General features: G+C 42.4%; 117 protein-coding genes, 1 tRNA gene, 1 pseudogene and 1 riboswitch (2 of these 120 only partly in view). Of the genes and pseudogenes, 19 read left to right on the top strand and 100 right to left on the bottom strand.

The features are described 5' to 3' along the window. The 27 genes from BS1321_RS13360 to rpiB all read right to left on the bottom strand — a co-directional run. Positions 1-17 carry the start of a DUF1146 family protein gene (locus BS1321_RS13360; RefSeq protein ID WP_034315776.1) on the bottom strand. 226 nt of this gene lie to the left of the window's left edge, so the window shows 17 of its 243 coding nt (coding positions 1-17); the start codon lies at positions 15-17; the stop codon falls past the left edge of the window. Between the two features lie 147 nt (positions 18-164). Next, complete coding sequence (gene nuoN, locus BS1321_RS13355; RefSeq protein ID WP_063236471.1) at positions 165-1,691, bottom strand: NADH-quinone oxidoreductase subunit NuoN; 1,527 nt, start codon at positions 1,689-1,691, stop codon at positions 165-167. A 3-nt stretch (positions 1,692-1,694) separates the two neighbouring features. Then, positions 1,695-3,218: a complex I subunit 4 family protein gene (locus BS1321_RS13350; protein WP_063236470.1), complete on the bottom strand. Its 1,524-nt coding sequence runs from the start codon at positions 3,216-3,218 to the stop codon at positions 1,695-1,697. Next, entirely contained in the window at positions 3,215-5,086 is a 1,872-nt protein-coding gene (nuoL, locus tag BS1321_RS13345) for an NADH-quinone oxidoreductase subunit L (RefSeq protein WP_063236469.1), read from the bottom strand. The genes BS1321_RS13350 and nuoL overlap by 4 nt, the downstream gene beginning before the upstream one ends. Positions 5,087-5,120: 34 nt before the next feature. Further along, entirely contained in the window at positions 5,121-5,435 is a 315-nt protein-coding gene (nuoK, locus tag BS1321_RS13340) for an NADH-quinone oxidoreductase subunit NuoK (RefSeq protein WP_063236468.1), read from the bottom strand. Further along, the gene (locus tag BS1321_RS13335; RefSeq protein WP_048685826.1) at positions 5,432-5,950 is read right to left on the bottom strand and encodes an NADH-quinone oxidoreductase subunit J; all 519 of its coding nucleotides are present in this window, start codon (positions 5,948-5,950) and stop codon (positions 5,432-5,434) included. The genes nuoK and BS1321_RS13335 overlap by 4 nt, the downstream gene beginning before the upstream one ends. Continuing rightward, entirely contained in the window at positions 5,947-6,366 is a 420-nt protein-coding gene (nuoI, locus tag BS1321_RS13330) for an NADH-quinone oxidoreductase subunit NuoI (RefSeq protein WP_048685828.1), read from the bottom strand. The genes BS1321_RS13335 and nuoI overlap by 4 nt, the downstream gene beginning before the upstream one ends. Positions 6,367-6,399: 33 nt before the next feature. Then, positions 6,400-7,407: an NADH-quinone oxidoreductase subunit NuoH gene (gene nuoH, locus BS1321_RS13325; RefSeq protein ID WP_063236467.1), complete on the bottom strand. Its 1,008-nt coding sequence runs from the start codon at positions 7,405-7,407 to the stop codon at positions 6,400-6,402. Further along, a complete protein-coding gene (locus BS1321_RS13320) occupies positions 7,408-8,505 on the bottom strand; it encodes an NADH-quinone oxidoreductase subunit D (RefSeq protein WP_063236466.1) in 1,098 nt (365 codons plus the stop codon). A gap of 5 nt (positions 8,506-8,510) precedes the next feature. After that, positions 8,511-9,665, bottom strand: a complete 1,155-nt coding sequence (locus BS1321_RS13315) for an NADH-quinone oxidoreductase subunit C (RefSeq protein WP_094246610.1) — start codon at positions 9,663-9,665, stop codon at positions 8,511-8,513. Further along, positions 9,666-10,142, bottom strand: a complete 477-nt coding sequence (locus BS1321_RS13310) for a NuoB/complex I 20 kDa subunit family protein (RefSeq protein ID WP_170946902.1) — start codon at positions 10,140-10,142, stop codon at positions 9,666-9,668. Between the two features lie 26 nt (positions 10,143-10,168). After that, complete coding sequence (locus BS1321_RS13305; protein ID WP_063234149.1) at positions 10,169-10,543, bottom strand: NADH-quinone oxidoreductase subunit A; 375 nt, start codon at positions 10,541-10,543, stop codon at positions 10,169-10,171. Positions 10,544-10,883: 340 nt separating this feature from the next. After that, positions 10,884-11,285: a F0F1 ATP synthase subunit epsilon gene (locus BS1321_RS13300; protein ID WP_034315803.1), complete on the bottom strand. Its 402-nt coding sequence runs from the start codon at positions 11,283-11,285 to the stop codon at positions 10,884-10,886. 25 nt (positions 11,286-11,310) lie between these two features. Further along, a complete protein-coding gene (gene atpD, locus BS1321_RS13295) occupies positions 11,311-12,708 on the bottom strand; it encodes a F0F1 ATP synthase subunit beta (RefSeq protein WP_061465696.1) in 1,398 nt (465 codons plus the stop codon). Positions 12,709-12,796: 88 nt separating this feature from the next. Further along, complete coding sequence (locus tag BS1321_RS13290) at positions 12,797-13,657, bottom strand: F0F1 ATP synthase subunit gamma (protein WP_063234150.1); 861 nt, start codon at positions 13,655-13,657, stop codon at positions 12,797-12,799. 37 nt (positions 13,658-13,694) lie between these two features. Further along, positions 13,695-15,203 carry a F0F1 ATP synthase subunit alpha gene (gene atpA / locus BS1321_RS13285; protein ID WP_063234151.1) on the bottom strand — a complete coding sequence of 503 codons (1,509 nt, stop codon included), beginning with the start codon at positions 15,201-15,203 and terminating at the stop codon, positions 13,695-13,697. 24 nt (positions 15,204-15,227) lie between these two features. Further along, positions 15,228-15,764, bottom strand: a complete 537-nt coding sequence (locus BS1321_RS13280; RefSeq protein ID WP_063234152.1) for a F0F1 ATP synthase subunit delta — start codon at positions 15,762-15,764, stop codon at positions 15,228-15,230. After that, positions 15,761-16,279 carry a F0F1 ATP synthase subunit B gene (gene atpF / locus BS1321_RS13275; protein WP_063234153.1) on the bottom strand — a complete coding sequence of 173 codons (519 nt, stop codon included), beginning with the start codon at positions 16,277-16,279 and terminating at the stop codon, positions 15,761-15,763. Before atpF ends, BS1321_RS13280 begins: the two co-directional genes overlap by 4 nt. 150 nt (positions 16,280-16,429) lie before the next feature. Next, positions 16,430-16,654, bottom strand: coding sequence for a F0F1 ATP synthase subunit C (atpE, locus tag BS1321_RS13270; RefSeq protein WP_034315818.1), 225 nt, complete (start codon positions 16,652-16,654; stop codon positions 16,430-16,432). Positions 16,655-16,726: 72 nt separating this feature from the next. Further along, positions 16,727-17,443, bottom strand: coding sequence for a F0F1 ATP synthase subunit A (gene atpB, locus BS1321_RS13265; protein ID WP_063234154.1), 717 nt, complete (start codon positions 17,441-17,443; stop codon positions 16,727-16,729). Positions 17,444-17,465: 22 nt separating this feature from the next. Next, positions 17,466-17,834 (bottom strand): ATP synthase subunit I, encoded by a 369-nt coding sequence (locus tag BS1321_RS13260; RefSeq protein WP_063234155.1) that lies wholly within the window; start codon positions 17,832-17,834, stop codon positions 17,466-17,468. A 285-nt stretch (positions 17,835-18,119) separates the two neighbouring features. After that, positions 18,120-20,345: a S8 family serine peptidase gene (locus tag BS1321_RS28560; protein ID WP_269467094.1), complete on the bottom strand. Its 2,226-nt coding sequence runs from the start codon at positions 20,343-20,345 to the stop codon at positions 18,120-18,122. A gap of 86 nt (positions 20,346-20,431) precedes the next feature. Further along, complete coding sequence (gene wecB / locus BS1321_RS13250) at positions 20,432-21,574, bottom strand: non-hydrolyzing UDP-N-acetylglucosamine 2-epimerase (RefSeq protein WP_063234157.1); 1,143 nt, start codon at positions 21,572-21,574, stop codon at positions 20,432-20,434. 23 nt (positions 21,575-21,597) lie between these two features. After that, entirely contained in the window at positions 21,598-22,227 is a 630-nt protein-coding gene (upp, locus tag BS1321_RS13245; RefSeq protein ID WP_034315825.1) for a uracil phosphoribosyltransferase, read from the bottom strand. Positions 22,228-22,463: 236 nt separating this feature from the next. Then, a complete protein-coding gene (locus tag BS1321_RS13240; RefSeq protein ID WP_063234158.1) occupies positions 22,464-23,705 on the bottom strand; it encodes a serine hydroxymethyltransferase in 1,242 nt (413 codons plus the stop codon). A gap of 373 nt (positions 23,706-24,078) precedes the next feature. Continuing rightward, entirely contained in the window at positions 24,079-24,672 is a 594-nt protein-coding gene (locus BS1321_RS13235; RefSeq protein ID WP_063234159.1) for a TIGR01440 family protein, read from the bottom strand. Positions 24,673-24,754: 82 nt separating this feature from the next. Further along, positions 24,755-25,201 carry a ribose 5-phosphate isomerase B gene (gene rpiB / locus BS1321_RS13230; RefSeq protein ID WP_034315832.1) on the bottom strand — a complete coding sequence of 149 codons (447 nt, stop codon included), beginning with the start codon at positions 25,199-25,201 and terminating at the stop codon, positions 24,755-24,757. A gap of 122 nt (positions 25,202-25,323) precedes the next feature. On the opposite strand from rpiB, the gene BS1321_RS27505 reads away from it, so the two are divergent. After that, complete coding sequence (locus BS1321_RS27505; RefSeq protein WP_144478211.1) at positions 25,324-25,536, top strand: hypothetical protein; 213 nt, start codon at positions 25,324-25,326, stop codon at positions 25,534-25,536. Positions 25,537-25,576: 40 nt separating this feature from the next. Here the strand turns inward: BS1321_RS27505 and BS1321_RS13220 are convergent, their stop codons facing one another. The 15 genes from BS1321_RS13220 to BS1321_RS13145 all read right to left on the bottom strand — a co-directional run bounded on the left by BS1321_RS13220 (position 25,577) and on the right by BS1321_RS13145 (position 39,542). Then, a complete protein-coding gene (locus tag BS1321_RS13220) occupies positions 25,577-26,020 on the bottom strand; it encodes a low molecular weight protein arginine phosphatase (RefSeq protein WP_063234161.1) in 444 nt (147 codons plus the stop codon). Positions 26,021-26,164: 144 nt separating this feature from the next. Next, positions 26,165-26,731, bottom strand: a complete 567-nt coding sequence (locus BS1321_RS13215; protein WP_063234162.1) for a manganese efflux pump MntP — start codon at positions 26,729-26,731, stop codon at positions 26,165-26,167. A 74-nt stretch (positions 26,732-26,805) separates the two neighbouring features. Further along, positions 26,806-27,855, bottom strand: coding sequence for an L-threonylcarbamoyladenylate synthase (locus tag BS1321_RS13210; protein ID WP_063234163.1), 1,050 nt, complete (start codon positions 27,853-27,855; stop codon positions 26,806-26,808). 290 nt (positions 27,856-28,145) lie between these two features. Continuing rightward, on the bottom strand, positions 28,146-29,081 hold the full coding sequence (gene spoIIR / locus BS1321_RS13200; RefSeq protein ID WP_069981726.1) for a stage II sporulation protein R: 936 nt from the start codon (positions 29,079-29,081) through the stop codon (positions 28,146-28,148). A 150-nt stretch (positions 29,082-29,231) separates the two neighbouring features. Then, positions 29,232-30,101, bottom strand: coding sequence for a peptide chain release factor N(5)-glutamine methyltransferase (gene prmC, locus BS1321_RS13195; protein ID WP_269467093.1), 870 nt, complete (start codon positions 30,099-30,101; stop codon positions 29,232-29,234). Then, positions 30,094-31,164, bottom strand: coding sequence for a peptide chain release factor 1 (gene prfA / locus BS1321_RS13190; RefSeq protein ID WP_063234165.1), 1,071 nt, complete (start codon positions 31,162-31,164; stop codon positions 30,094-30,096). Before prfA ends, prmC begins: the two co-directional genes overlap by 8 nt. A gap of 160 nt (positions 31,165-31,324) precedes the next feature. Next, complete coding sequence (locus BS1321_RS13185) at positions 31,325-31,780, bottom strand: hypothetical protein (protein ID WP_063234166.1); 456 nt, start codon at positions 31,778-31,780, stop codon at positions 31,325-31,327. Between the two features lie 209 nt (positions 31,781-31,989). Next, positions 31,990-32,595 (bottom strand): thymidine kinase, encoded by a 606-nt coding sequence (locus BS1321_RS13180; protein ID WP_063234167.1) that lies wholly within the window; start codon positions 32,593-32,595, stop codon positions 31,990-31,992. A gap of 138 nt (positions 32,596-32,733) precedes the next feature. Further along, positions 32,734-32,934 (bottom strand): 50S ribosomal protein L31, encoded by a 201-nt coding sequence (gene rpmE, locus BS1321_RS13175; protein ID WP_034315847.1) that lies wholly within the window; start codon positions 32,932-32,934, stop codon positions 32,734-32,736. A 150-nt stretch (positions 32,935-33,084) separates the two neighbouring features. Continuing rightward, positions 33,085-34,374, bottom strand: coding sequence for a transcription termination factor Rho (rho, locus tag BS1321_RS13170; RefSeq protein ID WP_063234168.1), 1,290 nt, complete (start codon positions 34,372-34,374; stop codon positions 33,085-33,087). Positions 34,375-34,692: 318 nt separating this feature from the next. Then, a complete protein-coding gene (gene glpX / locus BS1321_RS13165; protein WP_063234169.1) occupies positions 34,693-35,655 on the bottom strand; it encodes a class II fructose-bisphosphatase in 963 nt (320 codons plus the stop codon). A 99-nt stretch (positions 35,656-35,754) separates the two neighbouring features. After that, positions 35,755-37,038, bottom strand: a complete 1,284-nt coding sequence (locus BS1321_RS13160; RefSeq protein ID WP_063234170.1) for a UDP-N-acetylglucosamine 1-carboxyvinyltransferase — start codon at positions 37,036-37,038, stop codon at positions 35,755-35,757. 208 nt (positions 37,039-37,246) lie between these two features. After that, positions 37,247-37,897, bottom strand: a complete 651-nt coding sequence (gene fsa / locus BS1321_RS13155; protein WP_063234171.1) for a fructose-6-phosphate aldolase — start codon at positions 37,895-37,897, stop codon at positions 37,247-37,249. A 168-nt stretch (positions 37,898-38,065) separates the two neighbouring features. Further along, on the bottom strand, positions 38,066-38,923 hold the full coding sequence (locus BS1321_RS13150) for a class II fructose-bisphosphate aldolase (RefSeq protein ID WP_063234172.1): 858 nt from the start codon (positions 38,921-38,923) through the stop codon (positions 38,066-38,068). Positions 38,924-39,170: 247 nt separating this feature from the next. Further along, on the bottom strand, positions 39,171-39,542 hold the full coding sequence (locus BS1321_RS13145) for a response regulator (RefSeq protein WP_034315860.1): 372 nt from the start codon (positions 39,540-39,542) through the stop codon (positions 39,171-39,173). A gap of 315 nt (positions 39,543-39,857) precedes the next feature. Between BS1321_RS13145 and BS1321_RS13140 the strand changes: the two genes are divergently transcribed. Continuing rightward, positions 39,858-40,388 carry a DUF2529 domain-containing protein gene (locus BS1321_RS13140; protein WP_063234173.1) on the top strand — a complete coding sequence of 177 codons (531 nt, stop codon included), beginning with the start codon at positions 39,858-39,860 and terminating at the stop codon, positions 40,386-40,388. A 265-nt stretch (positions 40,389-40,653) separates the two neighbouring features. On the opposite strand, the gene BS1321_RS13135 is transcribed toward BS1321_RS13140, so the two are convergent. The 10 genes from BS1321_RS13135 to BS1321_RS13095 all read right to left on the bottom strand — a co-directional run bounded on the left by BS1321_RS13135 (position 40,654) and on the right by BS1321_RS13095 (position 54,533). After that, the gene (locus BS1321_RS13135; protein ID WP_063234174.1) at positions 40,654-42,261 is read right to left on the bottom strand and encodes a CTP synthase; all 1,608 of its coding nucleotides are present in this window, start codon (positions 42,259-42,261) and stop codon (positions 40,654-40,656) included. A 412-nt stretch (positions 42,262-42,673) separates the two neighbouring features. Next, a complete protein-coding gene (gene rpoE / locus BS1321_RS13130; protein WP_063234175.1) occupies positions 42,674-43,258 on the bottom strand; it encodes a DNA-directed RNA polymerase subunit delta in 585 nt (194 codons plus the stop codon). A gap of 213 nt (positions 43,259-43,471) precedes the next feature. Next, on the bottom strand, positions 43,472-43,633 hold the full coding sequence (locus BS1321_RS27500; protein ID WP_155726484.1) for a hypothetical protein: 162 nt from the start codon (positions 43,631-43,633) through the stop codon (positions 43,472-43,474). Between the two features lie 138 nt (positions 43,634-43,771). Beyond that, positions 43,772-47,038 (bottom strand): fused isobutyryl-CoA mutase/GTPase IcmF, encoded by a 3,267-nt coding sequence (gene icmF / locus BS1321_RS13125; protein WP_063234176.1) that lies wholly within the window; start codon positions 47,036-47,038, stop codon positions 43,772-43,774. Between the two features lie 11 nt (positions 47,039-47,049). Continuing rightward, a complete protein-coding gene (locus tag BS1321_RS13120) occupies positions 47,050-47,700 on the bottom strand; it encodes a TetR/AcrR family transcriptional regulator (protein ID WP_063234177.1) in 651 nt (216 codons plus the stop codon). Between the two features lie 101 nt (positions 47,701-47,801). After that, on the bottom strand, positions 47,802-48,941 hold the full coding sequence (locus BS1321_RS13115; protein WP_063234178.1) for an acyl-CoA dehydrogenase: 1,140 nt from the start codon (positions 48,939-48,941) through the stop codon (positions 47,802-47,804). A gap of 26 nt (positions 48,942-48,967) precedes the next feature. Continuing rightward, positions 48,968-50,104 carry an acyl-CoA dehydrogenase gene (locus tag BS1321_RS13110; protein ID WP_063234179.1) on the bottom strand — a complete coding sequence of 379 codons (1,137 nt, stop codon included), beginning with the start codon at positions 50,102-50,104 and terminating at the stop codon, positions 48,968-48,970. A 35-nt stretch (positions 50,105-50,139) separates the two neighbouring features. Then, positions 50,140-50,991 (bottom strand): 3-hydroxybutyryl-CoA dehydrogenase, encoded by an 852-nt coding sequence (locus BS1321_RS13105; RefSeq protein ID WP_063234180.1) that lies wholly within the window; start codon positions 50,989-50,991, stop codon positions 50,140-50,142. 30 nt (positions 50,992-51,021) lie between these two features. Then, positions 51,022-52,212, bottom strand: coding sequence for an acetyl-CoA C-acetyltransferase (locus tag BS1321_RS13100; RefSeq protein ID WP_063234181.1), 1,191 nt, complete (start codon positions 52,210-52,212; stop codon positions 51,022-51,024). A 191-nt stretch (positions 52,213-52,403) separates the two neighbouring features. Further along, positions 52,404-54,533, bottom strand: a complete 2,130-nt coding sequence (locus tag BS1321_RS13095) for a (Fe-S)-binding protein (RefSeq protein WP_063234323.1) — start codon at positions 54,531-54,533, stop codon at positions 52,404-52,406. Between the two features lie 270 nt (positions 54,534-54,803). Here BS1321_RS13095 and cls point away from each other — a divergent pair, with 270 nt between their 5' ends. Together cls and uvsE are read left to right on the top strand one after the other, a co-directional pair. Next, positions 54,804-56,006, top strand: coding sequence for a cardiolipin synthase (gene cls, locus BS1321_RS13090; RefSeq protein ID WP_063234182.1), 1,203 nt, complete (start codon positions 54,804-54,806; stop codon positions 56,004-56,006). Positions 56,007-56,034: 28 nt separating this feature from the next. After that, positions 56,035-56,988: a UV DNA damage repair endonuclease UvsE gene (gene uvsE / locus BS1321_RS13085; RefSeq protein WP_063234183.1), complete on the top strand. Its 954-nt coding sequence runs from the start codon at positions 56,035-56,037 to the stop codon at positions 56,986-56,988. A gap of 49 nt (positions 56,989-57,037) precedes the next feature. Here uvsE and argS read toward each other — a convergent pair whose 3' ends face one another. The 4 genes from argS to speE all read right to left on the bottom strand — a co-directional run bounded on the left by argS (position 57,038) and on the right by speE (position 61,147). After that, positions 57,038-58,708 (bottom strand): arginine--tRNA ligase, encoded by a 1,671-nt coding sequence (gene argS / locus BS1321_RS13080; RefSeq protein ID WP_063234184.1) that lies wholly within the window; start codon positions 58,706-58,708, stop codon positions 57,038-57,040. Between the two features lie 3 nt (positions 58,709-58,711). Then, positions 58,712-59,152 (bottom strand): YwiB family protein, encoded by a 441-nt coding sequence (locus tag BS1321_RS13075; protein WP_063234185.1) that lies wholly within the window; start codon positions 59,150-59,152, stop codon positions 58,712-58,714. Positions 59,153-59,426: 274 nt separating this feature from the next. Then, on the bottom strand, positions 59,427-60,305 hold the full coding sequence (gene speB / locus BS1321_RS13070) for an agmatinase (RefSeq protein WP_063234186.1): 879 nt from the start codon (positions 60,303-60,305) through the stop codon (positions 59,427-59,429). A 14-nt stretch (positions 60,306-60,319) separates the two neighbouring features. Further along, on the bottom strand, positions 60,320-61,147 hold the full coding sequence (gene speE, locus BS1321_RS13065) for a spermidine synthase (protein ID WP_053348438.1): 828 nt from the start codon (positions 61,145-61,147) through the stop codon (positions 60,320-60,322). Positions 61,148-61,354: 207 nt separating this feature from the next. On the opposite strand from speE, the gene BS1321_RS13060 reads away from it, so the two are divergent. After that, positions 61,355-63,424, top strand: a complete 2,070-nt coding sequence (locus BS1321_RS13060) for a transglycosylase domain-containing protein (protein ID WP_063234187.1) — start codon at positions 61,355-61,357, stop codon at positions 63,422-63,424. A 150-nt stretch (positions 63,425-63,574) separates the two neighbouring features. Here the strand turns inward: BS1321_RS13060 and BS1321_RS13055 are convergent, their stop codons facing one another. Together BS1321_RS13055 and BS1321_RS13050 are read right to left on the bottom strand one after the other, a co-directional pair. Then, positions 63,575-64,084, bottom strand: coding sequence for a YwhD family protein (locus BS1321_RS13055; protein WP_063234188.1), 510 nt, complete (start codon positions 64,082-64,084; stop codon positions 63,575-63,577). Positions 64,085-64,125: 41 nt separating this feature from the next. Beyond that, complete coding sequence (locus tag BS1321_RS13050; RefSeq protein WP_230159669.1) at positions 64,126-64,800, bottom strand: site-2 protease family protein; 675 nt, start codon at positions 64,798-64,800, stop codon at positions 64,126-64,128. A 139-nt stretch (positions 64,801-64,939) separates the two neighbouring features. On the opposite strand from BS1321_RS13050, the gene BS1321_RS13045 reads away from it, so the two are divergent. After that, the gene (locus BS1321_RS13045) at positions 64,940-65,125 is read left to right on the top strand and encodes a 2-hydroxymuconate tautomerase (RefSeq protein ID WP_034315897.1); all 186 of its coding nucleotides are present in this window, start codon (positions 64,940-64,942) and stop codon (positions 65,123-65,125) included. 29 nt (positions 65,126-65,154) lie between these two features. On the opposite strand, the gene BS1321_RS13040 is transcribed toward BS1321_RS13045, so the two are convergent. From BS1321_RS13040 to BS1321_RS13030, 3 genes are all read right to left on the bottom strand, one after another. After that, entirely contained in the window at positions 65,155-65,664 is a 510-nt protein-coding gene (locus BS1321_RS13040; protein WP_034315899.1) for a YwgA family protein, read from the bottom strand. Between the two features lie 32 nt (positions 65,665-65,696). Then, entirely contained in the window at positions 65,697-67,004 is a 1,308-nt protein-coding gene (locus tag BS1321_RS13035; RefSeq protein WP_063234189.1) for an HD domain-containing protein, read from the bottom strand. Positions 67,005-67,240: 236 nt separating this feature from the next. After that, on the bottom strand, positions 67,241-67,462 hold the full coding sequence (locus BS1321_RS13030) for a YuzB family protein (protein ID WP_048683566.1): 222 nt from the start codon (positions 67,460-67,462) through the stop codon (positions 67,241-67,243). 291 nt (positions 67,463-67,753) lie between these two features. Here BS1321_RS13030 and BS1321_RS13025 point away from each other — a divergent pair, with 291 nt between their 5' ends. Beyond that, the gene (locus tag BS1321_RS13025) at positions 67,754-68,500 is read left to right on the top strand and encodes an RsfA family transcriptional regulator (RefSeq protein ID WP_063234190.1); all 747 of its coding nucleotides are present in this window, start codon (positions 67,754-67,756) and stop codon (positions 68,498-68,500) included. 62 nt (positions 68,501-68,562) lie between these two features. On the opposite strand, the gene BS1321_RS13020 is transcribed toward BS1321_RS13025, so the two are convergent. The 3 genes from BS1321_RS13020 to pta are packed head-to-tail and all read right to left on the bottom strand — an operon-like array spanning position 68,563 to position 70,612. Next, positions 68,563-68,742, bottom strand: a complete 180-nt coding sequence (locus BS1321_RS13020; protein WP_063234191.1) for a hypothetical protein — start codon at positions 68,740-68,742, stop codon at positions 68,563-68,565. Position 68,743: 1 nt separating this feature from the next. Next, complete coding sequence (gene lipL, locus BS1321_RS13015; RefSeq protein WP_063234192.1) at positions 68,744-69,592, bottom strand: octanoyl-[GcvH]:protein N-octanoyltransferase; 849 nt, start codon at positions 69,590-69,592, stop codon at positions 68,744-68,746. A 33-nt stretch (positions 69,593-69,625) separates the two neighbouring features. Beyond that, positions 69,626-70,612 (bottom strand): phosphate acetyltransferase, encoded by a 987-nt coding sequence (pta, locus tag BS1321_RS13010; protein WP_063234193.1) that lies wholly within the window; start codon positions 70,610-70,612, stop codon positions 69,626-69,628. A 257-nt stretch (positions 70,613-70,869) separates the two neighbouring features. Here pta and hemQ point away from each other — a divergent pair, with 257 nt between their 5' ends. Further along, entirely contained in the window at positions 70,870-71,619 is a 750-nt protein-coding gene (gene hemQ / locus BS1321_RS13005; protein WP_063234194.1) for a hydrogen peroxide-dependent heme synthase, read from the top strand. 414 nt (positions 71,620-72,033) lie between these two features. Further along, the gene (gene gerQ / locus BS1321_RS13000) at positions 72,034-72,549 is read left to right on the top strand and encodes a spore coat protein GerQ (RefSeq protein ID WP_063234195.1); all 516 of its coding nucleotides are present in this window, start codon (positions 72,034-72,036) and stop codon (positions 72,547-72,549) included. 75 nt (positions 72,550-72,624) lie between these two features. Here the strand turns inward: gerQ and BS1321_RS12995 are convergent, their stop codons facing one another. From BS1321_RS12995 to BS1321_RS12980, 3 genes are all read right to left on the bottom strand, one after another. Further along, on the bottom strand, positions 72,625-72,993 hold the full coding sequence (locus BS1321_RS12995) for a DUF423 domain-containing protein (protein ID WP_063234196.1): 369 nt from the start codon (positions 72,991-72,993) through the stop codon (positions 72,625-72,627). A 23-nt stretch (positions 72,994-73,016) separates the two neighbouring features. Then, positions 73,017-73,352, bottom strand: a complete 336-nt coding sequence (locus BS1321_RS12990; RefSeq protein WP_063234197.1) for a YwdI family protein — start codon at positions 73,350-73,352, stop codon at positions 73,017-73,019. 187 nt (positions 73,353-73,539) lie between these two features. Continuing rightward, positions 73,540-74,220 (bottom strand): uracil-DNA glycosylase, encoded by a 681-nt coding sequence (locus BS1321_RS12980; RefSeq protein ID WP_063234198.1) that lies wholly within the window; start codon positions 74,218-74,220, stop codon positions 73,540-73,542. Positions 74,221-74,372: 152 nt separating this feature from the next. On the opposite strand from BS1321_RS12980, the gene BS1321_RS12975 reads away from it, so the two are divergent. Both BS1321_RS12975 and BS1321_RS12970 read left to right on the top strand, forming a co-directional pair. Next, entirely contained in the window at positions 74,373-75,806 is a 1,434-nt protein-coding gene (locus BS1321_RS12975) for a phospholipase D family protein (protein ID WP_063234199.1), read from the top strand. Between the two features lie 136 nt (positions 75,807-75,942). Then, positions 75,943-76,290 carry a YflT domain-containing protein gene (locus BS1321_RS12970; protein ID WP_063234200.1) on the top strand — a complete coding sequence of 116 codons (348 nt, stop codon included), beginning with the start codon at positions 75,943-75,945 and terminating at the stop codon, positions 76,288-76,290. A gap of 74 nt (positions 76,291-76,364) precedes the next feature. Here BS1321_RS12970 and BS1321_RS12965 read toward each other — a convergent pair whose 3' ends face one another. The 4 genes from BS1321_RS12965 to mobA are packed head-to-tail and all read right to left on the bottom strand — an operon-like array spanning position 76,365 to position 78,724. Then, the gene (locus tag BS1321_RS12965) at positions 76,365-77,384 is read right to left on the bottom strand and encodes a MoeB/ThiF family adenylyltransferase (protein WP_063234201.1); all 1,020 of its coding nucleotides are present in this window, start codon (positions 77,382-77,384) and stop codon (positions 76,365-76,367) included. Positions 77,385-77,408: 24 nt separating this feature from the next. Then, the gene (gene moaD / locus BS1321_RS12960) at positions 77,409-77,642 is read right to left on the bottom strand and encodes a molybdopterin converting factor subunit 1 (protein WP_063234202.1); all 234 of its coding nucleotides are present in this window, start codon (positions 77,640-77,642) and stop codon (positions 77,409-77,411) included. Continuing rightward, positions 77,635-78,099: a molybdenum cofactor biosynthesis protein MoaE gene (locus BS1321_RS12955; RefSeq protein ID WP_063234203.1), complete on the bottom strand. Its 465-nt coding sequence runs from the start codon at positions 78,097-78,099 to the stop codon at positions 77,635-77,637. The genes moaD and BS1321_RS12955 overlap by 8 nt, the downstream gene beginning before the upstream one ends. Further along, complete coding sequence (mobA, locus tag BS1321_RS12950) at positions 78,089-78,724, bottom strand: molybdenum cofactor guanylyltransferase (RefSeq protein ID WP_063234204.1); 636 nt, start codon at positions 78,722-78,724, stop codon at positions 78,089-78,091. The genes BS1321_RS12955 and mobA overlap by 11 nt, the downstream gene beginning before the upstream one ends. A 367-nt stretch (positions 78,725-79,091) precedes the next feature. Here mobA and pdxK point away from each other — a divergent pair, with 367 nt between their 5' ends. From pdxK to bshB2, 3 genes are all read left to right on the top strand, one after another. Beyond that, positions 79,092-79,919 (top strand): pyridoxine/pyridoxal/pyridoxamine kinase, encoded by an 828-nt coding sequence (gene pdxK / locus BS1321_RS12945; protein ID WP_174524180.1) that lies wholly within the window; start codon positions 79,092-79,094, stop codon positions 79,917-79,919. A 124-nt stretch (positions 79,920-80,043) separates the two neighbouring features. After that, positions 80,044-80,391 (top strand): YojF family protein, encoded by a 348-nt coding sequence (locus tag BS1321_RS12940; protein ID WP_063234205.1) that lies wholly within the window; start codon positions 80,044-80,046, stop codon positions 80,389-80,391. A gap of 88 nt (positions 80,392-80,479) precedes the next feature. Further along, the gene (gene bshB2, locus BS1321_RS12935) at positions 80,480-81,145 is read left to right on the top strand and encodes a bacillithiol biosynthesis deacetylase BshB2 (protein ID WP_063234206.1); all 666 of its coding nucleotides are present in this window, start codon (positions 80,480-80,482) and stop codon (positions 81,143-81,145) included. Between the two features lie 149 nt (positions 81,146-81,294). Here bshB2 and BS1321_RS12930 read toward each other — a convergent pair whose 3' ends face one another. Further along, entirely contained in the window at positions 81,295-82,500 is a 1,206-nt protein-coding gene (locus tag BS1321_RS12930; protein ID WP_063234207.1) for an MFS transporter, read from the bottom strand. An 18-nt stretch (positions 82,501-82,518) separates the two neighbouring features. Continuing rightward, positions 82,519-82,938: a MarR family winged helix-turn-helix transcriptional regulator gene (locus tag BS1321_RS12925; RefSeq protein WP_063234208.1), complete on the bottom strand. Its 420-nt coding sequence runs from the start codon at positions 82,936-82,938 to the stop codon at positions 82,519-82,521. A 185-nt stretch (positions 82,939-83,123) separates the two neighbouring features. Here BS1321_RS12925 and BS1321_RS12920 point away from each other — a divergent pair, with 185 nt between their 5' ends. Next, positions 83,124-83,327 carry a hypothetical protein gene (locus BS1321_RS12920; protein ID WP_063234209.1) on the top strand — a complete coding sequence of 68 codons (204 nt, stop codon included), beginning with the start codon at positions 83,124-83,126 and terminating at the stop codon, positions 83,325-83,327. An 82-nt stretch (positions 83,328-83,409) separates the two neighbouring features. Here BS1321_RS12920 and BS1321_RS12915 read toward each other — a convergent pair whose 3' ends face one another. The 19 genes and pseudogenes from BS1321_RS12915 to BS1321_RS12825 all read right to left on the bottom strand — a co-directional run bounded on the left by BS1321_RS12915 (position 83,410) and on the right by BS1321_RS12825 (position 100,826). Further along, positions 83,410-84,504 (bottom strand): PQQ-dependent sugar dehydrogenase, encoded by a 1,095-nt coding sequence (locus BS1321_RS12915; RefSeq protein WP_063234210.1) that lies wholly within the window; start codon positions 84,502-84,504, stop codon positions 83,410-83,412. Between the two features lie 27 nt (positions 84,505-84,531). Beyond that, on the bottom strand, positions 84,532-85,398 hold the full coding sequence (locus BS1321_RS12910; RefSeq protein ID WP_063234211.1) for a Cof-type HAD-IIB family hydrolase: 867 nt from the start codon (positions 85,396-85,398) through the stop codon (positions 84,532-84,534). 167 nt (positions 85,399-85,565) lie between these two features. After that, on the bottom strand, positions 85,566-86,684 hold the full coding sequence (locus tag BS1321_RS12905; protein WP_063234212.1) for a PRK06851 family protein: 1,119 nt from the start codon (positions 86,682-86,684) through the stop codon (positions 85,566-85,568). Between the two features lie 89 nt (positions 86,685-86,773). Then, positions 86,774-87,250, bottom strand: coding sequence for a Cys-tRNA(Pro) deacylase (gene ybaK, locus BS1321_RS12900; protein WP_063234213.1), 477 nt, complete (start codon positions 87,248-87,250; stop codon positions 86,774-86,776). 97 nt (positions 87,251-87,347) lie between these two features. Next, a complete protein-coding gene (gntK, locus tag BS1321_RS12895; protein ID WP_063234214.1) occupies positions 87,348-88,892 on the bottom strand; it encodes a gluconokinase in 1,545 nt (514 codons plus the stop codon). Between the two features lie 22 nt (positions 88,893-88,914). Then, positions 88,915-89,675: pseudogene (locus BS1321_RS12890) on the bottom strand (GntT/GntP/DsdX family permease). A gap of 312 nt (positions 89,676-89,987) precedes the next feature. After that, positions 89,988-90,686 carry a hypothetical protein gene (locus BS1321_RS12885; RefSeq protein ID WP_063234216.1) on the bottom strand — a complete coding sequence of 233 codons (699 nt, stop codon included), beginning with the start codon at positions 90,684-90,686 and terminating at the stop codon, positions 89,988-89,990. Further along, complete coding sequence (locus BS1321_RS12880) at positions 90,683-91,177, bottom strand: ECF transporter S component (RefSeq protein ID WP_063234217.1); 495 nt, start codon at positions 91,175-91,177, stop codon at positions 90,683-90,685. Before BS1321_RS12880 ends, BS1321_RS12885 begins: the two co-directional genes overlap by 4 nt. Before the next feature lie 2 nt (positions 91,178-91,179). Continuing rightward, positions 91,180-91,764, bottom strand: a complete 585-nt coding sequence (locus BS1321_RS12875) for a cob(I)yrinic acid a,c-diamide adenosyltransferase (protein WP_063234218.1) — start codon at positions 91,762-91,764, stop codon at positions 91,180-91,182. Positions 91,765-91,778: 14 nt separating this feature from the next. Then, positions 91,779-92,153, bottom strand: a complete 375-nt coding sequence (locus BS1321_RS12870) for a bifunctional adenosylcobinamide kinase/adenosylcobinamide-phosphate guanylyltransferase (RefSeq protein ID WP_063234219.1) — start codon at positions 92,151-92,153, stop codon at positions 91,779-91,781. Positions 92,154-92,158: 5 nt separating this feature from the next. After that, the gene (locus BS1321_RS12865; protein WP_063234220.1) at positions 92,159-92,776 is read right to left on the bottom strand and encodes a histidine phosphatase family protein; all 618 of its coding nucleotides are present in this window, start codon (positions 92,774-92,776) and stop codon (positions 92,159-92,161) included. Continuing rightward, the gene (gene cobS, locus BS1321_RS12860; protein ID WP_063234221.1) at positions 92,734-93,525 is read right to left on the bottom strand and encodes an adenosylcobinamide-GDP ribazoletransferase; all 792 of its coding nucleotides are present in this window, start codon (positions 93,523-93,525) and stop codon (positions 92,734-92,736) included. The genes BS1321_RS12865 and cobS overlap by 43 nt, the downstream gene beginning before the upstream one ends. Further along, positions 93,522-94,097, bottom strand: a complete 576-nt coding sequence (locus BS1321_RS12855) for a bifunctional adenosylcobinamide kinase/adenosylcobinamide-phosphate guanylyltransferase (protein WP_063234222.1) — start codon at positions 94,095-94,097, stop codon at positions 93,522-93,524. The genes cobS and BS1321_RS12855 overlap by 4 nt, the downstream gene beginning before the upstream one ends. Continuing rightward, on the bottom strand, positions 94,070-95,143 hold the full coding sequence (gene cobD, locus BS1321_RS12850; protein WP_094246608.1) for a threonine-phosphate decarboxylase CobD: 1,074 nt from the start codon (positions 95,141-95,143) through the stop codon (positions 94,070-94,072). Before cobD ends, BS1321_RS12855 begins: the two co-directional genes overlap by 28 nt. After that, on the bottom strand, positions 95,118-96,083 hold the full coding sequence (cbiB, locus tag BS1321_RS12845; protein ID WP_063234223.1) for an adenosylcobinamide-phosphate synthase CbiB: 966 nt from the start codon (positions 96,081-96,083) through the stop codon (positions 95,118-95,120). The genes cobD and cbiB overlap by 26 nt, the downstream gene beginning before the upstream one ends. Then, positions 96,080-97,552, bottom strand: coding sequence for a heme ABC transporter ATP-binding protein (locus BS1321_RS12840; protein WP_063234224.1), 1,473 nt, complete (start codon positions 97,550-97,552; stop codon positions 96,080-96,082). Before BS1321_RS12840 ends, cbiB begins: the two co-directional genes overlap by 4 nt. 6 nt (positions 97,553-97,558) lie before the next feature. Further along, complete coding sequence (locus tag BS1321_RS12835; protein ID WP_063234225.1) at positions 97,559-98,614, bottom strand: FecCD family ABC transporter permease; 1,056 nt, start codon at positions 98,612-98,614, stop codon at positions 97,559-97,561. After that, the gene (locus tag BS1321_RS12830; protein WP_081112980.1) at positions 98,577-99,542 is read right to left on the bottom strand and encodes an ABC transporter substrate-binding protein; all 966 of its coding nucleotides are present in this window, start codon (positions 99,540-99,542) and stop codon (positions 98,577-98,579) included. Before BS1321_RS12830 ends, BS1321_RS12835 begins: the two co-directional genes overlap by 38 nt. A 174-nt stretch (positions 99,543-99,716) precedes the next feature. Beyond that, a riboswitch (cobalamin riboswitch) is annotated at positions 99,717-99,891 on the bottom strand. Positions 99,892-99,977: 86 nt separating this feature from the next. Further along, positions 99,978-100,826 carry a polysaccharide deacetylase family protein gene (locus BS1321_RS12825; protein WP_081112981.1) on the bottom strand — a complete coding sequence of 283 codons (849 nt, stop codon included), beginning with the start codon at positions 100,824-100,826 and terminating at the stop codon, positions 99,978-99,980. Between the two features lie 229 nt (positions 100,827-101,055). Between BS1321_RS12825 and BS1321_RS12820 the strand changes: the two genes are divergently transcribed. Both BS1321_RS12820 and BS1321_RS27495 read left to right on the top strand, forming a co-directional pair. Further along, positions 101,056-101,129 (top strand) — tRNA-Arg (locus BS1321_RS12820). 800 nt (positions 101,130-101,929) lie between these two features. Then, complete coding sequence (locus BS1321_RS27495) at positions 101,930-102,094, top strand: hypothetical protein (RefSeq protein ID WP_155726485.1); 165 nt, start codon at positions 101,930-101,932, stop codon at positions 102,092-102,094. A 214-nt stretch (positions 102,095-102,308) separates the two neighbouring features. Here BS1321_RS27495 and BS1321_RS12815 read toward each other — a convergent pair whose 3' ends face one another. Next, entirely contained in the window at positions 102,309-104,501 is a 2,193-nt protein-coding gene (locus BS1321_RS12815) for a DNA topoisomerase III (protein ID WP_063234227.1), read from the bottom strand. 233 nt (positions 104,502-104,734) lie between these two features. Here BS1321_RS12815 and BS1321_RS12810 point away from each other — a divergent pair, with 233 nt between their 5' ends. Next, positions 104,735-106,285, top strand: a complete 1,551-nt coding sequence (locus BS1321_RS12810; protein ID WP_063234228.1) for an ABC-F family ATP-binding cassette domain-containing protein — start codon at positions 104,735-104,737, stop codon at positions 106,283-106,285. Between the two features lie 111 nt (positions 106,286-106,396). On the opposite strand, the gene BS1321_RS12805 is transcribed toward BS1321_RS12810, so the two are convergent. The 4 genes from BS1321_RS12805 to BS1321_RS12790 all read right to left on the bottom strand — a co-directional run bounded on the left by BS1321_RS12805 (position 106,397) and on the right by BS1321_RS12790 (position 111,182). After that, the gene (locus tag BS1321_RS12805) at positions 106,397-107,344 is read right to left on the bottom strand and encodes an ATP-grasp domain-containing protein (RefSeq protein WP_063234229.1); all 948 of its coding nucleotides are present in this window, start codon (positions 107,342-107,344) and stop codon (positions 106,397-106,399) included. A gap of 91 nt (positions 107,345-107,435) precedes the next feature. Then, on the bottom strand, positions 107,436-108,623 hold the full coding sequence (locus tag BS1321_RS12800; protein ID WP_232522787.1) for a class I SAM-dependent methyltransferase: 1,188 nt from the start codon (positions 108,621-108,623) through the stop codon (positions 107,436-107,438). Positions 108,624-108,656: 33 nt separating this feature from the next. Beyond that, positions 108,657-109,565, bottom strand: coding sequence for a phosphotransferase (locus tag BS1321_RS12795; protein ID WP_063234230.1), 909 nt, complete (start codon positions 109,563-109,565; stop codon positions 108,657-108,659). 15 nt (positions 109,566-109,580) lie between these two features. Continuing rightward, the gene (locus tag BS1321_RS12790) at positions 109,581-111,182 is read right to left on the bottom strand and encodes a DEAD/DEAH box helicase (RefSeq protein WP_063234231.1); all 1,602 of its coding nucleotides are present in this window, start codon (positions 111,180-111,182) and stop codon (positions 109,581-109,583) included. 300 nt (positions 111,183-111,482) lie between these two features. Between BS1321_RS12790 and BS1321_RS12785 the strand changes: the two genes are divergently transcribed. Next, complete coding sequence (locus BS1321_RS12785) at positions 111,483-112,775, top strand: NCS2 family permease (protein ID WP_063234232.1); 1,293 nt, start codon at positions 111,483-111,485, stop codon at positions 112,773-112,775. An 86-nt stretch (positions 112,776-112,861) separates the two neighbouring features. Here the strand turns inward: BS1321_RS12785 and BS1321_RS12780 are convergent, their stop codons facing one another. The 3 genes in view from BS1321_RS12780 to BS1321_RS12770 are tightly spaced (at most 19 nt apart) and all read right to left on the bottom strand, a layout consistent with a single transcriptional unit that may run on beyond the window. Continuing rightward, a complete protein-coding gene (locus BS1321_RS12780; protein ID WP_063234233.1) occupies positions 112,862-113,398 on the bottom strand; it encodes a serine O-acetyltransferase in 537 nt (178 codons plus the stop codon). Positions 113,399-113,417: 19 nt separating this feature from the next. Then, a complete protein-coding gene (locus BS1321_RS12775) occupies positions 113,418-114,530 on the bottom strand; it encodes a glycosyltransferase (protein WP_063234234.1) in 1,113 nt (370 codons plus the stop codon). Then, a protein-coding gene (locus BS1321_RS12770) for a hypothetical protein (RefSeq protein ID WP_063234235.1) crosses the window boundary here: on the bottom strand, positions 114,527-115,343 show its 3' portion. The gene runs 467 nt beyond the window's last position; only the last 817 of its 1,284 coding nucleotides appear in the window; its start codon lies off the right edge, out of view; it ends in the stop codon at positions 114,527-114,529. The genes BS1321_RS12775 and BS1321_RS12770 overlap by 4 nt, the downstream gene beginning before the upstream one ends.

Below are 115,343 nucleotides of genomic sequence, written 5' to 3'. Positions count from 1 at the left end.
CCCATTGCTGAAAACATGTACATACCTCCTAAAAGACACCCGAATTCTATTCTAACACAGACCCCTTCATATTTGGAATTTAAAAGGAAGAATTACAAAATATCTTTTTAAAACTTAAATAGAGGCTTGATCCAATGGAACAAGCCTCTAATACAGGCATTATATCATTTACTCGAAATAAAGTCTGTAAATTCGCCAAATTGATCATGAATAAAATCAAAGGCAATATTTGGCGCCACCCCGAAAAGTATGGTGCCTATTACGCAAATGATCAACACGGTGTAAAGACCCGGACGAATTTTAATGACCTTCTCTGAATGAATGGGTCGGAAAAAGACCTGCACCAATAATCCGAAATAATACACATAGGACACAATGGTACCTGCAATCATGATTCCCGCAAGGACAAAATGTCCAGGCTCCGTTATGAATGTTCCAAGAAAAATATTGAGTTTGCCAATGAAACCTGTCGTCCCGGGAATGCCGGCAAGCGACAGAATGAATACAGTGAATGCGGTGGCAAGATACGGTGATTTCCTCCCCAGTCCTGCAAGAATGCTAATATCCTCTGACCCACTTTGACTGGAGAGCAGCTGAATGACTGCAAATACACCTATATTCATTAATACATAAGCCATTAGGTAAAACCAGACAGTATCCAGCAGGAAATATCCCCCGCCCAATGTTGCCACCGCTACAAGCAGATAACCCGCATGAGCGATGCTTGAATAGGCGAACAATCGTTTTAAATTTTGCTGCCTTAACGCAACCACATTTCCAATGATGATCGTAAGCCCTGCCAATGAAGCTATATAGATATTATTTTTTTCCAAAAAGTCGAGCGCTCCGAAGGTATCACCGGAAGCGGTTAGGAACAACGAAAGAAAAATGCGCAGGATGATGACGAAACCCGCCATTTTCGAAATTACACTCAAGAAGGCTGCGACCGGTGTCGGTGCCCCCTCATAGACATCCGGCGCCCACATATGAAATGGAGCGGCAGCTATCTTGAAGGATACACCCACAAATACCATGAAGAAAGCGAGGCCCATAATGTATTGCAGCTGGCCGTCCGTCATCGCAGCCATCGTCCGGCTCATTTCGCCTAGATTGACGGAACCGGTCACTCCATATAAATAGCTCATCCCGAATAAAGTGATGGCTGTGGAAATGCCTCCGTTTATCACATACTTCATGGACGCTTCGTTGGACTTCCGATCATGCTTACGTATTCCGACTAATATATAAGATGAAAGTGAAAGAAGTTCCAGTCCAACGAACAGGGTTATCAAATCACCGCTTGAGGACATGACCATCGCTCCCAGCAAAGCGGTCAGGAACAGATAATAAAATTCCCCCCGGTGCTCCCGCATCCCCTCTTGCGGTTCATATCCTTCAGCCAGAAGGATGATTAGGGCCGCTCCGAATAATAGTAGCAGCTTAAAAGCTTTTGCAAATGAATCTAATCGAAACGTATCGGATAAGATACTGACTGTCTCAAAGGATAGCAGGCTAATCAGTGACAAACATGCCAAAATGATTCCGGTTAGCGCTAGCCATGCCAGTCTTCTCCGATTAAAGTGCTTCGGCCAGAATAAATCCAATAACGAAAGAATCATTGCCGTTCCAAGGATGATGAATTCTGGCATCATCGCTCCCCAATCATAAGAAAGCATCGTGTTCAAATCCATCCTTCATCGCCCCCCTAGAGCAAGCATCATGGCTTCAATCGTTCCTTGAAGAGGCCCACCTAACAAATTTGGGTATACCCCAACAGATATTATCAAACCGAGAAGAACTAATGATGGCAAAAACTCCCAGCTCCTAAGGTCCCATTTCTCTTTTTCTATCAAGCTATCATTTTTCCCGAAGGTCATCTGCATGACCGCCCTCAGTACATAGACAGCGGTTAATACCAGCCCGATCACCCCTATTGCCGCAAGCAACGGCTGACTCTTGAATAGGCCAAGAAATACCATGAATTCACTGATGAAGCCGGACATTCCAGGCAAACCAAGTGAAGCCATCCCGCAAGCTAACATGAACCCTGAAAAAATCGGCATCGACTTGGCCAATCCTCCAAGCTTAGGAAGCATGGTGGTTCCCGTCCGCTCGTACAACACACCCACCAAGAAAAACAACAATGCAGCAATTAGCCCGTGTGAGATGACTTGAAAAATGGCTCCCTGAATGCCCGATTCATTCAATGCACCCAGCCCCATCATGACGATACCCATATGTGAAATTGATGAATATGCTAAAACGAGCTTGAAATCCGTTTGTACCAATGCTAGAAATGCACCATATAAAAAACTGAGGACCCCAAAAAGGACAATGGTAAAGGCCAAGCTTTTATATTGTTCAGGAAATATCCCCATTCCAAACCGGATGATTCCGTATGCCCCTATTTTCAATAGTACACCCGCATGTATCATGACTATGGATGGAGGTGCTTCTGCATGGACCCGAACCATCCAGCTGTGAAAGGGAAAGACGGGCAGCTTTATTGCAAATGCAACGAGAAAGGCAAGACATAAACCATATTTCATCGAACCGGATATGGGTGCAAAAAGCGAAACACCGCCCATTGTCATCATCTGTGTCAATGCCGCAATGTTGGTCGTCCCTGTTCTGGCAAACAAAATCAAAATGGCCACCAATAAAACAGCCGAACCAATGCCGTTATAAATCAGAAAACTATAAGCAGCTTTCTCCCTCTCCAGAAAGCCCCATCTACCAATTAAAAAGAAAGCAGGAATCAAAGTCATTTCAAAAAAGATGAAAAAAAGGATCAAATTTTCTGCCGTGAAGACACCGAGCATTCCAATCTCCAAGATCAAAAATAACAAATAATACCCTTTCCATTCTTTTCTTATATAAATGGAGGCGATTGCGGCCAGTGATGAAATGATTGTTGTCAGTAATATGAAGATGAGACTTAATCCATCCAGCCCCAACTCAAAGTCAACCGTGAAGAGCTTGGGATCATACATCTCCAAATTCCCAAACCTGATCCAATTCAACTTAATGTCAAATAAGGACAAGGCCACACCCGAATAATATTGGCTGCATAGAAAGAACGATAGGAAAAGGGGAGGCAGTGTTCCGAAAAAGCCAAATTGTTTAATCGTCCTTTCCTCTTTTTTCGGCATAAGGGCAACCATCACTATGCCCAGCAGCGGTGAAAACACTAAAAGCGAGAGCAAATAGACATTCATCTTAGATACCCCCCAGTTACTGCAAAAATCACCAACAGTACCGCAAGTCCCAGAAAGGCTATCATGCCATATTGCTGTACCTGTCCCGTTTGCAGTTTAGACCCTATTTTCCCCAATCCTTCTATTGAACTTGTTACAGTGGAAACCAGACCACCGACAATGAACCTTTCAATATAAGATAGGAATATACTAAAGCCTTTGATTGCATAGCCTGCAGTAAAATGGTAAATCTCATCAATATAATACTTATTTTCCAAGACCCTATATACCTCGGAGTTTTCTTTGACAAGCCATTCACGAGGTAACTTCTTTTTAGCGTATATCATATAAGCAAGGTATATCCCGGCCAGCGATACAAGCACGGCCAACAACATTATCCAAACGGGCCCCTCACTATGGCTGGCGCCTAGAAGAGTTTCATTTCCCTCAACAAGCCACTCCCCAAGGAAAGTTCCAAACCACGGTGTTTGGATATACCCACCGATTACAGCAAGCAAAGCCAATATGAGCATGGGAATTAACATGGTGGAAGGTGATTCCTTGACCTGTTTTACTTGACTGCGCGAATCGCCTGCAAAGATCATGAAAAACAGCCGGAACATATAAAACGCAGTTAAAAAGGAGGTAACCACCGCTAGACCAAACAATATATAACTACCATTCTCCCAGGCTGCCATTAGAATTTCATCTTTACTGAAAAAACCCGAGAGCAACGGAAACCCCGATATCGCCAAAGTGCCAGTCAAGAACAGCGGCCCAGTCCAATTCAACTTACCCCATAGGCCGCCCATCTTTTCCATATCCTGTGTATGTATAGCGTGAATAACACTGCCTGCTGCCAAAAACAGCAATGCTTTAAAAAAGGCATGGGTCATTAAATGAAACACCCCGGCCACATATCCCGAAGTACCCAAAGCAAGCATCATAAAACCAAGCTGAGAGATTGTCGAATAGGCCAATACACGCTTAACATCCTTTTGCACTATGGCAATGCTTGCGGCAAATATGGCTGTAATTCCGCCTGTTATTGCTACGACCTGCATCGCTGCTTCACTAGCCATGAATAACGGAAACATGGCTGCCACCAGGTAAACCCCTGCAGCAACCATGGTTGCTGCGTGTATCAATGCGGAAACCGGAGTCGGGCCTTCCATTGCATCTGGAAGCCATGTGTGAAGTGGAAATTGTCCAGACTTCCCAACCGCACCGATAAAAATCAAAATAGCGATTAAAGTCAGTTTTCCACTTGATATCATGCCCGATTGAACAGCTTGAAAGATCTCTCCATATTCAAAGCTGCCTGTTTCCCAGAATAGAAGAATGATGCCGATTAAGAGTCCTACATCCCCAACCCTGGTCATGATGAATGCCTTCTTTGCTGCAGCCTTAGCTTCCAGTTTATAAAAGTAAAACCCAATGAGCAGGAAAGAACCCACCCCTACCAGTTCCCAGAAGATATAAAGTTGTAATAAATTAGGTGCCATGACAAGTCCAAGCATGGCAAAGGTGAAGAAGCCCAGATAAGCATAAAAAATGGAGAATCGCACTTCACCCTTCATATACCCCTTCGAATATATCTGGACAAGCAGGCTGACAAGGGAAACGACCACAAGCATCAAGGCATTAAGCTGATTGATTTCGAAGCCAGCTGTAAGTTGCGTCCCTCCGAAGGAAAGCCAATCTATCGATATATTATAAGTAGGTTCTTTAAATCGTTCTATCAGGACAAGCAACGATAAAACAAACGAAGCCAATGTACATATTATTCCTATAAAAGCCCCTCGTTCCCGCAACCGCCCGCCTGATAGAAGCAGAACCAGAAACGTGACGAGTGGAAAGATCGGTATGAGCCATGCGTGCTCCATCATCGTATCAAATCCCCTTCTTCATTTATATAAACCTTCAATGCTTCATAATTTCCATTTCATCGACATTGACCGTCTTCCGATTGCGATAAAGGGACATTAGTATAGCCAGCCCTACAGCCGCCTCGGCCGCAGCGATCGTAATCGTAAATAAGGAAAAAACTTGACCCGTAATGGATGGCGTTACCCCGAATTTACTGAAGGCAACTAAATTGATATTCGCAGCGTTCAGCATCAGCTCGATTGAAATCAAAACAATGACCGCATTTCTTTTCGTCAAGGCACCATACAGCCCTATACAAAATAAAACGAGTGCCAATACAAGGTAAGCCGACAAGGGAACTCCCGTCATGATCGATCTCCCTCCTCATCATCTTTTTTAGCCAATACGATTGCACCGACTAAAGCAACAAGCAGGAGTACCGACATCACTTCAAATGGAATCACATATTTTGAAAAAAGTTCGATTCCTATTTGCTTCGTATTTTCCTCATGCAAAGCCGTTGGCTGTACAGGTATATCCAGATTATAAATCCCCAGATAAACCGCCACAGCAAATCCCGCAATCGCTGCCAGCAAGGAGAAATTCCCCCAGCCCCCTTTAGCGGGTGCATCATTTTCTTGGTGTTTTGTCAGCATAATCCCGAATAGCATCACGATCGTAATTGCACCTGAATAAATAAGGATTTGGACAATGGCGACAAACTCGGCCGAAAGCAACATATAAATTCCTGCAATGCCCAAGAAAGTAAAAACAAGTGCAATTACCATGTGCACCACTTTTGTTAAGGTAATCAGCAGCACCCCGCCTACTATCGCGACGAGTGCCAAACCAATAAAGGCAATTAATTCACCCGACAAACTCATACTTTATTCACCTTCCGGATATTTTCATCATTTTCATCCAGCCACTCCAGATTTTTAAATAGATGATCACGGCTATACTCGGCCAGCTCGAATTGATTCGTCATCACGATTGCTTCTGTAGGGCAGACCTCCGTACATAAATCACATAAAATGCAAATCTCGAAATTGATGTCATACGTATCGATTATTTTCCCTTTTTTTGACGGGTCCGGATGTTTCTTACCAGTTAATTGAATACAATCCGTTGGACAAATCGTCACGCATTGATTGCATACAATACACTTTTCAGGATAGAATTTTTGGATTCCGCGGAATCGGTCAGGGAGCGGAAGCGGCTCATTCGGGTAGTCATAGGTCACTTTTTTCCTCGTCAAGTTCTTTAATGTATAGGTTAAACCTTTTGCTAAACCAAGCATATAAATCCCTCGCTTTCCGACCAGCTTAAGTTTTTAAAAAAGGTTAATCAATTCTTTTATTAGTGCCGTCAAAAATATATTCGCTAATGCAACCGGAAGCAGCACTTTCCATCCGAATTCCATCAATTGATCGGCCCTTATACGAGGAAAGGTTACACGAATCCAGACCAATACATAGAATACGGCACTGAACTTCAGACCGAACCAGATGGCTGCCGGAATAAAATCCAAAAACGGAATAGAATTCCATCCTCCTAAAAATAATACAGTGGTTAGCGTTGCCATTGCAAACATATACACATATTCGGATAACATAAAGAAGGCCCAGCGAAATCCAGAGTATTCAACATGATAGCCTGCAACAAGTTCGGATTCCGCTTCCGGAAGGTCAAAAGGAACCCTGTTCAACTCGGCAACCGATGCAATAAAAAACACGATAAACGCAATCGGCTGAAGAAAAATGAACCAAATCTTTTCCTGGGCTGCAACTATATCATTCAAGTTTAAACTGCCTGTTATGAGGACGATTCCCACTAGCGACATCACCAGAGGGATCTCATAAGATATCATTTGCGCGGCTGCTCTCATTCCGCCAATCAAAGAATATTTATTATTGGATGCCCAGCCCGCAGTGACGATGCCGATGGTCGATATGCCCGAAATCGCAATATAATAAAGCAGTCCGACACCTATATCAGCAAATTGGAAGGCATCGGTGAACGGCAAGGTGGCAAGGACCATGAAAGCAGGTGCAAAAGCAATTACCGGAGCTAAAATATATAACGGCTTATCAGCTTTTTTGGGTATCGTATCTTCCTTGATCAGGAGTTTCAAAACATCAGCAACGGTCTGCAAGAGACCCCATTTCCCCCCAATTTGGTTTGGGCCAACACGCATCTGCATGAATCCCATGATTTTCCGCTCTGAAAGGATTCCATAGGTTACAAACCCTAATACGACGAACAGGAGCAGGACTGCCAAACCAAAAAAAATGCCAAAATTCAGTAGACTTGGAGCGGAGTGGAGAAGATCCTTGATCATTTATCCATCCACCTCCCCTAAAACGATATCGATTGCACCTAATATAGTTATCAAGTTCGCCATATTTTCCCCTTCCAATAATTTCGGAAGAATTTGCAGATTATAAAAAGAAGGTCTGCGAAATTTCAAACGGTATGGCTCCTTTTTCCCTTCACTCGCGATATAACAGCCGATTTCCCCTCTTGGTGATTCTATTCGGACAAATGCTTCACCCTTAGGAACCTTTATTATTTTAGGAACCTTAGCAAGGACCGGCCCTTCTGGAAATTGCTCAACAGCCTGCTCGATGATTTTGAGTGATTCTTCGATTTCTTCCATTCTACAGTGATAGCGTGAAAAGGCATCACCCTCTTCCCTTGTAGGAACATCAAATGTAAACCTGTCGTAAATGGAATATGGTTCATTTTTTCGTAAATCCCATTTCACACCTGTACACCTTAAGTTGGCACCGCTAAGCGAATACTGCAAGGCTTCTTCCTTCGTATAGATGCCCACCCCTTTAACCCGATTAACAAAGATTTCATTCCCTGTCACAAGCTCATGGTAACCGGCAAGCTGCTCCCTCATATAAGGGACAAACTCGGCGACCTTCGCAATCCATTCTTCGGGAGCATCCCATTTCACACCTCCGACACGCATATAATTGAATGTAAGGCGTGCCCCTGACAATTCAGTCAATAAATTAACGATCATTTCACGCTCTCGAAAGGCATATAGGAAAGGGCTCGTCGCACCTATATCCAGCAAGTATGTACCCCACCAGACAAGGTGGCTTGCAACTCTGCCCAATTCCATTGCGATAACCCGCAAATATTCTGCCCTTTCGGGAATCTCCACCCCCATCATTGTCTCAACAGCATGGCAAAGCACATAATTATTTGTCATTGCCGCTAGATAATCGAGCCGATCGGTATATGGGATTATTTGTGTATATTGCAGATTTTCCGCTAGCTTTTCCGTACCGCGATGCAGATACCCAATGACAGGTGTAGCCTCTTTTATAATTTCACCGTCAATCTTGATGACAAGCCGAAAAACACCATGTGTACTCGGATGCTGCGGCCCGACATTGAGAAGCATTTCTTCCGTCCTTAACATTGGGCTTACACCTCCACATCATAAGGCTGATAATCTTTTCTAAGGGGATACCCTTTCCATTCTTCACCAAGTAAAATCCGCTTTAAATCAGGGTGTTCATTAAAGTAAATACCTAATAAATCATACGCCTCACATTCTGGCCAATTTGCTCCTGACCATAATGGGACCAATGATGGAATAACGGGGGAATCCCTATCAAGCTTCACCTTCAAGGCAACTGATTGGTTCATTTTGAATGAATGTAAATGTACATAGATTTCCATATGGGATTCAAAATCCGTACCATGAAGTTCCGATAAATACGAAAAGTTAAGCTGCTCATCATACCGCAGAAATTTTGCTATTGAAAAATATGTATCCGGATTAGCCACTAAAGTGGGTACATCTTTTGATAATATATTAATATAGTGTTCTAATAATGCCCCTTGTCCTACATGGCTTTCAATAGCAGAAACAATTTGATCGAGTTTCGACTGATTTGGTGAAAGTTCGCTAGGAGTGTTAACTTCCTTGCTTTCCTTTACAGCAGTCCTGGTCTTCGCAGCAGCCGCCGCTTTCGCTTTGGCAGCGGCGGCTGCCTTCGCCTTGGCCGCTGCTGCTGCCTTTTGCTTCGCTGCATCCATTTCGCCTTCCGGTTTTTCCGCAGCTTCTTCTTTCGCCTGTTTTCGGGCCAATGCCGCTGCCTTCGCCTTGGCCGCTGCTTCTGCCTTTTGTTTCGCCATATCCGTTTCGCCTTCCGGCTTTTCCGCAGCTTCTTCTTTCGCCTGTTTTCGGGCCAGTGCTGCAGCCTTCGCCTTGGCCGCTGCTTCTGCCTTTTGTTTCGCCATATCCGTTTCGCCTTCCGGCTTTTCCGCAGCTTCTTCTTTCGCCTGTTTTCGGGCCAGTGCTGCAGCCTTCGCCTTGGCCGCTGCTTCTGCCTTTTGTTTCGCCATATCCGTTTCGCCTTCCGGCTTTTCCGCAGCTTCTTCTTTCGCCCGTTTTCGGGCCAGTGCTGCAGCCTTCGCCTTGGCCGCTGCTTCTGCCTTTTGTTTCGCCATATCCGTTTCGCCTTCCGGCTTTTCCGCAGCTTCTTCTTTCGCCTGTTTTCGGGCCAGTGCTGCAGCCTTCGCCTTGGCCGCTGCTTCTGCCTTTTGTTTCGCTAAGTCTTCCTTTTCACTCATCTATATCACCCGCTTTCCGGTTTTCGCCTCGTAACGGATTTTTTCTTTTAATTTATTGATCCCATAAATAAGTGCAGCTGGGTTTGGGGGACAACCCGGTATATATACATCAACAGGTACAATTTGATCTACCCCCTTGACCACTGAGTAAGAGTGAACATAAGGCCCGCCAGCAGTTGCACAGGATCCCATTGCAATAACCCATTTTGGTTCTGGCATTTGTTCGTATAATCTGCTTATTATTGGAGCCATTTTTTTCGTTACCGTTCCTGAAACAATCATGACATCCGATTGTCTGGGTGATGTCCGAAAAAATGAACCAAATCGGTCCAAATCATAATGTGAGGAGCCGACACCCATCATTTCAATTGCACAACATGCCAAACCGAAAGTCATTGGCCAGAGTGAGTTACTTCTAGCCCATCCTTTTATTTGTTCAAGTGTGGATAAAAAAATACTGTGGCGCATTTCTTCCATTTCTTTAGGAGTAAGTTCATCCAACTTCAATTCCACTTTAACACCTTCTTTTTCCAAGCGTAGATTAGCCCTAGCATAAGGATCAGGACAAAAAACAGCATTTCAATCAATGCAAACAGCCCGAGTTCATCATAGGCAACCGCCCATGGGTAAAGAAAAACCGTTTCTACGTCAAATATGACGAACATCAATCCAAATAGATAATACCTGACATTGAATTGAACCCTTGAATCATGAAAAGGCTCGATTCCACTTTCATAAGTCGTATATTTCATATCTGTCGGTTTATAAGGCCTTAGCAGTCTACCAAGAAATAAAGCGATCACAGGTAATAAAATGCCGAGACAAAGGAAAACAAATACAATTAAATAATTATTTTGGTAAATATGCAGCTGTCCCATGTTCATCTCCCTTTATGGATAAATCATGTTAAATGGGTGCAATTTAAATTTGCTTGTCTTCTTTTTGGATACCGTTTTAAATATTATGCAGGGTAACATTCTTTTAGAAGCAACGTGAAAGGAGGGGGTATGAAGCAATAAATGTAAGCGTATACATTATAACATTAGGATAAAAGCATGTCGACGAGTTAAGGTTTAATATGGAAAATACTTTACTCTATAATTCGACCTTTTTTTCCTAATTCCGATATTTAATGCCAATAAAACTCAAAAACCTTTTGGATAAAAAAACACCTGATCTTACCACGAATGGTTTAATCAGGTGTTTCTTCATTTAAAGTTATCGCATTTCTGCAATTTGGATACGGTTGATTGCACGTTTAAGCGCTAAATCAGCCCTTTTGGCATCATTTGATCCATCATTGTTCTGCAATCTTTGTTCAGCACGGGCTTTTGCTGCTTGAGCACGTGCAAGATCGATAGTTTCAGCTCTTTCAGCAGATTGAGCTAAAATGGTTACCACATCAGGGCGGACTTCCAAGAAGCCACCATTTACAGCTACATAGTCTGTGTTGCTTCCATTTTTAAGACGGACAGCACCGATGGTAAGAGGAGCTACAGTTGGAACGTGTCCAGCCATAATTCCCAGCTCACCGCTTTTAGCTTTAGTGCTTACCATTTCAACTTCTGCATCATATACTGGGCCATCGGGAGTAACAACATTGACTTTAATGGTCTTCATTTCATTCCCTCCTAGGTCCCTTTAATTAAGCCATTTCTTTTGCTTTAGCAATAACTTCTTCGATGCGGCCAACTAGACGGAAAGCATCTTCAGGAAGTTCGTCATATTTTCCAGCTAGGATATCTTTGAATCCTTGGACTGTTTCTTTAACTGGTACATAAGATCCTTTTTGACCAGTGAATTGTTCAGCCACGTGGAAGTTTTGTGACAAGAAGTTTTGAATTCTACGAGCACGGGCAACGATTACTTTTTCGTCTTCGCTTAATTCGTCCATACCCAAGATGGCAATAATATCTTGAAGTTCTTTATATTTCTGTAAAGTTGATTGCACTTGACGAGCCACTTTATAGTGCTCAGCTCCAACGATCTCTGGGCTAAGAGCACGAGAAGAAGACGCCAATGGATCAACTGCTGGGTAGATACCCATTTCAGAAAGTTTACGTTCAAGGTTAGTTGTTGCATCCAAGTGAGCGAAAGTTGTAGCTGGAGCCGGATCCGTATAGTCATCGGCAGGTACATAGATCGCTTGAATGGATGTAACTGAACCTTTATTTGTTGATGTGATACGTTCTTGTAATTGACCCATTTCTGTAGCAAGGGTTGGTTGGTAACCTACCGCTGAAGGCATACGACCTAATAGGGCAGAAACCTCAGAACCTGCTTGAGTGAAACGGAAAATGTTATCGATGAAGAAAAGAACGTCTTGTCCTTGTTCGTCACGGAAATATTCAGCCATTGTCAAACCACTTAAAGCTACACGCATACGTGCACCTGGCGGCTCGTTCATTTGTCCGAATACCATTGCTGTTTTCTTAATAACACCAGAATCAGTCATCTCGTAGAAAAGGTCATTTCCTTCACGAGTACGCTCACCTACACCAGCGAATACTGAGATACCGCCGTGCTCTTGTGCGATGTTATTAATAAGTTCTTGGATAAGTACAGTTTTACCTACACCGGCACCACCGAAAAGACCGATTTTACCACCTTTGATGTAAGGTGCAAGTAAATCTACTACTTTAATACCCGTTTCAAGAATTTCAACGGATGTTGATAATTCTTCAAATGTTGGAGCTTGTCTGTGAATTGGATCACGACGCACCTCTGCTGTAAGTGGTTCAAATAGGTCAATATTTTCACCTAATACGTTGAAAACACGGCCTAGAGTTACTTCACCTACAGGAACGGAAATTGGAGCTCCTGTATCAACAGTCTCTGCACCACGAGTTAAACCATCAGTGGAAGACATTGCTACAGTACGAACTGTATTATCACCTAGTTGAAGGGCTACTTCAAGAGTTAGTCCTGTACCAGACGCTGTATTTTCGATTCTTAACGCGTTATAGATCTTAGGAAGTTGTCCGTCTTCGAATTTCACGTCAACAACCGGACCCATAACTTGAGTAACGCGTCCTATATTCATCGTTTTCCCTCCTAACGTTGCTTATAACGACAATCAAGTTTATGGAACGGCCAGCATATCGTCCGGGCCGACCGTCCCTTTAATAATTTTATTCTAAAGCTGCTGCGCCGCCGACAATCTCAGTAATTTCTTGAGTAATTGCGGCCTGACGTGCACGGTTATATTGCAATGAAAGTGAATCAATCAATTCTTTCGCATTATCGGTTGCATTTTTCATTGCAGTCATACGTGCAGAGTGCTCACTTGCTTTACCATCTAACAAAGCACCATAAATTAAACTTTCTGCGTACTGAGGTAGTAATACCTCAAGAATTTCTTCTTCATTCGGTTCAAATTCATAAGAAGTCAATGCTGCATTGGAAGTATTAAAGTCAGCTAAAGGAAGGACTTGCGTTTCCGTTACATCCTGCTGGATTGGGCTGACATAATGGTTATAGTACATATAAAGCTCATCACACAGTTCATTTAGATACAAATTCACTGTTGATTTAGCAAGGGAGCTAATGTCAGCGAAAGATGGCTGATCAGGAACACCAATTACTTCAAGCTCTACGTGCATATTACGGCTGACAAAGAAATCACGGCCAACCCTTCCGATTGCGATAATGACGAACTCATCATTGGATTTATGGCGTTCAAGAATAGTTTTATGAACGTGGCGAAGGATACTACTGTTGTATGCTCCTGCCAATCCGCGGTCCGATGTGATTACCAGGTAACCGGTTTTCTTCACTGGACGTGAGACAAGCATTGGATGAGATGCACCCGTACTTCCGTTCGCAATACTTGATACTACTTCTTGAATTTTTTCCATATATGGAACATATGCTTTAGCATTAGCTTCAGCACGGTTCATTTTAGAAGCAGATACCATCTGCATCGCTTTTGTAATTTGACTCGTCTTTTTCGTTGAAGTAATCCGAGACTTAATATCGCGTAAAGAGGCCATTCATTCTCACCACCCTTTATAAATTAGTTAGACCTTATTATTCAGAAATAACGAAGTTCTTTTTGAACTCGTTAATTGCAGCAACGATAGCAGCGTCTTCAGGAAGACCTTTAGTTGTGCGAATGTGATCTAATAATTCTGGATGAGAACGATCTAGGAACACATAGTATTCTTCTTCAAAACGAAGGATATCCGATACTGGAATATCATCTAAATGACCTTTAGTTAATGCATAGAAAATCATGACTTGTTTTTCAACTTTAATTGGTTTATTTAGATCTTGCTTTAGAACTTCAACTGTACGAGCACCACGGTTAAGTTTTGCTTGAGTAGCAGCATCAAGATCAGAACCGAATTGAGAGAATGCTTCCAATTCACGATAAGAAGCTAAGTCTAGACGTAATGTACCAGCAACTTTTTTCATCGCTTTAATTTGTGCAGATCCACCAACACGGGATACGGAAAGACCAGCGTTAATCGCAGGACGTACACCTGAGAAGAACAAATCGGATTGTAAGAAGATTTGTCCATCCGTGATGGAAATAACGTTTGTTGGAATGTAAGCAGAGATATCGCCTGCTTGTGTTTCAACAAATGGAAGCGCAGTGATTGAACCGGCACCTAAAGTGTCATTCAATTTAGCTGCACGCTCAAGTAAGCGGGAGTGCAAGTAGAATACATCCCCAGGGAATGCTTCACGACCTGGAGGACGGCGAAGAAGCAAGGAAAGTTCACGGTATGCTGATGCTTGTTTAGAAAGATCATCATATACCACTAAAACGTGCTTGCCAGAGAACATAAACTCTTCACCCATAGTCACACCAGCATAAGGAGCTAGGTATAAAAGTGGTGCTGGTTGAGAAGCTGATGCAGATACAACAATTGTGTAATCTAGTGCACCATTTTTACGTAGTGTCTCAACTGTTCCACGAACTGTTGATTCTTTTTGACCAATAGCAACATAAATACAGATCATGTCTTGGTCAGCTTGGTTAAGGATTGTATCGATCGCAACTGATGTTTTACCAGTTTGACGGTCACCAATGATTAACTCACGTTGTCCACGTCCGATTGGTACTAGAGCATCGATTGCTTTAATCCCTGTTTGTAATGGCTCATGAACAGATTTACGGTCCATAACACCTGTTGCAGGGCTTTCGATTGGACGAGTTTTTGTTGTAGCGATCGGACCAAGACCATCCAAAGGTTGTCCTAGCGGATTCACGACACGTCCGATTAATTCTTCTCCAACTGGTACTTCCATGATTCTTCCTGTACGGCGTACTTCACTGCCTTCTTGAATGTCTCTGAATGGTCCAAGAATAACAACACCTACGTTATTTTGCTCAAGGTTTTGTGCCAATCCCATTGAACCATTAGAAAATTCTAAGAGCTCCCCAGCCATTGCATTATCTAAACCATGAACGCGAGCGATACCATCACCAACAGTGATTACTGTACCTACATCGCTTACTTTAATTTCCGACTGATAGTTTTCAATCTGCTTTTTAATCAGCGCACTGATTTCTTCAGCTTTGATGCTCATGAATTTCACCCCTATCTGTGAATATTAACCTAATAGTTGTTTGCTAAGGCGATCTAACTTACCGCTTATCGTTCCGTCATAAATACGGTTACCGATTTGAAGTTTGATGCCGCCAATGATATTGCTATCCGTAACATTAGTGATACGCAAATTTCGTTTGCCGATTTTTGCAGCAAAAGCTGAAGACACAGCTTTTGCTTCAGCTTCAGTTAAAGGATTAACTGTATAAACAGTCGCATCCGCAACTGAATTTTCTTCATTCGCAAGTTCAATGAACTCTTGTGCCATAGCAGTCACTTCATCTGTACGATGACGCTCCACCATTAACATTAAAGTGTTTTGAACGGAAGATGATAGACCTGTAAATGCATTTGCCAACAAATTACGTTTTGCATCGCTAGTCATTTTAGGATGAGCCAAGAAGTTTAATAGCTCTTTATCATTTGTGAAAATTTCATTCACTATGCGAAGCTCTTCTTCAAGTTGGTTAATGAGATTTTGCTCTTTCGCAATTTGGAAAAGAGCTACAGCATAACGTCCTGCTACAGTTATATCGCTCATTTACCTTCTCCTGCCTCTTGAATATATTCATTGATTAGTTTTTCTTGATCAGCTGATGAAAGTTCTTTCTCAATCACCTTAGATGCGATCATAACAGATAAAGAAGCAACTTGCTCACGTAAGGCGGCAACTGCTTTTTCTCTCTCTTGAACGATTTCACGTTTTGCTGATTCTTTAACACGTTCAGCCTCTGCACGCGCTTGATTAATAATATCTTCGCGTTGTGCTTCGCCTTGTTGCTTAGCATTCTCTATAAGTTGTCCCGCTTCAGTGCGAGATTGTTTTACGATTTCACGCTGTTCTTCTAAATATTTCAGTGCTTCTTTTCTGCTAACTTCAGCTGCTTCAATTTCATTCGCAACATGCTCTTCACGTTCTTTCATGATGCCCATTAGCGGACCCCATGCAAACTTCTTAAGCAACGCTAACAAAATAATAAAGATTACAAGCTGGTATATGATATCCCCACCATTAAAGTGGACTGCTTGACCAAGAACATAATTGCTTGTTAACACGCTCGGTTCACTCCCTTCATGAGATTCACTATTGAAGTTCTGTATTTTCGATTGACAGTATCACTGTCATAAATGTTCACTTTAACACAGAGCAATGGCGAAGGGTCTCCTTGGATCATCTTCGCCATTATTGAACTTTTTCAAGTTATCTTATTTACCCATTACAATAAACGCGATAACTACAGCGATGATTGGAAGTGCCTCAACTAACGCAATACCAACGAACATTGTAGTTTGAAGCATACCACGAGCTTCTGGCTGACGAGCCATTCCTTCAATTGTACGCCCTACGATAAGACCATTACCAATACCCGCACCTAGTGCACCTAATCCAACTGCGATAGCAGCAGCTATAAGACCTAAAGAACCTGTCATGATAAATTTCCTCCTTGAAATGTTGTTTTATTTTTTCATCAATATAATGTTCAAAATGAACAATATTTATAATTAATGGTCGTCACTTACTTTATGGGAAAGATAAACCATCGTTAACATAGTAAAGATAAAAGCTTGAATGGAGCCGACAAAGATACTAAATCCTTCCCAAGCTAACATCGGTAATGCAGCAGTGGCTGCACCCAAAACACTACTTGTTCCTAGTCCAGCAAGTAAAGTTAATAGTAACTCACCCGCATAAATATTCCCGTAAAGCCGCAATCCTAGAGTTAACGTATTAGCGAACTCCTCAATAATCTTTAACGGAAACAAGAAACCCATTGGTTGGACATAAGTTTTGGCATAATTTTTCATGCCTCTCATCTTGATACCATAATAATGAGTTAAACCCATTACCATAACTGCCAAGGTTAAAGTTATTGCTGGATCTGATGTAGGTGATTTCCACCAAAGTTCATGCCCTATTACAATCGAGAACGGCAATCCTAACATGTTTGAAACAAATACGTACAATATTAATGTCATTCCCAACATAAGGAACTGACCACCCGTACGCCAATCCATATTGCTGTTGATGATGTTTTTCACAAAATCCATAACCCATTCGATAAAGTTTTGGATTCCTGTTGGCTTCATCGCAAGTTTTCGAGTTGCTGCTACAGCAATAATGAAGACAATGAGACTTGCGATAGTCATCATAAGAACATTAGCCAAGTTGAAATGTATTCCAGTATCCATAAATTCCCACATAGGAGCTTCATGATTCAACAGTATTCACCTCTCTTCTTTACTACCTACGTATGTTTTGCATAAAATAATCTATCATAATGACAAAGTAAACTGTCATTAATCCCACTACCACGCAGACCACTTGAAACTCGTCAGGATATCTCAATGCAATAATTGCAGCTAAACCCGCTACAGACATTCTAGTTAAACTACCAAGGGAGCGCGTTTTCTTACCTTCGGCAACCTCTTGAGCGAACTTTTTGTTCTTTTTGACCATTGACCAGAATATAAATAGGCTGAAGGCTGTTCCAAGCAATAATCCTTGGAAGACTGAATCATGTGAAGTGAAGCCCACCCCGAGTACATAAATACCCATTAAATACAACATGTATTTTAGCTGCCTATTGAACATTTTTTCCAATTCTAGCATTTTGTCATGTAATCTCCCTAGAAATATTGTAGTAACTGTGTTTAGCTAGGGAATTTGCCCGTAACAAGTCCAAATAGAAGGTCAAAAACTAGCTTCTATTTGACACGTTATTAACGTATGAAACCCCTCTCATTTTACATCCTTAGTTAGCATACAATAGGCAAGAATCAATGTCAATGAGTGGTTAGTGAAATTTGTCACAGGTTTGTAATTATTAACGAATTGTTCACAAATTATCTTTTTTATACTATTGACATCCATTTTATTTTACTTATTGTCCTCTGTTCACTCAATAAGTAACGTCTTTTCTATCCGATCTTCCCTTCCGCCCCTTCTCGCAAAGATTATCGCTTTATACACTCCTTTGGGCGGCAAGTTCTTTTTCAATACATCTTTTTTGATTAAACCGGAAGGTGCCGATCTCGACCAATCCAAATATCCAGCGAATTTCAAGCTATCTTCCTCATAAAGGGCAATACCGAATTCTTCAGCCCCACGCGGAAGGTACATTTCGTACCGATATGTGCCTTCCTTGTCCCCTTGACCAAAATCAAATCCCATTATCCTTGGATAATCAGGCTCTTCTTTTACATATAAATAAGGAAGGGATATTCTTTTGGTTCCTTCCATTATAATGAGGTATCCATCAAAGACTCCCTTTTTAAGCACGGCTGGGTTAACCTGCAGTCCCACTTTTATCCGTTTCTTTTCCTTCGGATTCAAAGTAAGGGACTTTGGCAATTCCCAAGTGAGTCCCGTCTCTTTTAATGGGACCATAAAAGAGTACTTCCTCCTTTTAGTCCCGGTATTTTCTATGACTATCGTTTCATGATGCTCTTCAATTCCTTCTTTTTTTGTATACATCCCAAAGGACAATGAGCTTGGATTCAAGAGCGTGTCCGCTTTTAACGCTTCATCAACCTGGATGCGTCCAGCCCCCTGCTCATATGTGTGATACAATTGATTTGCAGATTTCTTCAATGGCTTGGAAGTGCTCATCAATGCAGATTTTACTTGATCAGGAGTCCATTCCGGGTGTTTTTGCAGGATTAAGGCGCACGCTCCCGCAACATGCGGTGCGGACATACTTGTTCCATCCAGGGACATATATCCTTTAGGAATGGTGCTTTCAATTTCCACTCCCGGTGCCAATACATCAGGCTTTATTCCCCATGATACGGTTACCGGTCCCCTGGAGCTAAAATCTGCGAGCCTATCCTGCTCGTTCTTATAAACAAATTGAACGGTTTTGCTCTGCCCTTGCGCCATGATTAGCTTAAGCTGCAATCCATCTCTTCTATTAATAGAAGCAGCTGGAATGCTCATTTCTTTTTCCAAGCTTCCAGTAAAGGTCCCGCTCGTATTATTATAAACAATTACCCCTTTTGCACCGGCCTTTTCTGCATTGAATACTTTCTGCTGGAAGGTAAGAGTGCCACGTTCCATCAAAACAATCTTATCCCGAACATGTTTCAGGTCCTTTTCATTACCCAGCCCCCCATATATGACATCCTCGGAAAACGTCAGGTTCCATTTTTTAGAGCCTTGAAACAAGGTTAAATGAGATTGATACTTTTTCGATCCAAGGCCGTAAATCATATACGGAACCCTTAAGGGAGGAGTCGATGCCCCAACGGAAATCGCTTTTTCCGCTGTTCCGGGTGAGCCGACGGTCCATACAGCCGGACCGGAATTCCCGTTTGATGTCACGGCAACGATGCCGCTTTCCACTGCCTTATTCAACGCAAGGGAGATAGGTAAATCAGGGCCATTGACGTTATTACCAAGAGAGAGGTTCAATACATCCACCTTATCCTTCATGGCTGACTCAATAGCCGTCAAGACTTGATCTGTATCTCCTGCACCACCTGGTCCCAAAGCTCGATATGCGTAAATCTCCGCTTCTGGTGCCACGCCTTTCATTTTTCCATTGGCTGCAATGATGCCTGCCACATGAGTACCATGTAATGTATCCAGGTCTCCTTGATTTTTGGTTTCCATCGGATCTTCATCACCATCAACCAGATCCTTCCCTCCTTTATAAGCACGTTGCAAATCTGGATGTGTATAATCGATGCCAGTATCGATTATTCCTACCTTTACCCCTTTACCGGTGATCCGGTGATTCTCCTTATCAAAGAAACCCCTGACCCTGCCTCCTCCTATGTATGGGACACTTTTATCCAACACGGCTTGATAAACGGATACTTCCGTTACAGCCTGAATTTCATCCTCCTTTTTAAGTTGTTCTATCTCATTCATTTTCCCATGAAGGGAAAATCCATTCAGGGCAACCGAATAAACATTCCGTAATTGAAGGGATGGATATTTTTCAAGCAGTTTTTCGATCTTTTTTCGTTGAAACGCCTTATCCATCGTGACAACAACCGTTACTTCCTTAGATTCAGATAGTTTTGGTAAAGGCGGCAGAATGACGGATGCCAATCCCTTTTCATTTTGATAAACAAATATAAAAAGGAAAACAAACACTATGAACGTTTTCTTTCCCAACATAATCATCCCCTTAGCAGTTATCTTTTCTCAACAATCTTGGAGTATGCAAATAAAAAAAGGAAAAGCGCGTGGCTTTTCCTTTTTTATGAGTCAAATCTAGTTGGTGGCATGTTTACTTGCTTAAAATAGTAACGGATGGCTTCAGCTATACGGACCGAAGCATTTCCGTCCCCATATGGATTTGAAGCTTTTGACATTTTTTCGTGCACCTCTTGATCGGTGAGCAATTCATGTGCCAAATCATATATGGTTTGTTCATCGGTACCAGCCAATCTTAAGGTTCCAGCCGCAATCCCTTCAGGACGTTCGGTCGTATCCCTTAAAACTAGGACAGGTACACCAAGTGACGGTGCCTCTTCCTGGATTCCTCCAGAATCAGTCAAAATCAGATAGGCTCTTGAAGCAAAGTTATGGAAATCCAATACATCAAGCGGTTCGATCAAATGAACTCGCGGATCGTCCCCGAGAATTTCATTTGCCAATTCCTGAACAAGCGGATTTAAATGGACTGGATATACTACCTGAACGTCATCATGTTCAGCAATGATTCTCTTAACGGCCCTGAAGATATTCCTCATGGGTTCCCCTAGATTTTCCCTACGATGGGCGGTAAGTAGAATAAGCCTGTCTTCTCCAAGTCCATTTAAAACCGGATGGGAATAAGTGGACCGTACAGTCGTTTTTAAAGCATCGGTTGCCGTATTTCCCGTCACGAAGATATTATCCTTCTTGTTTTCGTTCAGCAGATTTTCCTCCGCTTTCGAAGTCGGAGCAAAATGCAAATCCGCCATCGTACCGGTAAGCTGTCGATTCATCTCTTCCGGATAGGGTGAATACTTATTCCATGTGCGCAGCCCCGCTTCTACATGCCCGATGACAATTTGATTATAAAAAGCTGCCAGACTTGCGACAAACGTTGTGGTTGTATCACCGTGTACAAGAACAATATCAGGTTTAGCTTCCTTCATTACGAAATCAAGACCATTTAATGCTCTTGTTGTAATGTCAGCAAGCGTTTGCCTTTCCTTCATTATGTCCAAGTCATAGTCCGGCTGTATGGAAAATAGTTCGAGAACTTGATCTAACATTTGGCGATGCTGAGCCGTAACAGCAACGATCGGCTTGAAATATTCTGGGTGTTTTTGAAATTCGAGTACTAAGGGAGCCATTTTGACAGCTTCTGGTCTCGTTCCGAAAATGGTCATGACTTTTATCGGTTTGTTCATTCGTGACACCTCAGTTTCTTTCCTTATTTTGTGCCGAATAAACGATCTCCTGCGTCTCCAAGACCTGGAACGATATAACCATGTTCATTCAGTTTTTCGTCAAGACCCGCAATATAAATATCAACATCAGGATGAGCTTCTTTTAATGCTTCTACACCCTCTGGAGCTGCAATCAAACACATGAATTTAATATTGACTGCACCGCGCTTTTTAATGGAATGGATCGCTTCGATGGCTGAACCGCCAGTGGCTAACATCGGGTCAACGACAATGCATTCCCTTTCTGCCAAATCACTTGGCATTTTCGCATAATATTCAACCGGTTTCAATGTTTCAGGATCACGGTAAAGACCAACATGTCCGACCTTTGCAGCAGGAATCAGCTTAATGATTCCGTCCACCATGCCTATGCCTGCACGTAAAATCGGGACGATCCCCACTTTTTTACCAGAAAGCATTTTCACTTTCGCTGTGCTTACAGGCGTTTGGATTTCCACTTCTTCCAACGGCATATCCCTCGTGATTTCAAAAGCCATCAATGATGCAACTTCATCCACTAGTTCCCGGAATTCTTTTGTTCCTGTATTTATATCACGTATATAGGCTAATTTGTGTTGAATTAACGGGTGATCGAAAACATAAACTTTTCCCATTTAGCATCTCTCCAATTCCATTGCTTAGTTTTGCGCTCTTTTATGATTTCCCTAATCGAATAGAAAAATTTTCGTGTCTTTTAAAATTCACTTCAACCTATTTTACAGAAAAATGTTTCAATCTTCAATAAAGGTTTAGATGTCAGACCTATTTTCACTATTCGGATTCTTCTAAACACACTGACCTTCTTAAGGCACAAAAAACCGCTCCCTTTAAAAAGAGAGCGGCTCCGATATTACAATGAAGGATATAATTCAAATTTGTTCGCTAATGATTCAACACGCTGTTTTGCTTCTTCAAGTTTAGCTGCGTCTTCATTATTTTTCAAAACAAGTCCGATGATTGCAGCTATTTCATCCATGTCTTCCAATCCGAAGCCACGTGAAGTCACTGCCGCAGTCCCAATACGTATACCACTTGTAACGAATGGTTTTTCCGGGTCATAAGGAATCGCATTTTTGTTCACGGTAATACCGATTTCATCCAAAACATGCTCTGCGATTTTTCCAGTTAATCCAGTAGAGCGCACATCAAGTAGAATCAAGTGATTGTCCGTTCCATCAGAAACAAGGGTGAACCCTTCTTTCTTCAAACCTTCGCCCAAACGTTTAGCATTGTCGATGATTTGTTGTGCATACTCTTTAAAATCAGCTTGAAGCGCTTCGCCGAATGCAACAGCCTTAGCGGATATAACATGCATCAATGGACCGCCTTGAATTCCAGGGAAGATGGATTTATCGATCTTCTTACCAAATTCTTCTTTACAGATGATCATCCCTCCGCGTGGTCCGCGAAGTGTTTTATGAGTAGTTGTCGTTACAAAGTCAGCATAAGGAATTGGACTTTGATGTAATCCAGCCGCAACTAAACCTGCAATATGTGCCATATCGACCATTAAATAAGCCCCGACTTCATCTGCAATTTCACGGAATCGCTTGAAGTCAATTTCACGTGGATATGCACTTGCACCCGCTACGATCAATTTCGGTTTGTGCTGACGCGCTTTTTCCAATACATCATTGTAATCGATACGGTGATCTTTTTCGTCTACACCATATTCAACAAAATTGTAGTTAACACCACTGAAGTTAACTGGACTTCCATGTGTTAAGTGACCACCATGCGAAAGGTTCATCCCAAGCACTGTGTCGCCAGTTTGAAGCACTGTAAAGTAAACGGCCATATTGGCTTGAGCTCCAGAGTGAGGCTGTACGTTCACATACTCCCCTCCGAAAATTTCTTTCGCACGCTCACGTGCTAGATCTTCAACGATGTCTACATACTCACATCCGCCATAGTAACGTTTTCCAGGGTATCCTTCTGCATACTTATTAGTCAAGACCGACCCTTGCGCTTCCATGACAGCTTCACTCACGAAGTTTTCAGAAGCAATAAGCTCAATCTTACTTCTTTGACGCCCTAATTCCAGTTGAATTGCGTTAAACACTTGCTCATCTTGCTTTGCTAAACGATTCATTCCGTAATTCCTCCTCAAATTGTGCGTGATTCGCTTTTTAGTATTTATGTGCAACATGCTATCAAATAAGCATGAAAAAGCCTTACCAATAATTTATTAGAAAATTCTACTCCATTTTAACATGTCTAATTTAGAAGTGATAGTCTATTTTTATCGAACATTAAATGTTTTTTTATTTAAAAATGTTCGTATTTAACATCGAAATTATGATAAATAGCTCTTTCACCCTATATTCCATGAGCGAAATCACCATTCTATTAGCACTACAAAGTAAAGATTTTTCTTGTGAACCTTATCTTGAGCTTTACGATTTTGCTCGCATTCGATCAAAAAACAGCATTCCCCATCCGAGAAATGCTGTATCACTTACCCATTAAGTACAACTCTTGTTTTCAGAGATGCCCTGATAAACGGCCCGCTCCCCGCCAATCAGTTTCGGGCGGGTTTTTGCCATGGTCACATGTGCATGTCCTATTTCTTTAATGGCAGAGCGAATTGGAACCGCCACATGCTTCAGATGCATGCCAATGAAGGTGTCCCCAATGTCTATCCCCGCATCCGCTTTGATATGTTCAACGACAACAGCATCTTTCCATTGCCGATAGGCGTAAGTCGCCATCGATCCCCCAGCTGTTCTTACAGGTACAACCGAAACTTCTTCATAATCATATCGAACCGCGGTTTCCCTTTGCAAAACCAAGGCCCTGTTTAGATGCTCACAACATTGATACGCAACCTGAACACCCGTTTTTTCTTGAAAATCCCTAACTACGGAAAAAATCATCCCCGCAACATCGAGCGTCCCTTCAGTACCGATCCTTTTCCCGATCACTTCACTTGTACTGCAGCCGATTACTAGTAGCTGTTTCTCTCTTAAAGCTGTCTGTTCTTGAAACTCATGTAATAGTTCCCGAAACTGGTTTTCCCATATCTCAAGCTCATTTGAAAATGTAGCATCACTTGTCATGAAAACGCATCCTTTCAATAAGAAAACTTGCTATCAGAAGAAAAGAGGGGTCTCTCTAGATCCTTTTCAAAAACCATAAAAATTAGCTGTGCTTACCTTCATACTCCGCGATCTTACCGATCCTGTTCTGATGACGCCCGCCTTCAAATTCCGAAGTCAGCCATGTTTGTGCAATTTCCCTGGCAAGACCCGGGCCAATGACTCGTTCCCCCATCGCTAACATATTGGTATCATTATGCTGGCGGGTCAATTTCGCACTATAGACATCATGAACCAATGCACATCGTATTCCTTTGACCTTATTAGCAGCAATGCTCATTCCGATTCCAGTTCCACAGATTAAAATTCCCCGATCGAATTCACCCCTTGCCACTTTTTCAGCAACCGGCAAGGCATAATCAGGATAATCCACCGACGTACTGCATTCACAGCCAAAGTCCTCAAATGGAATCTGTAACTCATTCAATAAATTCTTTATTTCTTCACGGATATGTATACCACCATGATCCGAAGCAATCGCAACTTTCATCTTAATCCTCCTCTAGCATTTTCATTTGATTTTATTGTGTCACAAAATTATGAAAAGATAAAGGATGTCCATCCTTTTCCCCGCAAAGAAGCAGGAAACCAACTCGGGTTTCCTGCTGTAAAATGGCAAGTGTGAAAGCGGGTACTGGTCCCGTTCAACTTTTCCGCTTGCACTTTAAGTTACATTGCCGATTTTTCGACATTTTCCATGATTATGCTTGTTCGCTTGTCGTAGCCGCCACTTCTTCCGCTCCAGCAGATGTTTTTTCTGCGATAGCAGCCACTTCTTTGACTGCCTTGATCCTACACTTTGCATTTGACGGTCAACAAGCTTAGTAATATCTTTTACTGCAGCGACCACATTATGTACCCCTGTTTATTCTTTAAACCTTTTGACTAATTTTTCTATTAGTTCCTGCAGCTCCCTGAACGTTTCCCGATAAATGCCTTCAGAACCGCCAAACGGATCTATTATGTCTCTATCATATTTATCGTCAATAATGAATTCTTTTAAAGTAAAAGTCTTATCGATCATTTGGGGGTATGCACGGGTAATGACCGATTTATGCCCTTCCGTCATGGTGAAAATATGAGTCGCCCACTCCATTTCCTTCTCGGATAAAGGCGTTGAATGATGATTATGCACTATGTCATTTTCAACCAATACATTTTTAGCATGCATCGAAGCATCCTGGCCTGATGAAGCATAAACGCCTGCGGACTTCACTTCAACACCCGCAATATTCTTATTTTTCAATATCGCTTCTGCCATCGGGCTTCTGCATGTGTTACCTGTACATACAAATAATACTCGGATCATTTTTAACGCCTCCCTTTTAATTCATTATAAGCTATCGCCCGTTTATTATAGTCAAAAAAATCTCTCTCATTATGTCAGAAGAAAAATAAAAACCGCCCCGTTAATCGGAACAGTTGAGGAAGGAATGATATGAATTTAAGTGGCTCAAAAAGAGAACAATAATTTCAATCCAAACGCACACAGGATACTTCCGCCAAGAATCTCACTATACACGCCAAGCAAACCCTGCATTTTTCGACCCAGTAAAAGCCCTGCCCACGTTAATAGAGTGGCAGCAAACCCAAAACAAAGAACGGTTAAAATCGTTTTTGCACCGTAAATTCCCAGTGTTAGCCCTACCGAGAAGCTATCCAGGCTTACCCCTAAAGCAAAAATGAATAGACCTTTCCCGACAGGAGCCAGCATCTTATTTGCCATGGCACCAGCTCCATCCTTTTTTCCAGGGATAAACATCTGTATACCAAGAATTATCAACAATAGACCGCCGGCATATGTAGCAAAGGTCCCGAATTTTTCTGAAATGAAACGGCCTGCCCCCATCCCAAGCAAGGGCATCCAAATATGAAAAATGCCTACTGTCAGCCCTATAAAAAGTATTTGCCTCAACCTTAGCTTAAACATTCCCATTCCAAGGCCGACTGAAAAGGCATCCATTCCCAACGCGAATGCCATTAGCATTAAGGTGATGATTTCTCCAGCAAATGTATTCATTCCAATCCCCCTCGGACGTGCCTACTACATGTTATGCATGTCCGAAAAGAAATAGAAGGATAAATCAGTCCTTATTACATATGTTCCTTGATGATTTGATGACCTGCAGCCTTCTCAAGTCGGTTCATGACCGCAGCTCCTATTCCATGGTCAGGAAACATTTCACTAAAAATGACATCGACCTCCAGCTCATCAAACTGTCTTAAAGCATCATATAAGCCTGTCGCAATAGAATGTAAATCCACTAATGAACCTGGGACAACCACATAATCCGCCTTATAATCCTGTTGATGTTCATACGCCGTTATAATGCCCACCTTTAACCCGTCATTTCTTTTTTCATCCACAAGCTTCTGAAGGAAAGCTTGATTACCCTTGACTAAATATAGAGGGGCCTTCGGAGCATAGTGGGTATATTTCATGCCCGGGGCTTTTGGCGCCGTTTCCTGATTCTTCAATGCGACATCTTGCCTGACTTCCCCTATTACCGCTTCCAGCTGTTCCAGGGTCACCCCGCCAGGCCTTAAAATAACAGGGACTTCCACAGTGCAATCAAGTACTGTGGATTCTACGCCCACACCCGTAGTCCCGCCATCGACTATGCCTGCTATCCGGCCCATCAAGTCATCTTCAACATGTTTTGCTGAAGTGGGGCTTGGTTTCCCAGAAGTATTTGCACTTGGAGCCGCAATGGGTAAATCACTTGCACGAATAAGGCCGAGGGCAACCTGATGATCTGGCATCCTTACTGCGACCGTGTCCAATCCAGCTGTCACAAGATTTGATAGTTGGCCCGGTTTTCGTTTCATGATTAAAGTCAAAGGACCCGGCCAAAATTCTGCCATTAGCTTCCGGGCCTGTTCAGGAATTTCTTCTACAATACCTGACAACTGGTCATCGGAGGCTATATGAACGATTAAAGGATTATCACTCGGACGCCCCTTTGCTTCGAACACTTTTTTGACCGCCTCATCATTTTTGGCATTCGCGCCTAGTCCATAAACGGTCTCTGTAGGAAAAGCAACCACTTGATTAGCCTTTAATAATTCAGCTGATTGTGTAATCTGGGGATAACTTTGTAAATTATCCACATTTTTATCCACTGACCAAATTTTCGTTTTCATCTTGAACACCATCGCCTTTTTACATTTCTTATTTTATATAATCGCTTTATATGAACGATATTTTCAACTTATCGTACTAATTTCACTTAAAAGATACTTTGAAAGTATAAAAGAAGTATACACATAATTCAAGTGTTATCCACAAATTGGGGATAACCATATCGAATCCGTGGATAAGTTTGTGGATATTAAAGATTAATGACAGACTTTTTTGATTTTTTGTTAATAACCCTGTGGATAAGTTTTTGAAATTGTCTGATTTTAAAAAAAAGAGGGCAGCTGCCCCCTTTTTAAAATAGATCATTGAAGATTTCTGCAAACAAGGACTTCACTTCCACCTCAGGCTCCTTTTCCCCTTCATATAATTGTTGACCTTGTTCATTGGATGCCGCAAGTTCAACCTTGTTTTCTTCAACATTCCCTTCAACGACTTCCTCTGTCGCTTGTTCCTTATCTTTTACTTCTGTCACTTCTTCTTTTACCTCTGGCTCTACAACCTCTTCTTTTATCGTTTCTTCCGGTACTTCCTCTTTTACCTTTGGCTCTACAACCTCTTCTTCAACTACTTCCTCTGGCCCTTTTTCCTTTTCAACCAGCACTTCTTCTTCAACTTCTTCCTCTGCAACAGGTTCACTCTCTTCATTCGTTGCAGCATACGCTTTTCCTTCCGAATTCAAGGATCCTTCACCTTCATCCTCGACAATTGGACTTTGACTTACAGCCGTCCCATTTGAAAAATCCAAGAAACACAATGGAGGAAATAACACACACCACCAATTAGCGCCATCCCCTTCACCAAGTGTGATAATCACTGCTTCATAATCCCCTGCCGGATATAAATACTGCCCGTAGAGTTTTGTCGGAAATTCCGCTTGTCCAAAATCCACTTTTACTGACTGCTCCAAACCCTGTTCCTTTATAACCGCCTCAGCCGTCGCCTGGATATCTGGTAGATGCGAGGTGATCACATCCCTCGCTTCATCCAAAGAAGTAAGCTCCTCGACCCACTTTGTGATATCTTCATTTACCTCATCCCTAATCAGCCTTTTAACCGCTTGATCCTCTTCTGCATCACTATTCGCGAGTATCCGCAGACGAATCGCCTCATCCGGGATCACCTTCGTATCTTCTGCACCAACCATCTCCGCTTTAGGCATATATATACTTACGATCGTTCCTATAGTTAAGATTAATAGATAAATAATGGCTAAATGTTTAGTTTTCATCGCCTTCGCCCCCTCACATGAATTAGTCTCACCATTTTCCAGCTATCTTAAACTAGTAAAAACAAAAAAAGTTGATAGCTGGAAAAATAGATTCCAGAGAATAATGAGGGTGGTGTCCCTAAAAAAATCCGTCTCACATAAGGAGACGGATCATTCTAATTCAGCAAAGACCATTCGATCTTTCTCATTAATATCATTTACAACGGATACTTCTGCGGCAGGAAAGGTTCGCTTCAATAAATCAGCAACCGCCTTACCCTGTCCAGTGCCCACTTCAAAACCGATCAGCCCAGGCACCTTCATGATCAGAGGTAACTGCTCCATAAAGCGGCGGTAAAAATCCAGCCCATCGGTACCGGCAAATAATGCACGATGAGGTTCATGACCCGTGACGACTACCGACATGGATTTATGATCATCATCTGGTATATATGGCGGATTCGATAAAAGGATGTCCACCTTCTGGTTTATCTTTATGAAAGGCTGAAGCAAATCACCTTGCATGAACTGCACTTCGGCACCGAGTGATTCGGCATTTTTCCTCGCCACCTCAAGTGAAGGTTCCGCTATGTCCGTGGCCGTCACCAACAAGTTTGATTTTTCAAGCTTCATCGTTATGGCAATTGCGCCGCTGCCTGTCCCAATATCAGCTAAACGGAGCTTCTGTCCCTCCATAAAAATGGCCGGGAGTTTACGTAATGTATAATAAATTAATTCTTCTGTTTCAGGTCTCGGTATTAGCACTTCTTCATTCACAAAGAAGGTCCGTCCATAAAAATCTTCACTGCCGATTATATATTGGACGGGCGTTCCATCAGCATGCATTTCAATAGCCGCCTTAAATTGCCCAAAATCGGCTTCACTAAGCTCATCATGAAGGTTGGCCAGCATTTGTGAGCGAGTTTGTTTTAAAAAGTGCTGTAACAGGATTTCCCCAGCATTGGCATCACGATCATTTTCCTTTAAAAAAGAAGAAGCCCATTTCAGGGCTTCAAACACTTTCACGGCAGAATTACTCATCTGCATTTTCCAGCCTTGAAGATTGGTCTTCCATGATTAATGCATCAACGACTTCATCCAGTTTACCTTCCATGATTTGATCCAGCTTTTGAATCGTTAAACCAATACGGTGGTCGGTAACGCGGTTTTGCGGGAAGTTATAAGTTCGAATCCTTTCGGATCGGTCACCCGTTCCAACAGCAAGCTTCCTATTTTGATCATATTCCGCCTGTACTTCGCGATGGATTTTATCGTACACCCTGGCACGCAAAACCTTCATTGCCTTTTCTTTGTTCTTGATTTGTGATTTTTCATCTTGACAAGATACAACCGTATTAGTCGGAATATGAGTCAAGCGCACCGCTGACATTGTCGTATTGACACTTTGTCCTCCAGGACCGCTTGATGCAAAGGTATCGACACGAACATCCTTATCATGGATTTCAACTTCCACTTCCTCAGCCTCGGGTAAAACGGCAACCGTTGCTGTAGATGTATGAATCCGTCCGCCAGATTCAGTTTCAGGTACGCGCTGAACGCGATGTGCTCCATTTTCGAACTTCAATTTTGAATAAGCGCCATTTCCATTAATCATGAATATGATTTCCTTGTAGCCGCCAAGCCCTGTAGGACTTGCTTCAATGACTTCAGTCCGCCAACCCTGCACCTCGGCAAAACGGCTATACATTCGGTATAGACTACCTGCAAATAAGGCCGCCTCATCTCCGCCTGCCGCTCCGCGAATCTCCATGATTACGTTTTTATCATCGTTAGGGTCTTTCGGAATAAGCAATATTTTCAGTTTATCCTCAAAGCCTTGTATGGTCTCATCAAGTTCATTGATCTCTTCTTTTACCATTTCACGCATATCCGCATCAAGCTTCTCCTCCAGCATCGCCTTCGCTTCCTTGAGTTGCTCACGAACCGCTTTATATTCTTTATAAGTCGATGCGGTCTCTTGAATGCTGGATTGCTCCTTAGAATATTCCCTTAGCTTCTTAGAGTCATTAATGATCTCCGGGTCACTTAATAGTTCATTCAATCTTTCATATCTATCTTCTACTGCTTGCAATCGATCAAACAAATTATTCACCTCATAAATTTCCCAAAACATCTGAAACGAATTGGAAGTAATCCATCTTTTCTAACTATAAATAAGTAGTTCAGTGCCCCAGCTCAGTTCACTTCTAGGTTAATTATAGTATAGGTGAATAATCAACGTCAAAGAGGATTCAAAAATGTCGTTATTTCTTTAATTTTACATCTATATTATATTGAGGCACAGCCCTGTTTATAATGCCTTGTATTCGCTGCATTTCCTCATTTCTTTCTTTTTCCGTCTTGATTTTGCCTTTATCATGGACCGTAACATGTATGGTATTTCCATTAAACCAAACGGAGCCCGCCTCATAATTGGTTTCCGATTCAATGGCCCCTCGGATATCATCAATTTGCTGCCCCATGGATGGTGAATTATTGGATGTATGATGCGGTGTATTGAGGATTTGATCTGATGGCCGTTCCGCTTCATTGTCCCAATCATTATTGGATACACGTTTTAAACCATTGCCAACAAAATCCTTGCCATTCCGGGATTGATCCCCATATTCCGAATCATTATTTATCGCATTGTCATTTTGACCGCATGCCGTTAGTGCAGCAAGCAGTATGGCCGTCATAATAAGCAGTTTTGATTTCATATTTTTTCCCTCCATTTTGACTGGTTAAGAAGAACATTTCCTCGTTAGCCTACCCAAAATGGGGCAATATTTATCTTTTATTTCCCTTCCATGTATTGGTCATACCACTTGAATAACTCCAGCAGTTTTTCCACCCTTATTATAATTCCCAACCATTTCTTCATAAAAAAAGCACCCTACGATCTCATTGGATCATAGGGCACCATCATTCAAATATGTTCTTTAATCCCAACAGCCTGCTTACCCGGAACTTCGTGATGATGGCGGCAGCGGGGCTCGTATGATTCCGATGCACCCACAAGGATTATCGGCTCATCATAGGAGGCCGGCTCCCCATCTATCAAGCGCTGTGTCCTGCTCGCAGGTGATCCGCACACTTCACACACAGCCTGCAGCTTAGTCACCGATTCTGCAAGCGATAATAGAACAGGCATAGGACCGAATGGTTCACCTCTGAAATCTTGATCGAGTCCAGCCATAATCACTCGATAACCGCTGTCCGCAAGATGCTGGGCAACCCCGATAATTTCATGATCAAAAAATTGCACTTCATCTATTGCAATAATATCCAGGGGCTTGTCCAAATACTTAAAAATATCCGTTGAATGGGAAATCGGTTTTGCCATCACAGAAGAGCCATTGTGTGATACGACAGCCTCTTCCGCATAGCGATTATCAATAGCTGGTTTAAATACAGCTATTTGCTCTTTAGCAAATTGAGCACGGCTGACTCGTTTAATCAATTCCTCAGATTTACCCGAAAACATGCTTCCGCAAATAAGCTCGATCCAGCCTGTTTGTTTCATTACATACATGGAAACAGCTACTCCCTTCCACCTGTCGATCCCTTGGTCATAATTGAAGTCGACCCGGCTTTATATAAATTCTTACTTGTTTATGAAAAAGAAAAAACAGGCAAGAGAAATACTTGCCTGTTTTTTAAAAAGTCCGGCTTATTTAATACCGTATTTTTTGTTGAAACGATCAACACGTCCGCCAGCTTCAGCGAATTTTTGACGACCAGTATAGAATGGATGGCACTCTGAACAAGTCTCAACTTTGATCTCTTCTTTAACTGAACCAGTTTCAAAAGTGTTTCCGCAAGAGCAAATTACTTTTGAAAGCTTATAATTTGGATGAATTCCAGTTTTCATTCTTTTCAGCTCCTTATGCCCTGAATCATTCGAAACAGAGTTATATACTTCAAGTTGAGGGGAAAAACACCCTCACATTTATTGTAAAAACACATGAACTCATTATAACAACTTAAAACTAGTTGTGCAACTGTTTGTTTCTTACAGGGTTTAAGAACGTTTTACGCTCGCTGGACCCTTTTTCATTTCTGACATCTCTTCATCCAGCTTACTGAAAAATTCTTCATTACCTTTTGTCTGTTTAAGACGGCGAAGGAATTTCTCCGAGAAATCAGGTGAATCTGACATCGTTTTCCTAATCGCCCATAGTTTATCCAGGCGATCTTTCGGAATTAACAATTCTTCTTTACGAGTGCCTGAGCGACGAATATCGATGGCCGGGAAGATGCGTCTTTCGGCAAGGGCACGATCTAAATGCAGCTCCATATTGCCCGTACCTTTAAATTCTTCATAAATGACATCGTCCATTCTTGAACCCGTATCTACCAATGCTGTAGCAAGGATCGTCAAGCTGCCGCCTTCCTCGATATTCCTCGCAGCGCCGAAAAAGCGTTTTGGACGGTGGAATGCAGCAGGGTCAATACCCCCTGATAGTGTACGCCCGCTTGGCGGAATGACAAGGTTGTAAGCACGGGCAAGTCGAGTGATGCTGTCCATTAAAATGATAACATCCCGTTTATGTTCCACAAGGCGCATGGCTCGTTCTAACACCAACTCAGCCACCTTGATATGGTTTTCCGGCACTTCATCAAAAGTTGAACTTACCACGTCTCCTGCAACGGAACGTTCAATGTCTGTCACTTCTTCCGGGCGTTCATCGATCAACAGCACAATCAATTCCGATTCGGGATGGTTTGTGGTTATCGCATTGGCAATTTCTTTGATGAGCATCGTTTTACCGGCTTTTGGCGGTGCAACGATCAGACCACGCTGTCCAAAACCGACCGGAGCCAGAACATCCATAATCCTGGTTGATATATTCTTCGGTGTCGTTTCCAGTTTAATTTGCCTGTTTGGATACAGCGGTGTTAAACCTGGAAAGTGGACACGCTCTTTAGCTGATTCCGGATTATCGCCATTGACTGCTTCAACATGCAGCAATCCATAATAGCGCTCGTTTTCTTTTGGAGGCCTTACCTTACCGGACACTTTATCTCCATTTCGTAAATCGAATCTGCGGATCTGTGAAGCAGAAATATAAATATCCTCCGAGCTTGGAGAATAATTAATTGGACGCAGGAAACCAAAGCCCTCTGAAGGGATGATCTCTAAAACGCCCTCCATGAATAGGAGACCATCCTGCTCAGCTTGCGCTTTCAGGATAGCGAAAATAAGTTCCTTTTTTGAAAGTTTGCTGTAATAGGAAACTTTATATTCACGCGCGTGCTCATAGAGATCCTTTAGTTTCATGTTTTCTAAATTAGAAATAGTTAAATTCATTATGACACCACACTTTTATTAATTAAACGTTTTCACCCATACTGAAAAAGAAATGGTTTGTTAGATGGAAGAAAAACCGCAATCCATGTACCCGACCAGAGTTTTCTTAGAAAGGATGATACATTTTTACATGTAAAGAAGAAAATTATTTGAAGGCTTCTTGAAGTTTGGAGTGAAAGGGCAGATTTTAAATTATTAATAGTAGACCAAGCTTTATTTTACTTTTTTTATTTTAATTATTCAACTTAAATTTTTTAAAAGAGAAAGCGAGCGATGAAACCGCTCGCTTTTTAAAAGTGATTTTTCTAAAAAACGCTATCAGTCGATCAAACCATTCGGTTTAATTTTAAGACTGTGACGCCCATCGATGAATCGAACGGTTCCAGATTTAGCACGCATGACTACGGATTGTGTTTCGCCGTAATGCCCTTTAAATTGTACACCGCGTAAAAGTTCTCCATCAGTCACACCTGTTGCAGCAAAAATTGCGTCATCTCCGCGAACAAGATCTTCCATTCTGAGGACTTTTCCTAAATCAAGGCCCATTTTCCCACAGCGTTCCACTTCTTCATCACTATGAGGAACCAGCTTACCTTGAATTTCCCCTCCAAGGCATTTCAAAGCAACGGCTGCAATAACTCCCTCTGGAGCTCCGCCAGATCCGAATAAGATATCAACACCAGTAAGATCGAAAGCCGTATTTATGGCTCCTGCTACGTCTCCATCGTTGATCAACTTGATACGTGCCCCTGCCTCACGAAGTTCATGAATGATCTTCGAATGACGATCGCGGTTCAATACAGTAGCAACCACGTCTTGGATATCTTTATTTTTTGCCTTGGCTACCGCTTTCAGGTTGTCCAATACGGAAGCATTGATATCAATCTGACCAACAGCCTCGGGTCCAACGGCTATTTTATCCATATACATATCCGGGGCATGAAGCAAGTTCCCCTTATCGGCTATCGCCAATACAGCCAATGCATTCCAGCCGCCAGATGCAACGATGTTCGTACCTTCTAAAGGATCAACCGCAACATCCACTAGTGGCCCAAGACCTGTACCAAGTTTTTCGCCAATATAAAGCATTGGCGCTTCATCCATTTCCCCTTCACCGATTACAACCGTTCCTTGCATGGGAATAGTATTGAAAACATCCCGCATTGCAGTTGTTGCTGCATCATCTGCTTCGTCTTTCTTTCCTCTTCCCATCCAACGAGCTGAATTCAGTGCCGCCGCCTCTGTTACGCGGACAAGCTCCATCGATAAACTTCTTTCCATTTCCGGTTCCCCCTCATGTACACTAGCATGATTTATTTATATATTAGTATAACACATTATATCATATATAGTAACACAATGAGGTAACAAGAAAAGGGATCAGCTTTTAAGCTGCTCCACTTCTTCTTGGGTCATTTCTTCACGCCAAATCGTCGCTCCCAAACCTGAAAGTTTTTCAACAAGATGGCTATATCCGCGATCTATATGTTCAAGCCCGGTCACTTCTGTAATCCCTTCAGCCATTAAACCGGCAATTACCAGAGCTGCTCCGGCACGTAAATCGCTTGCCTTCACTTTTGCCCCATGAAGTTGGACAGGACCATCGACAATGCCTGCTCTGCCCTCGACTTTGATCTTCGCATTCATGCGTCGCAGTTCATCAATATGCTTAAATCGTGCCCCGTATATCGTATCGGTCACCATACTAGAACCGCTTGCTTTTGTTAAAAGGGAAGTGAAAGGTTGCTGAAGATCCGTTGGGAATCCAGGGTAAACCAACGTCTTGATATCAACGGATTTATAGTTTTCTCCCGGTGAGACAAATATCTGGTCATCACCCGCTTCAATATTAATCCCCATTTCCCTTAATTTGGCAGTCAATGACTCCAAATGCTGGGGAATGACATTATCGATCAGAATTCCTTCACCGACAGCAGCGGCTAAAATCATGAAAGTACCGGCTTCAATCCGATCCGGTATGATCGTATGCTTGCACCCATGCAAACTTTCCACACCATCAATACGAATGATATCCGTTCCAGCACCCTTTATTTTCGCTCCCATATTGGTCAACAATGTGGCAACATCGATGATTTCCGGTTCTTTCGCAGCGTTTTCAATCACAGTGCGGCCTTTGGCCAAAACGGCGGCAAGCATGATGTTGATCGTTGCCCCTACACTAACGACATCCAAATAGATGCGGGCTCCCCGTAGCTCGTCCGCCCTAAGGTAAATGGCTCCTTGTTCATTCGTCACTTGTGCGCCTAGTGCTTCGAAGCCCTTAATATGCTGATCTATCGGACGGGGTCCTAAATGGCAGCCTCCAGGCAAGCCGATCACTGCCTTTTTGAATTTACCAAGCATTGCCCCCATTAAATAATAAGAGGCACGTAACTTCTTGACCCTTCCATTAGGAAGAGGCATTGAAATCATCCTGCTAGGGTTGACTGTCATTTCTCCTTCATCAAAGGATACCTCACCGCCAATTTCCTCCATTAACTCTTTCAGCATCTGTACATCCGAGATATCAGGCAGGCCTTCAATCGTTACGGGAGAGTCCGCTAAAATTGTTGCTGGAATAAGGGCAACCGCACTATTTTTTGCTCCGCTGACACGAATGCTTCCCTTTAGAGGGTAGCCACCGGCAATTTTAAGTTTTTCCATAATAAACTCCCTTCCACGCTAAGCACTTAGAAGCTACTTTAAAAAGTAATATTTTACCACAAGGAAATTGCATAATCCGACAACATTTACTATCTAGTTCTTTAGTTTACACAAAAGTAGAAAATTCATGTAAAAAAAAGATAAAAATTTCTAATTTATGTTAATTTTATTAAAAAGGTGCAATCTATAGCGACTTAGCGGCAAGGCATTATGCTTCAGTGCGTGAATTCCAATCGTTCAAGAAAGCTTCAATCCCTTTATCCGTTAATGGGTGGTGGAATAATTGGATTAAAACTTTATAAGGGATCGTTGCAATATGTGCCCCTTTAAGAGCCGCTTCTGTAATATGCATCGGATGGCGGATGGAAGCTGCAATGATCTCAGCGTTGATATCATGGATCGCAAATATGTCAGCAATATCCGAAATTAAATCCAGACCATTTTGGCCGATGTCATCCAAGCGTCCTAAAAATGGCGATACATAAGTTGCTCCTGCCCTAGCTGCCAATAATGCTTGGTTGGCACTGAAAATAAGCGTGACATTTGTTTTGACACCTTGTTTTGTAAGTGCTGAAACAGCCTTCAAGCCGTCCGGAGTCATTGGCACTTTAATCGTGATATTAGGTGCAATCGCAACAAGTTCCTTGGCTTCAGCCATCATTCCTTCAAAATCAAGCGCAATGACTTCAGCAGAAACGGATTCCTTAACAAGACTTGTGATTTCTTTTAGCCGGTCATGGAAAGAAACTCCCTTTTCTCTTGCAACAAGGGACGGGTTAGTCGTAACACCTGCTAAAACGCCAAGTTCGTGGGCTTGTTTGATTTCTTCCATGTTTGCTGTATCTATAAAGAATTTCATAAAATATCCTCCGTATGTAATCGATTTTTTATTTCTCTATATGTCTCTGAATTCTAATTGTTCGAAAAATAGAGCCCGGATTCAGCCCTGCATCTAAAAGAAACCATTAGGGGGGACCCCCCCAATGGGAATATTACCTTTATCATCTTACATTTAATACGTTTGAAATTATGCTTTGCCGTTTGAACCGAATTCACGTATTTTGCCGATGACAGTTTCTTTAATAGCTTCACGGCCAGGAACCATGTATTTACGAGGATCGTACACTTCAGAATCGTTATTCAGAATTTCACGAACCGCTTTTGTGAACACAATTTGATTTTCCGTATTCACATTGATTTTTGATGTTCCAAGAGAAATCGCTTTTTGGATATCTTTTGTAGGGATGCCTGTACCGCCATGAAGAACAAGAGGTTTGTTCGTTAAATCCCGTACTTCTTCCATTTCTTTATAGCCTAGGTCAGGTTCACCTTTGTATGGTCCGTGAACGGATCCCAAAGCTGGAGCAAAACAGTCGACATTCGTTTCTTTAACTAACTGTTCACATTCTTGAGGGTCTGCATATACGACTCCATCAGCGATTACATCATCTTCTTGTCCGCCAACCGTGCCCACTTCCGCTTCAACCGAAACATTCCGTGCGTGAGCGAATTCGACAACCTTCTTGGTTGTTTCAATATTTTCTTCGATTGGATGATGTGAAGCATCGATCATTACTGAAGTGAATCCGGCTTCGATAGCTTCCTTACATTTATCAAAACTTGAACCATGGTCAAGGTGAATGGCCACAGGAACAGTGATTTTCATGTCTTCCAACAATCCTTGAACCATCATGACAGTCGTTTTAAAACCACCCATATGACGGGCAGCACCTTCGGAAACACCAAGGATAACTGGAGATTTTTCTTGTTCTGCAGCAGCTAGAATAGCTTGAGTCCATTCAAGGTTATTGATATTGAATTGACCTACCGCATATTTTTCCTCAAGGGCTTTATTCAGCATATCTTTCATAGAAACTAAAGGCATTTGATTTCCTCCTACTAGTGGGTGTTATAATTTTTAAAGTTATTTCTTTCTAGATATTCCCTAAAAACAACGTAGCATACGCTTATAAATCAGAATATCTCTCCTCTTTTAGCATATCAATACATCAAAAAAACAGCAACAATTACACTATAGCAAGCCTCAAATTTTATTCCAAAAAAACACGGCCCATCTAAAAAAAGATAGCCGCGGCAACTTCTCCGTCAATAATATTAAATTTTCAAGACCGTTAACTTGATTGAATCGGCAAGTATTCACGAACGGCTTTTCTAATATCATCAATATCAAACGGCTTTGCAAAATGTGTCATTGCCCCTAAATCCTTTGCTTCTTGAATCATATCAAGTTCACCATATGCCGTCATGATTATGACCCGGATGTCCGGATCGACGACTTTCATCCTTTTCAAGATCTCAATGCCATCCATTCCCGGAATCTTCATATCCAGCAATACAAGATCAGGTGAATGATTATTTAGCACTTCCAAGGCTTGAATGCCATTAGCGGCTTGAAATGTTTCATACCCTTCTTTATGTAAAACCTCATTCAATAAAATACGAATCCCGAATTGATCATCAACAATCAATATTTTCCCTGGCATTTTATCACCTCTCCCCTTCCCGATTCATCAATTTAAATATATTGGCCTATTCGGCCATATTACCCGAAAAAGGGTAGTTACATAGATTGCGTTAAATTACTTGTGGTCCAACGCATTTAATCCATTCATGAATTCTATGTTCATATTCGATAATTGTAACAAAATTCCTGCTGTATGGCTAAAAGGAATTTTAATTTTTTTGTTTTTTCGACCGATTTAGTAAATTCAGCACTTTGGATCAAAAACCCTGAAACCTGTCAATGCAAAGGAAAGTCATTTATACTAAGTATATTATTTTTAAAGGAGTCCCTAATCATGTTAAAAATTTTCTCGACACAGATAAGCGGTTTATTTAAAAAAATGATTGAAAATGAAGCCTTTGAAATGGAAGATGCCGGACGCTTGCTGGCTCAGGCTGCGGTTGGGGATGGTTCCGTTTTCATTCATGGTTTTGGTGAAATGCAAGGCGTCACTGCCGAGGCTTTGGACGGGGCAGAACCCTTTCCTAAGGCAAAAAGATATGAATTAGGAGAAACTATTTCCAGGGAAGATCGATTTCTTATATTCAGCCGCCATTCGGATGATTCAGAAGCGGTGTTGCTGGCAAAACAACTCAAGGAAAAAGATATCCCATTTGTTGCGGTTTCTACATCCGTCGCTTCTGAAGAAGATTCTCTTTTGGAGTTGGCTGACGTTCATATTGATTTACGTATCCAACGGGGGTTGATTCCCGATGAAACCGGAAATCGATATGGGTTCCCTACCCTCATTGCCGCTCTTTTCGCTTATTATGGGATTAAATTCACTCTTGAAGAAATCATAAAAGAATATGAAGATGAAGAATGATAAATTCATCTAAACCTTCAAATCCTCAGGTATGATTAGTAAATGTTATAACAAAGTTGATTGGAGAGGAAGGTGCGGAAAAGCGCATCTTGAAGACCCCGCAGGCTCAAGCCGAGGAGGCTCCATGACCTCCCGCGGAAAGCGAGTGCCTGGAATGAAAATCAACGTCCAAATTGTACAAGCCATAAAAAAACTGTAGGCAAACTCGATTTTCATCGAGTTTGCCTACAGTCTGAAACAGCCCCATGGGCTGTTTTTTTGTTTATTAAAGATTTTTGCCGCGCTTTAATGACATTCCGACAAAGTCACGGAATAGCGGTTGTGGACGGTTAGGACGTGACGTGAATTCCGGATGGAATTGAGAAGCCACAAACCAAGGATGATCTTTCAGTTCAACGATTTCAACTAGACGACCATCTGGACTTGTACCAGAGAACACGAATCCTGCCTCTTCCATAGCCTGACGGTAGTGGTTATTGAATTCATAACGGTGACGGTGACGTTCATAAACAACCTCGTCATTATACGCTTCGTATGCTTTAGTTCCTTCGATAAGCTTACATGGATACAGACCAAGACGCAGTGTACCGCCCAAATCTTCTACATCCTTCTGCTCAGGAAGAAGATCGATGATTGGATCTGGAGTATTTTCATTAATTTCTGCTGAATGTGCTTCTGGCAATCCCAAGACGTTGCGTGCATACTCAATGGATGCCAACTGCATGCCTAAGCAAATTCCGAAGAATGGTGTTTTGGTCGTGCGGGCAAATTCGGTCGCTGCAATTTTCCCTTCGATTCCACGATCTCCAAAACCGCCAGGGACAAGGATTCCATCTGCACCTTGAAGAAGTTCAGCAACATTTTCTTTTGTTACATCTTCGGAATTCACCCAGTCGATTTCAACATCTGCATCAAATGCGTAACCTGCATGCTTAAGTGCTTCCACTACAGAAAGATAAGCATCTTGCAATTCAACATATTTTCCGACTAAGGCGATTTTCGTTTTCTTTGATAAAGAAGTAACCTTTTTAACTAGTTCCTTCCAATCTTCCATATCCGCTTCGCCACAGTCCAATTGCAAGTGATCACAAACGATTTGGTCCATATTTTGTGCTTGAAGCGCAAGAGGGATGGAGTAAAGTGTATCCGCATCAAGACATTCGATAACAGAATTTTTATCGATATCGCAGAATAAAGCGATTTTATCCTTCATATCTTGTGAAATCGGACTTTCTGTACGGGCAACGATGATATTTGGCTGAATACCAAGACTGCGTAATTCTTTTACACTATGCTGTGTCGGTTTTGTTTTCATTTCACCAGCAGCTTTGATGTAAGGAACCAGTGTACAGTGGATATACATAACATTATTGATGCCGATATCACTCTTGATTTGGCGAATCGCTTCAAGGAATGGAAGAGACTCAATATCCCCTACAGTACCGCCAATTTCAGTGATGACTATATCGGCATTCGTTTCATTACCTGAACGGAAAACCCGTTCTTTAATTTCATTCGTGATATGGGGAATGACTTGAACCGTTCCACCTAGATAATCGCCACGGCGTTCTTTTCTCAGGACGGTTGAATAAATTCTGCCTGTAGTCACATTGCTGTGTTTACCAAGGTTGATATCAATGAAACGCTCATAGTGCCCCAAATCCAAATCCGTTTCAGCACCATCATCCGTTACAAACACTTCACCATGTTGATATGGACTCATCGTACCAGGATCCAAGTTGATATAAGGGTCAAACTTCTGGATCGTAACATTCAATCCCCTATTTTTTAATAATCTACCTAAAGAAGCGGCCGTTATCCCTTTTCCCAAGGAAGAAACTACTCCACCTGTCACAAAAATATATTTTGTCATCTTATATCCTCCTATAGAATGTTTTCTTCCAATTCTTTTCTTCACATCATTAAATCGGAACCTGAATCAAATCTTCCGCCACATGAGCGGTTAAAAGCTAAAAGCCGTAAACCAGTACAAACCATTAATCACTTAAAGGTCTTTAGTGAGAGTCATGCAGGATACATGAACAAGAATAAATTTCCTTAAATGACAGTAAACATAAATAGGTTCTCTATAGTTTTTACAATTCTACGAGAAATCATTTTTAAAAATAAAAAAATGATGTCATTTATTCATTCCATCATTAAAAACAAAAACGCTCCGCTTACAATAAAAGTAAGGGAGCGATATAATTTAATCATTGTGTCCTTTTTTAAGGAGCCCAAAAATGATTCTACAAATTTCGCCTCAAAAAGTCAAGGGCGATTATTTATTTCTCATCCTCTTTATCCAAGTCATCCAAATCATCTTCGTCTTCATCCTCATCATCTTCCAGGACAAATGCATCATCTTCGATTATTTCTTCTTCCAGATCGTCGTCATCATCCACGTCATCATCCAAAAGCACTTCATCGATGACTGGAGAACCTAGAATATCATCATCGTCATCATCGTCATCCTCGTCCAGATCATCGATATCTTCTTCAAAGTCAAGGTCTTCGTCTTCAAGTTCATCGAAATCGTCGATAACGACAGCAGCCTTTTTGGCTTTCTTTTTCTTTTTAGGTTTTACAACATGTACGACTTCTTCTTCGATTTGGTCAACCGGGTACCATGTTTTCAATCCCCAGCGGTTGTCCCCAAGTGAAGTGAAGCGGCCATCCACATTTAAATCCGTATAGAATTGTGCAATTTTCTTTTCCACTTCCGCTTTAGATAAATGGTGCAGCGAAGCTAATTCACTTATTAAGTCTTTAAATGGAATCGGTTCATTTCTTTCCACTAACAAATCATATGCCATCTCTATTAAGGACATTTCCAATAATTGCTCTTTTGAGTATTGTTTTAAACTCAAATTCCGCACTTCCCTTCTCTATTCAAACACTAAATTCCGTGTTTTTTCACATAAAAAAATAATCTAAAACAGTAGTTCGATAAAATAACGACAATTCCTGCTAGACATATACTCCATTATAAACAATCTAAATGGGTTTATGCTAGTTCTATATGATACTTTCACAGATTTACCTTATTGTCTATCATTCACAGGAAACACTAAAAGATAAAATCATTCCTTTTTCTTTTTGGATTTCTGACGGTAGGCTGCCGTAAAAAAGACAACAGTCAGGATAAAAAAAGAAATGGCTCCCAGTTGATGCTCATACAGCTCAAATAAAAAAATGATGGCAAGAATGTAACCTATGATTAATCCAATCATTTTCAGGTTCATTTTCTCAACTCCAATAGGGCTGATTCTTCATTTTTACCCCTTTTCCAAATAATTATAAGGTAAAATCTTCATTTTGTTAAAAAAGACGGAAATTATTTAAAAAAGAGGCCCCTAAACGTTCGGAGCCCCCTTCTTAGTTTACATATTTCTTCGATATTGACCGCCTACATCATATAGCGCCCTCGTTATCTGACCCAGACTGGCCACTCTCACGCAGTTCATGAGTTCAGCAAAGATATTTTCCCCATTCATGGCTGCCAATTTCAGTTTAGTTAGCGCCTCATCCGTGAACGCCTCATTTCTTTCCTGGAATGCCCGGAGATTTATGATTTGCCCTTCCTTTTCTTCCTTTGTTGCACGGGCAATTTCCATGCTGTTCACTGCTTCTTCGGAAGGAGGGTTTGGGTTCAAATAGGTATTGACACCAATGATCGGCAATTCTCCCGTATGCTTTTTCATTTCGTAATGCATCGATTCATCCTGGATTTTCCCGCGCTGATACTGCGTCTCCATTGCCCCCAGCACACCGCCTCGATCATTGATGCGATCGAACTCTTGCAGTACGGCCTCTTCAACCAGATCCGTCAATTCCTCTACGATGAAGGCACCTTGCATCGGATTTTCATTTTTTGAGAGACCATGCTCCTTTGTAATGATCATTTGTATGGCCATTGCCCGGCGCACGGATTCTTCAGTAGGGGTCGTGATGGCTTCATCATACGCATTAGTATGCAGGGAGTTACAGTTGTCCTGTAGTGCCATTAATGCCTGAAGTGTCGTTCTGATATCATTAAAATCAATTTCTTGCGCATGAAGGGAGCGCCCAGAAGTCTGTATATGGTATTTGAGCTTCTGGCTACGGTCATTCGCACCATATTTATCCCGCATGACTGTCGCCCAAATCCTTCTTGCCACCCTCCCGATAACCGTATATTCCGGGTCGAGCCCATTTGAGAAGAAGAACGACAAATTCGGGGCAAAGTCATCAATATTCATTCCGCGACTTAAATAATATTCGATGTAAGTAAAGCCATTAGCTAATGTAAAAGCCAGCTGTGAAATGGGGTTGGCACCCGCTTCTGCAATGTGATAGCCAGAAATGGATACAGAGTAGTAGTTCCTGACTTTCCGATCAATGAAATATGCTTGAATGTCCCCCATTAACCTTAAAGCAAATTCCGTAGAGAAGATGCATGTATTCTGACCTTGGTCCTCTTTCAGAATATCCGCTTGAACAGTTCCGCGTACCGTTTGAAGGGTAAAAGCCTGCACTTCTTCAGCCTCGGCATCCGTAAGGGGACGGCCTAACTCTTCTTCTTTCCGTTGAATCTGCTGATCGACTGCAGTATTCATATACATGGCCAAAATGATTGGTGCCGGTCCATTGATGGTCATTGATACAGAGGTTGAGGGGTGGCAAAGGTCAAAGCCTGCATACAGCTTTTTCATGTCATCCAACGTACAGATGCTGACTCCGCTTTCCCCTACCTTTCCATAGATATCAGGCCGGTGATCAGGGTCCTCGCCATATAAAGTTACAGAATCGAAAGCCGTACTTAGCCGTTTAGCATTATCATCCTTTGATAAATAATGGAAACGCCTGTTGGTTCGGTCGGGCGATCCTTCACCGGCAAATTGCCGCTTCGGGTCTTCCCCTTCACGCTTGAATGGAAAGACTCCCGCTGTGTAAGGAAAGAATCCCGGAACGTTCTCACGGAATACCCATCCTAAGATCTCTCCATAATCCACATATTTAGGCAGTGATACTCTCGGAATCATTAAACCTGATAAACTTTTAGTTTTCAGCTTTGTGACGATTTCTTTATCCCTGACTTTCGTTACAAACTGCTCCCCTGCATACTTTTCTTTTAAATCCATCCACCCAGAAAGGATTTTTTTAGATTCAGGTGATAAATTCGAAGCGGTTTCCTTTTTCAGTTTTTCTAAAGAAGCCACCATATCGTCGTTGTTATCATTTTCCTTTATTGCATCAATTGCTCCTTCAAGTTGGAAAAGCCTCCGGGCAATACGTACTTGTTCAGCCGCACGCTTATGATACGATCTGACCGTATCACTGATTTCACGTAGATAATACCGACGGTCAGTAGGAATGATGACATTTTGCTTGTAAACATCCGCTTCTTTCGAAAAGGACGTACTCCATCCCGTCCCTGATTTTTCATTAAGCTTTTCAATCAGTGCAGCGAATAATGCATTGGTGCCTGGGTCATTGAATTGGGAAGCGATTGTACCATATACTGGCATTTCAGATGGATCTTGGTCAAAAAGTGTACGGCTTCTTTGGTATTGCTTTTGAACTTGGTTTTTTGCATCCTCGGAGCCTTTGCGCTCGTATTTGTTAATGACTATCAAGTCTGCATAATCAATCATATCGATTTTTTCAAGTTGCGAAGGAGCACCAAATTCACTCGTCATTACATACATGGATACATCGCATATCTCAGCAATTTCTGCATCCCCCTGACCAATTCCGCTCGTTTCGACGATGATTAAATCGAAGCCAGCTGCCTTCACGACTGAAATGGCATCTTTTATTGCCAAAGACAACTCACTTTTTGAATGGCGCGTGGCTAGGCTCCGCATATAAACACGCTCAGAAAAGATCGAGTTCATTCGGATCCTGTCACCAAGCAGGGCACCGCCCGTTTTCTGTTTGGTCGGGTCTACAGATAGAATGGCGACTTTCTCGTCTGGAATTTCGTTAATGAACCTTCGTATCAATTCATCAGTCAATGAACTTTTTCCAGCGCCACCGGTCCCTGTAATTCCCAGAACAGGAACTTTCTTTTCGGAAGTCTTGATCTGCTCAAAAAGACTCTCCACCGCGGCCGCTGTTTCCTGTGAAGCATCCAGTCTATTTTCGGCAAAGGTAATAAATTGGGCAATGGCATTTGTCCCCCCTGCAACCAGTTCATCAAAGCGCTCCTGTAAAGATGGTTTGACAGTCGAGAAATCACACTCCTCCATCAATACATTTATCATGCCCTGAAGCCCATATTCCCGCCCTTCATCAGGGGAGAAGATACGGGCAATCCCATAATCATGGAGTTCCTTGATTTCCCTCGGAATGATGACCCCGCCACCGCCGGCAAAAATCCGAATGTGCTCGGCTCCCTTTTCCTTCAACAGGTCATACATATATTTGAAATATTCCACATGTCCGCCTTGATAGGATGACATCGCTATGCCTTGGACATCTTCCTGGATGGCCGCATTCACGATCTCTTCCACCGAGCGATTATGTCCCAGGTGAATAACTTCCGCGCCGCTGGACTGAAGGATCCTCCGCATGATGTTGATAGATGCATCATGTCCATCAAATAAACTCGAAGCTGTCACGAATCTGATATGGTTTTTCGGTTTATACACCTCAACTGTACCCATTGAGCTCCTCCTTATTGAAACGAATTTATTTCAGTGTTTTTCTGAAGCGAGATATTATGAATCAATAATTGCGTCTGCAGTTCAACATATTCTTGAAGCGTATACTCTTTATGCAATGCCCACCTTCTAAAACTCCACATCTGTCCCTGAACGAAAATATTATGAGAAACAAGGCTTATTTGTTTTGCCGTCAACAGGAGCTCCCCATTCTCAACACATTTCGTTATCACCTTTTCAAACATGCCGACCATCCGAAGTTCTTTATTCAATACATAAGGTAAAGCATCTTTCGTCAGTGCTTTCACCTCTTGATACATGACCAGCACTTCGTCTTGCATATCATCCATCACTTTATAAAAATAGGCGATCGTAAGCTTCAAGCTTTCAAGTGTCCCATCGCTCTGATCTATTTCTTTCTGAAGCTTTTCCTGGACTTCATCGTAGATAAAGTCACAGACGAGGTATAATATATCTTCCTTGGTTCGGATATACTCGTATAGCGTGCCAATACTAAAGCCAGCCGCTTTGGCTATTTCCCGGGTTGTCGTACGGTGAAATCCCTTTTCCTTAAAAAGGGTCACCGCCCCTTTAATCATTTGTGTACGCCTTTTTTCTACCAACCGCTCATCCTTCACCGACGCAAGAACTTCTCTTTTTTCCATTTTCAAACTCCTTTTTGAATCCCATCATTTTATTTCCAAAGAAATTGAAAAGGGTATTCCGGCAAGGGTGGGTGCCTCATCGGAAAACCTCAATTTCAATCCTATTTAGTAATCATCCGTGAGATGACCAGCTTTTGAATTTCCTGCGTACCTTCGTAGATTTGGGTGATTTTCGCATCACGCATATACCGTTCTACAGGATAATCCTTTGTATATCCATAGCCTCCAAAGACCTGCACGGCTTCTGTCGTCACTTTCATGGCTGTATCTCCAGCAAAAAGTTTGGACATTGCCGACTCTTTTCCATATGGAAGGCCCACAGATTCCAACCATGCAGCCTGATAGGTTAATAGTCTAGATGCTTCGACACCGGTTGCCATATCCGCCAATTTAAAACCGATTCCTTGCTGTGCAGAAATTGGCTTGCCAAATTGGACGCGCTCTTTTGCATAATCCACCGCGGCATCCAATGCACCTTGGGCGATCCCAACAGCCTGGGCGGCAATTCCGTTACGTCCGCCATCAAGTGTCATCATCGCTATTTTAAAGCCCTCTCCTTCTTTACCAAGGAGATTTTCTTTAGGCACTCGGCATTCATCAAAAATGATTTCCGTGGTCGGTGATGAACGGATCCCCAGCTTCTTCTCTTTTTTGCCGACACTAAAACCCGGGAAATCTTTTTCAATGATAAAGGCACTCGTTCCTTTTTGTTTCGATTCAGGGTCAGTCAATGCAAAGACAACATAGGTATCAGCAATCCCGCCGTTCGTAATGAAGATTTTTGAACCGCTGATAATATATTCATCACCTACAAGCTTTGCAGTCGTTCTCATACCGCCTGCGTCTGAGCCTGAGCTAGGTTCGGTCAGGCCGTATGCACCGATTTTTTCACCCTGTGCCATCGGGCGAAGGTATTTTTGTTTTTGTTCTTCAGATCCAAATTTATATATCGGCCATCCTGCAAGTGAAGTATGGGCTGATAAAGTCACTCCAGTAGAAGCGCATACGCGGGAAAGTTCCTCAATCGCAATACAATACGCCAAGTAGTCGCTTCCAATTCCGCCGTATTCCTCCGGCCACGGAATCCCAGTCAATCCAAGTTCAGCCATTTTGTCAAAAATTTCACGGTCAAATCGTTCTTCTTCATCCCTCTCGGCAGCTGTAGGAGCCACTTCATTCTGGGCAAAGTTCCGCACCATTTTCCTGATCATTTCATGTTCTTCCGTTAGTTTAAATTGCATGACTATGCCCCCCAAATTTTTCGTAATTATAGATTCTTACTGATGACCATTCTCTGTATTTCGCTGGTACCCTCATAAATTTCAGTTACCTTTGCATCCCTGAAATAGCGTTCGACCGGATATTCCATCGTATATCCATAGCCTCCGAACACTTGGACTGCTTCTATCGCCACATCAACAGCCGTCCTCGAAGCGAATAACTTAGCCATTGCCGCCTCTTTACCGCACTTCAATCCCTGTGAGCGTAAAAACGCCGCGCGATACACGAGTAACCTTGAAGCTTCTATACTCGTTGCCATTTCAGCAAGCTTGAAACCAATCCCCTGTTGTGCTGCAATAGGTTTGCCAAATTGAACTCTGTCTTTTGCATATTGAACAGCATGTTCCATGGCGCCTTCTGCAATTCCCAGAGCTTGAGCAGCAATGCCTATCCTTCCAGCATCCAAGTTGGCCATTGCGATCTTAAAGCCTTCACCTTCTTTGCCTAAGAGATTGGCATCAGGCACTTTCATATCCTCGAACGTCACCTGTACAGTGCTCGATCCATGAAGACCCATTTTACGTTCATCTTTACCGATGATTAAGCCTGGCGTCCCTTTTTCTACGATAAAAGCAGAGATTCCCTTGCTTCCCTTCTGAGGGTCGGTTGAAGCAAAAACAATAAACACATCCGCTTCCCCACCATTGGTGATAAAAACCTTGGACCCATTTATTCGATATTCTCCGCCTTCCTTTACTGCCACTGCCTTCGATTTCAAACTCGCAGCATCGGAACCTGAGCTTTGCTCAGTCAAGCAAAAGGCGCCTAAATATTTACCAGCGGCTAACTTAGGCACATACTTTCGCTTCTGCTCTTCCGTTCCAAAATAAACGATTGGATTTGTTCCAACAGAAGTATGAACGGACAGTATGACACCAAGAGTTGGACTTACTTTGGAAATCTCATTGATGGCGATGATATAAGACATGAAGTCCATACCCGCTCCACCGTATTCTTCTGAAATCGGGATTCCCATCAAACCAAGCTCACCCATTTTTTGCAGAATCGTTTTTGGAAACACGCCTGTTTCCATTGCCTCGATATGAGGGGTAATCTCATTCTCCGCAAAAGCGCTTACCATTTTCCGCATCATTTCCTGTTCTTCTGTAAACCTGAAATCCATCCTTCATTCCTCCCTAGCTGCACATCTTTCTATGATTAGTTATATTCGTAAAAGCCCCGTCCTGACTTCTTGCCTAGCCATCCAGCTTTTACATATTTCCTTAACAGGGGACACGGTCGGTATTTATCGTCTCCCAACCCTTGATGAAGGGTTTCCATTATGTATAAGCATGTGTCGAGCCCAATGAAGTCAGCTAGCGTAAGCGGGCCCATCGGATGGTTCATTCCTAGCTTCATCACATCATCAATCGCCTCTTTAGTGGCAACGCCCTCATAAAGGGTATAAATGGCCTCATTGATCATCGGCATCAAAATCCGATTCGCTACAAAACCCGGGAAATCATTGACTTCCACCGGTACCTTGTTCAAGGTTTCGGCCATATTTTCAACCTTTTTATACACTTCATCCGCTGTAGCGAGTCCGCGGATGATCTCAACGAGCTTCATGACTGGCACTGGGTTCATAAAATGCATGCCAATTACCTTATCCGGTCTTTTTGTAGCAGCTGCTATCTCTGTAATCGGAAGTGAAGAAGTATTGGATGCAAGAATTACATGTTGTGGCGTGATTTCATCCAACTCTGCGAAAATTTTTGTTTTTATCTCCATATTTTCCACAGCCGCTTCAATCACTAAATCTACCGCAGCCGCATTTTTCAAACCCGTCGATGAAGTCAACCGGGAAAGGATTGAATCTTTCTCCTCGGATTCCATTTTCCCTTTTTCAACTTGCCGGGAAAGGTTCTTGGTAATTGTCCCTAACCCCTTTTCTACATATTCATCTTTTAAATCGTGTAAAAGAACCTCATAACCGCTCATTGCGCAAACCTGGGCAATGCCAGAACCCATCTGTCCCGCGCCAATGACCATCACTTTTTGAATGCTCATGAAAATCCCTCCTCATTATCTATGAAACTATCATCCTTGCTTTGGCACTTCGATTAGTATGGCATCTCCCTGCCCGCCGCCACTGCAGATCGCTGCAATGCCTAATCCTCCTCCACGGCGTTTCAATTCATGCATCAGCGTGATGATGATGCGTGCCCCGCTCGCCCCGATTGGATGACCTAATGCAACAGCCCCTCCGTTAACATTCACTTTTCCCGGCTCAATGTTGGCAATTTTCCCACTGGCGAGTGCCACAGCTGCAAATGCTTCGTTCACCTCAAATAGATCAATATCCTCTATAGATTTACCCGTCTTCTTCAGGAGTTCATTTATAACCAAACCTGGTGTCTTAGGGAAGTCCTTCGCCTCTACAGCCACTTCAGCATGAGCTAATATATAAGCAAAAGGCGTTTTCCCTTCTTTTTCCGCACGTTCCTCACTCATCAATACAAGTGCTCCTGCACCATCATTGACGCCTGGTGCATTTCCTGCCGTTATGGTGCCCTCGTTATTAAAAGCTGGGCCTAATTTAGCTAACTTCCCAGCAGATGTATCTTTTCTTGGGGCTTCATCATGTTCAATGGTGATTGGTTCGCCTTTTCTAACCGGGACGTGTACGGCAACGATTTCTTCCGCAAGAATGCCGCCATCGATGGCTTTTATCGCTTTTTGATGACTTTCATAAGCCCAGCTATCCTGTTCCTCCCGGGAGATTTCAAGATCCTCGGCCGTGCTGTTTCCGTAAGTGCCCATATGAACGCCTGTAAAGCTGCAGCTAAGTCCATCCGAAATCATTGTATCCTTCAGCTGTGCATCACCCATCCTTAAGCCCCATCTCGCTTTTGGAAGAATATATGGTGCATTGCTCATCGATTCCATCCCACCGGCAACAATGATTTCTTCTTCACCTAAGCGGATGATCTGATCAGCCAATGTAACACTGCGAAGTCCTGATGCGCACACTTTATTGATCGTTTCTGTTTTCACTTCCCAAGGCATGCCGGCATGACGAGCCGCCTGCCGTGACGGTATTTGTCCTTGGCCCGCTTGAAGTACATTTCCCATGATGACCTCGTCTACCTGGCTGCCTTCAATCCCTGCCCGCTCAAGTGCCTCTTTGATTGCTATTCCGCCAAGCTGTGATGCTGTCAAACTGCTAAGACCTCCGCCAAATTTACCAAAAGGTGTTCTCACACCACTAATAATCACTGTTTTTGCCATCATTATTTCCTCCTTTAAGTAACATTGATTGAACGCTCGCTCAATATGGAGTTAAAAAAATAGTTTTGTAAGCGCTTAATATCATCTTACATAATTTTTACATAAATTAAAATATTTAGTTTTTAAATAATAAAAAATTGCCTGCTTCCATTTGATCCGTTCCATATAGAAGCAGGCAATTCCATTTTAAATTAAGAGGCAATCGACTTGTTTTCACCAATGACCGCTTTTTCGAGTAGTTCAGCTACATCATACGTTTTAACATTTTCCTCAACTTCTTTTGCTTTCGTCCCATCAGATAACATGGTCAGACAATAAGGACATCCTGAACTGATCACTGTTGGACTTACGGCTAGCGCTTGTTCGGTACGGGCCACATTAATGCGGTTTCCTGTTTCCTCTTCCATCCACATCAAACCGCCTCCAGCTCCACAGCACATACCCTTTTCACGGTTACGCTCCATCTCAATAAGTTTCACACCATCAATGGATTGTAAGATTTCACGCGGCGGGCTGTAAACTTCATTGTACCTTCCCAAGTAACAGGAATCGTGGAATGTAATCGTCTCATTCACCGGATACTGAGGCACCAATCTGCCTTCACTGACAAGTTTGGCTAACAGTTCGGTATGATGATACACTTCCGCTTCCAAGCCAAAATCTGGATACTCATTTTTGAAGATATTGTATGCATGCGGATCGATCGTTACGATTTTCTTTATTTCATTCTTCTGGAATTCTTCTATATTTTTCATTGCAAGCTCCTGGAAAACAAACTCATTACCCAATCGACGGGGAGTATCCCCTGAGTTTTTCTCCTTGTTTCCGAGAATTGCAAATTTGACGCCCGCTTCATTCAATAATTTAGCAAAGGAAAGGGCAATCTTCTGGCTACGGTTATCGTACGACCCCATTGAACCTACCCAGAATAAATACTCGAATTCTTCGTCTGCCTTTTGTAATTCCTTCACGGTAGGGACGCTGACATCTTCCCGAAGGCTTCGCCAACCTTCTCTCTCTTTACGGTTCAGTCCCCACGGGTTTCCTTGTCGCTCTATATTCGTCATGGCACGTTGCGCATCAGGATCAAGTCTGCCCTCTGTCAACACTAGATAACGGCGCATATCGATGATTTTGTCGACATGTTCATTCATTACAGGGCATTGATCTTCACAGTTCCGGCAAGTGGTACATGCCCAAAGTTCTTCTTCCGTAATGACTTCACCAATCAGGCTCGGACTGTAAGCTTCGGTTGCTGCAGCAGATTCCTGCGCCCCCTGCGCGGCACCAGCCAAAGCAATCTTATTTCCGTTCGTATTTCCAAAAACAAAGGATGGCACCCATGGCTGCTTCGTTGTAACGGCAGCGCCTGTATTTGTTAAATGGTCACGCATCTTGATTATGATATCCATCGGTGACAGCATTTTACCGGTACCTGTAGCCGGGCACATATTCGTACAGCGCCCGCACTCCACGCAGGCATAGAAGTCCACCATTTGATACTGCGTCAAATCTTCTATATATTTGGCACCGTAATATTGATTGCCTTCTTTGTCGAGAACCTCTTCTTCCAAATCAACCGGTTTCAATTTCCCCGGATTGTCCAGGCGATTCAGGAATACATTTATCGGACCGGCAATCAAGTGAGCATGCTTAGATTGCGGGATATAAACAAGGAAAGATAATATGATCAGTAAATGCAGCCACCAAGCTACATAAAAAACGACTGTTGCCGCTGTTGTCCCCATCCAGCCGAATAGGAAAGCGATGCTTGATGCGACTGGCTCTGACCAAGTTGCATCGTGTCCATGCCAGATCATTCCCATTCCATTCCCCAGTAATACGGTAATCATGATACCGGTAATGAAGATGACAACCAAACCTGCTTTGAAATCCCTTTTCAAGCGAACGAGCTTTTCGACATAACGGCGGTATGCCGCCCATAGGATTGCAACAAGAACGGTAAGCGTCACAATTTCCTGGAAGAAAGTAAAGGCCGGATAAACAGGGCCAAACGGTAAATGCCACCCCGGTCTTAAGCCTTTAACGAAAAAGTCAAGTGCCCCAAATTGCACTAAGATGAAACCATAAAATAACATGGCATGAATGATCCCGCTCTTTTTATCTTTAAAGAGCTTCTTCTGTCCAAATACATAAACCCCTATTTTAACAAGACGATCTTTCACACGGTTATCGAATTCCACTTTTTTGCCCAGTTTTATATAAGCTATACGAGTCTTTATCAAATAGACAAACAAACCGGCGGCGTAAGCGGTTACAAGCAGGAACGCAACTAAGTTGATCCACAGTAAACCATTCATTTCCATGCAGTCTTTCCCCCTCTTTGGTAAATTGAAAAATTGGCATTTTTCTGAAATTTGATTAATTCCATTATATAATGAATGAGCATTCAGTCAACTTTTTTCTTTCTAAAACGATTTAATTTTTCTGGACCTTAATTATATAATTCGACAATTCCGTGAATTACCCTTCTGCATTCTAAAAAAATGAGGCCCCTTTCCCCGCTTTTTAATGGTTACTAACAGGGAATTAGAGCAAAACTAAATATAATCATTTAGGGGGGATTTTTTTTGAAGATAATCACTACGATTGCCTCTATATTTTTATTGATCTTCTCTTGGTGCTGGGTTGATCTTAAGGTAGGGCATAAGCGTTATTTGAAGCACGCAACCAACATTAAATTTCCGCCTCGGAACAGCGACATGACTGTATTCACATCAGGGAAAATCCTGTTTGATGATTATATGAAGGAAGTCAAGCAAGCTCAGGATTCCATCCATATCCTTTTTTATATTGTAAAAAATGATAAATTCAGCAAGGACTTTTTGAAGTTACTTCAGGCAAAAGCGGAAGAGGGCGTGGAAGTGCGGCTTTTAGCCGATTGGGTAGGAAGTAAAAAGATGTCCCGCCAAACCATTCAGGAGCTAACTAAAAGCGGCGTTCATTTTTCTTTCAGCTTTAAACCGAAACTCCCCTTCCTTTTCTATACAATACAAAAAAGAAATCACCGTAAGATCACGGTGATAGACGGAAAAATCGGCTATCTTGGCGGCTTTAATATCGGTAAGGAGTATATAAACCAAGGGGAGAAGCTGAACCCGTGGAGAGATTACCATTTAAAAATGACCGGGGAAGGTGTAAAGGACCTTCAGGAAGTCTTTCTCTCGGATTGGTTCTATGATACAAACGAGGATTACAGGGGAACACCTGCCTATTTCCCGACATTGACTCCCGGGACGCAGGCACATCAGGTTGTCGTCACGAATGGCAGTGATCTTGAACAGTCACTGACACACATGATTAAGCAAGCCAATAAAAAAATCATCATCGGGACTCCATACTTCATTCCCAGTGATACTTTACTTCAAGAATTAAGGGAAGCACTTGCACGCGATGTTTCCGTTACGGTCATTGTACCTGAAATTTCTGACCATGCCCTTGTTAAGGAAGCTTCTTATCCCTACTTCAGGGTACTATTAAAAGAAGGGGCAGAAATCATGCAATTTCAAAGAGGGTTCTACCATTCTAAAGTGATCCTGATTGATGATATAATGTGTGATATCGGTACGGCTAATTTTGATAAACGCAGTTGTTTTTTAAATAGTGAAATCAATTGTATCGTATTTGACCGGACATTTATAGAAGATGTAGAGAAGGAGTTGGCAGTAGACCTTGCCGAATCGAAGCCGCTAAACGAGGACACGCTTTCCAACATGAATGTAGTCCGTTCAGCAAAAGAATCGCTGGCTTCCATCCTTTCTCCTTTTCTTTGACATCCCGTTGTTCAAGGAGAAAAATATAATGAAAATAAGATTTGGATTTGTATCCAATGCCACCTGTTTATGGGAAGCTTCTCCGGCTAAGACACTTACTTTCAAGCGATATAACACACTTGGCACAGAAAAAGGAATGGAAAAACTCCTGGATGTGACAAGGCAGAACATTGAAAATACCTTAAGGGTCCTTCAATATAACACGGCACATCAAATAGAAATATACCGAATGTCCAGTTCCATTGTCCCTTTAGCCACACATCCCGAAATAGAATGGGATTTCGTCACTCCTTTTAAAAAAGAGTGGAAACAGCTTGGCGATTGGGCCACTGCACACAAGATGAGGATCAGCTTTCACCCCAATCAGTTTACGCTGTTTACCAGCCCTAAGCACGAGATTACACAAAATGCTGTAAAAGATATGGAGTTCCATTATAAAATGCTTGATGCAATGGGCATTGCTGACACCTCTTTCATCAATATCCATGTCGGTGGGGCCTATGGTGATAAAGAGTCCGCCCTTGTAAGGGTTCATGACAACCTTAAATCGCTGCCTATGCACGTCAAGGAAAGAATGACTTTGGAGAATGATGATAAAACCTATACAGCATCTGAAACCTTGAGCGTATGTAAGAGGGAAGGCATCCCACTAGTATTCGATTACCACCATCATCTCGCAAACCTTTCAGATGAGCCGCTTAACGAGCTGCTCACCGAGGTATTCACAACTTGGAGTCTGGCAGGGGTGGTACCAAAGATTCATATTTCATCCCCAAAATCGGCAGGTGAATTTCGCTCGCATGCAGATTATATCGATTTGGACTTCATCATGCCCCTTTTTAAAGTGCTTAAGGATCTTGGACAGGACGTGGATTTCATGATCGAGGCCAAGATGAAGGACCGGGCAATGTTGCAGCTGATTGAAGATATAGCTAAGGTTCGTGGTGTAAAAAGGGTGAGCGGCGGTGCCGTCGAGTGCTAATTAACCTAAAAAAAAGCGGCTGTTTCGCTAGAAACAGCCGCTTTTTCCATTACATTTTTTCCGGTGCAGAAACCCCGATTATAGCTAATGCATTCTTTAAAGTAATTTGGACGGATTTGACCAGTCCTAGACGCGCCTTACTTCTTTCCATCTCTTCAACATCCAAAACCTTATCTGCATTGTAGAAACTGTGGAATGTAGAGGCCAGGTCGAATATATAATTCGTCATTCGGTGAGGCATCCGTTTTTCGGCTGCTTCCGCTATTGCCTGCGGGAACTCTCCTAATTTCTTCAAAAGCTCCACTTCTTTTTCAGTAGATAGGGCAGAGAAATCAGTGACTCCTTCATAGCTGATCCCTTGTTCCACACCTTGTCGTAAAATGCTGGAAATACGGGCGTGGGCATACTGTGCATAATAAACCGGGTTTTCATTGGACTGTGATACCGCAAGATCCAAATCGAAGTCCATATGAGTATCCGCACTTCTCATCGCAAAGAAATAACGTGTTGCATCCAGTCCTACTTCATCAACAAGGTCACGCATCGTAACTGCTTTACCGGTACGCTTACTCATCTTCATTTTCTCGCCATCCTTGTACAGGTGAACAAGCTGGATGATTTCCACTTCAAGCTGCTCGCGTTTGTACCCTAATGCTTCGATCGCTGCTTTCATACGCGGTATATAGCCGTGGTGATCTGCACCCCAGATATTGATCAGCGTTTCAAAGCCGCGCTCCAATTTATTACGGTGATAGGCAATATCCGGTGTCAGATATGTGTAAGACCCATCCTGCTTAATAAGCACCCGGTCTTTATCATCGCCTAATTCCGTAGAGCGGAACCATGTAGCCCCATCTTCCTCGTAAACATGGCCCCTTTCCCTCAACACTTTGAGTGCTTCATCAATTTTACCGTCTTGATATAGGGAGGTTTCGGAGTACCATACATCAAATCCGACACGGAAATTACCCAAGTCCGTTTTCAGTTTTTCCATTTCATATTTCAAGCCGTACTCACGGAAAAATTCAAAACGTTCCTTTTCATCGGCATTTACATATTTATCCCCATATTCACTGGCAAGCGTCTTACCGATGCCAATGATATCTTCGCCATGATAACCGCCCTCCGGCATATCCTTTTCGAGGCCAAGTGCCTGGAAATAGCGGGCTTCTATGGAAATGGCCAAATTATTAATTTGGTTTCCTGCATCATTGATATAGTATTCACGTGAAACATCATAACCTGCTTTAGACAGGATATTACATAACGTATCACCTACTGCTGCACCACGGGCATGACCAAGATGGAGATCACCGGTCGGGTTCGCGGAAACGAACTCCACTTGGATTTTTTCGCCTTTACCAAAGTCACTTTCCCCATATGTTTCATCCACTTTCAAAATGACAGGAATCAATTCTGTCAAATAGGAATTATTCATGTAGAAGTTGATGAAACCAGGTCCTGCAATTTCAATTTTTTCGATGGATGCTTTTGAGTTGTCAAAGTTTTCGATGATTGCCTCTGCTATCATCTTTGGCGCTTTCTTTGCAATCTTCGTTAATTGCATGGCCATATTCGTGGAATAATCTCCGTGTGTTTTATCTCTTGGCAGTTCCAATACAACATTTGGAATCTGATCTTCCGTTGCTAAATCAGCTTTAATGACTGCCGCTTTAATCTCTTCTTTCAGTTTTTCCTGTACCTCTTTTACTATATTCATGCGCTATGCTTCCTCCTTGTAGGAAATCGTCATCTCATATTGACCGGGTTCGCTTCCCTGCATATGTAACGTATATTTAAGGACAAGTTTCCCTTGTTTGGTCTGCTCATCCCATTGATGATGTATCTTCTTCGCGGTCGTCCGTAATCCTAACCTGCCATATATACTTTCATAATGTCCATTTGTCGCTTCCTGCAGGCGGAAAAGCTGCCTCATTTTAATGGCACCATTTCTAAGCAGGATCGTTTCATCCGGTTTGTGCTTAATGGTCGTTTGTGTTTGACCGACTTCGTTTTCCTCTTTATATTGCAAATATAAATCTGCACCTTTATACATTTTTGTACCAAATGTGACCAGCTCATACGTTTCTGTTTCTGAGCCATGCTTGATTTTCGTCTGTAAAGTTACTTTAATGGCCTGCTTATCTATATCATGAAGAGTCAAAGCTACACTTCCTTCATCATGTCGTTCTTAACTTTATAAGTATAAATATTCTTCAAGGAAGTTTCAACTTGGAGCGGAAAATAAAGTGTAAATCACAAATAGTGAGGATAAAATGTCGACATCATGTTGTTGCAATTCATTTGATTTTAACGCAATAATGACTCATTGGGGCGGAATTATTCAAAAAGAGTCCCTCAGATGTAAAGTTCTTTTCGGAATGGATAAAAAAAGACCATTCCCACTAAAAAACAGGAACAGTCAAGTCTTCCATCCATTAACCTTTTTGAACCCAACCTAAAATCATTTCGCGAATCAGCTTGCTCGCCGTGTTCGCAGTTTGCTCGGATGGATCATAAATCGGTGCGACTTCAACTAAATCGCAGCCGACTACATTAATTTCAGACCGTGCTATCTCATGAATCGAAGCTAAAAGCTCTTTGGAAGTGATGCCTCCACAATCTACGGTGCCTGTTCCCGGCGCGTGCGCAGGGTCAAGAACATCGATGTCGATCGTCACATATACAGGACGACCAGCTAACTGCGGCAGTATTTCTTTCAGAGGTTCAAGAACTTCAAATTTAGAGATGTGCATGCCATTTTCTTTTGCCCATTGGAATTCTTCCTTCAAACCGGAACGAATGCCGAAAGAGTAAACATTTTTCGGGCCGATAAGCTCTGCGGATTTACGAATGATGGACGCATGGGAAAGCGGCTCCCCCTCATAATCCTCACGTAAATCTGTATGGGCATCCATATGGATGATGGCCATATCCGGATACTTTTTGTACATGGCTTTAATGACAGGCCATGTAACAAGATGTTCCCCTCCCATACCCATTGGGAACTTACCTGCATCCAACACGCTGTCGACAAATTTTTCAATCATATCGATACTGCGCTGCGGATTGCCGAATGGTAATGGAATATCCCCGGCATCAAAGAATTTAACTTCCTCTAATTCACGATCTAAATACGGGCTGTACTCTTCCAAACCAATCGAAACTTCACGAATCCGGGTAGGGCCGAAGCGAGAACCCGGGCGGAAACTTACCGTCCAGTCCATCGGCATTCCGTATAGCACAGCTTCCGATTCCTCAAAAACAGGGTGACTTTTAATGAATACATTGCCTGAATAGGCTTCATCGAATTTCATGGTCCATGCCTCCCTTATTTCACTAAATCTTGAACGAATTTAGGCAGAACGAAAGCTGCTTTATGAAGTTCTTTTGTATAATATTTTGTTTCTATTTCATGGAAACGGTCTTCTGTCACTTCTAATGGATTATATTTCTTCGATCCGATCGTGAACGCCCAAAGGCCGCTTGGATAAGTTGGGATATTCGCTAAATAAAGGCTAGTGATAGGGAATATTTCTTTCACATCACGTTGTACATCACGAATTAAGTCCGCTTTAAACCAAGGATTGTCTGATTGTGCCACAAAAATCCCGTCTTCTTTCAAAGCTTTGGAAATCCCGGCATAAAAACCTTTTGTGAATAAATTGACAGCAGGTCCGACAGGTTCAGTTGAGTCAACCATGATCACGTCATATTCGTTTTCACTTTTGGCGATGTGCATGAAGCCATCCCCAACTTGTACGTCTACACGCGGATCTTCAAGCATGCCTGCAATTTCAGGTAGGAATTTCTTTGAGTATTCGATAACTTTTCCATCGATATCCACCAATGTAGCTTTTTTTACGCTTGGGTGTTTTAGGATTTCACGGATAACTCCTCCGTCCCCTCCTCCTACAACCAAAACGTTTTCTGGATTAGGATGGGTAAATAAAGGAACATGGGCTACCATTTCATGGTAAACGAATTCATCGCGCTGTGAAGTCATTACCATGTCATCCAGCAATAGCATATTGCCCCACTCTTCCGTTTCAATCATATCAAGCTTTTGAAACTCAGTTTGCTCCGTATGTAAAGTACGATTCACTTTCATCGTAATACCAAAGTTCTCTGTTTGTTTTTCAGTAAACCAAATGCTCATTTATTAACGCTCCTTTTCCATTTCATATTGTCAGTCACCTTATAGGTTCCCCAAAATCGGTATAGTCATTAGCTAGAAAAATTATAGACGAATCTAGCAGAATTGCAAGATAAATTTCTTAAATGCAGTTCTTATGTTTAAAATTTTCTTTTTTTTCCATAATAGTAATAGATGATAGATTCTTACATGATAAGAGAGGTGAAAGCAATGGAATTGATTCCAAGCGAACGATTTAAAAGGACAACTAAATATGTACGGGCCTTCATTATCCTTGCCACAATCGGGCTCACAATACTCTTTGTATTGCTTCTCTCTTTACTGATTTATGCAAAAATATTAGGTCCGCCTCCTTTGGTCGTGCCACAGTCCACTCTCTATTATAGTGATAATGGAAATGTGATCGGTGAAACAGATAATGGCCAGAAACGTTATTGGGCCGGAATGGAGTCGATTTCACCACAGCTCATCAAAGCGACTGTCGCCGTTGAGGACCGTCAATTTTACACTCATTATGGATTTGATATAAAGCGGATCGGCGGTGCAATCCTTGCTGATATTAAGGCAATGTCCAAAGTCCAGGGGGCAAGCACCATTACCCAGCAGTATGCCAGGAACCTGTTTCTTGGGCATGACAAAACATGGTCGCGTAAACTTAATGAGGCCTTTTATACGATACGTTTAGAAATGAACTACTCCAAAAAGGAAATTCTAGAAGGCTATTTAAATACGATTTACTACGGACATGGCGCATATGGAGCCCAAGCTGCAAGTCAATATTACTTTGGTAAGGATGCCAAGGATTTGAATCTTTCTGAAGCGAGCATGCTGGCCGGAATACCAAAAGGGCCGTCAAACTATTCTCCATTGGATAACTTTGAAAAAGCGAAATCAAGGCAGAAAGTTGTCCTGCAAGCCATGAAAAGCAAAAACTACATTTCAGGAAAAAATATTGCGGAAGCGTTGCGAACATCCCTAACATTAAAGGGTGAGCACGGAACGGTCACCAATAAGACCGCTCCCTATTTTCAGGATGCCGTCAAGCAAGCTTTAAAATCTCAGCTTCATTTAGATGACCGGACGATCGAGCTGGGCGGGCTTAAGGTCTATACCACACTGGACGAAACCCAGCAGGACGCTGCCGAAGAGGTTCTTTCCAATACCATACCCAAGTCTTCAGGCATTCAAGCCTCGATAGTGGCAATGGATCCGGATACCGGGGAGGTCCGTGCGCTGGTCGGCGGTAAAGATTATTCCGAGTCGCCATTCAATCGAGCTACACAGGCCGTTCGCCAGCCTGGTTCAACCATGAAGCCATTGCTATACTATTCAGCGCTGGAGAATGGTTTTACACCGTCCACCACCTTAAAAAGCGAGACAACTACATTTTCTTTCGATGATGGTCACTCATCTTACACACCGCATAATTACAACCATCAATATGCGGAAGGCGAAATTACTATGGCTCAGGCCATTGCTCTTTCCGATAATATCTTCGCCGTAAAAACGCACTTGTTCCTTGGGGAACAGTCATTGGTCGATACCGCGCATCGTTTCGGCATCACGGCAAAGATGGATGCCGTTCCTTCCCTGGCACTCGGTACGTCAGGTGTAAGGGCGATTGAGATGGTGAACGCATACAGCATTCTGGCTAATGGCGGAAAAAAGGTTGAACCCGTGTTTATCAAAAAGGTTGAAAATCAAAAAGGTGAAGTGATTTTTGATGAAAACGAGAAACCGGAACAGATTCTGGATGAGGACAAGGCATTTGTCATGACCCAGATGCTTACAGGGGTTTTTGACGAAACCTTAAATGGCTATACGAAAGTGACCGGGAGCACCATCAGTTCCCAGCTGACCCGCCCATATGCTGGCAAATCAGGCTCCACCCCGACTGATAGCTGGATGATTGGTTACACACCGGAGCTTGTAGCAGGAGTATGGACTGGATATGATCAAGGCAAAAAGATCGAGATCCCTGCTGAAAAAGGCTATGCAAAGAAAATCTGGGCTTCCTATATGGAAAAGGGCCTACAAGGGAAACCGGCAAAATCGTTTAAGGAAACCGAAAACGTAATCGGGGTAAACGTGAATCCCGTAAGCGGAAAATTGGCCACAAAGGATTGTCCTGTCTCAAGATTGACTTATTATGTTAAAGGAACCGAACCTGTCGAATACTGTGCCGAGCACTTTAAGGGTGAGAATCCGAAACATGCCCCAAAAGAAGAAGAACATAAAAAGGCCCCGTGGTACAAAAAAGTCTTAAAACCTTGGGGATAACGAAAAACCCCCGAAGCCGGCAGCGGCTTCGGGGGTTTTTCTGTCCTAGTTCCACAGTGACTAAACTGCTGTCTTTAAGTTTACTGATTTTATCGCTTTCCTACAAGTGCATTTTTCACTAAACTTAACATTTCATCCATTAAACGAGATTCAAACCGTCAATGACTCCTTCAGCTGATCTGAAGAACGCTCCCACATTCCTGCATCATGGTTTTTCAGGAAGTCAGCAAGCACACGTTTTGATTTATCGTCCATATCCTCGACGATGATTTGTCGTTTCAGCGATTTATCCATCCGGTTAACATGCTCCGGAAGCGATTTGTAACCGCGTCTAATTGACCTGTCGACCATCATTTCACATGCTGTCACACCTGCATAGTGCGGACCATTTTGAGTGGCTTCAATGGTCACCCAAACAAGCCAGTACGGTTTGGCATTCGGGACTTCTTCTTTAGTCTTTAAAAACTTGATCCCTTTTTCCACCACACTTCTTGCATGCATCGCGCCGATATCGACCTCTGCTTCACCTGCATCCACATCGATGATGACCGGAGAAATATTATCGAGCGTTAAAACCCCTGCTCCATATCCTCCATGACCTTCTGTCGGGTCGTTTTTTATAATATTGAAGCCTACCTTTTTCTTTGGTTGTTCTTCCATGTTTGTATCCCCCTTTATCGTTTGTCATTCTTTATTATTGGTTAAAAAAACAAAAGTGAAAAAAATTGACTCAAGGTGCCTCCTACAAATAGAATTCCAGTATCCAAAATCGGCCTTATTGTATATTGACTCAGCGGTGTGATGATCAGAATCAAAAAAATCAGGGAGCCATATTGTTCATACTGGGTCATTTTTGCCCGTAAGTCTGCGGAAACAAGATCCTGGACGATCCTATAACCATCGAGCGGCGGCAGCGGTATCAGATTAAATACAAATAAAAGGACATTTAAATTTATGAGTATATTTAAGAAGGGCTCGACGAAAAACGGTAAATCAGGTCCAGCGCCTGCCGCAAGCAACCCGTAAAAAATTAAATACCCTAAAATTGCAACGATCAAATTACTGAACGGACCGGCAAAAGAGACGAGCACTCCTGCCAACTTTGGATTCTTGAAATGGAAACGATTAACCGGTACAGGTCTCGCCCAACCGAATCCGGCTATTAATATCAACAATGTTCCGATCGGATCCAAATGAGAAATCGGATTCAATGTGACTCTTCCTTCATTCTTTGCAGTCGGGTCACCGAACTTATAGGCCACATAGGCATGCGAAAATTCATGAACCGTAAATGCGATTAACAGTGACACAATGACATATGGAAGCTTTTCCAAAGGATAAGCCAAAAACCGTTCTATTTGATCAAAAAATTGCATCGATAGCTTCTCCCCTATTGTTTATTACCGTTAGTATACATCAAAAGTTCAAGAAGTGAAAAAACTCTGACTTCCGTGTCTTGCAATTCTTTTTCCATTGTGAAACACTACAAGATAAGAGATGAAGGGGGGGAAAGAGATGCCATATGTAACAGTCAAAATGCTTGAAGGCCGTACAGACGAACAAAAAAAGGCTTTAGTCGAAAAGGTGACTGCAGCCGTTACGGAAACAACTGGAGCACCAGCTGAAGCCGTGACGATTTTCATTGAAGAAATGTCAAAAAATCATTTAGCAGTAGCCGGTGTCCGTAAAAGCGATTTATAAGATTTACATAATGGGGAAAAGCTAAGCCATCAATTCGGCTTAGCTTTTGTTTTTAACTGCTCAATATATTCATATGCCTCATCAATTTCTTCAAGCGTATATTTTTGTTTGCTTTTCAGCGTGAAAATTTTCTCGGTGACTTCCTCTTTTTCAAGCGTGTCGAAGTATAATACCGTTGAAACCAGCTCCAAAAACCTGGCATTCTGTTCGTTCATATCCTGTAAGCATGCCTCAAGTGCCGGCATCTCCACTTCCTGTATGGATAGGAAATCCTGGCCGGCATCCGTTATCGAATAACAATATTGATAATAACCTGCTTTTTTTTCCCTTACTTCATTCAAGTAACCCATTTCGCAGAGCTCTTCAATCCGTAAGGTCAACTCCTCCGAATACGGTCCATAAAAGTGAAACTGAAACTTTTCATGAAATGGGAAGGACAGCTTCTTCGCGATATAAACGATTTTTTGTAATTTTTTTCGACCCGAGATTTCACCGGCAGTAGAAATTGCATTGATAATATTTGCATGATCCTTAAACAAGGCTCGTCACTCCTCACCAAAAATGTACCACTTTAATCCGATAGCTCCAAAAGCCTACGAATCTGTTTTTTTATATTTTTCTTCGTAGATTCATCACGCAATAAATCCGCTGGATAATACAACTTATGATCCGTTCTTCTTTTCCCAGAAATTGCATCGACAATTTCGGATTCACGTGATAATTCACGAATTTCGCCATTATTTTTCAGCAAGTGGATCGGCAGTCTCTCCTCTTCCTCACCTGGCCGGTAAAAATCATACGGCAGATCTGATGAAGAATCGACGACAAGATAATAATCCGGATCGATGCCTGCCTTCTTGAATAGCGTCCTTAATTCCATTAATCTGTTCATTTGACTGTTCGATGGATGGAATTCCACATATTTAAATAGTTTACGGTTAACAAAGCGAGTGCATAAATCTTTTAAAATCGCATCGTTTTCCTCTTCCCATGCTTCGAAATAATAGAGCATCACCGCTTCATCCATTTTCAAATAGTCCGTTAAAGTCACTTCTCCCTTGAACAATGAATAAAAATGGTGCGGTTCTTGAGCAAACTCATAACCGGATTCATATAAATGTTTCGCTCTATGTAGAATCTTGGTAAGTATGACCTCCGCACTTCTCGTAACTGGATGGAAATAAACCTGCCAATACATTTGGTAGCGACTCATGATATAATCCTCAACCGCATGCATCCCGCTTTGCTTTATGACGGCATGTTCTTCCCTTGGCCTCATTACACGCAAAAGCCTTTCCATATCGAAATGTCCATAACTCACGCCAGTGAAGTAAGCATCACGCTGTAAATAGTCCATTCTATCAGCATCGATCTGACTTGAAATCAGGCTGACTACTAATTTGCCTTTATAGGTTTTCGCAATGACTTCTGCCACTTTTTTTGGAAAATCACGCCCAACTCTAAGGAGGATCTTATTCACTTCCGTATCGCCGACGATTATCTGCTGCGTGAATTGCTCATGATCCAGGTCAAACACTTTTTCAAAAGAATGAGAGAAAGGACCATGCCCCAAATCATGCAGAAGGGCTGCGCACAAGGATAGTAACCGTTCCTCAGGTTTCCATTCCGGTCTGCCCTCGAATACATCATCCACGATTCTCCTGACAATCTCATATACTCCAAGCGAATGGCTAAGCCGACTATGTTCCGCACCATGAAAGGTTAAATAAGTCGTTCCTAGCTGTTTGATCCTTCGAAGACGCTGGAATTCCTTCGTCCCTATTAAATCCCATATAACCCGGTCACGAACATGTATATATCGGTGCACCGGGTCCTTGAATACTTTTTCTTCTTGTAATTTTTCGCCGGAATATTCCATGAACTACCCTCTTTTTCATAATCTCGATGCACTCATTATAGCGTGTTTTGACAAAAAACCCTAACTTCCCCCTTGCTAGAAAGAGGGGTCATTTTGTAAGAAAACGGAAGTTCCTGTCCGATTTTGTCTCGAAAATAAAGAAATAAAAAATCACCGCAGTGTGTCGAATCTGGGTGATGATTACTTGTTCCATTTATCAAAAGCAAAACATCCACTCTAACTATATCTCATGGATCCTACTTTAGTTTTTTATTGATTTTATCTAGTAACTCGTCTTCTGTCGGTGCAGCAACTGGACGGTTATTGACAAAGGCAAAAGACTTCTTTCTGCCAGGACCGCAATAGGATTGACAGCCCACTTCAATTTTCGCGTCGGGATCAAGCTTTTCAAGACGCGGGATCAATGTTTTAATGTTTACCGCCAAGCAGTCATCGCACACTCTGAATTCATTGGACATCCTCCGGTCACCATCCTTTCCATGACAAACTATTTTTCATCCATTTATATGACTAAAGGGTATTTTACCGTTTCTAATTATGAATATCAAGAGGGCTGAATGATGTGATAAGGAAAGGGCAGCCGCTGGAAAAGGATATAATTAGCCAAAAAACTAGTATCCTTTTAACCTTTTTGTATAAAAAATCCAGATTTTGTCCAAAATGCTAGTAGAACACTCCATAAATCACTGCCACACGATATTTTATATAGTTATTTATTTTAAAAGTTACCAGAAAGGGAGTATGTAGAAATGAAGGTTCGTCAAGACGCCTGGACAGAAGAAGATGATTTACTTTTGGCAGAAACGGTATTGCGCCATGTGCGGGAAGGCAGCACTCAGCTTAATGCTTTTGAAGAGGTAGGAGATAAGTTGAATCGCACCTCTGCAGCATGCGGATTCCGCTGGAATGCGGTTGTCCGCCATAATTATGACAAAGCGCTTTCCCTTGCCAAGAAACAGCGTAAGCAGCGGCAAAGGATCCTTGGAAAAGATCAAGGAGGGAAAAAACGGCTTCTTTATACACCGCCGTCCCCAACGATTTCCGACATAATGGTTCCCCATGTACAAGAAGAGGAACTAGAGTTGAAATCCGAAGTCGATACTACCAATTATGAAGCAGCAGAGGAATTCGTTGTGGCTGAAGCCCTCGCTCCTAAGACACAACACACACCAGTAACTTCGGAAACGGCCATGAGCCTTGATACCGTCATCGCCTATTTGGAATCTATGAACGGCCGCATGCTTCAAGCCGAAGTATTAAAAACCGAAAATGAAAGATTGAAGCTTGAAATTAAAGGGCTGAAAAAGCGAAACGAAGAATTGGAGAATAAAATCAGCCACCTAGAACAAAACAGCGGCTTGATGCAGGAAGATTATGAAACTTTGATGAATATCATGAATCGAGCAAGAAAGCTGGTCTTGTTAGAGGAAGAAGAACGTCCGGCAACTAAGTTCAAGATGGACCGGAATGGCAATTTGGAAAAAATGGCCGAGTAATAAGATAATGTGGGGTTCAGTTATATAGAATAACCACATGCCAAAGGTCGTTTCACCCATGTTTATCCGAAAAAGGGAGCCAACAAGGCTCTTTTTTTCATTGCTTCAAGAAAGAAGGAATAATATCTCTCAGGACGTCGCTGTCTATCATACAGGCCTTTTACAGTTTCAGTGAATGCTAAAGTCGTATTAAATGAAAGAAGAAGCCGTTCCTGAATTACTGGAACGGCTTCTTCTTTCATATCAATCCTTTAATGCATCGAATACTTTATCATTGCGTTCCACCACTCTTGTCAAGTATGCCTCATACATCGGCCATTCCTGAACGGAAAGAGTGTCAGAGAATATCCTTTCGCTATGTTCCTTCAATACATGTAGGAATCTGAGCATAACGTCCTGAACACTCAATTGCACTCCCAACAATTCCGTTAGGGATGCCATTACCGAAGGGACGATATCAGGATAAGCGAATTTGGTTTCTGCATTTCCTTTAGCTGCATCATAAAAACCCTTCACGAGACTGGCACGTTCAGCCCCGCTTCCATTGACACACAAATAGATTTGCACCGCTACGCCATTGCGAATCCTGCGTTGGGATATACCGGCAAACTTTTGCCCATTTATACTTAAATCATAACTACCAGGACAATATGAACCGACGATTTCCCTTGCCTCCATCGTGACTGGGAAATCGGAAAACATCAATTGGACAAGCCCCCACATAGCATCATATCCACGATTGATTTCAATTTTCTGTTCGTTTTCAGGAAAAATGAGCGAAAAATTAAGGACCCCCTCATCCAGCACGACCGCCAGCCCTCCGGAATTCCTCACGATGGCCTGAAAATCGTGTTCTTCTAAATGTTCCAAACCCTTTTTAAGAAAAGGCAACTTCGTATCCTGTATACCCATGACGATGGTTCGATGGTGTACCCACGCCCTGGCTACTGCCGCTGATTTACCTGACCCAACGGAAGCGCAAAATGTATCATCCATCGCAAAGGACTCCAGAGCAGGAAACTGAGGTCCAACGGAAGATTGATCAATAATCCTCCACTCTTGCTGCATTAATAATGAATCTGTCTCACCCATACGAATCTCCCTCTACATTTAATCCTCAAGCTGCTATTGATACTGCGCCACAAACCCCTGTGCCGCTGTAATGACAGCCAGTTTATATACATCCTCTTCACTGCATCCCCTCGAAAGGTCATTCACCGGACGATTCAGCCCCTGAAGGATCGGACCGACCGCTTCGAAGCCACCCAAGCGCTGTACCATCTTATAGCTAATGTTCCCTGCTTCGAGACTTGGGAAAATAAAAACATTCGCATCCCCCTGAATAAGGGAATCCGGCGCTTTTTTTCTTGCTACCGAAGGAACGAAAGCCGCGTCAAACTGAAATTCCCCATCAAGAATGACTTCAGGGTCCATTTCTTTTGCCAAATCGACAGCATCAACCACTTTTAAGGTCTCGGGGGATGTTGCCGATCCCTTCGTCGAAAAGCTCAGCATCGCCACACGCGGTTCGATATCGAACATTAGTGCAGTCTTCGCACTTTCTATAGCAATTTCAGCCAGGTCTTGGGAATCGGGGTTTATATTGATTGCACAATCCGCGAACACATATTTTTCTTCATCCCGGACCATGATGAATACTCCCGATGTTTTTTGGACGCCTGGCTTTGTTTTAATGATCCTTAAGGCGGGACGAACCGTATCGGCAGTCGAATGCGTTGCACCACTCACCATTCCATGTGCCAGTTTCATATGGACGAGCATGGTTCCAAAATAGTTCTCATCCATTAAGATTTCACGAGCTTGTACATCGGTCGCTTTACCCTCACGGACCTTCACGAACGCTTCAACCATATCATCCATCATGATATAATTCTTCGGATCATATATTTCGATTGCATCAAGGGATATTTTTAAATCTTTTGCCTTCTCTTGAATCAACCCGATATCCCCGATCAATACCGGTGTCACCAGTTTAGCTTTGGCAAGCCTGCCTGCCGCTCCCAAAATCCGTTCATCCAACCCTTCTGGAAAAACGATCTTTAAATTATGCCCCATAATTTTCGATTCCAATATTTCAAATAAATCACCCATTGGCTCTTCCTCCTTTTTAGATACGTTTCCCCTATCTTTTCTATATTTAACCATTCGGTGAAAATCCATAGTCGTCTTCTTTTAAGAATACTCTAGCAGCCAGGTAAATTCCAGCCACTTTGGTCCTCTGCCAATCTGCAAATTTGAAATTTGTTTGAACACCGAAAAACAGTGATGGTGTTTGCGGGTTGATATAAATTTCCTTATACTGAAACTATGTTATATTAAAGTTAAAATAAGACTTAGGAGTGATCGTAATGAGTGAAGCAGCACAAACACTGGACGGCTGGTATTGTTTACATGATTTCCGTCTGATCGACTGGGCTTCTTGGAAAACGTTATCAAGTGACGAACGCCAATTGGCCATCTCAGAATTCCAAGGTTTACTGGATAAATGGAATATGACACAAAGTGACAATGAAGGCAGCCATGCCCTATATTCCATCGTTGGTCAGAAAGCGGACTTCATGCTTATGTTTGCCCGCCCAACCATGGAAGAATTGAATGCAATTGAAAACGAATTCAACAAAACGAAGCTTGCCGAATATACAGTTCCCGCTTATTCATACGTTTCCGTCGTGGAATTAAGCAATTACTTAGCTGGAGGAGATGGTGAGGACCCTTACCAGAACCCTCATGTTCGTTCAAGACTTTATCCGATACTTCCAAAAGCGAAACATGTATGCTTCTATCCAATGGACAAGCGTCGTGATGGCGATGATAACTGGTATATGCTTTCCATGGAAGAGCGCAAAGGCTTAATGCGTTCCCACGGCTTGATTGGCCGCAGTTATGCCGGTAAAGTAAAACAAATCATTTCGGGTTCTGTCGGTTTTGACGATTATGAATGGGGCGTTACACTATTCGCAGATGATGTCCTTCAATTTAAAAAATTAATCTATGAAATGCGTTTTGATGAAGTGAGTGCACGTTACGCTGCATTTGGTTCTTTCTTTGTAGGCAATATCCTGCCGGAAGAAAACGTACCTTCATTCCTATACGTATAAGACGATGGGCTTCCGGTTTCCGGAAGCTTTTTTTGCGTCCCCTCCTTTTTATTTTTCCCCGGCTGTGGAATAAATCCAATCCACATCCCATACATTTTCAATAGTGATGAATTTATTTTTTCACAGTCCCATTCAGCTTCAGGAAAATTGATCAAGGCAATTCCTGACTCCAGCGAGGTGAAGGAACGTTACTTCTATTCATTAGCCGGCAAGAGGATATGGTTTATATCATGAACGGCAGCCGTTATGTATCGCTTAACTTTCATTGTGGTTTTTTAAGCCACCCGGGGATTGTCCAGAAAACATATACAATACTACCGGTCGCTATAAATCGCACAGTTTCTCCCAGTCCACACTCTCGGATTGTCCAAATTCCACAGCATCAACTAAACCTTGAATTTAGGAGGGAATGCAATGTCACAAAATAATCCTTATGGTAATTACCCGTACGGCGGAAGCCCCTATTACCCTTATGAGAATAATGAGCCTGAACTAAGGCAGCAGAATCCTAACCAGCAACAAGGGTACCCGCAGCAAGGATACCAACAACCATCATACCAGCCACAACAGCCCACTATGGCAGGCACGCCACAACAAATGCCGATGCAGGTGAGTCCAGCCACTTCCGGACCACAGATACCTGGCATGCTTCCGGTCGAACAGTCGTACATCGAGAACATCTTGCGTTTGAATAAAGGGAAATTGGCCACTGTTTATACAACGTTTGAAAACAACAAGGAATGGAATGCCAAGATCTTCAAAGGAATCATCGAGGCTGCAGGACGCGATCACTTAATCATAAGCGATCCTCAAACGGGAAAACGATACTTAATCCCGATGGTATACTTAGATTATATAACGTTTGATGAAGAAATCGAATATGAATATCCATTTGGAGGCACTGGGCTTACCACCTATTCGCCAAGATGAAGAAAATCCAATAAAGAAGAGCCTCAGAATCTATTTGATTTTGAGGCTCTTCTTATATTGGAATGACTTTTTTCTTTACAAGTATTTATATGCAGCAATGATCATTAAGACCCAAGCAACCAAGAATGAAACCCCGCCAAGCGGTGTGATGGCACCAAGGACTTTGATTTGTGTAACGCTTAGAACGAATAGGCTTCCGGAAAACAGGATAATTCCTATTAGCATAAGCCAGCCGGACCAGTTGATCAGCGGACTTGAAATTTTCCCAGCCAATAAACCGATTACCAATAAACCCACCGCATGGAACATTTGATATTGAACAGCGGTTTGCCAGGTTTCTAAATATTTATCAGGAATTTTCCCTTCCAGTCCGTGTGCACCGAATGCACCAAATGCCACAGCAATAAACCCATTCAATGCACCTAAAATGATGAACAGTTTCAATTATTTCGCTCCCCTTCCCTAATTTAAAAATCGAACAAGGACTCCCCATTGGCCTCATCCATTTTAACCGGTTCTACATTCGGTGTAGCCGACATAACGGGCTGGGTCAATGTGATTGGCTTCGGAATGCTGATGTTCGCTGCTTTTTCATCAACCATCACTTCACAAAGGGACTTAATGGCGATTACATACCCCTGCACCTTATCCTCTGAATTTGCCTGTTTCGCTTTTAAAACAAGCTCTTCGATTTTATCTAACATTTGTCTTGATGAAATATCCAACTTTACCACCTCGTCTATATACAGGTCAAAACTATCATAACTAGCATAGCAAAAATCAGAGAAGAAAACACCTTGCATATTTCCTACCTCTTAATTGGCTTGAAATTTCAAGCATGGCTGCCCTGAAGAATGAAAGACATCACGAGAAGGCTGATTTGATGTTTTGAATTGAAAAGCACGGCGGCCCTTTGGAAAACTGGAATCCCAAGTTATATAGAAATGACGGCACGCCATACAATTCACCCGTTTCATTTTCTTGCCCATATCATCGGTTCGAGATTTTCCAATCAATTGGGGATTCCCCCATTTCCATCAGCAATTGATTTGTTTTGGAAAAAGGTTTGGTGCCAAAGAAACCACGGGAAGCCGACAGCGGACTCGGATGTACGGACTTAATGACTTTATGACGGGTTTCATCAATCAAAGGGATTTTGGTTTGAGCAGGTTTCCCCCACAGGATGAATACAACCGGTTTCGGACGGTCATTCAATAGGCGAATAACTTGATTCGTAAAGATTTCCCATCCTTTTCCGCGGTGTGAGTGTGCTTCTCCCTCACGTACAGTCAAGACGGTATTCAATAGGAGCACTCCCTGTTTTGCCCATTCGGCTAGGTAACCGTTATCAGGAACCTCATAGCCTAGATCGGTGTGTAACTCTTTAAAAATATTTCTTAAAGAAGGTGGGATGCGAACCTCCGGCTTAACTGAAAAACTAAGGCCATGCGCTTGACCCTGGCCATGGTAAGGGTCCTGTCCAAGGATGACAACCTTTACGTCTTCATAAGGAGTATAGTGAAGCGCATTGAAAATATCGTCCTGATCCGGATGAATGACTTGCTGACTGTACTCTTGCTTTATAAATTCCCATAGCTCCTGGTAATATTCTTTTTTGAATTCCTCTTTCAATAGAGGCCACCAATCATTTGTTAATAACTGCTTTGCCATGTGCCACAGCCCCTTTCCACTTTTTGAAACTATATTATATCAAAATTAATCGCCTTGCCTTTTTCCATAGATTACGATTTATGTTTCTATATACCCCAAAAGTGGGAAAGTAGAAAGTTAGCAAGCAATTTTACCATGTTGGAGGATTCCCTATGAAAAAATGGTACAAAAGAAAACGATTTTATCTCCTTGTTAGCATTTTGATTGTCATTGCAATCGTAATCGTCTATAACAGCTACAAACCTCTCCCCGATGGTATTTCCTATGAAGGGAAGGTTCATCATGTCGAGGATATCGATTTCATCTATGACCTTTCCTATCACGATGAACAAGGGAATCTGCAACATGAGCAGCGAATTTTCCAAACCATAAATCAAGCCATACAAGAGGCTGATTCTTATATCGTAATCGATATGTTTTTGTTTAATGCTTTTTATGATGAAAAGATAAACTTCCCGAAGTTAACCGAGACTCTGAAGGATAATCTGGTTGAACAGAAGAAAAAGAAACCGGACCTCCAGGTTATATTCATTACTGATGAAGTGAATACTTCCTATAATGCCTACCAGTTAGAGGCATTGGAAACGATGAAGAAAAATGGAATTGATGTCATTGTTACCAACTTAGACCGCCTCCGGGATCCGAATCCTCTCTATTCAGGTGTGTATCGGACATTTTTCCAATGGTTCGGTGAAAGCGGGAAAGGCTGGATTGTGAATCCAATGGCTAAAAGCGCACCAAAGGTCACCTTACGTTCTTATCTTAGATTGATGAATATCAAAGCCAATCACAGAAAAGTGGTCGCTACTGAAAAAACGGCCATTATCTCATCTGCCAATCCTCATGACGCAAGTGGATTCCATTCCAATATTGCGTTCCAGATGGAAGGGAATATCATCGGCGATTTTGTTAACGCAGAAGAAGCCGCTTCGAAATTCTCGGGAGGACCTAAGTCATTTCCTGAGTTCAAAGGGACATCAGCAGATAAAGGGCCGATATCGGTACAACTGCTAACGGAAGGTAAAATCAATAAACATGCCCTTAAGGCAATTAAGGATGCAAAAAAGGGTGACAAGATCCATCTTGCCATGTTCTACATTGCCGATCGCGAGGTTGTCGAGGCATTAACGGATGCAGCTAAACGGGGTGTGAAGATTCAAATGATATTGGATCCGAATCAAAACGCTTTCGGAAGTGAGAAAATCGGGCTTCCCAATCTTCCAGTTGCCGCCGAATTCGAAAAACTGGGGGATGAAAACATCTCGATCCGCTGGTACAAAACAGATAAAGAACAGTTCCATACAAAGTTGATGATGATCCAAAAGGCTAATGAGACGGTTATCCTTGGAGGATCGGCTAATTATACCTCACGCAATCTAGATGACTATAATCTTGAAGCGAATGTTGAAATCCATGCTCCAAATGATGCGGACGTTTCAAAAGATGTCGATAGCTATTTTCAAAGACTCTGGATAAATCAAAATGGAACCTACACGGTGGATTACAGTGAATATCAAAAGAAACTGCCTGTCTTTAAATACTTGACCTACCGCATTCAGAAGGTGTTCCGCTTCACCACTTACTAAAATTCCCTTCTATATAAATGTTTATCAGTGCCCAAATAAGGTTATATACTACTATAGCCAATCAACAACTGTAATAAGCAAGATTCCATTTACCTATAATCAAGAGAATCTTACTAGAATTCAAGGAGGAGTTTATATGTATCAAGTACATGTAGTAGAAAACGGTTTACAAGCAAAGGAAAAAATCGATGAATTAGTTACATCAGGTTATACGAAAGACGATGTATATTTGTTTGCCCATGATAAAACCCGTTCAAAGCACCTTACCGAGAATACAAATACAGAAGGTGTAGGCATGAAGGAACAAGGTTTCCTTGATAGCGTCGGAAATCTCTTTAAATCACGCGGAGATGAACTTCGTAACCGAATGAGCAACCTTGGCCTTAGTGATATGGAGGCAGAACGTTACGAGGAAGTGCTTGACGAAGGAAAAGTAGTTATCGTTGCTTCCAAACAAGATAATAAAGACGGGGTTACACACTAAAACCCGATAACCATTGCCCTATATGAATATAAAAAACGAGGCTCCTTAACCGGCAGCCTCGTTTTTTATATTCATTATCCAAGGATTCTTTGGTATGTGGCCTTTGCATGGACCATGTCCTTCGTACCGTGAATCAACGCCCGGCCATCCTTGAAAATGACTATACGCTCCCCAGCTTTTTCACAAGAGAGAAGAAATGGATTGAATTTCACCAAATAGCCGCTTCCGTTCAGATCTTTGGCTAATTTATCGAGTTGCAGTTCCAAAGGTTTTGGCGGTCTAACCTGTACAGTATCCCTCCCGCAAAGAACAGCCGTTTTCGTTGCATTTTCCATTGTTAAAAAGGGATATGTCCTCTGCTCTCCGCATGAGAGACAATCTTTCTTTTTCGCTTTTGTTAATTTAACGGTTTGGTATTGATTTCTCCACAGATCAAAAGTAACAAGTGCAGGTCGTACCGATTCCCAATCTTCAACAAGTATTTTCAAAGCTTCGGCAGTTTGGTGTGCCACTACCATCGTTACAGCTGGTGATATGATTCCTCCTGTGTCACAGGTCATTCCTTGAATGGGGATTGCTTTAAGCAAACAGTGTAAACATGGAGTCTGTTCGGGAAGGATCGTCATAGTCATGCCCACACTCCCCACGCATGCCCCATAAATCCACGGTATATGAAGCTTTTGTGATAAATCATTAATAATCATCCGTGTCTCAAAATTATCGGTTGCATCCAATATCAAATCAACATCACCAAGCAGCTGTTCGAGGTTCTGGGCAGTTGCGTCCATGATGATGGCATTCACTTCAACTTCATGATTGATATCAAATAAATGACGCTTTGCCGCTTCTGCTTTTGGCAGTTTCTCATCGACATCCCGTTCCGTATACATTTGTTGGCGCTGTAAATTACTGGTCTCGACATAATCCCTGTCGACAATGGTAAGCTTCCCTACTCCTGCACGAGTAAGGGCCTCGGCATTAGCAGATCCCAAAGCCCCTGCCCCAAGAAGCAAGACATGCTTCTTCATAATTTTCAATTGGCCCCCTTCACCAATAGGGACGAATAAAGTCTGCCTTGAAAATCGCTCTTTCACCGTGAACCCTCCCTTCCGAATGCTTTAGCCTCCACTGACTGGTGGAATGAAAGCAACTGTATCTCCATCAGATAGAATCGTGTCATCATCGGCAAATTCTTCATTGACCGCTGTCATCACGGTTTCAAGACCTTCCAATTGGAAATCCACCTTCATTTTTCCTTTTAGCTGGGCTACACTCATTCCATTTCCTTCTATAGAAAGAGTCTCTTTTCCTAGCTCATCTTTCAATTGGGCAAATAAAAGTACATTAATCATCAATATCCCCCTCTTCCGGTTTCCCCGTTGGATATGGAACGGTTTCCAACTGGTTTCCGACCCATGTCTCCCCATCTTCCCAGTGTTCTTTTTTCCAGATCGGGACGATTTCTTTAATTCTTTCAATCGCATACCTGTTTGCCTCATATGCATCATTTCGATGTGGCGTACTAACGGCAATAACCACTGCGATATCCGTGATTTCAAGTTTACCTACACGATGGGTGATCGCCGTTTCTGCATCAGGCCATCGCTCCTTGATCTCAGATCCGATTTGCTCCAATTTCTTGATAGCCATCGGTTCATACGCTTCGTAAATTAAGAAGAGAGTCTTTTTTCCTTTCGTCATTTCCCTCACTGTACCAATGAAGGTCGTGACGGCACCTGCATTTCGCTTGACTACTTTATCAATCACTTCCTGGATGACAATGGGCTCTTTTGAAATATTATAATTCATGTCTACCATCCTTTATAAATAATTCAGTTTGATCAATATAACCTGCCTCTTGATAATCTTCCCTCGTATTCATATTGAAAAAAAGGTATTGAAAATGTTCAGGATTCTCGTGATATAACTTAAAGTCGGTTTCTTTCATGATTTTCACCGAAATCTTTTCCAAAAATTGACTCATTTTTAATTCATGTTTTAATAAGCACTCCGTCAGTACAGGAAGACACCTTTTATGGTAAACAGCAAAAAGCGGCTGGAGCCTGCCATTTATTTCTGGAATGACAGCATCGAATTCAGGTTCATAACGGGAAATGATATCCTTTATGGCATCTGCACTCGCAAACGGCATATCACAGGCTACAAGGAACTGAAGCTCCGTTTTCGATGAGGTCAACCCTGCATGCAATCCGCCAAGAGGCCCTTGATCCTTATGTAAATCCGGAATTAGCGGAAGTTGCAGAAAATGATATTCTTCAAATGTATTCGTAATGACCATAATGTTTTCTGACACCTTTTTCAATTCGGAAGCCACTCTTGAAATGTTCACAACGCCACCTATGGTCAAGAGGGCCTTATTGACTCCCATCCGGCTTGATTTCCCACCAGCTAAAAGCAACATTGTCCATTCCATAAGAATCACCCTCCCTTTTTGGGTTTAATCCAGCATCAAACGGTAAAGCTATACTAAATGTGTCCACTATATTTAAATATTTTAAATCAACTTTGAAAATAATGACACTTTCACAAACTTTGCTTTGTATATCAAAAGATGGAAATTGGATACAAAGCTAAAAAACAGGCCACCCATCCATACTGTTTCCTGAATTCCAGGTCTGAAAAATGACTTATGCGAGGCCATTCCATTACCTTCTCTAAGGCACTCATATTAAGGCGAAAACTAAGTTTTACATAAAAGAAATTTTGGTATATTCTAAAAATAGCATATTATCTGGTATGCTGATAATATCGATATCTAATTCTCCTGAGGAGGTCACATAATGACTATGAAAAGAGCTATGACAGTTGCCGGATCGGATTCGAGCGGCGGCGCGGGTCTACAAGCAGATTTAAAGACATTCCAAGAATTCGGCGTTTACGGCATGTCCGCTTTAACGACAATCGTGACGATGGATCCGAAGAATGGCTGGTCCCATAATGTATTCCCTACACCGGTCGAAGTTTTGGAAGCTCAAATCGAAACGATCCTGTCAATCGGCATTGATGCCATGAAAACGGGAATGCTTGGATCAGTGGAAATCATTGAACTTGTTGCCCGTAAAATAGACGAGCTGAAGCTGGACAAAGTCGTTATCGATCCAGTTATGGTATGTAAAGGTGAAGATGAAGTATTGCACCCTGAAACGGCTGTAGCTCTGCGGGAACTGCTTGTTCCACGTGCAACTGTAGTCACTCCAAACCTGTTCGAGGCCGCTCAGTTAGCGGGAACTGCGCCTATCAAGACGATTGATGACATGAGGGCTGCAGCTGAAAAGATTCATGCACTTGGTGCAAAATATGTCTTGATCAAAGGCGGTAATAAGCTGGATCTTGATAAAGCCATCGACCTTTTATATGATGGAAAAGAATTTGAAATCCTTGAATCAGAGAAAATCGAAACGACCAATACACATGGTGCCGGCTGTTCATCTTCTGCAGCTATTGCAGCTCAATTGGCTGAAGGGAAAAGCCCGCGTGAGGCTATCCTCATTTCTAAAGACTTCATTACCGAGGCTGTTCGCCACTCTTGGAAGATGAATGACTATGTTGGACCCGTCAATCATGGTGCATACCATAAATATGGAATTGCTGAAAAAACACAAAAATAAAACATCAAGTTTAATGGCCGCTCAAATTCATCGAGCGGCCTTTTTCGCTTTTTTTGTTTTTATTTAGTAAGATAGAAAGAAGGAATAGCTTATCTAGCCGCCCAGTTAAGGAGGAAATTATAGAATGAAACCTATAGACCGTACAGAGGTGCAAAATGCCATTGATTCTTTCGCCGGACAAGATGTATATCTTCACCTTGAAACGACAAATGGTGCCTATGCCACTCATGTAGATGAAGCTTTCTTTTCGGCAGGTGCTTATATCCGTAATGCTTTTATTAAGTATGAACATGGGAAGATAGTTGGCGATGGACCCTACCGCATCGGCTTGAAGCTAAATATTGGCTGGGTATATGCGGAAGGCGTTAACCACTTCGAAATGGATGAACAAGGAAGATTGCTATTGGCAGGCCTTGATTTTTCTGGAAAGCTTGCCGTCTCCATGCAACTCAGTCCTACTCCCTTTGAATGATGACAACTTGCTTGATATATTTCCGATGAAAACTCCCATTCACCGATAACCATACTCACTGTAAGTAGAACGGAAGGAGAAATATACCTTGGAAAAAGAACGCCATGTATTAGTCATATTCCCACATCCCGATGATGAAGCCTTCTCGGTCTCCGGAACGCTTGCCCTTCATAGAGAAGCGGGCACTCCTGTCACCTATTTATGCTTAACTTTAGGAGAAATGGGACGTAATTTAGGAAACCCTCCATTTGCAACAAGGGAATCGCTCCCCAAAATTCGTAAAAAGGAATTAATCGATGCAGCAAATGCGATTGGCATCCAAGATTTACGCATGCTTGGATTGCGTGATAAGACAATTGAATTCGAAGATGATGAAAAACTGACTTCATTATTTACTGATGCCATCAATGAATTGAATCCTTCATTGATCATTACATTTTACCCAGGATACAGTGTCCATCCAGACCATGAAGCTACAGCACGGGCTGTGGTTCGGGCCGTGGAAAGAATAGAAGAGAAAGAGAGACCTAAACTTCATTGTGTCGCCTTCTCGAATAACTGCATTGACGAATTGGGACATCCTGACATCATCCATGATATCTCTGCAGTCGAAGAAAAAAAGGTAGCAACCTTCACTGCCCACCGTTCGCAAACGCAGGCAATGGTGATCGATTGGAAAGAGAAATTCGAAAATCAGGATGCAGATTTTCTAGACTGGATCCGCAAAGAACGATTATGGACCTATAAATTTTAAAGAAACCGCCAATAAGGCGGTTTTCTTTGTTTATGGCATAAAAAAAACGCCTGTCGATTACAGGCGGAGAAAAGGGGGATACTTTGGAAAATCAATCATAATATAAGCATCCCCAAAATTCTTCATTTTATACAATCATATTCAAAAAATTAGGCAGACAAGCGTTCCTCATGCTGCATTTTCGTTCTTGCCGAGGCTTTTTTTCCATGTGCCAAGTAATAAATGCCAATAAGTACGAATGCAAAGATCGACATTCCTATGAATAACCCTTTGAACCCTGTAAATGGAATAAGGAATCCCAATAGGAATGGGCCAACACCAATACCGAAGTCATACATTGTAAAAAACGTGGATGTGGCTAATCCCATTCGATTTGATGGGGCTTCCTTAATGGAAATTGCTTGACAGCTTGATTGGAACGTACCATACCCCACTCCGATAAAGGCACCGGCAATCAGAAGCGTGATACCATGATGAGATTGGCTGAGGATGACCATACCGACGGCAAATAGTAAGAGCGATGGGTAAATAACTGCATTTTCCCCCTTCACATCAAACATCCGTCCTGTAAACGGACGGGACGCCAAAAGGAATACAGCAAATACGACGAAGAAAAAGCTCGCCGCATCCATTAAATCCATTTCCTTTGCAAAAGATGTTAAATAGGACAAGATGCTCGAATAGGTAAATCCGGCAAATCCGATAAAAATGGAAATGGGCAGTGCCCTTTTTTCAAAGTAATCACTGATCTTAAATCCTTTTTGTGGTGAAGCTCCGCCCTTTTCCCCTTCAGGCACATTCATGAATAATGATGCAACTAAAGAAAATCCGGCAAATAAGGAGGCTGCATAGAAAATGATGGAATAACTGAAATGCTGTGTTATCAGCAATCCAATAAACGGACCGAATGCCATTGCCAAGTTTGTACTCATGGCAAAGTAACCTGTACCTTCCCCGCGTCTTTCATTCGGAATGATATCTGCAGCAATCGTTCCAGTTGCCGTAGTGGCAAGGCCAAAAGCAAAACCATGAATAAGCCGATCGATCAATAAGAGGGATAAACCATTCACCAGGAAATAGCCAATGGAAGCAATCAGGAATAGAACCAACGATCCAAGCAACATCTTTCTGCGGCCGATCTTGTCGATTTTTTTCCCTGCAATCGGTCTGACAAGCACAGCCCCGAGAACAAAGATACTTGAAGCAAGTCCTGCTTGGGCTTGCGACGCATGAAAGTTATCCATCGTATAAATGGTCAATGTCACCATCAAGACATAAAAAGTTAAAAATAAAAAAAAGTTCGCAGACGAGACAATCAAAAAGTCTTTCGTCCACAATTTCGGTTTGTGATTCATTTCAATCCTTCTTCCTTACTATTGTTTTAATTTTTCCTTCAGGAAAATCAACGTTCGTAACGTTGCCTCTCGATCCTCTTCAGCCAAACCGCTCATTAATTGAAGTTCAAATTCTTCAACTACCTTTTTGGCCTCCTGATAAGTCCTTAAACCTGACTCCGTTAACTGTATTCTCCGTTCCCGCTTATCTTTTCCTGGGATTTGTTCAATCAAATCAAGTTCTTCCAACCGGTTTACCGTCCTGGTTACCGTCGGTTTCTCCACATCTAGATAAGTGCTTATTTCAACAAGCGTAGAACAGCCAAACTGATACAGATAATATACAATCGACCATTGGGAATGAAAAAGATCAACCTTGGCCAATTGTTCATTTAACTTTTTGGTAAATGACCTTGAAAATTGTAAGTTATGATGAAAAAAACCATTTTGAAAGGACAAAAGTATTCCTCCTGTAAAGTAGTTACCTAGGTAACTATACACCTATTCATTAGAAATGTCTAGCCTTCGGATGAACGAAAATAATCGTATGGACACTGTTTCCTCAGCTTCTCCATTGCTTCCGAGACAAAAAAATACCCTTTTCAGGAGATTCGGGATTTTATTTGGGAGTGGGGAGGAACTATGTGTATTTGGAGCAGGTACTCGTGAATTTCATGCCTTTGCCCGTAAGTTTGTGCGTTACTCGTGAATTTCACGCTTTTACTCGTGAGTTTGGGCGAAATGGTATGGGGCAAATCGGGGCCATGCCATGCTCTTTGGGGCCGATACTTCGAGGCCATATACAAAAAGGAAACCCCGCTATTAAAAGCGAGGCTTCCGATATTTGATCTTTGCGTTGCGGAATGATTTCATTCGAAAACTATTTTGAACCACACCAATACCACATCTCCGAACTTCTCATTAATAACTTCAGGGCATATTTCCCTTTAACCGAGAAAGTGGCAAACGATAAAGTTTATCATCCTTTTCATCAGAATTTCCTCGGCCGTCCGTATTATTGCTTATGAAATAAAGGAATTCTTCATCAACGAATACATCACGTATCCTTCCTGAGCCCGTAATGATATTAGTAAGTTTTCCGCTCTTTACTTCATAACTCTTAAGCGCTTCACCCCTTAAGGCTGCAAAATAGAGCTTTCCCTCAAAATAGGCCATGCCAGAAGGAGCCCATGTATTTTCCCCGGAATGAATCAATGGCTTTACCATATCAGGTTTTTGCTCATCGCCCTCTATCCCTGGCCAGCCATAGTTCTTACCTGGATTAATTTTATTTAATTCATCGTGAGCCGAATCTCCGTGCTCACTTTCATACAACTGTCCTGCCTCATCCCAGGCCAGGCCTTGTGGATTGCGGTGACCGTATGAATAGACGTAAGAATTCCCGAAAGGATTATCTTTCGGAATGGTGCCATCCAGGTTCATGCGTAGAATCTTCCCGCCTAAAGAATCTATGTCCTGTGCGATCTCAGGCTTTCTTGCATCACCTGTTGTTGCGTATAGCTTATCATCCGGTCCAATCCTGATCCTGCCGCCATGGTGGTAGTCCCCGCTTGGTATTCCGTCGATTAAGGTCTCCATCTCCTGCCATTTATCATCATTTTTTTCTAAAATGACGATTCGATTGATGGAATCCCCGCCTTCTTCATAAGTATAATAGGCGAAAGCTTGCCCGCTCTTAGAGAAATCGGGAGCTAGCAAAAATCCAAGCAACCCAGCTTCCGCTTTAGCTGACAATGTCTTTTTAAGGTTGACCTTTTGCCGTGTCATCTTATCCTTGTCCCATTCAACGATGGTTCCTGTTCGCTCTGACACATACATTGTGTCCCCATTCTTCTGAATCGACCATGGGGCATGCAGGTTCGTTACCAGCACATCCGGATCTTCCCCTAAAGTGCCCGTCACTTCTTTGTCAGGATTCGGCTGGTTTTTGCTGTCGTCATCATTCATGTTACAACCAGTTAAAATCAATGTAACCATAAGGAAAAATAAGAGCAATCTTTTCAAAAGTCTTTCCTCCTTCGATTCATGAGTTTAATAGGCTGACTGTTTAAGTACCTTTAAAATGGCCTCCGCTACACCGGATTCATCATTCTTTCCTGTTACTTCATCACACAGTTTTTTTATTTCTAGCGGGGCATTTCCCATTGCGACTGACAAACCTACCCGTTCAAACATGGATACATCATTATAATTATCCCCAATAGCCATCGTCTCCTTCATCGAGCCGGATTTTCCATTCACATATGTTTCAAGTGCCGTTCCTTTTTGAGCTGTTTCACTCATGATTTCCACATTTTCGCGCCCCGATGAAGTGACTGTAACTCCCTGCCCTTGCAATTTCGAAGCAATTTGATTTAATAAAGTTAAATCCTTTGAGAAGCTGAGAATTTTATAATACTCCTCATTCGAACGGCTAAATAACTCGGAATAATCGGAAATGGAAGTTACCTGTCCAAGCTGTAAACGCTCCTCCGCATATTTCCGCATGCTCTCAGGGTCAATGTCCGGATTGGCTGTAACGAATACATCAACCAAAACAGATATTGCGTTTTCATAGTCTTTAGAATAAATTCCCTGACTCGTATATATTTCGAAATAAATCCCTTGTTCTTCGAGGAATCCAGCTACCATTTTAGCAGTGGCAGCTGACATTGGATTGGAAGCGGCAATCTTTCCTTCCTCCGTAAAGAGGGCAGCACCATTTACACAGATGACAGGGCAAACAATACCTGCTTCATCTAAGGCGAACCTTGCTTCCACATAAGATCTTCCAGTAGCAATGATTACTTCCACTCCCTCGCTTTGCGCCTTCTGGATAGCGTGTTTATTTTCCTCACTGACCTTTTGCATTTTGTTTAGCAATGTTCCGTCCATATCAATCGCAATCGTCTTTATCAATTCAACCGTCTCCTCTTTTTCAATATAATCCCTATTTTAACCGAAAGGACGTGGATAAACACGTTTAACAAACCCGTATATATTCTTGGTGTGACTTCAGTCATTAAAAAATCCTATTATGTATATAAACAAACTGCACCTAATTAAGATAGGTGCAGTTTGTTTTCTTAATGTAGAATCGTTTGTCTATCGACATCTTGTGCCCGTTCAATAATCTGTTCGTGGATGTCTCTTTGAATGTCATCGATGGCTGTAAAGTCCATTGCTTTTACATAAATCTTTTCGAGTTCGTCATGCAGCTCTTTTGCCTTAGCCAGATTTGCTGTCGCTTCATTCATTTTCGTCCGGTACCTGGTGGAAACATCCTTTAACTGATCGGCATATATTTCATCTGTTCCTGGCAGGATGGCCGTTTTATATATATCAATGATTTCATCCCCTCCACAACTCGGGAAATATTCATGCGGGGATGTGCTGTCAAAAATGGCGATCCCTACCTCCCGGACGATTACCATGTCCAAGCTATGCGGATCGAAACCACAATGATATACTTCCACATCAAAGCCTCTTTGCTCGGCAGCCTTTGCAATCTTCTTCAGCATAGTTGATTTCCCTGAACCTGGACGTCCCTTTAAAAAGTACCGTTTTTGTAATCCCTCAGTAATATTGGGGATGAAATCAACTGCACCCTTTGGTGTAGCTGCGCCTAAGAATCGGTGACGAACATCCGACTTCTTATTAAGGACGATATCTCTATAAAAGCCTTCTATCAATTTATTGGTCAACCCATTCAATTTAGCGAAATCAATATTTGCCTTATAAATGTCTTCCCATTCATCATGTATCCTCAATGCTTCAGCGAATAGGGCATATGCCTTCTCAAAACTCTTGCTTCTCGCATTCGTCAATCTTATGATGGCCGCTCTCTCAGAAGCCAGCTGCTGGGAATTCCAGGCAGCCCCTAGATTGACATATTCCTCAATCGCCCCTGGCGCCTTCGGCTCAATCACATGCGGCGCGGTCCCATCCACGATTCCAATTTTCAAAGCCGGTATGATTACTCCATCAATGGAATCATTATCGGATGAACAATGTAAATACTCGATGTCATAGTCTTTATCCAGCCATTCTTGGCCGATTTTTTTCATAATGGTCGATTTACCTGAACCAGGTCCGCCTTTTAATATGAATAATCTTTCCAGACCTGTTAAATTGGAATCAAATAAACTATAAAACCCTTTAGCCGTATTGCCTCCAGCGTAATAATTCATCACTTTTCCTGTCACTTTTACACTCTCCCTCACAATAAAGATGTGAACTTCAAGACAGCGTATGAAGAAAAGACCCAATAGGTGAATACCTAAAGGTAAACAGTTTATTTTATTAGTGCCACAGATTCCGCTTGTGTGACTTCCAGGAATTCTGACGGTTTTAAAACGATTTGTGTACCGATCTTCCCTCCACTTACGATGATTTCAGGGAGGTTTGTTGCACTTTCATCGATAAAGGTCGGGTATTGCCTTTTCATTCCGATCGGGGAGCAGCCTCCCCGAATGTACCCTGTGTATTTTTGCAGATCTTTAACCGCAAGCATTTCAATTTTTTTTGCACCTGCGGCCTTCGCTGCTTTTTTCAAGTCCAGTTCGGTTGCTACTGGAATGACAAATACGTAAAGCTGCTGCGGTCCGTTATGAGTAACAAGCGTTTTAAAAACGGTTTCTGGCGCTTTTCCAATCTTGTCCGCAACAGTGATCCCGTCGATTTTTCCATCGCGGGCATCATAACTCATCATGCCATACTCTATACGTTTGTTATCAAGAATTCGCATTGCATTCGTTTTACTGGCTCCCATAAGAAAGTTCCCCTTATCGTTTTCTACCATTTTATCATTTTAAATACCAGGTAAAAAGAAGAGCACAGTGCTTATGCATCTGTGCTTTCCCTAAAAATTATTCTAAATGACGTCTTTGGAAATCAGCGATCCTCTTGTAGTCGCCTTCCAATTGCCTGCTCACGGATAAATAAATCGACATTAATTCTTCATACACTTGAACGTTCTCTTCGATCGGGACAAGTTCATTCGTTTCACCAACCATACCCTCAACCTCATCAAGGCTTTCGATTTCGCCTAAAGCGTATAATCCAAGAACGGCTGCACCTAAGCTCGAACTCTCAAAGCTTTCAGGAATTGTCACGTTTTGATTGAATATATCAGCCATGATTTGGCGCCAGAGCTTTGAGCGGACAAATCCGCCGCTTGCATGAATCTTCTCGGGGGCACCCGTCAACTCCTTTACAGCAAGAAGGACACTGTACAAGTTATACATCACACCCTCCAGCACTGCCCGGACCATATGGTCACGAGTGTGATGAAGCGCCAGTCCGAAGAAGGAGCCCCTTGCATCGGCACTCCATAATGGTGCCCGTTCCCCAGCCATATACGGGTGGAATATCAACCCATCAGAACCAGGTGCAATATTAGAAGCCATATCCGTCAGAATCTCATAGGAATCCTGTCCCGAAGCCTTCGCTTTTTCGATTTCCACACGGCCCAATTGATCGCGTGCCCATCGGAAAGTGATTCCCCCATTGTTGACCGGTCCGCCGATTACCCAATGATTCTCAGTAAGGGCATAGCAGAATGTCCTGCCTTTAGGATCCGTAAGCGGCCGGTCACTGACGGTTCTTACCGCACCGCTCGTTCCAATTGTCACTGCCAGAACGCCTGGCTTGATTGCGTTTTGCCCTAAGTTGGCAAGCACACCATCACTCGCTCCAATCACAAACGGGGTACCAGCATGAATGTTCATTTTTGTAGCTAATTCCTCACTTAAGCCTGAGAGGATATGCGTTGTAGGGACAAGCGTCGGCAGCTTGTCAGACCCAATTCCAGCAATGGTGAGTGCCTCTTCATCCCACTTCAGGTCATTCAAGTTGAACATGCCCGTTGCAGAAGCGAGCGAATAATCCATCACATACTCATTGAAAAACTTATAGATGATGTATTCTTTAATTCCTATAAATTTGTCCGTTTCGTTAAAAATCCCGGGATGCTCATTTCTTAACCACATTACTTTTGTGATTGGGGACATTGGGTGAATGGGTGTTCCCGTCCTGTGATACAATTGCCTCCCCTGTTCCGAAGCCTTCAATTTCTCCGCATAGGCAACACTTCGATTATCCGCCCATGTAATGCTATTCGTCAGCGGGTTGCCGTCTTTACCCATAGCGATCAAGCTATGCATCGCCGAACTGAACGATATGAAACCCAGTTCTTGCTTTTCTATTCCGCTTGCAATCATAACCTCGCCTATTGCAATGATGACCGCTTTATAAATTTCTTCGGGATCTTGTTCCGCTACGGAAGGAGTTGGACTGTGAAGAGGATATCCCTTCGAACAAGATTGGACAACCTCCCCCCCTTTTGAAAAAAGAACAACCTTCGTACTCGTCGTACCAATATCGATCCCCATCATATAACCTGAATGTCCCATATTTACATCAATCTCCTTTCTCTTAAACAATTGAATTCAATAGTAAGATTAGGATAAGTGAAACGACTGATATAATCGTTTCCATGACCGGCCAAGACTTTAACGTTTGTGCGACTGTTAAATTAAAGAACTCTTTGATCATCCAAAATCCTGTATCATTCACGTGTGATAGAATTAATGAACCTGAACCGATTGCAAAGACCAGCAATTCAATATTAACATCTGGTACAGATGATATGATCGGCAGCACAATACCTACCGCAGTTGTTATAGCGACATTTGCAACGAATTCCTGAACGCAATCATCGCTGATGGACGTGGAGGCATTAAACTATGTACAGTCGATAATCAGCTAACATAGGAATCCCGATTTCCAAAAGAATAAACCCGTTCTTTTTGCAATCGAATAAACGATTGGAAGCAGTAAAGCGAGCCCAACTTCGAAGAATACGGGCATCCCTACCATGAAAGCAACGATCAACATCATCGCCCAATGGACTTTCTTTTCACCGAACTTATCCAAAAGGGTATTCGCAATCCTGTCTGCACCGCCCTACTCGGCCATCATCTTTCCAATCATGGTGCCTATACCGAAAATGAGTCTATCTAATCAAGAGTATTACCTACCCCTGTCTGAACAGCATCTGCAACATCCGGAATATCCATACCTGCGATAATCCCTAAAATGAAGGCAGCGAGAAGTAACGCAATAAATGGGTGCCAATTTGCTTTGGCTTTGATAACGATCAAGAAAATGATAGAAACAAGCGCATAAACCAACAAACTTTTGTTATGGCTCTATCAACTAGATATCTGCTGCAACTCCTTGTGATGTTGATTAAAAAGATTCATGGATCGTTATGATTGTTTGTCTCTATATCATCCCAACCTTTGGAATCTCTTTAACCTCTCTATCTATATAAACTAACTCAGAATAATATTTTACAGTAATAACATAACAATACATAGAAAGAGTTATTCAATAATTCACTCTACATCAGGACAAGGCATCCATAAAGGTAAGACCTCCATGAAAAAAGCATCGAACCAGTTCATTGTGAACTAAACTCGATACCTGATTCAGTCATGAAATGATCATTCTCCAATAAAAAGAGGACCGGATCTGTGCTTGATTTCTTCCTCCAGATGTTCAGGATAAGCAATAAGGAAGCAGGTGGATGGCCCTGATGATTTTTTGATATCGACTTTATTACTTATATGCTCAGAAACACCTTCACCACTTTGATCCAGATGCTCCCATTCATACGCTATCCCTTTTGAGCCGACTGGAAGTGCCTGAACGTCTTCCATACCGCATAGGCTTTTATATAAAGATAATGGTGCGACCCAATCTTGTTGCTCCATAACTTCTTCTCCAACGAGCGGCCTGCCGATCAAAGCGATTTTCCGTAAAGGATGCTGCTTTTTAACGCATTCATTCACTCGTTTACCAATCACCATAACACCAAGTGCTGATTGAAGAAGCGGCATGTTACTTTCTGTGCTGCCAGTAATGGGAAGGTTCTCCATTCCCAATTCATTCAGTCCCTTCCTGACACCCCTGCTCAAGTCCTCCCAGGCTTCATCCCCGCAGAAATTATTTAGAACGACGGATACTGGACTTCCGCCAACGCCCAAACATTCCATGACTGCAACCCGAAAGGAATAATATCCAACGACCTCATAAGGGACATGGACAAGATCTTTTTCTTTTAGGCCGATTCCGCCGCTATTATCACTTGAAACAATCAATGATTCTGATTCGGAAAATGGTAAAATTAATGAATCACTCATTTTACGAGTCCATCTTTAAAAATCATTTTTTTCAAAACAGGCTCCAAGCGTGGCAGTAAAAGGGCTGCCAATCCTACATTTACCGCCGTCGCGGCCGTTAATCCCGGCACCAATAACGTGTAAAAACTAGGGCTGATCAGAACTGCGAAAGGCAGGGCTAAAACGAAGGCATTACCGATAAAGAAGAGGAAAAACGCGCCCACTTTTTTTCCGTGTATATATAAAATGCCAAACATCCATGCGAGAACTGCCATTTCGACCATGATCAAAAAGTGGAATGGCCCAAGTGGCATGCCGCCGATGAATGCCGAAATGATATGACCAAGCCCAGCTACAATAGCCCCCGATACCGGGCCAAGTATGACAGCCGCCAAAAGGGCCGGAAAACTATCCAAAGCGATACTCCCGATCGGGGAAGGGATTTTAATCATTGCCCCTACCGCCGATAAGGCAATGAATATAGCAATTGCACTAATTTTTCTTACATCCATGTTTACTCTTTTTCCTTTCTTTTCCCTCCACGGAATACATTTGCGCTGCGGATATATTCCACATCTTTCACACCAAGACGGAAGTTGATCACACGTGCAACAGCAAAGAAGTAATCCGACAAACGATTTAAATATTGAAGTGATAATGGTGAAACGGCCGCACCAGACTTGATCAATGAAACGACCAATCGTTCCGCCCTTCTTGTAACAGTACGGGCGATGTGAATGGTTGCAGCCGCTTTTGAGCCGCCAGGCAGGATAAACTTTTCCAATTCCGGGGCTTCAAGTATGAAAGCATCTATTCGTTCTTCCAAATAGGTAATGGCCTCCTCCGTCAGCTTTTGTGGAGCCTTCTCGGAAACGGTTGCCAAATCACCGCCGCAGTCAAACAACTCATGCTGGATCTTCTCTAGATCGGCCAGTACATCCGTAAATATCGCTGAATCCAATTCTGTCACCGCAAGACCGATATAGCTATTCACTTCATCGACCGTTCCATAAGATTCAACACGGATATCATCCTTATCAAGCCGACCTCCGATTACGCTTGTTTGTCCCTTATCCCCTGTACGTGTATAGATTTTCATCCCAATTGCCTCCTCTACTTTATTCGCTGGTTAATTCCATACCAGATGATATCAACGCGACTTGATATGGATGCTACATCTTGAAAGACCCATCCGCAGGCATCGCGCCATCTGCGATCTCTTGCTTCGATCGGGACAATGCCTTTGGAAATATCAGAACCGATCACAATGCAATTGTGTTCATCCTTTTCTTTCTCCCATATTCGCCAATCAGCCATGATTTCCTTCCATCTTTTTCGAATCGATTCTGAATCCATCTTTTCTGCATCTTGTTGAATCCATGCATCCAACCCTTGCAATACAACAGCCTTGCCTTGAAAATCAATCAATTCCGGCTGTTCTTTTCGATAACCGGATAGCCAAAGGACATCACTTTCCAAACCATACAACTGCTTTACCCATTTAGTTTTCCCATTATAGGCGCCTCCTGTAACAAAGTGCAGCGTTCTCCCCTCCTTAAGCTTTCCCGGTCTTCCCATATCAGCTCATATCCCCTGCCATGGGAAATTCCCCAATCAAAAAAGGACTTTTCCTTCGGGGCATAGCGGACCAATAAATCACGAATTACCCCTCCATGCGTCATTAGGGCAATTCGGTTCTCCTTACAGGCAATCAATTGGTTCCAACCATTATTAACACGCTCGGAAAATGCCGGATAGCTTTCACCCCCAGGTACCAGTGCCTCCATGGGACGTTCCAGCCAATTAAGATAATCTCCATCTGTTTTCAACTCATAATACGTCCGCCCTTCCCAACTGCCGAAGTTCATCTCACGGAACAAAGGGTTTTTGACCGGAACTGCATTTGGAAACAGCAGTCGTGCGGTTTCCACACAGCGGGGCAAATCACTGCTGTGAATTTTTTCATACTGTGGGTAAGATCCCCTTAAGTCCAGTATTTCCTTTTCTCCTTCGATACTTAATGGAGAATCCGTCCAGCCTAAATAAGCCTTTCGCTCATTTGCTACTGTCAGCCCATGGCGAAGTAGTGTAATAGCCACAATATCAGCCATAACCAAAGCTCAACTCCTTCCACGGATGCCCCCAGTACATCCCCCGTTATCCCGCCGAACCAACTGACGATTTTACGTTTTATATAAACCAGGAAAAACATCGCAGCCAGACACATGATGAAAAATAAGATGACAAGCTTAAAATCGATGATCCAGGCAAACGCCAGACTTACAAGGAGGTACAGCCAATAAATGGGCAAACTGCTTTTCATTACTGCACTTTGAAAAAAAGCACCGAGCCCCTCTTTTTTAGCCAGCGGCATCCGGATGAGTAAATAACCCATAACACATTTGCTTAAGAGCGGAAGGGCAATGATCAAGAAGTATGTCCATTCATTTACCCTTTCGACAATTTCATAGATAAATATGAACCGGGCGGCCAAAAGTACTATGACGGAGATGACACCGAAGGCACCTGTCCTGGAATCCTTCATTATTTCTAATCGCCGCTCTTTATCCTGATAGGAAAAAAAAGCATCACTTGCATCGATCCAGCCATCAAGATGCAAACCTCCCGTTAATGCCATCGTCAAAAACCAAAGGAAAAATGCAATCGCAAGCGATGACAATGGGGTCCATTCCACTAGTGCATACAAAACACCGCCCAATATCAAGCCTAGCAAAAGACCTACTAATGGAAAGGTTTGAATGGCACGGTGAATATATTTCTTCTCCATAGGAAGCTGCTTCTTTATTGGAAAAACCGTAAAGAACTGCAGGTTAATTAAAAATCCGATCACTCCGCTCATTCCTGCATGCACCCTTTCTTCCGCAATGGAATTCCCGCTTCTACAAGATAGGCTTCATCCGCCTGCCCGACGATCGTTTGATGAAGCTGGCCCAATGTTTTTCCGTATATATGGAGGAAATCATCCTGGAAAATTGGTTCCTGCACCAATTCATTGCTCACGACTATTAAACAGCTGGATTGTTTTCTTATCTCATTGATCCCGGTTATTATTTTTGAAAAAACGCTATCTAAAAATTCTTCTTCAAGCGGAATACCAGGGCCAAATAGTTCGTTATCAAGCAGGGTTGTCAGACAATCGAGCAGAATTATAGAATCCTGATCAATGTCCGCCCCTATTCTTGTAATATCCGTTGCGTATTCGGAAGTTTTCCAAGCAATCGGGCTGCTTTCTCTATCTTTCCGGTGCCTAAGGATGCGTTCACCCATTTCAACATCACTGACACGGCCACAGGCGAGGTAATGCAAGTTCCCATCCATTTGGAGTGCATACTCCAGGGCTTTTCTTTCTGCGAAGCTGCTTTTTCCGGAACGGACACCCCCGGTTATAAAACAGAGCCTTGCCTTCTCCACTGTCTTACCCCCTCCATCAGTGCTTCGTTATCATGTTCACTCTTCACTGCAAACCGAAGCCACCTTCCATCCAAACCCGGGAAATTATAGGTATGGCGCGGTACAATTCCTTTTTTTAGCAAAAAGGGGAAAAGGGATAAGGATTCATCTTTAACCAAATAAAAATTAACTGTGCTATCGGAGACATTCAACCCTTGCTCCTCATAAAACCGGAATAGTTTTTGCTTTTGCAATGCAATGTAGTCTCTTGTTTTTTTCATATAGGCTTCTTCTGCGAGACAGATTTTCCCTACTTCAAGTGCCACATGGTTGACGCTCCAATGAGGTTTATAATTTCTTACCCGTTTTATGATGTCAGGTGCCGCAAGCAAATAGCCTAGTCTCAAACCCGGAATTGCAAAGATTTTAGTCATTGATCTTAGAATGAGTAAATGTGGAAATACATTGATTAAAGAAGCATAACTAAAGGCATCTTCCGTAAAATCATAAAAGGCCTCATCCAGGACAATCAGGCAATCCGCTTTTTGGCATTCCATGATCAATTCCTTAACTGCATCCCGCTTAAATGAAACACCCGTCGGATTATTAGGCGTACATAAGAAAATTGCATCATATTCGGGTAATCGGGGAATCAAACGATCCAAGTCCAATTGCCACTCAGGAGCATCAAGCTGGTGAAAATCGACCTTACATCCTGCTGCCAAGCAAGCCTCAGCATATTCCGCAAATGCCGGCTGAATGATTAGCACCCTTTGATTGGCTAATCCGTTCGCTACCAACATGATTATTTCAGCACCACCGTTCCCCATCAAAACGGATTGCTCAGGAAGAGCTTCTTTTTTTGCAATTGATTTTGTCAGTTCAATGGCATGCGGATCTGGGTATTGAAGGATTCCTTCAAAAAAACCATACCACTGTTCCTTTATGCGTAAAGGCGGGCCCAATGGGTTGATGTTAGCACTGAAGTCGAGAACCGATTCAGGCATTTCGATTTCCAGTGCTTCGTAAAGATAATGAGGATTAGAGCCATGAGAAGGTAATGTCAAGAATAAGTCCCCCTAGCCATAGCATCAGTAGAAATAGAAAAGATGACCGATGCATGATGGTAATCGTTTTTGGTATATGTTTTGCTTCCAATCGAACAAGCGGAACTCCCATCCTCGCACGGTCGGAAACAATTCCTTTGTACATATTCCGGCCTCCAAGCTGTATTCCCAAAATGGCAGCAACGCCTGCTTCACACCACCCGCTATTCGGGCTTGGATGTTTTTTTGCGTCATTGAATAATATCTTCCATCTGGCACCAAATCCATGATGGCTGGATTTCGAGCTCAGCAACATCAGGAATCCGGTGAGGCGGCTTGGAATCCAGTTGACGATATCATCGAGCTTGGCTGAAGCCCAGCCGAATTGCCCATATTTATCATTTTTGTACCCTACCATGGAATCGCAGGTATTAATCGCCCTGTATACCATCGCGAGCGGCGCACCGCCAATAGCTGCCCAAAACATCGGTGCTGTAATCCCATCACTAGTATTTTCCGCTACGGTTTCCACGGTTCCCCTGACTATTTCGGATTCATCGAGATCAGCAGTATCACGGCCCACGATATAGGAAAGCTTAAGCCTCGCTTCAGGAAAATCCCGTTCATTAAGCGGAAGGCAAACATCCATCCCAGCTTGCTTCAAGCCCTTCTGAGCTATCGTAGTAGAAATGACAACAGCTTCCCAAAGGATACCTGCAAGCGGATGGATCCGATAAGCCAAATAGACGGTAAGACCAGTAATCAGTAACACCGCCGATAAGACGATGATCAACATGAAGAGTCCATTCCGTTTCTTATATGCCCCTCTATTGAATGCCAGATCCAACTTGCTTATTATCGTTCCTATCCATTTGACTGGATGCGGCCAATTTGGCGGATCACCAATTAATAGATCAAGGAAAAACGCCAGCGTAACTGCCAAAAGATGCTGAAAAATCATAAATCCTCAATCCGTTTCCGAGTATTCTTTAATGCTTCCACTGTACAATCATAAACACCGCGACTGATCAGCTTCCCTAACGGAGTGATGGTGCCCGCATATTGAAGCTTTGCACCTCTTTGAGTTGCCGCAATCAAAATGCTGTCTGTCGATGTTCCTGTTGCACATGTATTTGTCACCTTATCCATGACATGCAAATCATGAAGGGCTTTTACTTTTGCCTCGGTCGCAGTAACTATGCTGTGGATGAAAGCCTCTTCTGCCAAATGCCCATTTACGAATATCCAAGTATTTATCGTTCCTGGAGCGGAACTCCAAGAATGCCGGTCTGCTAAAGAAGCGTCGATGGCATTGCCTACACCAGCTGTCACGATAATAAAAACCGAGAAATCTTCAGCTCTTAGTAGCTTGAAAGCAACCGTATCGAGATAGACAGCTGTCATCATCCCTACCGTTTCCTGAGGTTCAAAACCATGAGTCTTTAAATAGTCGGCCATTTCAACATGATGGTCCTCGCAATCATAGCCATGATGGACGTGCCTATTCACAAAATATTTATGCCAGCCCGTCCCTGAACCAGTCACTCCAGAAGACATCGTTCTAAGCATGATCGGAGAATCCAATTGAATCATCTCAGGACCGACTGTCAAATAAGAACCATCGATTTCCAATGGGATAGTATCATGGACATGCTTTTCCGGAACGATGAACATCTGTGGTTTCGGAAGGGCGGGATGTGGATGTTTTTCGATCGTCGTATGATATACATCCTGAATCCGTTCCTGTTGGAGCACTTCGTTCGGCACATCAACAACCTGAATCTGCCCTTTCTCAAGCAACATAAGCCGATCACAATATAATCCTGCTAAATTCAAATCATGAAAAATTGAAATAACGGTCAACTTCTGCTCTTTTGCCATTTTCCTCATTAGATCAAGAAGATCTTTTTGATAGGAAAGATCCAAGTGGTTCGTAGGTTCATCCAAAAAAAGGATTTCCGGCTCTTGAGCAAGTGCCTGTGCCAGCAAGACCCTTTGTCTCTCCCCTCCTGATAATCGTTCAAAATGAAGATCCTGAAAATCAGCTACTCCCGTTTGTTCCATAACTCGTTGGACAATCGATTCATCTTCTGCGGACCAACTATGGAACCAACCTGATTGATGGGCATATCGCCCAAGTGAGACCGTCTCTTTTACTGAATAGGAGAAAGCTAATGAGGAATGTTGAGGGAGCACAGCAATGACCTGTGCAAGTTGCTTTGACGAATAATCCTTCAAATCCCTACCTCTTATCCGTACGCTTCCGCCATTATAATCGAGCACCCCGCTAAGCATGCTTAAAAGCGTCGTTTTCCCGCTGCCATTTGGACCAAGAATCCCGAATAATTCCCCTTTATGTACATCAAAAGAGACAGAGTCCAAAACAGCTTTGTTATGATATCCACCTGTTAACCCTCTTACTTCAAGCATCCGTTTTTACCCTTCTCTCCGTCTCTTTAATAAAATCAGCGCAAATGCAGGTGCCCCGATAAGTGAGGTGATCACCCCGATCGGCAGTTCCGATGGGGCAATGATCGTTCGTGCCACAAAATCCGCCAATATTAAGAATCCGCTTCCTATCAACAATGACAACGGAAGTAAATGTTTATGGTCAGGCCCCCAAATCTTTCGGACAAAATGAGGAATGACCAATCCTACAAAGCCAATCGCCCCCGAAACGGCAACGGCTGCCCCTGTCAATGTCGAACCGGCTATCAAGATCCACATTTTCCGCCGCTTAACATTCACACCTAAGTGTTTTGCCCGGTCTTCCCCGAAAGTCATCGCATTCAATTCACTTGTATTCATGATCAAGATCAATGAACCAATGATAAAAAACGGCAAAATGATTGCAATGTAATTCCATCCGCGCATTGAAACGCTTCCCATCAGCCAGCCGATGATTTGTCTTAATTCATCACCCGTCAGCGCAATCATCAATGAAATGAAGGCACTTAAAAACGAGCTAAAAATGATCCCCGTTAAAATGATCGTTTCCACTTTCATCGATCGATCCATTTTTTTTGCAAACGTCAGTACACAAAGCATCGTGAGCACTGAGCATAAGATGCTCAGTGCCGGAAGAGTATATAAACCGATGAACGGCAGTGAAATATTCAAGAATATTGTCAATACGGCGCCGACCGATGCTCCTGATGAAATACCCAATGTGTAAGGATCAGCGAGCGGGTTCCGGAGCAGTCCCTGAAAAGCCGCACCCGCAATCGCAAGTGATGCCCCGACCAAACCCGCAAGCAACACACGCGGCAAGCGGATGTTCATCACGATATTCGTAAGCATAACATCCGGATCAGCAGAAATCGGCAAATGGAAAATCTCCTTGCCGATTATTTGCATAAGTACGGGAACCGGTACTGGCACCGAACCAAAGGAAATGCCTATCGTCATTGCGAATAACAAAATTAACAACGCAATCAAATAAGCAAACGCCCATTTAGTTGTCAAATTGGTTCGGATAGACTGATTTGGCAAGTTCCTCTACTCCCTCTATTAAACGTGGACCGGAACGGGTCACCAAGTCTGAATGGACATCAAAGACTTGGTCATTCTTAACAGCATTTACGTCTTGCCATCCTTTTCGGGCCGTCACTTCACTTACTGAATCTTTCGTATAATAACCATACGTTGTAATGATGACATCCGGATTTGCAGCAATCATCGACTCTTCATCAATTTTTGCCCAACCGTCCAATTCAGCAGCAGCATTATCCGCTGAAATAATATTAAGCATTTCATTCATGAACGTATTTTTTCCAGGTGTGTATATTTCCGGTGAAGGCGAAACTTCCACTAAAACGGTCTTCCTATCCTCTTCCTTTACGGATTTGGCTTTTTCCTGAATATCCTTGAGCTTCGTTTTCATATCCGCAACGATTTCTTTTGCCTTATCATGTTCTCCCGTTGCCTGTCCAATCATTTCAATAGACTCATAGACTTGGTCAAAGCTTTGTGCATCATTGACTACGAGGACATCTATTCCAGCATCCTTAAGCTGCTGTAAACCCTCATTTGAATTATGGGCACTTGATGCATGCGCAAGAACAAGGTCAGGTTTCATGGAGACAATCAGCTCCGTGTTCATTTCCATTCCGCCAACTTTTTCAATTTCTTTCGTTTCTTCCGGGTAATTATCATTGTCGGAAACACCAATGACCTTTTTACCCAAACCAAGTGCAAAGACCACTTCCGTATTACTTGGTATCAACGAAACGATTTTCTTCGGCTTTTGTTCTATCGTTATTTTTTCCCCTGTTGCATCTTTAATCGTAATCGGGAAAGCCTTGTGTTGAGCATGATTCGTTTGCTGTTTTTCTTTTCCTTCATCAGTAGCGTCACTGCAGCCAACCATCATGCCTGCAGTAAGCAACATCAACAGTATCAGACCAAAAATTTTCTTCATTTTCATTCCCCACAATCTTTTCATTTAATTTCTTCCCACCTAATAAAGAAAACGCAATCCCGGAAGATGCCCCCAAAACAAAAAGCACCTCCCGTTAAACGGAAGATGCTTGCATGGCAACAATATCATTACGGACTCTTGGGTCTGCCACACACCTTCCCATCCGCGTAGGTTACAGGTGTACGAATTCTGGCAGGTCTCCTGGCTCATGGTCATCGTCAACGGCACCTTCCCATATCTCATACAGTGGTACACAGCCGTCAGCTCCCATATACAGTGGCGGGACCGCGCTGGCATTTCACCAACTTCCCTTTTAAGTCATTAAGACACCAAATCGTTCATATGTATATAATTTTCACTGCCTTCATTATACACCATGTAAGAATCGATTATTATATGATTTTTCTGAACAAGTACGAAATGAGCCGTCCACCTTCAATGATTTGAAGCATTTTCAATCAGTGAAGCAAACCCCTCGACTGATAACCCAGGTGAAATCCGAACTCGATGCAGGGCATGCATCCCTTGGTCCCTTAAAGCCCCCCCAGGTTCAGTAGTGACTGCCATCTTGTATCCAGCTTCTTCTGACAGCCTGAGACTCTCTTCGTTATACCGGCCAACCGGATAGGAAAGCACTGTCGTGTCCTGGTCGAGGATACGGTCGAATAGCTCCTTCGACTGAACCATTTCCGCTTCTTGCTGCTTTGCCGTCATGCGGTTCAGCTCCAAATGGTTGATAGTATGACTTTCGATTGAAATCCCATTCCTGCTCATCTCCACCATTTGATTTTCAGTCAGGTGATGACCTTTATCAATGGACTTCCCGATCATGAAAACAGTTGCTTTCATATCATTTTCTTTTAATATCGGGAAAGCCTCCGTGTAGTTATCTGTATAGCCATCATCAAAAGTAAGCCAGACGCACTTCTCACTTGGCAGCCAATTCTCGGTTAAAACGAGGAATGCTTCTTCAGGGGATAATGTATAGTAACCATTCTCCCGAAGCCAAGCCATTTGTAATTGAAATTCCTCTCTTGGAACCCGAAGGCCATTACCTTCTGAAATGCTGTGATACATCAATATTGGAAGCTCGACCGCGGACTCGGCCGTTATCCAGTCCTCCGTATCGATTTGCTCCTCCAAATCCTGCCCGGTCATATTTTCAGCTGCTTCGACCACTTCAATGTCATCTTCTGCAATCGGCGCAGCCGTCTTTGTGCCTATACCCTCTAAAATCCCTTGTGAACATCCAGGTAGAATCAAAATCCCCAGCAATGCCACCATCCATAAAACTTTATATTTTCCCACTATCATTCTCCTGTTTTTTTCTAGTATAATAGTACCAGAAAACAAATGAATAATAAAGTATTCCATTTAATGAAAAAAAGGGAAATATGAGAGCTTAGTGACCCGCTAAGCATTTATGAGGATTTTTTTTTCATAAGTATAAGCTATTAGCTTGAAAAGTTTGCCTATAAGAAATATAATAAATAAGTCGTCGACTTTTATATATGTCCCAGTAGCTCAGCAGGATAGAGCGACAGCCTCCTAAGCTGTAGGTCGTAGGTTCGATTCCTATCTGGGACGCTAAAGTTTATAAACCCTGTTATAATGCGGTTCTTCCGTGTTATAGCAGGGTTTTTTCTGTTGGTATGACCGTTAAAGCCATAAATTATATGTAGGATAAAAGCACATCTGTATGTAGGAAACAGTGATATTCCATTTCACTATTACTTTTCTATGTCTGGAGGTGCTTTTTTTTTATGAAAAAACACGTTATTAAACAGCGTGGAACATCGTTAAAGGAACGGAAATTGCCAGTAAGACTACGGAAAGTTTCACGATTGAATACACACTGCAAGAAGCCTTAGATATTTTTCTCCGTGCAAAAGTTGCTGAAGGTGTCCGAAAGCGAACATTAAGAGAATATGTACGGCACATTAGGTATTTAACGGAATACTTATCTGTTTATCATCCGTCTTTTATTTACGTTAGTGATCTATCACCTTCTTTCAATAAGCGAATATATCACTTTTTCAAAAAATAAGAAGGCTTATGCAGGCGTTGAACAGCGTGAGAAAACTAATCAAGTTTTTATTTATTACGTCGATACACATCTGCAGATAAATAATGGGTTTTTGGTTATGATACTGCCTTTTTTAAAAATAAATGTTTTAACCTGTCCCATCCGGGTATACAAATACTGTAAGACATTCTCACCAAAGGAGATGATGTGCATGATGAGTACAATCAGAAGCCAATGGAACAAAGAGAATGACGCAGCGGTGTTTAGTCCCGGTGATCAGCGTTAGAGTCAATTGAAGAGTTAGATGATAATCAAGAAGGGAATTACTAGTCTTCTCATCCAAAGGAGGAGGATACTGATCATGAGTATTTACAGCCTATGGAATCCAGAGAATGATGAAGCAATTTTCAGTCCGGGTGATCAGCAGCCATTCAGTATGCTCATACGAGTAGATTCGGATAAACACACACACACTGACAAAACACTTGAATATGAATTACATGGCACCGTACTGAATGAGGTTTAACAGAAGATATATGGAAAGGGATGGAGCGAGCGCTCCATCCCTTTCTGCCGTCATTTTCTTTTATATGAATTTCGCCACTTCATCAAGCGGCCACCTTGTTGTCTGGAAAGATAGGCCTGCCGACAAGAAAAATTGCCCACACCTGCTCCTTGCAAATAAGCCCATAAAAAAGAGCCCTTTCACCATCGAGCTAAAGGTGAAGGACTCTTTTCTTTTATTTATCGAATTTCAGTTTGGCCAAGGCATCGGCCAATGCAGTATTGATCGGCTCTTCTTTATTTTGCTTTTTCATATAATTGGAGACTTCATTTTTGGATACTTTTTGATTTTTATTTTGCCCTCTTCGTTTATTGTAAGAAGAAAGTTTTTCGTGAAAACCGCATTTACAGGTGAATGTCTGTGCTTCTCCTTGACCGCGCATTTCCATCTTTTTGTGACATTGTGGGCATCTGGCATTTGTTACACGTGAAACACCTTTTTTGTGGCCACATTCACGATCTTGGCAGACAAGCATTTTTCCCTTTTTACTATTCACTTCAAGCATCAGCTTGCCACAATCAGGACATTTCGTACCTGACACGTTATCATGCTTGAATTTTTGGTCACTATTTTTGATTTCATGGACGATATTTTTGGCGTAAGCGCGCATATCGCCGATGAAAGCCTGTTTTGGCAGCTTTCCTATTGCAATCGCGGTTAACTTTTGCTCCCATTGAGCTGTCAAAGCTGGAGATCGCAAGTCTTCAGGTGCCAATTGAAGAAGTTGTTTTCCTTTCGAGGTAACGTGAAGGCCCTTTCCCCTCTTCTCGATCAGGAAGCTATTGAACAGTTTTTCAATAACGTCAGCACGCGTTGCAACAGTACCGATCCCGCCAGTTTCACCCAGAGTTTTGATGAGCTCTTTGCTTTCCCCTGCCATGAAGCGAGCGGGATTCTCCATTGCCGAAAGAAGCGACCCTTCATTGAATGGTTCCGGCGGTTTCGTTTCACCTTCTGTTTGTTTCACAGCCGAAATAGTTAAACTGTCACCTTTTTGAACATTCGGAAGCAGTTGCTCAGCAAGGCCATCTTTAGCTTCTTCCTCATCGAATTGGTGATCATAGACTTCCTTCCATCCTGATTTCAGGACGACCTTCCCTTTTGCCATGAACGTCTCCTGCCCCATTTTTGCGGTGATGGTCGTTTGTTCATATTCAAAAGGTGGCATTAATACAGCAAGGAACCTTTTAACGACCAAATCATAGATTTTCGATTCTTTGTCGCTCAGTTTTCCCGGCAGCGGCGTTTGCTCAGTGGGGATGATTGCATGGTGATCAGTGACCTTGCTATCATCCACGAACGATTTATTTGCCTTAATCGGGCTGCGCAGGATTCTCGAAGCATACTGGGCATATGGTTTAATGCTGACAGCCTGTAATCTTTCTTTTAGCGTATCAACCAAATCCGTTGATAAAAAGCGTGAATCCGTCCTTGGGTAAGTCAAGACTTTATGGCTTTCATATAAACGCTGCATGATTGATAACGTCTCTTTCGCCGAATAGCCGAATTTCTTATTGGCGTCCCGTTGAAGTTCCGTTAAATCATATAAAGAAGGAGCAAAACTTTTCTTATGAGCTTTGTTCACTTCCACCACTTCTGCCTTTTTCCCCTTCACTGCCGCAAGAACCTTCTCGGCCTTGGTTTTATCAAATGTACGGATATCTTTTGATTGGGCATCTTGCCAGATTAGGCGCAAATTGGATTCTGCCGTTGCCGAAACCCCATAATATTTCTTAGGCTGGAATTGTTTTATTTCTTCTTCTTTTTTTGCAATCATCGCGAGTGTCGGCGTTTGGACGCGGCCGCAGGATAACTGGGCATTGTGCTTCGTAGTTAGAGCCCTTGTCGCGTTCATCCCAACGATCCAGTCCGCTTCTGCCCTTGCAACAGCAGAGGCAAATAGGTTTTCATACTCCTTGCCATCCTTCAGCTTTTTAAATCCATCTTTGATCGCTTTATCCGTTACAGAGGAAATCCAAAGCCGTTTAATCGGCTTCTTTACATTCGCTTTTTCGAGAATCCAGCGTGCAACGAGCTCCCCTTCGCGGCCTGCATCTGTTGCAATAATGACATCCTTGACATCATTGCGGTTCAATTGTGTTTTAACCGATTGGAACTGTTTGCCTGATTGCTTGATCACGACCAATTTCAAAGTAGTCGGCAACATGGGCAGGTCCTCAAGGCGCCAAGTTTTATATTTTTCATCATAAGATTCCGGATCTGCATGGGTGACCAAATGACCTAGTGCCCAAGTGACGATATACTGTTCGCCTTCAAAAAAGCCATTACCCTTTTTCCCGCAATTCAGGACTTTTGCTATATCTCTGCCGACCGAAGGTTTCTCGGCCAGTACGACTGTTTTACTCATAATAACATCCTTTCGCTTTTAAACTGGTTCCTCTATTATCTCATATAATTTATGACAGGGCGATAATGCACAGCATGGCATTAGATCCATTGGTTCACATTAAAGGATTTCCCTTCGAGGGGCTCCCCGTACCCACATATATGTAAATTAATAGATTAGATAGCAATCCCGTGCAGTTTTTAGTATGATGAAACGTAGGGATTTTTTCAAATTAATTGGGAGGTTCAATATAAATGAGCTTACTTTCTATAGATAAATTAGCACACAGCTTTGGCGACCGTACCTTATTCAAGGATGTTTCCTTCCGCCTGATGGCCGGCGAACATGTTGGTCTGGTCGGGGCAAATGGTGTCGGGAAATCAACGATGATGAATATCATTACAGGGCAACTTATCCATGATGATGGCCGGGTGGAATGGACACCTGGTGTCGAATATGGCTATCTTGATCAACATACGATACTTTCAAAAGGTAAATCGATTCGCGACGTCTTAAGGGATGCATACTTACCTTTATTCGAGCAGGAAAAAGCACTGAATGAAGTAACAGAGAAAATGGGGACGGCCACTCCAGAAGAACTTGAAGAACTCTTGGAACAAATGGGTGAGATTCAGGACAAGCTGGAAGCCGGCGGTTTTTACAATCTGGATATTAAAATTGAAGAAGCGGCACGCGGTTTAGGGTTGGATGCAATCGGTTTGGACCGTGATGTCTCTGCCCTAAGCGGTGGACAACGGACAAAGGTTTTACTAGCCAAGTTACTTTTGGAACAGCCTGAAGTACTGCTCCTTGATGAACCGACGAACTACTTGGATGTAGAGCATATCCGCTGGCTGAGCAGCTACTTAAAGGAATATCCTAATGCATTCTTATTAATTTCGCATGACACTGAGTTCATGAACGGCGTCGTCGATGTCATTTTCCATCTTGAATTTTCAAAACTGACCCGTTACACGGCAACTTATGAAAAATTCCTTGAGCTCGCTGAATTAAATAAAAACCAACATATTAACGCATATGAAAAACAGCGCGAATTCATTAAAAAGCAGGAAGATTTCATTGCAAAAAATAAAGCCCGCTACTCAACGACCGGTCGCGCAAAGAGCCGTCAAAAGCAATTGAATCGCATGGAACGTATAGATCGTCCAGAAACTGCAATGAAACCTACATTCGACTTTAAAGAATCACGTGCGAGCAGCCGTTATGTCTTTGAAGGTGAAGATTTGGAAATCGGATATGACCGCCCATTGCTTCCGAAGTTGTCCATGACCATCGAACGGGGAGAAAAAATTGCCGTGGTCGGCTGTAATGGAGTTGGTAAATCCACTCTTTTAAAAACGATTTTAGGTAAAATTGATCCTCTAGGCGGCAAAAGATCACTTGGCGATTTCCTTTTTTCTTCTTATTTTGAACAGGAAGTGAAAGCAGGCAATACGACGCCGATAGATGAAGTATGGAATGCATTTCCGCATCTGGACCAACCCCAGGTACGTGCCATTCTTGCCCGTGTCGGTTTGAAAAACGAGCACATTACACGTCCGATGAGCCATTTAAGCGGTGGTGAACAATCAAAAGTACGCCTGTGTAAACTTATGCTTACCGAAAGCAATTGGCTGTTATTCGATGAGCCGACAAACCATTTGGATGTCGTTGCAAAAGAAGAACTAAAACGTGCATTGAAAGAGTATAAAGGAACGATTGTCCTCGTATGCCATGAACCTGATTTCTATGAAGATTGGGTTACCAAAGTATGGGATGTTGAGGAATGGTCGATCAATAATTAACTTGGTCTATTTAGAGGGTGCCCGCTTGAGACGGGGCACCTTCTTTTTATGTCAAAAAAGACTGAAATGGTTATAAAATCCCCCTTTCAGTCAGCATCACTTTTTATTATTTTATTTGTTCAAGTTTTGTTTCGCCAATTCGGATCCTAGAAACTTCGCTAATTCAAGCATGCCATATTGGCCTGCTGCTTCCTCAGCGTCACTGTTATAATTCGTATTGGTATTAATGTCATACGTGTAGATTTCACCATCGCTGTTACGAATGAATTCAATTCCTGCAATCGAAATTTCATTCGCTTTTAAAAACGCTTCATATTTTTCAATAATCGGATCATGAAAATCTTGCACAATTTGAAATTTTGGTTTTTCTTCTACCTCTTCACCGATCGGGCAGAACAAGTCACCAATTTGGCATGCATCTGCCGGACAAAGCTCGAAACCTTCGGATGTATCAACCTCTACCGCATAAATAAACTTGCCACCCACGAATTCACAACGGGTGATGAATGGCTCCGGCGCTTTTATGTATTCCTGAATTAATGTAATCCCATCAACTGGCTCATCGAATTCTGGACCTTCCACATAATGTTTCAATGCTTCTACTGAGTGAAATAATTGAACACCGAGTCCTTTACCTGCACGGTTATGTTTCGTGATAAACGAAGCGACATTTAATTTCTCTGCTGCCTTCATGATATTTTCCTTACCTACAGCTGCGATCGTTTTCGGAGTCTTAATTCCAGCCTTTGTCAGTGCCGTATATTGATTGACTTTGCTGACCTCCAAACGAAGCGCTCGTGACCCATTGAAGACTGTACGATTATGCTGTTCAAGCCACGCTAGCACAGATTCTGTCATTTCAGGCGCAAATCGGTGCCCACGAGTATGTGAGCTTGCACTCATACGGCTATAAAAAACGCCCTCTGGCGGTTCCTCTGTTAAATCCACCACACCCTGATCAAGATGCCATTCTTCATAGGGAAGTTCTAACTCATTCATTCTTTTGGTTAAATGGGCAGTCCATTCCTCATTTTCATGAATGATATAAATTTTACTCATAAAAGGTTCCTCCTGATTGTTTAAAATTTTATGTTTTTATCTGAGGCATAGAGACATCCTTTTTATATGCATAACACTTTTGACTGCATCCTTAAACTCGTTCCGCCACCAAGGTATATGTTTTCGGAAGCCCAATATCATGGATTTTATGATTCGGTTCTTCCTCGAGTACTTTAATAACAAGCCCTGATTGACCTATTGACGTTATAAGTTCCCCGATTGTCCATTTACGCTGTACAACTCTTGAAAGGCTCCCTTTTTCCTCATCAGGCATATGCTTTGAAAAAGCGACCTCATTGTTTTCGATTGCCGGAGCGAAATAGTTACCTGTGATTTTATGTTTTTTACCATTTGAAGTAATGAGTTTTGTTGAAATCGGGTGAAATTCATGCAGTATGAATCGGCCTCCAGGTTTCAGCATCTTTTTGATTTTTTCAAATAACGGCTGCAGATCTATTAAGTAGTGAAGCACACCGAGCTCCATTAATACCAAATCCTGATCCCCTGATTCATGCTCGGATGATAGTGAAAGGACATCCGAAACGATATACTCGATGGAGACATTTGCCCCACTGGCCAGCTCATTTGCAAACATGGCGTTTTCCTGGGAAAAATCAACAACTTTCACTTCAGCTCCCAATATGGCGAGGGCAACTGCTTTAACACCGTTCGATCCCATCAAATGAGTAATTTTTTCACCGGATATATCTCCCATATATTTATAAAAAGGGTGCAGTCTCCATTTTGGATTTTGCTTGATTTTTGATGCCAATTCCACGGGATTTCCATAACGATTGACAAGCGCTAAATAATTGTTCTGGTTCCACGCCTGTTCATTTTCCGCTGTGAACCCCTGCTGCTCGGCAGATAAATAAGCATGAATCTCGATACTGTACTTTCTCATTTCTTCGTCATATAAATAACTGTATAACGACCTGCACCAAACCTCCATATCCCCCATCTTTATAGGCAAACGATAAGGGTCGGTTTTAATAGTCGTGTTAAACCGGCAATGAACAGTGGCAGAAACCCCCTCGACATCCATTAGAAAGAAAGCAGTCTCAGGACTTCTTTCAGGCTTTGTTGGGGAGTATTCAGAAAAAAGATTTAAAGCCTCATTAAAGACATCCCATTGTACATCAATATCGATGTTCTTATACTGATCAATATCCACTCCTTGCACGAACAGAGCAGATCGACCTGTATATTGGTATGGAATATTAGCTTGATCCAACATGTTCGCCATTAATGTGATTGAATGATAATAACTTGCCTTCATATGAACCTCCTAAACATCAAAAGAACATGACAATTATTCTTCTATAGCAAATTTCAAACCGGTACTCGTAATGGCAATCAGCTCTTCATCATGGCGGTCTATGCCATAAACGAGTAATGTAACAAGCATAAATATGGCTCTGAACCGGGCTAAGCTCTCTGTTTCCTTTTCGATTTGACCATAGATTTCATAAAAGCCTCGGCGCGCCTCTTTTGGGAAATAACTGTATAAAAAGGAGAAATCAATGGCTGGATTCCCGACATGAACATCTCCCCAATCAATGATACCTGCAAGGACGCCTTCGTCATCAAGTAAAACATTCCGGATATGAATGTCTCCGTGAACGAGTGAAATCGGATGCTGAACATCCAATTCTCCTAGCTCTTCAACAAAATCCTTAACCGCATACGCCTGTTCAAAGTATCCTAGCTTTAATAGATTTGAGACATTTTCCATTAGCAATTTCTTTCGATAGGATACATCAAGCCTCATCATCCCATCAGGCTGTACACCTAAACGCATAGCCCTTTCCACAGGGAAACTGTGAAGGACTTTCAAAAAATGGGCAAACCTTTTTGCCGATTCGACCTTATTTGCCAAAGATCCTTCTACAGGCAAGTATCCCATTACCATTTTATAACCGGTAAAAGGATAAGGATACAGGGTACTTGGTTTCCCAAAAAAGATCGGTTCAGGGATATCAAGTGGCAAAGTGCCTGCAATGGATGGCAAAAGCTGATTTTCCACCTGAATCAACGTAACTGCAATAGGGCGGCGGGGGAAACGGAATACAAATTCCCCATTGATCTGTATGACCGTGTTATCGAAACCCTCCCCAAGTTGCTTGATCTCTTTCAACTCAATTTCCGGAAACTGCAGCATGATCAATTTCCCTGCGAGCTCCAGCGAAACTGGATATTCTGCCAACCAAGGCTTTTCCACTCCCGTCGCCCCCTTTTACCGGTTTCTCCCTCTATTGGGGCTACTGCCAGATCCACCCCTGCGATTACTTGGACCTTGTGTACTAGTAGATCTACGGCTATCTCTTTGATCTCCTCGTGGATTATCACGCTTTGGTCCACGGCTATCTTCCGAGCTGCCACCCCGCGGATTCTCTCGCCTTGGTCCGCGGCCGTTTTCCGAACGGCCTCCCCGTGAATCCTCACGTATAGGTCCACGACCGTTTTCCGAACGGCTTCCCCGTGAATCCTCACGTTTGGGTCCGCGGCTGTTTTCCATCCGGCCTCCCCGTGGTTTCTCCCTCTCGACTTCACGATTGTCAGCTTGATTTACAGAACGGTGACTGCCTCGATTCGGTCCTCTCGTATCTATCCGTTCCCGATGTTTCCTTCCCCCTCCCGAACGCGGTCGGCGGGTACCCTCATCAGAAGAGTCTTCATAACGCTTCCTTTTTTGCCTCACCTCATCAGGTTGGAACATTTTCACTCCTTCAATCGTCCTTCTTTCGATTTTCATGGAGATCCCTTTTTCAATATCGCTTAAAAGCTGAAGATCCTTCGTTGCTATAAAGGTTACAGCCAAGCCATTCTCACCCGCTCGGCCCGTCCGGCCAATTCGGTGGATGTAACTTTCTGCATCCTCGGGGACATCATAATTAAACACATGGGTCACGCCTTCTACATCGAGCCCTCGTGCTGCCACGTCCGTTGCCACTAAATATTGAAGCTTTGCGTCTCTGAAGTTTTTCATGACACGCTCCCGCTTTGCCTGTGAAAGGTCACCGTGAAGTTCTTCAGAATTGAATCCAGCTGCCTTCAGGGCATCATTCAAAACCGAAACGCGACGTTTTGTACGGCAAAATATAATCGCAAGGTATGGCTGTTCTTCTTTGATCATGTTAATTAGTGAAGACTGTTTGGCACGATCGGTCGTCTCGATGACAAGCTGCCTGATTTTCTCGACTGTTACTTGCTCAGCCTTCACAGCGGCAGTTAATGGTTTAGTCATGTAACGTTTAGCCAATTGATGCACCTGTTCAGGCATCGTCGCTGAAAAGAGCAACGTTTGGCGCTCCTCTGGAAGCTGTCCCATGATCTCTTCCACTTCTGGTAAAAATCCAATATGAAGCATTTGATCAGCTTCATCAAGCACGAGTGTTTGAGTTTGTGATAGATCGATGGTGCCTCTTCGTAAATGATCTAATAACCTGCCTGGCGTGGCGACCACCACGGAAATGTTTCTTGTCAGCTTTTTCATTTGCTGCTCGACATCCTGTCCTCCATAAACTGCAAGCACTTGAAGTCCTTCGATTTCATTAGCGAATTTTTTCAATTCAGCAGTGATTTGCAAAGCCAATTCTCTAGTTGGCGTGACGATCAGTGATTGTATGTGGGATGCGGCGGGATCGACTTTTTCAAGGATTGGCAGCAAAAATGCCAAAGTCTTCCCCGTTCCCGTCTGCGCCTTCGCGATGACATCCCTTCCAGCAAGGATATCTGGTATCGATTTCTCCTGAATTGGGGTAGGGGCGGATATTCCTATTTGCTTTAATATCATGTTAATCGCCGGGCTGACGCCAAGGTCGATGAATTCTGTCATGTATGGGCCTACTTTCTGAATTTCTTCATTTAATTGACTGGTAAATCCACTTTAATGGTAACAGCTTCCTTCACTTTATGTCATTTTCCTTAGTCTAAGCTATTTGTTAGTATATCATTATCTATTTTCGAGAAAACCTGTACCTTAAAATTTTTCATCCTATTGTACTTTAGTTATTTTTCTAATATAATTTATTAGATTTATTATCCATATATCGAGCTACTTACTTGAAAAAGGGTAAGCATCTCCTCCTTGTAGATTTTTACAAGGATTTTTTGTATATAAAAAAGGAGTGACCGCATGTTTAAATTAAAAGAACGGAATTCAAGTATTAAGACGGAAGTACTTGCGGGGCTTACAACCTTTTTAACACTGGCTTATATCATCGTTGTAAACCCCATGATCCTTTCTGATGCCGGTGTTCCATTCGACCAGGCATTTACAGCAACCATAATCGCAATAATAATCGGTACCCTATGCATGGCCTTTTTAGCCAATTACCCAATTGTCATAGCACCGGCAATGGGATTGAATGCTTATTTTGCATACTCGGTACTGGGAACCCATGATATTTCATACACAGTTGCCTTCTCTGCAGTCTTTGTTACCGGTATTATCTTTATCCTTTTATCCCTTACCTCTTTCCGCTCAAAATTGATCGAGGCCATCCCAAATAACTTGAAGCATGCAATCAGTGCCGGAATCGGACTTTTCATCACCTTCATCGGACTTCGTTTGTCGGGTGTCGTAACACAGCATGAATCCAACCTGGTTACCCTTGGAAGTTTCAGGGATCCCAGTGTGGCACTTACATTGGTTGGTTTGGTCATAACGATCGTGCTGATCGTTCGCAATGTGCAAGGAGCGATATTCATCGGAATGATCGTGACTGCCATAATCGGTTTCTTTACAGGACAATTGGAAATTAACGGTCTAGTTTCCACCCCTTCATTACCTGAAGGGATAATAGTCGCCAATCCAATCACATCTATCGCCGATGTCATTAACTACGGGCTTTATGGCGTCGTCTTCTCCATTTTGCTTGTGATGCTTTTCGATACAACCGGTGCTTTATTAGGCATTGTCCGTCAGGCAGGATTGCTGAAGGATAATAAGCTTGAAAAATCCGGCAGTGCCTTCTTTGCAGATTCCATAGGCACTACTGTTGGCGCCATGTTCGGTACAAGCCCAACCGCTGCTTCAGTTGAATCATCAGCTGGTGTAGGAGCGGGTGGCAAGACAGGTTTAACCGCGTTGGTAGTGGCCATCCTTTTCTTAATAACCGCCTTCTTCAGCCCACTGATAGGTGCTGTCTCAAATGTAGCGGCAATCACGGCACCTAGCTTGATCATCGTCGGAAGTATGATGATTAAAAGCATTAATGAAATTGACTGGACACACTTTGATGAATCATTCCCAGCCTTTTTGGTCATTGTCGCCATGCCGTTAACATCAAGCATCGCCAACGGGATAGCACTCGGATTCATCGCCTATCCCATTTTAAAAATGGCAAGAGGCAAATTCCGTGAAGTTCATCCGTTCGTGTACATGTTTGCCGTTCTATTTCTTTATCAACTTATTTTCCTAGCTTGATCATCTCATAAAGGGCACCATGGGAAAATAAAAAGGAGTGTTCAATTCATGTTAATTGAACACTCCTTTATTTTGTTTACGTGCAATTATTTTATAACGCCATCCATCTGCTTACCTTTAATCACACTTGGTACTCCAACTGCCGTGCAATTATCGGGAACGGATGTCAAAACAACTGCATTTGCCCCCACTTTCGAATTCGTGCCAATTCGGATGCCACCGTGTATTTTAGCGCCATTTCCTATATACGCATAATCACAAACGATAGGTGCTTTTTTACTTTCTTTATTTTGTCCGAGCGATACTTGATGCATAATCGTAACATGATCCCCTATTTTGCAATATGGGTTGATAAGAACGCCTTTAGCTCCATGAGGCAGACGTAAATCCTTTCCAATTTGACATTGCCCGGGAAACTCGCAATTCAGGAAAAGTCTTATGATTAACAAATCTACCATGCGGTACATAATCCATAATACCTGTTTTAAGATTGGAATGTTCACTTTATAGTAAATTATATTGCCTATCCGGTAAACAAACATGACGATTATTCCATGGATTCCGCCCAGTCTCCCCCAGTTTTTAATAAATGCCAATTTATTGAACCATTTAAATAAACCCATGATATGCCTCCTAAGAACATTATTTTAATTTATCGAACAGTGATCGCAGCTTTTCCTCTTCATTCTCCCAATTATATTCTTGTCTATATGCGGCCTTCCCCAGTTCACCCATTTTTGCGGCTTCCTCAGGGGATTCCATCAAATGAACAGCACTTTGAACCATTTCATCCATGTTTGCTACATCGACAGACACTCCACAGCGCCATTTATCCAGTACATCTTGAATAAGAAAATCAGAAACCATAAATGGAATGCCAGCAGCCATATATTCAAAACACTTTGTTGTTTTACCACCCATGAAATTAGGATCAGGAACTAAAAATGCCATGCCTGCATGTGCTTTCTGGATTGATTCGAATGCTTTATCAAAGGCCATTACACCCTCTAGACTGATATAATCTTCTAAGCCGTTGTCAAGGATGAATGTTTTCAATTTTTCGATGTATACTTCACGGCCCGTTCCAATGATCCTCATGTGAAATTTTTTCTTTAATTCTACTAATCTTAATGCGAGAAGCAGCATGGTTTCCCCGCCACGTATATCAGAGATGCTTCCTAGGTAGATAAAGGTGAAAACATCTTCTTTTTCTTTACTTTCTTTCATTAAAGGAATTTTCGGGTAATTATAAACATCCATTGTTGGACAAGTTAAGAATCGATAGTCATCTTTATACGTCATTTCAGCAAACACGACCCCGTTGCATGTCCTTAGCAATTGTCTCTCCAAATAACGATACATACTCAATGCAATTTTGGGGATTTTTTTTCTCATAAGGACTTTTGGTACATTTTCATGCATGTCATAAACAATAACTGGATGATAACGGGGAATCCTTCTTATGATGTTCATTAAAATCAGCAGCTCCGGATCATGAAACTGAATCACACCAGGTTTATCTTTCTTAATTTTCCGGTAAAGAGCAATCCAATTTAACATACGCCCTTTTCTGGATCGCTTAGCCAACAGTTCAACTTCTATATTGGCAGGGATATTATCAGGGATCAGGTTATTTTCAATCGCTATATGCTTCACCTTGTACATTCCTGTTTCTCCAAAAGAAAAGGCTTGGCGAAAATAAATCCTTGTATCATTCCATGGGTGCACCGAACTAATATTATAAAATAACTTCATCTGTTATCTCCCTTTTGTAAATCTGACCCTAACAATAAATACATGATAACGAAAGTAAAAACCATCCCGCCTGTCACAAACGTTGTTGTAAGCGCAGTATCCGCTAAACACCATGCAGGTACAACAAACAGGATTATGCCAACACCTTGCCACTTTTCATTTTGCGTCAGGCTATCATATAGCCATAATATCGCTGCTAAGATCACAGTATAGACCAAGAATCCAATATAACCGAAATTAGCAAAAGCATCGGCGAACATATTGGCATTGGCTGCCATTTCAGGTCGGCCAAAGTACTCTGTACCGATAATGTATGGCGGACTCTTGTCATAAACAGGATCTATGAATTTTTCAAAAATACCATACGACAGCAAGGCTTTTGGATGAGTTGAAAAGAAATCTACATAATAGGTTGTCAGCAAGCCCGGTGTGATGATCATCCTTCTGGCAAACAAATTAGATAAATATGCCTGATCAAGGATAAAATCCAGAAAAATGCTGATACCTAACAGCGAGCAAAGACTTACACAAAAAAGAATGGAGAAATTCCTTCCCTTCTTCCGAAAAGCAATGAATACAATGATTAATAATCCAGTCGATAAAAGGGTGGATTTCAAGCCATTGACGGTGTACAAAAGGTATTGCAGCCCTAGTCCGATAACCACATAGATATATTTTTTTTTGCATAAACCAATGGTCACGATTAATGGATTACATACTTTTGCAAGCCACTGTATAATATAGCCTGCAAGAGGGGTTAGTTTTGTTCGAAAGGTCATTCGCTTATCATAGATATCCTCAGAATTTATAGGA

It is taken from the genome of Peribacillus simplex NBRC 15720 = DSM 1321, assembly GCF_002243645.1.
GTDB classification, from domain to species: Bacteria; Bacillota; Bacilli; order Bacillales; family DSM-1321; genus Peribacillus; species Peribacillus simplex.
Note: the sequence above shows the minus strand (reverse complement) of the source record. Positions and strands in the feature narration are given on the sequence as shown.

What these genes read in the sequence shown, in the direction of transcription:
- nuoN (WP_063236471.1), bottom strand. Translation starts at nt 1,691, where the DNA reads ATGGATTTGAACACGATGCTTTCTTATGATTGGGGAGCGATGATGCCA.
- BS1321_RS13350 (WP_063236470.1), bottom strand. Translation starts at nt 3,218, where the DNA reads ATGAATGTCTATTTGCTCTCGCTTTTAGTGTTTTCACCGCTGCTGGGC.
- nuoL (WP_063236469.1), bottom strand. Translation starts at nt 5,086, where the DNA reads ATGATGGAGCACGCATGGCTCATACCGATCTTTCCACTCGTCACGTTT.
- nuoK (WP_063236468.1), bottom strand. Translation starts at nt 5,435, where the DNA reads ATGACGGGAGTTCCCTTGTCGGCTTACCTTGTATTGGCACTCGTTTTA.
- BS1321_RS13335 (WP_048685826.1), bottom strand. Translation starts at nt 5,950, where the DNA reads ATGAGTTTGTCGGGTGAATTAATTGCCTTTATTGGTTTGGCACTCGTC.
- nuoI (WP_048685828.1), bottom strand. Translation starts at nt 6,366, where the DNA reads ATGCTTGGTTTAGCAAAAGGTTTAACCTATACATTAAAGAACTTGACG.
- nuoH (WP_063236467.1), bottom strand. Translation starts at nt 7,407, where the DNA reads ATGATCAAGGATCTTCTCCACTCCGCTCCAAGTCTACTGAATTTTGGC.
- BS1321_RS13320 (WP_063236466.1), bottom strand. Translation starts at nt 8,505, where the DNA reads ATGTTAAGGACGGAAGAAATGCTTCTCAATGTCGGGCCGCAGCATCCG.
- BS1321_RS13315 (WP_094246610.1), bottom strand. Translation starts at nt 9,665, where the DNA reads ATGAGTGAAAAGGAAGACTTAGCGAAACAAAAGGCAGAAGCAGCGGCC.
- BS1321_RS13310 (WP_170946902.1), bottom strand. Translation starts at nt 10,142, where the DNA reads ATGGAAGAAATGCGCCACAGTATTTTTTTATCCACACTTGAACAAATA.
- BS1321_RS13305 (WP_063234149.1), bottom strand. Translation starts at nt 10,543, where the DNA reads ATGGGACAGCTGCATATTTACCAAAATAATTATTTAATTGTATTTGTT.
- BS1321_RS13300 (WP_034315803.1), bottom strand. Translation starts at nt 11,285, where the DNA reads ATGAAGACCATTAAAGTCAATGTTGTTACTCCCGATGGCCCAGTATAT.
- atpD (WP_061465696.1), bottom strand. Translation starts at nt 12,708, where the DNA reads ATGAATATAGGACGCGTTACTCAAGTTATGGGTCCGGTTGTTGACGTG.
- BS1321_RS13290 (WP_063234150.1), bottom strand. Translation starts at nt 13,657, where the DNA reads ATGGCCTCTTTACGCGATATTAAGTCTCGGATTACTTCAACGAAAAAG.
- atpA (WP_063234151.1), bottom strand. Translation starts at nt 15,203, where the DNA reads ATGAGCATCAAAGCTGAAGAAATCAGTGCGCTGATTAAAAAGCAGATT.
- BS1321_RS13280 (WP_063234152.1), bottom strand. Translation starts at nt 15,764, where the DNA reads ATGAGCGATATAACTGTAGCAGGACGTTATGCTGTAGCTCTTTTCCAA.
- atpE (WP_034315818.1), bottom strand. Translation starts at nt 16,654, where the DNA reads ATGACAGGTTCTTTAGGTCTTATAGCTGCTGCTATCGCAGTTGGATTA.
- BS1321_RS13260 (WP_063234155.1), bottom strand. Translation starts at nt 17,834, where the DNA reads ATGCTAGAATTGGAAAAAATGTTCAATAGGCAGCTAAAATACATGTTG.
- wecB (WP_063234157.1), bottom strand. Translation starts at nt 21,574, where the DNA reads ATGAACAAACCGATAAAAGTCATGACCATTTTCGGAACGAGACCAGAA.
- upp (WP_034315825.1), bottom strand. Translation starts at nt 22,227, where the DNA reads ATGGGAAAAGTTTATGTTTTCGATCACCCGTTAATTCAACACAAATTA.
- BS1321_RS13240 (WP_063234158.1), bottom strand. Translation starts at nt 23,705, where the DNA reads ATGAATCGTTTAGCAAAGCAAGATGAGCAAGTGTTTAACGCAATTCAA.
- BS1321_RS13235 (WP_063234159.1), bottom strand. Translation starts at nt 24,672, where the DNA reads ATGACAAGTGATGCTACATTTTCAAATGAGCTTGAGATATGGGAAAAC.
- rpiB (WP_034315832.1), bottom strand. Translation starts at nt 25,201, where the DNA reads ATGAAAGTTGCGATTGCTTCGGATCATGGTGGTATACATATCCGTGAA.
- BS1321_RS27505 (WP_144478211.1), top strand. Translation starts at nt 25,324, where the DNA reads ATGGCAAGTGTGAAAGCGGGTACTGGTCCCGTTCAACTTTTCCGCTTG.
- BS1321_RS13220 (WP_063234161.1), bottom strand. Translation starts at nt 26,020, where the DNA reads ATGATCCGAGTATTATTTGTATGTACAGGTAACACATGCAGAAGCCCG.
- BS1321_RS13215 (WP_063234162.1), bottom strand. Translation starts at nt 26,731, where the DNA reads ATGAATACATTTGCTGGAGAAATCATCACCTTAATGCTAATGGCATTC.
- BS1321_RS13210 (WP_063234163.1), bottom strand. Translation starts at nt 27,855, where the DNA reads ATGAAAACGAAAATTTGGTCAGTGGATAAAAATGTGGATAATTTACAA.
- spoIIR (WP_069981726.1), bottom strand. Translation starts at nt 29,081, where the DNA reads ATGAAAACTAAACATTTAGCCATTATTTATCTATTAATCTTAACTATA.
- prmC (WP_269467093.1), bottom strand. Translation starts at nt 30,101, where the DNA reads ATGAGTAATTCTGCCGTGAAAGTGTTTGAAGCCCTGAAATGGGCTTCT.
- BS1321_RS13185 (WP_063234166.1), bottom strand. Translation starts at nt 31,780, where the DNA reads ATGAAATCAAAACTGCTTATTATGACGGCCATACTGCTTGCTGCACTA.
- BS1321_RS13180 (WP_063234167.1), bottom strand. Translation starts at nt 32,595, where the DNA reads ATGTATGTAATGAAACAAACAGGCTGGATCGAGCTTATTTGCGGAAGC.
- rpmE (WP_034315847.1), bottom strand. Translation starts at nt 32,934, where the DNA reads ATGAAAACTGGAATTCATCCAAATTATAAGCTTTCAAAAGTAATTTGC.
- rho (WP_063234168.1), bottom strand. Translation starts at nt 34,374, where the DNA reads ATGAATTTAACTATTTCTAATTTAGAAAACATGAAACTAAAGGATCTC.
- glpX (WP_063234169.1), bottom strand. Translation starts at nt 35,655, where the DNA reads ATGGAAAGAAGTTTATCGATGGAGCTTGTCCGCGTAACAGAGGCGGCG.
- BS1321_RS13160 (WP_063234170.1), bottom strand. Translation starts at nt 37,038, where the DNA reads ATGGAAAAACTTAAAATTGCCGGTGGCTACCCTCTAAAGGGAAGCATT.
- fsa (WP_063234171.1), bottom strand. Translation starts at nt 37,897, where the DNA reads ATGAAATTCTTTATAGATACAGCAAACATGGAAGAAATCAAACAAGCC.
- BS1321_RS13150 (WP_063234172.1), bottom strand. Translation starts at nt 38,923, where the DNA reads ATGCCTTTAGTTTCTATGAAAGATATGCTGAATAAAGCCCTTGAGGAA.
- BS1321_RS13145 (WP_034315860.1), bottom strand. Translation starts at nt 39,542, where the DNA reads ATGCCAGGGAAAATATTGATTGTTGATGATCAATTCGGGATTCGTATT.
- BS1321_RS13140 (WP_063234173.1), top strand. Translation starts at nt 39,858, where the DNA reads ATGTTAAAAATTTTCTCGACACAGATAAGCGGTTTATTTAAAAAAATG.
- BS1321_RS13135 (WP_063234174.1), bottom strand. Translation starts at nt 42,261, where the DNA reads ATGACAAAATATATTTTTGTGACAGGTGGAGTAGTTTCTTCCTTGGGA.
- BS1321_RS27500 (WP_155726484.1), bottom strand. Translation starts at nt 43,633, where the DNA reads ATGAACCTGAAAATGATTGGATTAATCATAGGTTACATTCTTGCCATC.
- icmF (WP_063234176.1), bottom strand. Translation starts at nt 47,038, where the DNA reads ATGGGTACAGTTGAGGTGTATAAACCGAAAAACCATATCAGATTCGTG.
- BS1321_RS13120 (WP_063234177.1), bottom strand. Translation starts at nt 47,700, where the DNA reads ATGGAAAAAAGAGAAGTTCTTGCGTCGGTGAAGGATGAGCGGTTGGTA.
- BS1321_RS13115 (WP_063234178.1), bottom strand. Translation starts at nt 48,941, where the DNA reads ATGCAATTTAAACTAACGGAAGAACATGAAATGATCAGGAAAATGGTG.
- BS1321_RS13110 (WP_063234179.1), bottom strand. Translation starts at nt 50,104, where the DNA reads ATGGATTTCAGGTTTACAGAAGAACAGGAAATGATGCGGAAAATGGTA.
- BS1321_RS13105 (WP_063234180.1), bottom strand. Translation starts at nt 50,991, where the DNA reads ATGAGCATTCAAAAAGTGATGGTCATTGGCGCGGGACAGATGGGTTCT.
- BS1321_RS13100 (WP_063234181.1), bottom strand. Translation starts at nt 52,212, where the DNA reads ATGGCAAAAACAGTGATTATTAGTGGTGTGAGAACACCTTTTGGTAAA.
- BS1321_RS13095 (WP_063234323.1), bottom strand. Translation starts at nt 54,533, where the DNA reads ATGAATGGTTTACTGTGGATCAACTTAGTTGCGTTCCTGCTTGTAACC.
- uvsE (WP_063234183.1), top strand. Translation starts at nt 56,035, where the DNA reads ATGAAAATAAGATTTGGATTTGTATCCAATGCCACCTGTTTATGGGAA.
- argS (WP_063234184.1), bottom strand. Translation starts at nt 58,708, where the DNA reads ATGAATATAGTAAAAGAGGTACAGGAAAAACTGAAAGAAGAGATTAAA.
- speB (WP_063234186.1), bottom strand. Translation starts at nt 60,305, where the DNA reads ATGAAATTCGATGAAGCCTATTCAGGCAATGTATTCATTAAAAGTCAC.
- speE (WP_053348438.1), bottom strand. Translation starts at nt 61,147, where the DNA reads ATGAGCATTTGGTTTACTGAAAAACAAACAGAGAACTTTGGTATTACG.
- BS1321_RS13060 (WP_063234187.1), top strand. Translation starts at nt 61,355, where the DNA reads ATGGAATTGATTCCAAGCGAACGATTTAAAAGGACAACTAAATATGTA.
- BS1321_RS13055 (WP_063234188.1), bottom strand. Translation starts at nt 64,084, where the DNA reads ATGGAAGAACAACCAAAGAAAAAGGTAGGCTTCAATATTATAAAAAAC.
- BS1321_RS13050 (WP_230159669.1), bottom strand. Translation starts at nt 64,800, where the DNA reads ATGCAATTTTTTGATCAAATAGAACGGTTTTTGGCTTATCCTTTGGAA.
- BS1321_RS13045 (WP_034315897.1), top strand. Translation starts at nt 64,940, where the DNA reads ATGCCATATGTAACAGTCAAAATGCTTGAAGGCCGTACAGACGAACAA.
- BS1321_RS13035 (WP_063234189.1), bottom strand. Translation starts at nt 67,004, where the DNA reads ATGGAATATTCCGGCGAAAAATTACAAGAAGAAAAAGTATTCAAGGAC.
- BS1321_RS13030 (WP_048683566.1), bottom strand. Translation starts at nt 67,462, where the DNA reads ATGTCCAATGAATTCAGAGTGTGCGATGACTGCTTGGCGGTAAACATT.
- BS1321_RS13025 (WP_063234190.1), top strand. Translation starts at nt 67,754, where the DNA reads ATGAAGGTTCGTCAAGACGCCTGGACAGAAGAAGATGATTTACTTTTG.
- BS1321_RS13020 (WP_063234191.1), bottom strand. Translation starts at nt 68,742, where the DNA reads ATGAAAGAAGAAGCCGTTCCAGTAATTCAGGAACGGCTTCTTCTTTCA.
- lipL (WP_063234192.1), bottom strand. Translation starts at nt 69,592, where the DNA reads ATGGGTGAGACAGATTCATTATTAATGCAGCAAGAGTGGAGGATTATT.
- pta (WP_063234193.1), bottom strand. Translation starts at nt 70,612, where the DNA reads ATGGGTGATTTATTTGAAATATTGGAATCGAAAATTATGGGGCATAAT.
- hemQ (WP_063234194.1), top strand. Translation starts at nt 70,870, where the DNA reads ATGAGTGAAGCAGCACAAACACTGGACGGCTGGTATTGTTTACATGAT.
- gerQ (WP_063234195.1), top strand. Translation starts at nt 72,034, where the DNA reads ATGTCACAAAATAATCCTTATGGTAATTACCCGTACGGCGGAAGCCCC.
- BS1321_RS12990 (WP_063234197.1), bottom strand. Translation starts at nt 73,352, where the DNA reads ATGCAAGGTGTTTTCTTCTCTGATTTTTGCTATGCTAGTTATGATAGT.
- BS1321_RS12980 (WP_063234198.1), bottom strand. Translation starts at nt 74,220, where the DNA reads ATGGCAAAGCAGTTATTAACAAATGATTGGTGGCCTCTATTGAAAGAG.
- BS1321_RS12975 (WP_063234199.1), top strand. Translation starts at nt 74,373, where the DNA reads ATGAAAAAATGGTACAAAAGAAAACGATTTTATCTCCTTGTTAGCATT.
- BS1321_RS12970 (WP_063234200.1), top strand. Translation starts at nt 75,943, where the DNA reads ATGTATCAAGTACATGTAGTAGAAAACGGTTTACAAGCAAAGGAAAAA.
- moaD (WP_063234202.1), bottom strand. Translation starts at nt 77,642, where the DNA reads ATGATTAATGTACTTTTATTTGCCCAATTGAAAGATGAGCTAGGAAAA.
- BS1321_RS12955 (WP_063234203.1), bottom strand. Translation starts at nt 78,099, where the DNA reads ATGAATTATAATATTTCAAAAGAGCCCATTGTCATCCAGGAAGTGATT.
- mobA (WP_063234204.1), bottom strand. Translation starts at nt 78,724, where the DNA reads ATGGAATGGACAATGTTGCTTTTAGCTGGTGGGAAATCAAGCCGGATG.
- pdxK (WP_174524180.1), top strand. Translation starts at nt 79,092, where the DNA reads ATGACTATGAAAAGAGCTATGACAGTTGCCGGATCGGATTCGAGCGGC.
- BS1321_RS12940 (WP_063234205.1), top strand. Translation starts at nt 80,044, where the DNA reads ATGAAACCTATAGACCGTACAGAGGTGCAAAATGCCATTGATTCTTTC.
- BS1321_RS12930 (WP_063234207.1), bottom strand. Translation starts at nt 82,500, where the DNA reads ATGAATCACAAACCGAAATTGTGGACGAAAGACTTTTTGATTGTCTCG.
- ybaK (WP_063234213.1), bottom strand. Translation starts at nt 87,250, where the DNA reads ATGGGAGCCAGTAAAACGAATGCAATGCGAATTCTTGATAACAAACGT.
- gntK (WP_063234214.1), bottom strand. Translation starts at nt 88,892, where the DNA reads ATGGGACATTCAGGTTATATGATGGGGATCGATATTGGTACGACGAGT.
- BS1321_RS12885 (WP_063234216.1), bottom strand. Translation starts at nt 90,686, where the DNA reads ATGAGTGATTCATTAATTTTACCATTTTCCGAATCAGAATCATTGATT.
- BS1321_RS12880 (WP_063234217.1), bottom strand. Translation starts at nt 91,177, where the DNA reads ATGGATGTAAGAAAAATTAGTGCAATTGCTATATTCATTGCCTTATCG.
- BS1321_RS12875 (WP_063234218.1), bottom strand. Translation starts at nt 91,764, where the DNA reads ATGAAAATCTATACACGTACAGGGGATAAGGGACAAACAAGCGTAATC.
- BS1321_RS12865 (WP_063234220.1), bottom strand. Translation starts at nt 92,776, where the DNA reads ATGGCTGATATTGTGGCTATTACACTACTTCGCCATGGGCTGACAGTA.
- cobS (WP_063234221.1), bottom strand. Translation starts at nt 93,525, where the DNA reads ATGAGCGGAGTGATCGGATTTTTAATTAACCTGCAGTTCTTTACGGTT.
- cbiB (WP_063234223.1), bottom strand. Translation starts at nt 96,083, where the DNA reads ATGATTTTTCAGCATCTTTTGGCAGTTACGCTGGCGTTTTTCCTTGAT.
- BS1321_RS12840 (WP_063234224.1), bottom strand. Translation starts at nt 97,552, where the DNA reads ATGCTTGAAGTAAGAGGGTTAACAGGTGGATATCATAACAAAGCTGTT.
- BS1321_RS12830 (WP_081112980.1), bottom strand. Translation starts at nt 99,542, where the DNA reads ATGAAGAAAATTTTTGGTCTGATACTGTTGATGTTGCTTACTGCAGGC.
- BS1321_RS12825 (WP_081112981.1), bottom strand. Translation starts at nt 100,826, where the DNA reads ATGGTGGCATTGCTGGGGATTTTGATTCTACCTGGATGTTCACAAGGG.
- BS1321_RS27495 (WP_155726485.1), top strand. Translation starts at nt 101,930, where the DNA reads ATGAGTATTTACAGCCTATGGAATCCAGAGAATGATGAAGCAATTTTC.
- BS1321_RS12815 (WP_063234227.1), bottom strand. Translation starts at nt 104,501, where the DNA reads ATGAGTAAAACAGTCGTACTGGCCGAGAAACCTTCGGTCGGCAGAGAT.
- BS1321_RS12810 (WP_063234228.1), top strand. Translation starts at nt 104,735, where the DNA reads ATGAGCTTACTTTCTATAGATAAATTAGCACACAGCTTTGGCGACCGT.
- BS1321_RS12805 (WP_063234229.1), bottom strand. Translation starts at nt 107,344, where the DNA reads ATGAGTAAAATTTATATCATTCATGAAAATGAGGAATGGACTGCCCAT.
- BS1321_RS12800 (WP_232522787.1), bottom strand. Translation starts at nt 108,623, where the DNA reads ATGAAGGCAAGTTATTATCATTCAATCACATTAATGGCGAACATGTTG.
- BS1321_RS12790 (WP_063234231.1), bottom strand. Translation starts at nt 111,182, where the DNA reads ATGACAGAATTCATCGACCTTGGCGTCAGCCCGGCGATTAACATGATA.
- BS1321_RS12785 (WP_063234232.1), top strand. Translation starts at nt 111,483, where the DNA reads ATGTTTAAATTAAAAGAACGGAATTCAAGTATTAAGACGGAAGTACTT.
- BS1321_RS12780 (WP_063234233.1), bottom strand. Translation starts at nt 113,398, where the DNA reads ATGGGTTTATTTAAATGGTTCAATAAATTGGCATTTATTAAAAACTGG.
- BS1321_RS12775 (WP_063234234.1), bottom strand. Translation starts at nt 114,530, where the DNA reads ATGAAGTTATTTTATAATATTAGTTCGGTGCACCCATGGAATGATACA.